Source organism: Ruania albidiflava DSM 18029 (assembly GCF_000421225.1).
In the GTDB taxonomy this organism is placed as follows: Bacteria; Actinomycetota; Actinomycetes; order Actinomycetales; family Beutenbergiaceae; genus Ruania; species Ruania albidiflava.
Genome location: NZ_ATWL01000006.1, coordinates 1 through 114741, shown reverse-complemented (window position 1 = coordinate 114741; position 114741 = coordinate 1). Strand labels below are relative to the sequence as shown.

103 protein-coding genes, 1 tRNA gene, 3 pseudogenes and 1 riboswitch (1 of these 108 only partly in view) are annotated in these 114741 nt (G+C 70.5%); of the genes and pseudogenes, 68 read left to right on the top strand and 39 right to left on the bottom strand.

The window, feature by feature from the left end:
• The 5 genes in view from K338_RS21560 to K338_RS0109105 are tightly spaced (at most 58 nt apart) and all read right to left on the bottom strand, a layout consistent with a single transcriptional unit that may run on beyond the window.
• On the bottom strand, positions 1 to 453 hold the start of the coding sequence (locus K338_RS21560) for a vWA domain-containing protein (protein WP_022917869.1). The gene continues 624 nt to the left of window position 1, outside the view; only the first 453 of its 1077 coding nucleotides appear in the window; the start codon lies at positions 451 to 453; its stop codon lies beyond the left edge, outside the window.
• On the bottom strand, positions 450 to 1487 hold the full coding sequence (locus K338_RS0109120) for a vWA domain-containing protein (protein ID WP_157612329.1): 1038 nt from the start codon (positions 1485 to 1487) through the stop codon (positions 450 to 452). The genes K338_RS21560 and K338_RS0109120 overlap by 4 nt, the downstream gene beginning before the upstream one ends.
• Positions 1484 to 2023, bottom strand: a complete 540-nt coding sequence (locus K338_RS0109115) for a hypothetical protein (protein WP_022917867.1) — start codon at positions 2021 to 2023, stop codon at positions 1484 to 1486. Before K338_RS0109115 ends, K338_RS0109120 begins: the two co-directional genes overlap by 4 nt.
• A complete protein-coding gene (locus K338_RS0109110; protein WP_022917866.1) occupies positions 2010 to 2900 on the bottom strand; it encodes a DUF58 domain-containing protein in 891 nt (296 codons plus the stop codon). The genes K338_RS0109115 and K338_RS0109110 overlap by 14 nt, the downstream gene beginning before the upstream one ends.
• A 58-nt stretch (positions 2901 to 2958) precedes the next feature.
• Positions 2959 to 3981 (bottom strand): AAA family ATPase, encoded by a 1023-nt coding sequence (locus tag K338_RS0109105; RefSeq protein ID WP_022917865.1) that lies wholly within the window; start codon positions 3979 to 3981, stop codon positions 2959 to 2961.
• Between the two features lie 122 nt (positions 3982 to 4103).
• On the opposite strand from K338_RS0109105, the gene K338_RS0109100 reads away from it, so the two are divergent.
• The gene (locus K338_RS0109100; protein WP_084480822.1) at positions 4104 to 6113 is read left to right on the top strand and encodes a bifunctional copper resistance protein CopD/cytochrome c oxidase assembly protein; all 2010 of its coding nucleotides are present in this window, start codon (positions 4104 to 4106) and stop codon (positions 6111 to 6113) included.
• A 140-nt stretch (positions 6114 to 6253) separates the two neighbouring features.
• Here the strand turns inward: K338_RS0109100 and K338_RS0109095 are convergent, their stop codons facing one another.
• The gene (locus K338_RS0109095) at positions 6254 to 6958 is read right to left on the bottom strand and encodes a dienelactone hydrolase family protein (protein WP_027286635.1); all 705 of its coding nucleotides are present in this window, start codon (positions 6956 to 6958) and stop codon (positions 6254 to 6256) included.
• Positions 6959 to 7134: 176 nt separating this feature from the next.
• Here K338_RS0109095 and K338_RS0109090 point away from each other — a divergent pair, with 176 nt between their 5' ends.
• The gene (locus K338_RS0109090; RefSeq protein ID WP_022917862.1) at positions 7135 to 8193 is read left to right on the top strand and encodes a winged helix DNA-binding domain-containing protein; all 1059 of its coding nucleotides are present in this window, start codon (positions 7135 to 7137) and stop codon (positions 8191 to 8193) included.
• 30 nt (positions 8194 to 8223) lie between these two features.
• Here K338_RS0109090 and K338_RS0109085 read toward each other — a convergent pair whose 3' ends face one another.
• Complete coding sequence (locus tag K338_RS0109085) at positions 8224 to 8850, bottom strand: VOC family protein (RefSeq protein ID WP_022917861.1); 627 nt, start codon at positions 8848 to 8850, stop codon at positions 8224 to 8226.
• 154 nt (positions 8851 to 9004) lie between these two features.
• Here K338_RS0109085 and K338_RS0109080 point away from each other — a divergent pair, with 154 nt between their 5' ends.
• Genes K338_RS0109080 through K338_RS0109070 form a run of 3 tightly spaced genes read left to right on the top strand, consistent with a single transcriptional unit; the run spans position 9005 to position 11993 of the window.
• Positions 9005 to 10018, top strand: a complete 1014-nt coding sequence (locus K338_RS0109080; RefSeq protein WP_022917860.1) for a zinc-binding dehydrogenase — start codon at positions 9005 to 9007, stop codon at positions 10016 to 10018.
• Positions 10015 to 11583: a class I adenylate-forming enzyme family protein gene (locus tag K338_RS0109075; RefSeq protein WP_022917859.1), complete on the top strand. Its 1569-nt coding sequence runs from the start codon at positions 10015 to 10017 to the stop codon at positions 11581 to 11583. The genes K338_RS0109080 and K338_RS0109075 overlap by 4 nt, the downstream gene beginning before the upstream one ends.
• A complete protein-coding gene (locus tag K338_RS0109070) occupies positions 11580 to 11993 on the top strand; it encodes a PaaI family thioesterase (RefSeq protein WP_022917858.1) in 414 nt (137 codons plus the stop codon). The genes K338_RS0109075 and K338_RS0109070 overlap by 4 nt, the downstream gene beginning before the upstream one ends.
• Before the next feature lie 43 nt (positions 11994 to 12036).
• On the opposite strand, the gene K338_RS0109065 is transcribed toward K338_RS0109070, so the two are convergent.
• The 4 genes from K338_RS0109065 to K338_RS21555 all read right to left on the bottom strand — a co-directional run bounded on the left by K338_RS0109065 (position 12037) and on the right by K338_RS21555 (position 15674).
• The gene (locus K338_RS0109065) at positions 12037 to 12783 is read right to left on the bottom strand and encodes an SDR family NAD(P)-dependent oxidoreductase (RefSeq protein WP_022917857.1); all 747 of its coding nucleotides are present in this window, start codon (positions 12781 to 12783) and stop codon (positions 12037 to 12039) included.
• On the bottom strand, positions 12780 to 14285 hold the full coding sequence (locus tag K338_RS0109060; RefSeq protein WP_022917856.1) for a sodium:solute symporter family protein: 1506 nt from the start codon (positions 14283 to 14285) through the stop codon (positions 12780 to 12782). The genes K338_RS0109065 and K338_RS0109060 overlap by 4 nt, the downstream gene beginning before the upstream one ends.
• Positions 14285 to 14539, bottom strand: a complete 255-nt coding sequence (locus tag K338_RS0109055) for a hypothetical protein (RefSeq protein ID WP_022917855.1) — start codon at positions 14537 to 14539, stop codon at positions 14285 to 14287. The genes K338_RS0109060 and K338_RS0109055 overlap by 1 nt, the downstream gene beginning before the upstream one ends.
• A 103-nt stretch (positions 14540 to 14642) precedes the next feature.
• Entirely contained in the window at positions 14643 to 15674 is a 1032-nt protein-coding gene (locus tag K338_RS21555) for an acetylxylan esterase (RefSeq protein WP_022917854.1), read from the bottom strand.
• Positions 15675 to 15770: 96 nt separating this feature from the next.
• On the opposite strand from K338_RS21555, the gene K338_RS0109045 reads away from it, so the two are divergent.
• Positions 15771 to 17873: a S9 family peptidase gene (locus K338_RS0109045; RefSeq protein WP_022917853.1), complete on the top strand. Its 2103-nt coding sequence runs from the start codon at positions 15771 to 15773 to the stop codon at positions 17871 to 17873.
• A gap of 46 nt (positions 17874 to 17919) precedes the next feature.
• Here the strand turns inward: K338_RS0109045 and K338_RS0109040 are convergent, their stop codons facing one another.
• On the bottom strand, positions 17920 to 18624 hold the full coding sequence (locus K338_RS0109040; protein ID WP_022917852.1) for an LmeA family phospholipid-binding protein: 705 nt from the start codon (positions 18622 to 18624) through the stop codon (positions 17920 to 17922).
• A gap of 100 nt (positions 18625 to 18724) precedes the next feature.
• Here K338_RS0109040 and K338_RS21550 point away from each other — a divergent pair.
• A pseudogene (locus tag K338_RS21550) lies at positions 18725 to 19237 on the top strand (rRNA adenine N-6-methyltransferase family protein); the annotation flags it as partial.
• Positions 19238 to 19642: 405 nt separating this feature from the next.
• On the opposite strand, the gene K338_RS0109025 reads toward K338_RS21550, so the two are convergent.
• From K338_RS0109025 to K338_RS21545, 3 genes are all read right to left on the bottom strand, one after another.
• A complete protein-coding gene (locus tag K338_RS0109025) occupies positions 19643 to 20335 on the bottom strand; it encodes a hypothetical protein (RefSeq protein WP_022917849.1) in 693 nt (230 codons plus the stop codon).
• Between the two features lie 101 nt (positions 20336 to 20436).
• On the bottom strand, positions 20437 to 21087 hold the full coding sequence (locus tag K338_RS0109020) for a biliverdin-producing heme oxygenase (protein ID WP_022917848.1): 651 nt from the start codon (positions 21085 to 21087) through the stop codon (positions 20437 to 20439).
• Positions 21088 to 21300: 213 nt separating this feature from the next.
• On the bottom strand, positions 21301 to 21975 hold the full coding sequence (locus K338_RS21545) for a TetR/AcrR family transcriptional regulator (protein ID WP_022917847.1): 675 nt from the start codon (positions 21973 to 21975) through the stop codon (positions 21301 to 21303).
• A 280-nt stretch (positions 21976 to 22255) separates the two neighbouring features.
• Here K338_RS21545 and K338_RS0109010 point away from each other — a divergent pair, with 280 nt between their 5' ends.
• From K338_RS0109010 to xdhC, 3 genes are read left to right on the top strand one after another with little or no spacing between them, the layout of a single operon-like run.
• Entirely contained in the window at positions 22256 to 23836 is a 1581-nt protein-coding gene (locus tag K338_RS0109010) for a xanthine dehydrogenase small subunit (RefSeq protein WP_211218208.1), read from the top strand.
• Positions 23833 to 26409, top strand: a complete 2577-nt coding sequence (gene xdhB / locus K338_RS21540) for a xanthine dehydrogenase molybdopterin binding subunit (RefSeq protein WP_022917845.1) — start codon at positions 23833 to 23835, stop codon at positions 26407 to 26409. The genes K338_RS0109010 and xdhB overlap by 4 nt, the downstream gene beginning before the upstream one ends.
• Positions 26410 to 26425: 16 nt before the next feature.
• A complete protein-coding gene (gene xdhC, locus K338_RS0109000) occupies positions 26426 to 27238 on the top strand; it encodes a xanthine dehydrogenase accessory protein XdhC (RefSeq protein WP_338100850.1) in 813 nt (270 codons plus the stop codon).
• Between the two features lie 9 nt (positions 27239 to 27247).
• On the opposite strand, the gene K338_RS0108995 is transcribed toward xdhC, so the two are convergent.
• Together K338_RS0108995 and K338_RS0108990 are read right to left on the bottom strand one after the other, a co-directional pair.
• Positions 27248 to 27676: a (deoxy)nucleoside triphosphate pyrophosphohydrolase gene (locus K338_RS0108995; protein ID WP_022917843.1), complete on the bottom strand. Its 429-nt coding sequence runs from the start codon at positions 27674 to 27676 to the stop codon at positions 27248 to 27250.
• 989 nt (positions 27677 to 28665) lie between these two features.
• Complete coding sequence (locus K338_RS0108990) at positions 28666 to 29160, bottom strand: pyridoxamine 5'-phosphate oxidase family protein (protein WP_022917842.1); 495 nt, start codon at positions 29158 to 29160, stop codon at positions 28666 to 28668.
• A 106-nt stretch (positions 29161 to 29266) separates the two neighbouring features.
• Between K338_RS0108990 and map the strand changes: the two genes are divergently transcribed.
• From map to K338_RS21535, 7 genes are all read left to right on the top strand, one after another.
• Positions 29267 to 30034 (top strand): type I methionyl aminopeptidase, encoded by a 768-nt coding sequence (gene map, locus K338_RS0108985; RefSeq protein WP_022917841.1) that lies wholly within the window; start codon positions 29267 to 29269, stop codon positions 30032 to 30034.
• Between the two features lie 148 nt (positions 30035 to 30182).
• Entirely contained in the window at positions 30183 to 30863 is a 681-nt protein-coding gene (locus K338_RS0108980; protein ID WP_022917840.1) for a hypothetical protein, read from the top strand.
• Positions 30864 to 31291: 428 nt separating this feature from the next.
• On the top strand, positions 31292 to 33553 hold the full coding sequence (locus K338_RS0108975) for a beta-xylosidase/alpha-l-arabinosidase (protein ID WP_245542931.1): 2262 nt from the start codon (positions 31292 to 31294) through the stop codon (positions 33551 to 33553).
• Positions 33550 to 34530, top strand: coding sequence for an ABC transporter permease (locus K338_RS0108970; protein WP_022917838.1), 981 nt, complete (start codon positions 33550 to 33552; stop codon positions 34528 to 34530). The genes K338_RS0108975 and K338_RS0108970 overlap by 4 nt, the downstream gene beginning before the upstream one ends.
• On the top strand, positions 34524 to 35456 hold the full coding sequence (locus tag K338_RS0108965; RefSeq protein WP_022917837.1) for a carbohydrate ABC transporter permease: 933 nt from the start codon (positions 34524 to 34526) through the stop codon (positions 35454 to 35456). Before K338_RS0108970 ends, K338_RS0108965 begins: the two co-directional genes overlap by 7 nt.
• A 65-nt stretch (positions 35457 to 35521) precedes the next feature.
• Positions 35522 to 37195 (top strand): ABC transporter substrate-binding protein, encoded by a 1674-nt coding sequence (locus tag K338_RS0108960; protein ID WP_027286629.1) that lies wholly within the window; start codon positions 35522 to 35524, stop codon positions 37193 to 37195.
• Positions 37196 to 37312: 117 nt separating this feature from the next.
• Complete coding sequence (locus K338_RS21535) at positions 37313 to 38005, top strand: DUF624 domain-containing protein (protein ID WP_022917835.1); 693 nt, start codon at positions 37313 to 37315, stop codon at positions 38003 to 38005.
• Between the two features lie 71 nt (positions 38006 to 38076).
• On the opposite strand, the gene K338_RS0108950 is transcribed toward K338_RS21535, so the two are convergent.
• Entirely contained in the window at positions 38077 to 40197 is a 2121-nt protein-coding gene (locus tag K338_RS0108950; protein ID WP_022917834.1) for a RecQ family ATP-dependent DNA helicase, read from the bottom strand.
• On the opposite strand from K338_RS0108950, the gene K338_RS26405 reads away from it, so the two are divergent.
• The gene (locus K338_RS26405; protein ID WP_281166612.1) at positions 40187 to 40309 is read left to right on the top strand and encodes a hypothetical protein; all 123 of its coding nucleotides are present in this window, start codon (positions 40187 to 40189) and stop codon (positions 40307 to 40309) included. The genes K338_RS0108950 and K338_RS26405 overlap by 11 nt on opposite strands.
• Before the next feature lie 9 nt (positions 40310 to 40318).
• Positions 40319 to 41026 carry a M50 family metallopeptidase gene (locus K338_RS0108945; RefSeq protein ID WP_022917833.1) on the top strand — a complete coding sequence of 236 codons (708 nt, stop codon included), beginning with the start codon at positions 40319 to 40321 and terminating at the stop codon, positions 41024 to 41026.
• An 87-nt stretch (positions 41027 to 41113) separates the two neighbouring features.
• Here K338_RS0108945 and K338_RS24415 read toward each other — a convergent pair whose 3' ends face one another.
• Genes K338_RS24415 through K338_RS0108925 form a run of 3 tightly spaced genes read right to left on the bottom strand, consistent with a single transcriptional unit; the run spans position 41114 to position 44404 of the window.
• Positions 41114 to 42514 (bottom strand): acyltransferase domain-containing protein, encoded by a 1401-nt coding sequence (locus K338_RS24415; protein WP_022917832.1) that lies wholly within the window; start codon positions 42512 to 42514, stop codon positions 41114 to 41116.
• Positions 42511 to 42789 (bottom strand): hypothetical protein, encoded by a 279-nt coding sequence (locus K338_RS0108930; RefSeq protein WP_022917831.1) that lies wholly within the window; start codon positions 42787 to 42789, stop codon positions 42511 to 42513. Before K338_RS0108930 ends, K338_RS24415 begins: the two co-directional genes overlap by 4 nt.
• Positions 42790 to 42832: 43 nt before the next feature.
• Positions 42833 to 44404, bottom strand: a complete 1572-nt coding sequence (locus K338_RS0108925) for an HNH endonuclease signature motif containing protein (protein ID WP_022917830.1) — start codon at positions 44402 to 44404, stop codon at positions 42833 to 42835.
• 386 nt (positions 44405 to 44790) lie between these two features.
• Here K338_RS0108925 and pgi point away from each other — a divergent pair, with 386 nt between their 5' ends.
• Positions 44791 to 46470, top strand: coding sequence for a glucose-6-phosphate isomerase (gene pgi, locus K338_RS0108920; protein ID WP_027286628.1), 1680 nt, complete (start codon positions 44791 to 44793; stop codon positions 46468 to 46470).
• Between the two features lie 292 nt (positions 46471 to 46762).
• On the opposite strand, the gene K338_RS21520 is transcribed toward pgi, so the two are convergent.
• On the bottom strand, positions 46763 to 47230 hold the full coding sequence (locus tag K338_RS21520; RefSeq protein ID WP_051154728.1) for an MmyB family transcriptional regulator: 468 nt from the start codon (positions 47228 to 47230) through the stop codon (positions 46763 to 46765).
• Between the two features lie 552 nt (positions 47231 to 47782).
• Positions 47783 to 48232, bottom strand: coding sequence for a hypothetical protein (locus K338_RS25530; RefSeq protein WP_157612328.1), 450 nt, complete (start codon positions 48230 to 48232; stop codon positions 47783 to 47785).
• Between K338_RS25530 and K338_RS0108905 the strand changes: the two genes are divergently transcribed.
• Positions 48231 to 49106, top strand: a complete 876-nt coding sequence (locus K338_RS0108905; protein ID WP_169579536.1) for a glycosyltransferase family 8 protein — start codon at positions 48231 to 48233, stop codon at positions 49104 to 49106. The two genes, K338_RS25530 and K338_RS0108905, sit on opposite strands and share 2 nt — an antisense overlap.
• Before the next feature lie 19 nt (positions 49107 to 49125).
• Entirely contained in the window at positions 49126 to 50280 is a 1155-nt protein-coding gene (locus tag K338_RS26175) for a methyltransferase (RefSeq protein ID WP_245542930.1), read from the top strand.
• Positions 50281 to 50348: 68 nt separating this feature from the next.
• Here the strand turns inward: K338_RS26175 and K338_RS26170 are convergent.
• A pseudogene (locus K338_RS26170) lies at positions 50349 to 50579 on the bottom strand (SDR family NAD-dependent epimerase/dehydratase); the annotation flags it as partial.
• A 68-nt stretch (positions 50580 to 50647) separates the two neighbouring features.
• Between K338_RS26170 and K338_RS21510 the strand changes: the two are divergent.
• Positions 50648 to 51223: an NAD-dependent epimerase/dehydratase family protein gene (locus K338_RS21510; protein ID WP_084480850.1), complete on the top strand. Its 576-nt coding sequence runs from the start codon at positions 50648 to 50650 to the stop codon at positions 51221 to 51223.
• A gap of 468 nt (positions 51224 to 51691) precedes the next feature.
• Positions 51692 to 51991 (top strand): integrase core domain-containing protein, encoded by a 300-nt coding sequence (locus tag K338_RS25090; protein WP_084480816.1) that lies wholly within the window; start codon positions 51692 to 51694, stop codon positions 51989 to 51991.
• On the opposite strand, the gene K338_RS0108885 is transcribed toward K338_RS25090, so the two are convergent.
• Positions 51980 to 52053 (bottom strand) — tRNA-Gly (locus K338_RS0108885). The two genes, K338_RS25090 and K338_RS0108885, sit on opposite strands and share 12 nt — an antisense overlap.
• Positions 52054 to 52241: 188 nt before the next feature.
• Here K338_RS0108885 and dcd point away from each other — a divergent pair.
• The 12 genes from dcd to mnhG all read left to right on the top strand — a co-directional run bounded on the left by dcd (position 52242) and on the right by mnhG (position 64250).
• Positions 52242 to 52823 (top strand): dCTP deaminase, encoded by a 582-nt coding sequence (dcd, locus tag K338_RS0108880; protein WP_022917822.1) that lies wholly within the window; start codon positions 52242 to 52244, stop codon positions 52821 to 52823.
• Positions 52824 to 53807, top strand: a complete 984-nt coding sequence (locus K338_RS0108875) for a hypothetical protein (protein WP_022917821.1) — start codon at positions 52824 to 52826, stop codon at positions 53805 to 53807.
• Between the two features lie 173 nt (positions 53808 to 53980).
• Positions 53981 to 54955, top strand: a complete 975-nt coding sequence (locus tag K338_RS0108870) for an ABC transporter ATP-binding protein (protein ID WP_022917820.1) — start codon at positions 53981 to 53983, stop codon at positions 54953 to 54955.
• Positions 54952 to 55782 (top strand): ABC transporter permease, encoded by an 831-nt coding sequence (locus tag K338_RS0108865; RefSeq protein ID WP_022917819.1) that lies wholly within the window; start codon positions 54952 to 54954, stop codon positions 55780 to 55782. Before K338_RS0108870 ends, K338_RS0108865 begins: the two co-directional genes overlap by 4 nt.
• Positions 55783 to 55847: 65 nt before the next feature.
• Positions 55848 to 57068: a sensor histidine kinase gene (locus K338_RS0108860; RefSeq protein ID WP_245542929.1), complete on the top strand. Its 1221-nt coding sequence runs from the start codon at positions 55848 to 55850 to the stop codon at positions 57066 to 57068.
• Positions 57065 to 57670, top strand: coding sequence for a response regulator transcription factor (locus tag K338_RS0108855; RefSeq protein WP_022917817.1), 606 nt, complete (start codon positions 57065 to 57067; stop codon positions 57668 to 57670). Before K338_RS0108860 ends, K338_RS0108855 begins: the two co-directional genes overlap by 4 nt.
• A gap of 181 nt (positions 57671 to 57851) precedes the next feature.
• Positions 57852 to 60827 carry a Na+/H+ antiporter subunit A gene (locus tag K338_RS21505; RefSeq protein ID WP_084480814.1) on the top strand — a complete coding sequence of 992 codons (2976 nt, stop codon included), beginning with the start codon at positions 57852 to 57854 and terminating at the stop codon, positions 60825 to 60827.
• A gap of 82 nt (positions 60828 to 60909) precedes the next feature.
• Complete coding sequence (locus K338_RS0108845; protein ID WP_022917815.1) at positions 60910 to 61434, top strand: Na(+)/H(+) antiporter subunit C; 525 nt, start codon at positions 60910 to 60912, stop codon at positions 61432 to 61434.
• Positions 61431 to 62969: a Na+/H+ antiporter subunit D gene (locus K338_RS0108840; RefSeq protein ID WP_022917814.1), complete on the top strand. Its 1539-nt coding sequence runs from the start codon at positions 61431 to 61433 to the stop codon at positions 62967 to 62969. The genes K338_RS0108845 and K338_RS0108840 overlap by 4 nt, the downstream gene beginning before the upstream one ends.
• Positions 62966 to 63556, top strand: coding sequence for a Na+/H+ antiporter subunit E (locus K338_RS0108835; protein ID WP_022917813.1), 591 nt, complete (start codon positions 62966 to 62968; stop codon positions 63554 to 63556). Before K338_RS0108840 ends, K338_RS0108835 begins: the two co-directional genes overlap by 4 nt.
• Positions 63553 to 63891, top strand: coding sequence for an MrpF/PhaF family protein (locus tag K338_RS21500; RefSeq protein ID WP_022917812.1), 339 nt, complete (start codon positions 63553 to 63555; stop codon positions 63889 to 63891). The genes K338_RS0108835 and K338_RS21500 overlap by 4 nt, the downstream gene beginning before the upstream one ends.
• Positions 63888 to 64250, top strand: a complete 363-nt coding sequence (mnhG, locus tag K338_RS21495; protein WP_022917811.1) for a monovalent cation/H(+) antiporter subunit G — start codon at positions 63888 to 63890, stop codon at positions 64248 to 64250. The genes K338_RS21500 and mnhG overlap by 4 nt, the downstream gene beginning before the upstream one ends.
• Positions 64251 to 64320: 70 nt before the next feature.
• Here the strand turns inward: mnhG and K338_RS0108820 are convergent, their stop codons facing one another.
• On the bottom strand, positions 64321 to 64584 hold the full coding sequence (locus K338_RS0108820) for a DUF4235 domain-containing protein (protein WP_022917810.1): 264 nt from the start codon (positions 64582 to 64584) through the stop codon (positions 64321 to 64323).
• A gap of 22 nt (positions 64585 to 64606) precedes the next feature.
• On the opposite strand from K338_RS0108820, the gene K338_RS25975 reads away from it, so the two are divergent.
• The 3 genes from K338_RS25975 to K338_RS21490 all read left to right on the top strand — a co-directional run bounded on the left by K338_RS25975 (position 64607) and on the right by K338_RS21490 (position 70168).
• Positions 64607 to 67066 carry a beta-galactosidase gene (locus K338_RS25975; RefSeq protein ID WP_022917809.1) on the top strand — a complete coding sequence of 820 codons (2460 nt, stop codon included), beginning with the start codon at positions 64607 to 64609 and terminating at the stop codon, positions 67064 to 67066.
• A gap of 63 nt (positions 67067 to 67129) precedes the next feature.
• Positions 67130 to 67234: riboswitch (TPP riboswitch) on the top strand.
• A gap of 46 nt (positions 67235 to 67280) precedes the next feature.
• Positions 67281 to 68375 carry a thiamine ABC transporter substrate-binding protein gene (locus K338_RS0108810; RefSeq protein ID WP_022917808.1) on the top strand — a complete coding sequence of 365 codons (1095 nt, stop codon included), beginning with the start codon at positions 67281 to 67283 and terminating at the stop codon, positions 68373 to 68375.
• 131 nt (positions 68376 to 68506) lie between these two features.
• Positions 68507 to 70168: an ABC transporter permease gene (locus K338_RS21490; protein ID WP_022917807.1), complete on the top strand. Its 1662-nt coding sequence runs from the start codon at positions 68507 to 68509 to the stop codon at positions 70166 to 70168.
• A gap of 25 nt (positions 70169 to 70193) precedes the next feature.
• Here the strand turns inward: K338_RS21490 and K338_RS0108800 are convergent, their stop codons facing one another.
• On the bottom strand, positions 70194 to 71117 hold the full coding sequence (locus K338_RS0108800; protein ID WP_022917806.1) for an LLM class flavin-dependent oxidoreductase: 924 nt from the start codon (positions 71115 to 71117) through the stop codon (positions 70194 to 70196).
• Positions 71118 to 71166: 49 nt separating this feature from the next.
• Between K338_RS0108800 and K338_RS21485 the strand changes: the two genes are divergently transcribed.
• From K338_RS21485 to K338_RS21470, 5 genes and pseudogenes are all read left to right on the top strand, one after another.
• Positions 71167 to 72153, top strand: coding sequence for an ABC transporter ATP-binding protein (locus K338_RS21485; RefSeq protein ID WP_051154726.1), 987 nt, complete (start codon positions 71167 to 71169; stop codon positions 72151 to 72153).
• A gap of 81 nt (positions 72154 to 72234) precedes the next feature.
• A pseudogene (gene putP, locus K338_RS21480) lies at positions 72235 to 73792 on the top strand (sodium/proline symporter PutP).
• A gap of 162 nt (positions 73793 to 73954) precedes the next feature.
• Positions 73955 to 74860: an ABC transporter permease gene (locus K338_RS21475; protein WP_022917805.1), complete on the top strand. Its 906-nt coding sequence runs from the start codon at positions 73955 to 73957 to the stop codon at positions 74858 to 74860.
• Positions 74861 to 74873: 13 nt separating this feature from the next.
• Positions 74874 to 75953, top strand: a complete 1080-nt coding sequence (locus K338_RS0108780) for a taurine ABC transporter substrate-binding protein (RefSeq protein ID WP_022917804.1) — start codon at positions 74874 to 74876, stop codon at positions 75951 to 75953.
• Positions 75950 to 76738 carry an ABC transporter ATP-binding protein gene (locus K338_RS21470; protein WP_022917803.1) on the top strand — a complete coding sequence of 263 codons (789 nt, stop codon included), beginning with the start codon at positions 75950 to 75952 and terminating at the stop codon, positions 76736 to 76738. Before K338_RS0108780 ends, K338_RS21470 begins: the two co-directional genes overlap by 4 nt.
• Here K338_RS21470 and K338_RS21465 read toward each other — a convergent pair.
• Complete coding sequence (locus tag K338_RS21465) at positions 76708 to 77604, bottom strand: DUF817 domain-containing protein (protein WP_022917802.1); 897 nt, start codon at positions 77602 to 77604, stop codon at positions 76708 to 76710. The genes K338_RS21470 and K338_RS21465 overlap by 31 nt on opposite strands.
• 240 nt (positions 77605 to 77844) lie before the next feature.
• Between K338_RS21465 and K338_RS0108765 the strand changes: the two genes are divergently transcribed.
• Both K338_RS0108765 and K338_RS0108760 read left to right on the top strand, forming a co-directional pair.
• Complete coding sequence (locus K338_RS0108765) at positions 77845 to 78528, top strand: hypothetical protein (protein WP_022917801.1); 684 nt, start codon at positions 77845 to 77847, stop codon at positions 78526 to 78528.
• Positions 78529 to 78651: 123 nt separating this feature from the next.
• Positions 78652 to 79353 carry a hypothetical protein gene (locus tag K338_RS0108760; protein WP_157612327.1) on the top strand — a complete coding sequence of 234 codons (702 nt, stop codon included), beginning with the start codon at positions 78652 to 78654 and terminating at the stop codon, positions 79351 to 79353.
• Positions 79354 to 79892: 539 nt separating this feature from the next.
• Here the strand turns inward: K338_RS0108760 and K338_RS21460 are convergent.
• Positions 79893 to 81203 (bottom strand): FAD-dependent oxidoreductase, encoded by a 1311-nt coding sequence (locus K338_RS21460; RefSeq protein ID WP_022917798.1) that lies wholly within the window; start codon positions 81201 to 81203, stop codon positions 79893 to 79895.
• 101 nt (positions 81204 to 81304) lie between these two features.
• Here K338_RS21460 and K338_RS0108745 point away from each other — a divergent pair, with 101 nt between their 5' ends.
• A complete protein-coding gene (locus K338_RS0108745; protein WP_022917797.1) occupies positions 81305 to 81910 on the top strand; it encodes a TetR/AcrR family transcriptional regulator in 606 nt (201 codons plus the stop codon).
• Between the two features lie 7 nt (positions 81911 to 81917).
• Here K338_RS0108745 and K338_RS0108740 read toward each other — a convergent pair whose 3' ends face one another.
• On the bottom strand, positions 81918 to 82553 hold the full coding sequence (locus tag K338_RS0108740) for a LuxR C-terminal-related transcriptional regulator (protein ID WP_022917796.1): 636 nt from the start codon (positions 82551 to 82553) through the stop codon (positions 81918 to 81920).
• Positions 82550 to 83746 (bottom strand): sensor histidine kinase, encoded by a 1197-nt coding sequence (locus K338_RS0108735; protein ID WP_022917795.1) that lies wholly within the window; start codon positions 83744 to 83746, stop codon positions 82550 to 82552. Before K338_RS0108735 ends, K338_RS0108740 begins: the two co-directional genes overlap by 4 nt.
• A gap of 183 nt (positions 83747 to 83929) precedes the next feature.
• Between K338_RS0108735 and K338_RS0108730 the strand changes: the two genes are divergently transcribed.
• Together K338_RS0108730 and K338_RS0108725 are read left to right on the top strand one after the other, a co-directional pair.
• Positions 83930 to 85003 carry an FtsX-like permease family protein gene (locus K338_RS0108730; RefSeq protein ID WP_022917794.1) on the top strand — a complete coding sequence of 358 codons (1074 nt, stop codon included), beginning with the start codon at positions 83930 to 83932 and terminating at the stop codon, positions 85001 to 85003.
• A gap of 42 nt (positions 85004 to 85045) precedes the next feature.
• Positions 85046 to 85726, top strand: a complete 681-nt coding sequence (locus K338_RS0108725) for an ABC transporter ATP-binding protein (protein ID WP_022917793.1) — start codon at positions 85046 to 85048, stop codon at positions 85724 to 85726.
• Positions 85727 to 85740: 14 nt separating this feature from the next.
• Here the strand turns inward: K338_RS0108725 and K338_RS21455 are convergent, their stop codons facing one another.
• Positions 85741 to 87009, bottom strand: a complete 1269-nt coding sequence (locus K338_RS21455; RefSeq protein ID WP_022917792.1) for an MFS transporter — start codon at positions 87007 to 87009, stop codon at positions 85741 to 85743.
• Between the two features lie 67 nt (positions 87010 to 87076).
• Here K338_RS21455 and K338_RS0108715 point away from each other — a divergent pair, with 67 nt between their 5' ends.
• On the top strand, positions 87077 to 87964 hold the full coding sequence (locus K338_RS0108715) for a LysR family transcriptional regulator (protein WP_022917791.1): 888 nt from the start codon (positions 87077 to 87079) through the stop codon (positions 87962 to 87964).
• 24 nt (positions 87965 to 87988) lie between these two features.
• Here the strand turns inward: K338_RS0108715 and K338_RS0108710 are convergent, their stop codons facing one another.
• A complete protein-coding gene (locus K338_RS0108710; RefSeq protein WP_022917790.1) occupies positions 87989 to 88843 on the bottom strand; it encodes a phosphotransferase in 855 nt (284 codons plus the stop codon).
• A gap of 69 nt (positions 88844 to 88912) precedes the next feature.
• On the opposite strand from K338_RS0108710, the gene K338_RS0108705 reads away from it, so the two are divergent.
• Positions 88913 to 89338 (top strand): GNAT family N-acetyltransferase, encoded by a 426-nt coding sequence (locus K338_RS0108705; RefSeq protein WP_022917789.1) that lies wholly within the window; start codon positions 88913 to 88915, stop codon positions 89336 to 89338.
• Positions 89339 to 89682: 344 nt separating this feature from the next.
• Positions 89683 to 91203, top strand: a complete 1521-nt coding sequence (locus K338_RS0108700) for a SulP family inorganic anion transporter (protein WP_022917788.1) — start codon at positions 89683 to 89685, stop codon at positions 91201 to 91203.
• On the opposite strand, the gene K338_RS21450 is transcribed toward K338_RS0108700, so the two are convergent.
• The 4 genes from K338_RS21450 to K338_RS0108680 form a co-directional block, all read right to left on the bottom strand.
• Positions 91175 to 92314 carry an acyltransferase family protein gene (locus tag K338_RS21450; protein WP_022917787.1) on the bottom strand — a complete coding sequence of 380 codons (1140 nt, stop codon included), beginning with the start codon at positions 92312 to 92314 and terminating at the stop codon, positions 91175 to 91177. The two genes, K338_RS0108700 and K338_RS21450, sit on opposite strands and share 29 nt — an antisense overlap.
• Positions 92315 to 92479: 165 nt before the next feature.
• A complete protein-coding gene (locus K338_RS0108690) occupies positions 92480 to 93304 on the bottom strand; it encodes a hypothetical protein (RefSeq protein ID WP_022917786.1) in 825 nt (274 codons plus the stop codon).
• On the bottom strand, positions 93304 to 94008 hold the full coding sequence (locus K338_RS0108685) for an ABC transporter ATP-binding protein (protein WP_022917785.1): 705 nt from the start codon (positions 94006 to 94008) through the stop codon (positions 93304 to 93306). The genes K338_RS0108690 and K338_RS0108685 overlap by 1 nt, the downstream gene beginning before the upstream one ends.
• A complete protein-coding gene (locus K338_RS0108680) occupies positions 93998 to 94399 on the bottom strand; it encodes a GntR family transcriptional regulator (protein WP_022917784.1) in 402 nt (133 codons plus the stop codon). Before K338_RS0108680 ends, K338_RS0108685 begins: the two co-directional genes overlap by 11 nt.
• A gap of 101 nt (positions 94400 to 94500) precedes the next feature.
• Between K338_RS0108680 and K338_RS0108675 the strand changes: the two genes are divergently transcribed.
• The 6 genes from K338_RS0108675 to K338_RS0108650 are packed head-to-tail and all read left to right on the top strand — an operon-like array spanning position 94501 to position 102305.
• The gene (locus K338_RS0108675; protein ID WP_157612326.1) at positions 94501 to 95811 is read left to right on the top strand and encodes a glycosyltransferase family protein; all 1311 of its coding nucleotides are present in this window, start codon (positions 94501 to 94503) and stop codon (positions 95809 to 95811) included.
• Positions 95798 to 97018 (top strand): glycosyltransferase family 4 protein, encoded by a 1221-nt coding sequence (locus K338_RS0108670; protein ID WP_027286618.1) that lies wholly within the window; start codon positions 95798 to 95800, stop codon positions 97016 to 97018. The genes K338_RS0108675 and K338_RS0108670 overlap by 14 nt, the downstream gene beginning before the upstream one ends.
• Positions 97018 to 98169: a glycosyltransferase family 4 protein gene (locus tag K338_RS0108665; protein ID WP_022917783.1), complete on the top strand. Its 1152-nt coding sequence runs from the start codon at positions 97018 to 97020 to the stop codon at positions 98167 to 98169. The genes K338_RS0108670 and K338_RS0108665 overlap by 1 nt, the downstream gene beginning before the upstream one ends.
• 2 nt (positions 98170 to 98171) lie before the next feature.
• On the top strand, positions 98172 to 99947 hold the full coding sequence (locus K338_RS21445) for an ABC transporter ATP-binding protein (RefSeq protein WP_022917782.1): 1776 nt from the start codon (positions 98172 to 98174) through the stop codon (positions 99945 to 99947).
• On the top strand, positions 99931 to 101184 hold the full coding sequence (locus K338_RS0108655) for a phosphotransferase (RefSeq protein ID WP_022917781.1): 1254 nt from the start codon (positions 99931 to 99933) through the stop codon (positions 101182 to 101184). Before K338_RS21445 ends, K338_RS0108655 begins: the two co-directional genes overlap by 17 nt.
• The gene (locus K338_RS0108650; RefSeq protein WP_022917780.1) at positions 101184 to 102305 is read left to right on the top strand and encodes a phosphotransferase family protein; all 1122 of its coding nucleotides are present in this window, start codon (positions 101184 to 101186) and stop codon (positions 102303 to 102305) included. Before K338_RS0108655 ends, K338_RS0108650 begins: the two co-directional genes overlap by 1 nt.
• A 114-nt stretch (positions 102306 to 102419) precedes the next feature.
• Here K338_RS0108650 and K338_RS0108645 read toward each other — a convergent pair whose 3' ends face one another.
• Positions 102420 to 103109: a response regulator gene (locus tag K338_RS0108645; RefSeq protein ID WP_040653426.1), complete on the bottom strand. Its 690-nt coding sequence runs from the start codon at positions 103107 to 103109 to the stop codon at positions 102420 to 102422.
• A 119-nt stretch (positions 103110 to 103228) separates the two neighbouring features.
• On the opposite strand from K338_RS0108645, the gene K338_RS0108640 reads away from it, so the two are divergent.
• The 3 genes from K338_RS0108640 to K338_RS0108630 all read left to right on the top strand — a co-directional run bounded on the left by K338_RS0108640 (position 103229) and on the right by K338_RS0108630 (position 107115).
• A complete protein-coding gene (locus tag K338_RS0108640) occupies positions 103229 to 104482 on the top strand; it encodes a sensor histidine kinase (RefSeq protein WP_051154725.1) in 1254 nt (417 codons plus the stop codon).
• A gap of 142 nt (positions 104483 to 104624) precedes the next feature.
• Positions 104625 to 105701, top strand: coding sequence for a fatty acid desaturase family protein (locus K338_RS0108635; protein WP_022917778.1), 1077 nt, complete (start codon positions 104625 to 104627; stop codon positions 105699 to 105701).
• Between the two features lie 178 nt (positions 105702 to 105879).
• Positions 105880 to 107115: a DUF418 domain-containing protein gene (locus K338_RS0108630; protein WP_051154734.1), complete on the top strand. Its 1236-nt coding sequence runs from the start codon at positions 105880 to 105882 to the stop codon at positions 107113 to 107115.
• Positions 107116 to 107200: 85 nt separating this feature from the next.
• Here K338_RS0108630 and K338_RS21440 read toward each other — a convergent pair whose 3' ends face one another.
• Positions 107201 to 108007: a phosphotransferase gene (locus K338_RS21440; RefSeq protein WP_022917776.1), complete on the bottom strand. Its 807-nt coding sequence runs from the start codon at positions 108005 to 108007 to the stop codon at positions 107201 to 107203.
• A 290-nt stretch (positions 108008 to 108297) separates the two neighbouring features.
• Here K338_RS21440 and dnaK point away from each other — a divergent pair, with 290 nt between their 5' ends.
• The 7 genes from dnaK to K338_RS0108585 all read left to right on the top strand — a co-directional run bounded on the left by dnaK (position 108298) and on the right by K338_RS0108585 (position 114695).
• The gene (gene dnaK / locus K338_RS0108620; protein WP_022917775.1) at positions 108298 to 110163 is read left to right on the top strand and encodes a molecular chaperone DnaK; all 1866 of its coding nucleotides are present in this window, start codon (positions 108298 to 108300) and stop codon (positions 110161 to 110163) included.
• Positions 110160 to 110816, top strand: a complete 657-nt coding sequence (locus tag K338_RS0108615; RefSeq protein WP_022917774.1) for a nucleotide exchange factor GrpE — start codon at positions 110160 to 110162, stop codon at positions 110814 to 110816. Before dnaK ends, K338_RS0108615 begins: the two co-directional genes overlap by 4 nt.
• A 40-nt stretch (positions 110817 to 110856) precedes the next feature.
• Positions 110857 to 111861: a DnaJ C-terminal domain-containing protein gene (locus K338_RS0108610; RefSeq protein ID WP_022917773.1), complete on the top strand. Its 1005-nt coding sequence runs from the start codon at positions 110857 to 110859 to the stop codon at positions 111859 to 111861.
• 6 nt (positions 111862 to 111867) lie between these two features.
• Positions 111868 to 112272 carry a heat shock protein transcriptional repressor HspR gene (locus K338_RS0108605; RefSeq protein ID WP_022917772.1) on the top strand — a complete coding sequence of 135 codons (405 nt, stop codon included), beginning with the start codon at positions 111868 to 111870 and terminating at the stop codon, positions 112270 to 112272.
• Positions 112273 to 112381: 109 nt separating this feature from the next.
• Positions 112382 to 113131, top strand: a complete 750-nt coding sequence (locus K338_RS26400) for a DUF4282 domain-containing protein (protein ID WP_157612325.1) — start codon at positions 112382 to 112384, stop codon at positions 113129 to 113131.
• Between the two features lie 155 nt (positions 113132 to 113286).
• Entirely contained in the window at positions 113287 to 113952 is a 666-nt protein-coding gene (locus tag K338_RS0108590; RefSeq protein ID WP_022917770.1) for a pyridoxine/pyridoxamine 5'-phosphate oxidase, read from the top strand.
• The gene (locus tag K338_RS0108585; protein WP_051154733.1) at positions 113949 to 114695 is read left to right on the top strand and encodes a maleylpyruvate isomerase family mycothiol-dependent enzyme; all 747 of its coding nucleotides are present in this window, start codon (positions 113949 to 113951) and stop codon (positions 114693 to 114695) included. The genes K338_RS0108590 and K338_RS0108585 overlap by 4 nt, the downstream gene beginning before the upstream one ends.
• Positions 114696 to 114741 lie beyond the last annotated feature (46 nt).

Sequence of the window (114741 nt, the reverse complement as noted above, 5' to 3'; positions counted from 1 at the left end):
GCCCGCCGAGTAGTTGGTGATCTCCTGCGTGACCGTCTCCGCCCAGGTCTGCACCGCGCGCGAGTCCGTGGTCATCGGCAGCTGCTGGGTGGCCTGGGAGTCGAACCCGATGATCGTGTACCGGGCGGCGGGCATCGCCTCGGTGAGCGCGATCAGGTCGTCTCGCACCCCCACCAGCCGCGCCTGGTCGCCGTTGTAGTCCTCAGCGGCCATGGACCCGGTGCGGTCCACCACGAAGAACATCTCCACGTTGGAGATCAGTGCGTCCTGGCTGGTGCGCGGGATCGCCGGGGTGAGACCGATGATCAGCAGGCACACCACGATCGCGGTGCGCCGGATCCAGTCCCACCGTCGCTCACCGTGCGAGCTGCGGACCTTCCACACGGTCAGCGCCAGCAGCGGCAGGAAGACCGGCAGCAGCAGCCACAGCGGCCACATCATGCGCAGCGTCATGATCGCAACCTCCAGACCGCCACCAGGTACAGGCCCAGGGCAACCACCAGCCACGGGTAGTACTCCTCCGGCCGGTCGGTGATGATCACGTCCGGGTCGGCGTCCAGGTCCACCGCCTGCTGGGCGGTGATCTGGTCGATGATCCCCTCGACCGCCTCGGGGTCGTCGCTGGCAAAGAACAGTCCGCCGTTCGCCTCCACCGCGTCCTGGTACTCCTTCTCCTGGGCGGCGGAGGTGGACGTCACCTCCCCGGCGTAGAAGCCGTGCAGGGTGATGTCCCGTTCGGTCACCAGCTCGGCAGCCTCGGTGGTGGTGTACAGCGGGTCTCCGAAGACCTCGTTGTCGGTGGCCAGGATGATCGAACGGGAGCGCTCCTCGTCATTCAGGTCGAACGCCATCGCACAGGTGGCCAGCCCGTCGCCGACCAGGGAGGACGCATCTTGGCCCATGCCCTCTGTGCCGGCGAGGAAGTGCAGCAGCCGGTCCAGGGCGGCCGGGTCGTAGGACCAGTCGTCCAGGGAGTCCACGTCGAAGTCGAGCGCCTCGGCAGCTTCGGTGAGCTGTTCCTCCACCAGCGTGTAGTCGTCGGTGAGCGGGAACACCGTCCGGGAGGTGGAGTTGAAGATGGACAGTGCGATGCGTTCGCCGTGGAAGCTGGGCAGCAGCTCCAGGAACCGTTCGACGATCTCGGTGTCGTACTCGATCATCGACCCGGAGACGTCCAGGCAGAGCACGATGTCCCGGGTGGCGAGCTCCTCGGACCGGGTCTCCTTGTCCACCGGCCGCGCGTTCAGGATGCCGGTGACCACCGAGGCGCCGACCAGCACCACCGCCAGCCCGAGCAGCAGCACCCGGTAGCGGGAGAGCCGTGCGCGGAACGAGGGCAGCCGAGTCAGGTAGGCGGCATTCGCCACCCAGGTCACGCGGCGCCGCTCCTGCCGGGCGGACCGGGCAAACCATCCCAGCACCAGGGCGACGACCACTCCCCCGATGACCACCGGGATGGCCCAGCCGTGCAGCAGCGTCGACGTCACCACTGGCTGATCACCGCCCGGGCGTGCTGGGTCGCGGCGAGCGCCTGCGCATCGGAGTCTGCGGCGAACGCCGGCTCCTGGTAGTCGGCGAGCAGGTCGGTGAGGCGGTCGGTGCCCTCCAGGGTGGCGAGCTCACCCACGGTCAGCGAGCTGGCGTCCATCTGCAGCCGGCCGGAGGCGAACTCGCGCAGGATGTGGTTCAGGTCCAGGTGCAGGGTGCGCAGGTCAGCCTCACCCTCCCGGTACCGGGCCTCGGCAGCATCCACCTCGGCCATGGACGAGGTGCGCAGCGAGGCGTAGGCGTCCCCGCGACCGGACTCCTCCCGTGCCGGGCGCTTGCGGGTGTGGTAGAAGACGAACCAGTACCAGGCGGCGATCAGCGCCAGCAGCACCAGACCCACGATCCACACCCAGGTGGAGTAGGCGGCCGGCGGCACCGGCTCGTTGATCGGTGCCGCCAGCAACGGCCCTTCGAGGACCGTCCTGTGCTCGACGGCGCGGCTCACCGTGGTCAGGTGCTGCTCAGTGGCGAACACGGCGTTGCCTCCGCAGCAGGTCGATCAGGGCGTCGATGAGCTGGTCCTCGCTGGTGGCCACCACCCCTTGGACGTCCTGTCGACGCAGCAGCGTACGGACGTCCTCCCGGCGCCGCTCGGCCACCTCGCGGGCCTCCGCCGCCAGCGCCTTGTCCGAGCGCATGTACTCGGGGATCTCCAGGTGCACGTCCACGTCGTCGATGGGTTGGTCGCCGAACATCGTCGGCACGGCGTCACCGACCTGGACGACCATCACCTCGTGGCGGGTGCGCAGACGCTTCAAGGCCAGCTCGTGCTCCGGCTGCGGCCGAGCCTCGTCGGTGATGAGTACCACCAGGGAACGGCGGTTGAACCAGGTGAGCACTCGGTCCAGCACCCGGTTCAGGTCGCTGGCCGGAGCCTCCAGCTCGAACATCGCCTCCACCCGGCGTAGCAGCGTCTCGATGTGCTCGGTGCCGCCGCGGGCGGGGATCTGCACGATCCGCTCGGAGTCCCCGGCCACCAGTGCGACAGTGTCGCCGCGCGACCGGGCGAGGAAGCAGACCACCTCGGCGGCGAACATGGCGATCTCGGTCTTCGGGCCACCGTCCGGGGCGGTGGCGGCCATGTTCCGGCCGGTGTCCACGGCGACCACCATCGCGAGGTTCGAGTCCCGCACGAACCGGCGGATCACCGGCAGACCGTAGGAGGCGCTGGCCTTCCAGTCGATGTCGGAGACGTCGTCGCCGAACTGGTACTCGGCCATCTCGTCGAAGTCCTGCCCGTGCCCGGAGTAGATCGACCGGTGCCGGCCCTCGAGCAGACCGGAGGCGCGCCGAACCGTCGGCAGGTCGAGCCGGGCTCGGACCTTGGCCAAGCGGGAGGTGGTCGAGGCCACGGGCTGCTCCTCGGTCGGGGTGGGTGGCGGGCGGCCGCTCAGCGGCCGGCCGCGTCGGTCACGGGCTGGGGACGGCGGCGAACACGGCGTCGATGAGCGACTCCGGTGCCACGTTGTTGGCCAGTGCGTCGTAGGTGCGCACGATCCGGTGCCGCAGCACCGAGTGGCGCAGGGCCTTGACGTCGTCGGGCACCACGTAGGCACGGCCGGCCTGCAGCGCCAGCGCCTGGGCGATGCGCATCAGCGCGATGCCACCGCGGGGGCTGGCGCCGACGCGGACGTGCTGGTTCAGGTTCGGCAGCGGGCGGGGCCCACCGCCGCGGGTGGTGTTGATCAGTGCGACGATGTACTGCTTGATCGAGGTGTCCACGTACACCTTGGTCACCAGGGACTGCAGGAACAGCACGTCTGCCACGGTGATCGACTCGGCGGTCAGGGGTGCAGTCATCGACCCGGACTCGATCCGGTCGAGGATCTCCACCTCCTCGTCCGGAGCCGGGTAGGTGAGCACCTCCTTCATCAGGAACCGGTCCATCTGCGCCTCGGGGAGGACGTAGGTGCCCTCCTCCTCGATCGGGTTCTGGGTGGCCAGCACCATGAACGGGTTCGGCAGCGGGTACATCTCTCCGCCGATGGAGGTCTGCCGCTCCTGCATCGCCTCCAGCATCGCCGACTGGGTCTTCGCCGAGGACCGGTTGATCTCGTCCAGCAGCACCAGGTTCGCGTGCACCGGCCCGAGCTGGGTGGAGAACTCGCCGGTGGCGTAGTTGTAGATCTGGGTGCCGACGATGTCGTTCGGCATCAGGTCCGGTGTGCACTGGATCCGGTGGAACGACCCGGTCACCGAGTCGGCGAGCGTCTGTGCAGCGGTGGTCTTGGCCAGACCTGGCACGGACTCCAGCAGCACGTGCCCACCGGCGAGCAGGCAGCTGACCAGCGCAGTGCGCAGCCCCTGCTGACCGACGATGCGCTGGTCGAACACTCGGCCGATCTGTCCGAGCAACGTGGTGGCGCGCTGGCCGTCGTCATAAGAGATCGGCGAGGTCGCGGGCGCGAGGTGCGCGGCTACGGGACTGGACATGATCTCCCACTCGGGACGGGGGCGTTCGGTACGCCGAGCGATTATGCCAGCCAGACCTGGACAACCCAGCGGATGCCGATGGGAAGGACTGCCCATCGCTGGCGGCGGATTAGGCTCGACGTGTGGTCCAGGAGGTTGCGCCGTCGACGGCTGTGAAGCTGCCCTCCCCCTCGCGGTGGGTGTGGGCGGCCGTGCCCGCTGCGCTGCTGGCGTGCCTGGCCGGTCTGGCACTCTCCGGTGCTGCTGCACCCACGGTGATCGCGGACGCCGGTGCCGTGGTCCGCTGGGGCCGGCCACTGGTCACCGTGGCCTGGCAGCTGGCTGCTGCCGGCACTGTCGGGGGTCTGGGCGTGCTGCTGTTCGTCCTGCCCCGCACCTCCCCGGCCTGGTCGACGGCGGCGCGTGTGGTGTCCATCGCAGGCTCGCTGTGGGCGGTGCTGCTGGTGGTCGACCTGTTCTTCGGGTACGCCAACGTCGCCGGACGCCAGATCGGGGGTGCGAACTTCGGGGACGAGCTGGCCTTCTATCTCACCGAGATCTCCTCCGGACGGGCCGCGCTGGTGGCGGCGATCCTCGCCGCGGTGCTCTCCCTCATCACGGTGGCCGTCTCCGGGTACGGCACAGCCCTGCTGTCCGCGGTGGGCGTGCTGGTGGTGCTGGCGCCGATCGCGACCACCGGGCACGCCGCCGGTGCGGCCAACCATGAGCTGGGCATGACCGGTCTGTACCTGCACATCCTGTTCGCGGCGCTGTGGGTCGGCGGCCTGGCCGTGCTCGCGCTGGCCGCGCGCCGCCTGGACACCGGGCTGACCGCAGCCGCCTCCCGGTACTCTCAGCTCGCTCTCTGGTGCTTCATCGGGGTGGGTGTCTCCGGGATCGCGAACGCCTGGATACGGCTCGGCTCCCTGGCCGGCTTCGCGACCGGGTACGGGGTGCTGCTGCTGGTGAAGATCGCCGGCTTCGTGCTGCTCGGCGGTATGGGCTACGTCCACCGAGAGCGCACCATCCCCGCCCTCACGCCGACCGACGGCGCCGGCACCCCGCGGGCCTTCTGGCGCCTGGTGGGGGTGGAGGTGGTGGTGATGGCCGCCGTCATGGGCGTGGCCTCGGCGCTGTCGGACACCCAACCGCCGATCCCGCAGGAACCGCAGGAGGGGCTCAGCCCGGCTGCGGAGCTGTCCCAGAACCCCGTGCCTCCGCCGCCGACGCTGGCGACCTGGTTCACCCAGTGGCGCGCCGACCTGCTCTTCGGCGGGGTCGCTGTGCTCATGGTCGTGATGTACCTGCGCTGGGTGGTGCGGCTGCGCCGTCGGGGAGACAGCTGGCCGCTCTCGCGCACCATCAGCTGGGTGATCGGGGCGATCGGCTTCGGCTACATCACCTGCGGTGGCGCGGCCGTCTACGGGCGGCTGATGTTCTCCGCACACATGCTGCAGCACATGACCCTGGTGATGGTGCTGCCGATCCTGCTCACGCTCGGGGCACCGGTGACGCTCGCGCTGCGCGCACTGCCGCACCGCAAGGACGGCTCCCGGGGACCGCGGGAGTGGCTGCTGAAGCTGGTGCACTCCCGTGCTGGGAACTTCTTCAGCCATCCGGTGGTCGCCGCGGTGAACTTCGCCGGATCGATGATCGTGTTCTACTACACCCCGTTGTTCCACCTGGCGCTGACCACCCACATCGGCCACATCGGCATGGTGGTGCACTTCAGCCTGGCGGGCTACCTGTTCGTGAACGTGCTCATCGGGGTCGATCCGGGGCCGAAGAGGCCGGCCTACCCGCTGCGGCTGGTGCTGTTGTTCGCCACGATGGCCTTCCATGCGTTCTTCGGGATCGCGATCATGATGATGAACTCACTGCTGGCTGCGGACTACTTCGGGGCCCTCGGTCTGCCCTGGGGTGTGGACGCGCTCGCCGACCAGGTCAGCGGAGGGCAGATCACGTGGGGCATCGGGGAGCTGCCCTCGCTGTCGATCGCGATCGCCCTGGCGGCAAGCTGGATCCGCAGCGATGCGCGCACCGCCCGTCGGCTGGACCGCAAGGCGGACCGGGACCACGATGCCGACCTGGCCGCGTACAACGCGATGCTGGCGCAGATGGCCACCGAGGAAGAGCGCGACGACCACCACTGACCGGCCCACCCACCCCCCTGGCTGAATCGATTCACGCGATACTTCGCACGGGGAAGCGTGCTCTTCGGTATCGCCCCGACGGGCCAGGTGTCGAACGCGCCGGTGGGGCGGCGGGCCGAGCGCCGGCCCGGTCCGAGGAATCAGGCGTTCTCGGCGCGGCCTAGGTGCGCTGCGAGGAAGGTGAGCGTGCGTTGCCAGGCGAGCGCGGACGCCCGCTCGTGGTGGAACATCGGCGACGGGTTGTCGAACGCGTGCCCTGCGGCGTCATAGGTGAAGAACTGCACCCGCCGGTTGCCCAGGGTGACCGCAGCACGGATCTTCTCCACCGTCTCCAGCGGGATGTAGTCGTCAGCGGTGCCGAAGTGGTGCAGGCTGGGGCAGGTCACCTCCCGGGCCAGCGGCAGCAGCGTGGGCAGCGCGGACCCGTAGTAGCTGACCAACGCGTCCGGCACAGCCTGTGCTGCCAGGTTGAACGCCAGGCCGCCCCCGTAGCAGAAGCCCAGGAGAGCTACCCGACCACCGGTCTCCGGGGCGGCGCGCAGCGCGTCCATCGCGGTGCGGGCGTCGGTGAGAGCCTCGTCCCACGGCAGCTCTCCGGCCAGCTCCATACCCTTGGCCAGGTCGTCCTCGCCGACTGCGGCATCCGGCAGCCGGTGGTACAGCTCGGGTGCGAAGACCACGTAGCCCGCCTCGGCGAGATCGCTGGCGCGACTACGTACGTAGTCGCTGACGCCGAAGATCTCCTGCAGCACCAGCACGCCAGGGCCGGTGCCGGACGGCGGCAGCCACCGGTGCACCGGCAGGTCGCCACTCTCGGTCGGAAGGTTCATGATGTCGCTGCTCACCCTGCCAGTCTGCCCGGGTCAGGCCGGTCGCGTCTTGCAGATGAGGACGGTGCGCATCTTGTCGTGCCTGCTGCGCCGCCCAGGCCAGGGGCGGTACCCGATGTCCGTCGCCCGGGACGGTCGAGTATCCGTACCTCGGGACGGTCGATGTCGGTGCCCGGGGCAATACTGGGCCGATGGTGCACAACCAGGAGCTCACCCTGCTCCGCATAGTCGCCCAACGCCTGGCCGGACCACGCTGGCAGACGCCCTCGGCAGCGGTGCGGCACCTGGGCGCAGTGCAAGCGCAGGACCTCACCGGTGCACTCACTTCGGTGGCGCTCCGCGTGCAGGGCGGCAGCAGCGAGGAGGTGCGCGCAGCGCTGGACCGCGGCGAGCTCGTGCGCACCTGGCCGATGCGCGGGACGCTGCACCTGGTGCCGGCTGAGGACGTGGGCTGGATGATGGCGATCACTGGTGATCGGATCGAGTCCGGGCTGCGTACCCGGCTGACCGAGAGTGGTATCGATGATGCTGCCCTGGCCAAGGCTGCCGCCGTGGCTGCCGAGGTGCTCGCCGACGGCCAGGCACTGACCCGTGCGGCCCTGATGGAGCACTGGGTGGCGGCGGGCCTTCCGGCGCAACGCCGCACCGCGTTGTTCGTGCTGCACGTGCTCTGCGGCGCTGGCCAGCTGGCGCTCGGTCCGATGGTCGGCACCGAGCAGCAGGTGGTGCACCTGCCCGACTGGGTGCCCAACGCCCGATCGTTGGATGCAGAGGAGGGGCTGACCGAGTGGGTGCGCCGGTACGCCCTCAGCCATGGCCCGGTGACCGAACGGGACGCCGCCCGCTGGCTGGGCCTGCCGCTGGGCCGTGTACGACCCGCACTGGCCCGCGCCGACGGACTGGAACGCCTCGACATCGACGGCGTGCGGCACTACCTGGATCCGGCCGTACCCGACCTGCTCGCCGAACACCGGCGGGATGCGCGCCGCCTGTTGCTGCTGCCCGGGTTCGACGAGCTCATGCTCGGCTACGGTGACCGCACCTTCGCGGTACCGCCGGCGCACCTGCACCGCCTGGTGCCCGGCGGCAACGGCGTCTTCCGCGCCACTGTGGTCAAGGCCGGCCGGGTGATCGGGCTGTGGCGCCGGGCAGGCACCCCGGCCCGACCGACGATCGATCCGGACCCGTTCACCGCGTGGGGGCCGCGGACCCGCGCCGGAGTGCAGCTCGCCTTCGAGCGGCTGCCCTGACTGCTGTCGTCTGCCTGCTCGAAGGCCTCGTCAGCCCAGGGTGACCTGACCCTGCGGGGTGGCCAGCACGACCTCCATCCGGAAGGCCGGTCCCGGGCGGAGCTCGACCAGGTCGAGAGCCCCGACGGCGGTCAGGGCCGCGCGTACCTCGCTCACCTGAGGATGTTCGAGCTGGATGGCGGTCAGTGCCACCGCCGGCAGCGTCATGGACGGGTGTGGGCTGTCCTGCCAGTCGATGAGGAACGGCACCGCACCGTCGAACCCGCCCTCGGGCGGGGTCAGTCGCCAGGAGAGCCGTGTGCCGTCCGGGGTGATCCGGGACATGGCCGCCACCGGGCCCGGGTCGTACCCGTCCGCCCGCGCGGAGCTGACCAGTCGGTCGATGTTCGGGGTACGCACGGCCCACCCGACCAGTGTCGGGCCGGACACCTCGTCCACCCGCAGCGGGCGCGGCTGCTCCGGTTCGCCCTGGTCCGGGTCAGGGCCGAGCAGCTCCAGGTAGCGCCCACCACCCAGGCCGAGCAGCGCGTTCGCCGTCCCGCGAGCCTCGTGGCTGCCACCTGGTGTGGAGGCAACACCGGTGAGCTCCTCGACCTCCCGTTGCAGCGCATCCAGGTCCGGTCCGGCATAGACGAGGTGATCGAGCTCGATGGGCATGTATCGACTGTACGCGTCGTCGGCGGGCGGCCGCGGCGGCGCCACGGGTCCACGGTGTGAGCCGGCTGCTACTGCTCTCAGGGTGCGTGAGAAGGTAGCACCGGCTCGGCTGTCAGCCGACCTTGCCCTTGCCCGACCGAGATGAGGAGTTCGGATGGAGACCGTGCCGTCATCCAGCCCCGAGGAGCAGATGCGCGCCGCGCTGATCGTGGAACGAGGCGGCCCCGAGGGGCGCATCGTCGCCGAGCACCCCGTACCCGGCATGGGGCCGGAGGACGTGCTCGTGCGGGTGCGGGCCTGCTCCCTGAACCACTTGGACGTGTTCGTGCGCAAGGGCGTCGCTGGTGCGCACCTGCCGTTGCCGCACATCTCCGGCGGGGACATCGCCGGTGAGGTGGCTCGTCGTGGCAGTGACGTGACCGAGGTGCAGGTCGGTGACCGCGTGCTGATCGATCCACTGGTCGCGGGGAAGGCCCTGGGTGAGGACCTTCAGGGCGGGCTGGCCGAATACGCTTCTGTGCCCGCAAAGAACTGCATCCCGCTGCCGGACAGTGTCGACTACGTCCGCGCGGCGGCGCTGCCCATCGCCTACGGCACCGCGCGCCGGCAGCTCATCACCCGCGGAGGCCTCCAGGCGGGGGAGACGGTCGCCATCCTCGGCGCCGCGGGCGGGCTTGGCACCGGTGCCGTGCTGATCGCCAAGGCCATCGGCGCGCGCGTGATCGCCTGTGCGAGCTCGGCCGCCAAACGTGACCGTCTGCAGGAGCTCGGCGCCGATATCGTCATCGACTCCAGCGCCGAGGACTGGGGCGGGCAGATCTGGGCGGCCACCGGCAAGCAGGGCGTCGACCTCATGGTGGACAACACCGGCGCAGCCACCTGGCAGTCCTCGATCCGTGCCACCAGGCCAGGCGGCCGAGTGGTCACCTGCGGGGCGACGAGCGGCTACGAGGTCACCCAGTTCCAGCCCTACGTCTGGGTGCGTGAGCTCGATATCCGCGGCAGCAACGGCTGGCGCCGAGAAGACCTCGAGGCGCTCCTCGACATGGTCGCGGCCGGCAGCCTGGAACCAGTGGTCGACCGGGTGCTCGGCCTGGACGAGATCCGAGAGGCGGAGCGGCTCCTGGAGGACCGGGTGGTGTTCGGGAAGGTGGTCATCACCCCGTGACCGGTGTGGAGAACAACCTCGCCGTGCGCCTGCTGGCCGGTGCTGACGAGCACCCGGACCGGCCGGCGATCCGGCAGGGCGAGGAGGTCATCTCCTACCGACAGCTGGCAGACCGGGTGCGCGGCACCGCGCGGCTGCTGCGCACGGCTGGCGTGCGACCCGAGGACCGGGTGGCGCTGCTGTTCGGCAACCACCACCGATTCATCGAGGGGCTGCTCGCGATCCTGTGGACCGGTGCTGTTGCCGTTCCGCTGAACACGCGTGCGGGCAGGACGGCGCTGCGGCACGTGATGGCTGACGCCGATCCGGTGCTGCTGCTTGCCCAGGACCGACTGGCCGACCGCGCCGTCGAGCTGACCGCTGGCGGACCGGACATCCTGCTCGCTGACGCCGGCGGCTGGTCCGCTGAGCCACCGGCCGGTGCCCCGGCTGCCGACGATCCCCACCCGGTCGCCGCCCAGGACGTGTGCCTGCAGCCCTATACCTCCGGTTCGACCGGCTCACCGAAGGGGTGCCTGCTCACCCACGGCGGGCAGCGTTGGAACGCCAGCACCGTCGCGCAGGTGTGGCAGCTCGGTGCCGACGACCGTGGACTGGTCACGGCGCCGCTGTACCACAAGAACGCCATGATCTGCGTGGTGAAGCCGCTGCTGCTGGTCGGTGGCACGATCGTGATCGGCCGCGGGCCGGAACCCGCCGGCATCCCTGCAGAAGTTGCCCGGCACCAGTGCACCTACACCACCGGGGTGCCCGCCACCTACGAGATGCTGCTGGCCAGTGGGGAGCAGCACCGCCACGACCTCAGCTCGCTGCGGTTCGTGATCTGCGGTTCCGCACCGCTCTCCGACACGCTCGGCCGCCGCTTCGCCGAGGGTCTCGGAGCCCCCGTGATCGAGGCCTACGGGCTGACCGAGGGCGGTCCGCAGGTCCTGATGAACCCGCGCACCGACGCCCCGCGGTACGGGCTGGCCGGGCGGCCGCTTCCCGGCTGCCAGGTGCGGTTGCTGGAACCGGGGGTGCCGACCCCGGAGCGCGTCGCCGAGCAGGCGGAGGTCACTCCCGGAGCTGCCGGTGAGCTGTGGGTGCGCAATCCCGGGGTGACCCTGGGCTACCACCACCTCCCGGAGGTCACTCGGCAGCGGATCTCCGCCGACGGATGGCTGCGCACCGGTGACCTGGCACAGGCCGCAGGAGAGGGCTACCTGCGGGTGCTCGGCCGCGCAGACGACATGATCAACGTCGGCGGGGAGAACGTCTACCCGCTCGAGGTGGAGAAGCTGCTCGCGACAATGCCTGGGATCGGGCAGGTGGCGGTGGTGCCGGTGCCGCACGAGCGCAAGGGTCAGGTGCCGGTGGCGTTCGTGGTCGCAGACGATCTCACCGAGGACCAGGTCAAGCAGTTCGCTCTGCAGCGCGGCGCCGCCCACGCCCACCCCAGGAGGGTGTGGTTCGTCTCGGAGCTGCCGCTGGGGGGCACCGGCAAGGTCGACTACGCCCAGCTGTCCACCCTGGCTGAGGAGAAGTACGCAGCTGGTGCATCCCACCCGAAGGAAGGAACACGATGACCATCGACCGTGCCGATCTCGACCGCCTGCTCACCACACCCGCCTACCACCGCTGGCTCGGGCTCGAGCTGGTCGAGGTGACTCCCGGCACCGTGACCATCGGGATGGACTGCCGGCCCGAGATGACTGCGGACACTGCCGGCAGCTATGTGCATGGCGGGCTGCTCGCCACGCTGCTGGACATCGCCGCGGACTTCGCTCTGGTCAGCGAGGTCGGGGTCGGGTTGCCGACGATCGACCTGCGGGTGGACTACCTGCGGCCCGCGCGCCCGGGCGACCGGTTGCTGGCCACCGGGTCCGTGGTCCGCCGGGGCCGTACCCTCGGTGTCGCCGACGCGGTGGTGGTGCGGGAGGGCGACGCCAGGCAGCTCGCCGTCGGACGGGGTGTGTACAGCACGGCGGTCGGCTGACTCGCAGGCAGCCCGACGCGGGTTCTCAGTGGTGACCCGGGGCTCAGCGTCCGACCAGACCGGCTCCACCGTCCACCGGCAGCACCGCCCCGGTGATCCACGCAGCTTCGCTCGAGAGCAGGAACGCGACAGCGGCGGCGACGTCCGCTGGCCGGCCGACACGACCGAGCGGGTACTCCTCGCCGCGGCGCACCACGAGCTCGGCGTAGTCATCGGCAGCCATCCCGCCGGTGACCCAGATGCCGGTGTCCACCAGCGACGGGCGCACCACGTTCACCCGTACCGGGGCGAGCTCGAGCGCCAGCGCGCGGCTGAACGCCTCCACGCCACCCTTGGCCGCGGCATACGCGCTGGCCCCCGGCTGCGGCTGGGTGGCGATCGAGGAGCTGACCGTCACCACCGCTCCACCGGCCTGCTGCAGCGCCGGTGCGAACGACCGACAAGCATGTATCGTGCCGAGCAGGTTCACCTCCACCTGCCGCCGCTGCTGCTGCGCGGAGGTCTCGACCAGGCTGCCCCTGCTGACGGCGCCTGCGCAGGTCACCAGGGCTTCCACCCGGCCATGTCTGGTGCGGATCTGCTGGGCGGCCGCCTCCAGACCGTCCGCATCGGTGACGTCCACCTCGAGCTCCTCGTCCGGCCGCCAGCCGTCGTCGGCGGAGCTGTGACCGCGGGCCAGGCTCACGACACGGAAACCGTCGGCGCTGAGTCGTTGCCCCACTGCCCAGCCGATGCCGGCAGAACCGCCGGTGACCACGGCGACCGGTCCCGGCTGGTGCTGCGTGCTCATGACCGCGCCCCGGTGGTCGCGGGTTCCTCGAACAGTGCGAAGTGCCGGTCCACGTGCTCCCGTGCCGGCGGCCGGGTGGCCAGGCTGACCACCACCAGCAGCAGCACGCCCACGACCGCGGCGAGCATCGCCGGGTGCCAGCCGCCCAGCGGCACCGGCAGCCACCCCTGGTCGAGGCTGATGAACAGCACCTCGGAGACCACCATGGAGACGACCGCACCGGCAGCGGTGGCCCGCCGCCAGTAGAGGCCGGCCAGCAGCGTCGGGAAGATCAGGAACACTGCCGGCCAGGTGATGGCCACGATGATCCCGATGATGCTCTGCGGGCCGAAGAAGGCCACCAGCAGCCCGCCACCGACCAAGAGCGGCAGCATCACCCGGGTGGTCAGGGTCAGGCTCCGGTCGAGCGCGGCGCCGGTGGAGCCCCGGCGCTCCATCACCGGTCGGACGTGCTCCTTGGCCACGATCGAGCTCAGGGTGAGTACGATCGAGTTGGCGGTGCTGCCGGTGGCGGCGATGATCGCCAGGATCGCCAGCAGCAGCAACCACTGCGGCAGCACCTCCATGATCATCGCCGGGTAGATCGACTCCGGATTGGGGAAACCTGGCCGGGTGGCGACCCCGACCATCGCGATGTAGAAGCAGCAGATGTAGACCAGCGCGGTACCCACGGGCAGGGAGATCGCGATGAACTTCAGCGTCGAGTGGCTCCGCGCCGCCATCCATCGTTGCTGCAGCTGCGGCATGGTGAAGTGCGCCGCAGCGAAGATCACCAGCACCGAGACCAGGTACTGCAGGCTGAACAGCCCGTCCCCGCCCGGGTTGGACAACAGCTCCGACTGTTCCCCGACAGTGTCCATCAGCTCGGTGAAGCCGCCGGTCTGGGTGAACACCAGGATCAGCATGGCGACGGCGAGCAGGACGTACATCATCGCCCCTTGCACCACGTCGGTCCAGACCACCGACCGGAACCCGCCGCTCATCACGTACAGCGTCACCACCACGGCCAGGAACACGGCGCCGGCCCAGTAGGGGATGCCGCCCTCGGTCACCGCCTCGAGGGTCAGCCCGCTGCCCCGGAACTGGGCGCCCATGTACGGGACCAGCGCCACGATCACGATGAGCCCGGCCACCAGACCCACAGCGCGGGAGGCATACCGGTCGGAGAGGTACTCGGTGATGTTCACCAGGCCGTAGCGCCGTGCGACCAGCCAGATCCGTGTGCCAGCGAAGTAGATGATCGGGCCGACCGCCGCAGTGGTGGCGACCTGGATCCAGGCGCCGATGCCGTTGGTGTAGAACTGGCCGGTGATCCCGAAGTAGCTGAACGCGCTGAACAGCGTCGCCGTCACCGTGAAGAACGCCGGGAGCTTGTTCAGCTTCCGGCTGCCGAGCACGAAGTCCTCCATCGTGTTGCTGGTGCTCCGGTTGCCGAGATAGCCCAGGTACACCAGCAGCAGCGAGAAGACGATCAGCGCGATCCACATGGCCGCGTTGGACATCAGCGCTGCACCTCCTGGCCGCCGGACCGCCCGGCCTGCTCGTCGACGAAGCGCTGCACGATGGCGGCATACGGGTCCCACCGGTAGCAGATCCAGGCCACGTAGGCGATGAACGCTGCGACCCACACGATCCAGGCGAACAGTGGTGCCGGGATGACTCCGAGGATGATCGGTTCGGGCGTGTGCTCCGGCCACGGGTAGACCATCAAGGCGGCGAGCAGCACGCCGAGGATCAGTGCGATCGTCCTGTGCATGCGCCGTCCATCAGAACGGGGTGTGCTCATGGGGGTGAATCCTTCGAGACTGCGGGCCCGGGGCCGGGTGGCTGACAGTTTGCTGCACCTCGTGTGCGCGCCGCTACCCTGGGACGCTGCTGACCAGCTGGTGGACACCGCGCCACCACACGGCCCCGTCAGCCGTCTCCTGCGGGTACGTCTCGTGCCCGGCGGCCAGCACCTGCAACCGGGCACGCTCACCGGTGGCGCCGCGGGCGGCGTTGTGCACGGCGAACTGCCCGGGCGGGGGCACCGCCGGATCCCACAGGGCGCACGCCATCAGCGTCGGGACGGTGAGGAAGCCGGCAGCGGTGGCCGCGTCGAAGTAGCGCAGCACCTCCCGTGCCCGCGGGTGCAACGACACGTGCTCCCGGACCCGTTCACCGCTGCCGGTGCACGGCAGGTGCAACCGCAGGTCGTACTGGCCGAAGCTGGGCACCCGCAGCGCGCCGGCCACGAACCGGGAGTCCCACGGCAGCGCCAAGGCGCCCTGCCCGCCGCCGAAGCTGCCGCCGACGAACACCAGCGGCAGCTCGCCGACCAGCTCGGTCAGCGCACTCCCCGCACACCACACGTCCGCTGCGCAGCCGCCGAGCACGTAGCTCTCCCGAGACTCGATGCCCTCCAGCACGTGCCCGTCGGTGGGCCGGCGCACCTGCGGCATCAGGCTCACCGACGGCAACCCGCGTGCCACCGGGAAGATCACTGCGGCATCATCCGGGATGCCGGCGAGCTCGGGCTCCTCCCGGCCGCCGTAGCCGTGGCTCACCACCACGCCCACCCGCGCCGGCTGCTGCGTCGGCAGTGCCACCCAGCCGCCGAGCCGTAGCCCGCCAAGACTGGTGAAGTCCACGCGGTGCACGGTGTGCGCCGGGGCGGTCATCGGGTATCCGGCCAGCTCCGGTGCCGGCGCCACCTGCCGTGCCTGGGCATGCAGACCCCGCCAGAAGTCGGCGAAGTCCTCCGGTGGCTGGGGAGCGCTGACCTGCAGCAGCCCATCCAGGTCGTAGCCGTAGGTGGCATCCATCGGCGCGCCGGGGAACCACTGCTCGAACGGTGGTCGAGAGCGCTCCGGGCCGCTGCGGGTGCCCTGGTCGGCGGTCGCGGTCGTCATGGGACTCCTTCCAGTCTGCCGCAGGGCACCCTAGCGAACTCGGACAGCAGACCCCATCTGCTGGGCGAGGTGCCGCCGTCGTGATAGGACGACAGGATGACCGACACCACAGCCACTCCCGACGACCAGGCGACCCCGGGACCGACCCCGTTCCACGACCTGGACGCCTACATCGCCCTGCCGCGGCTCACCTCCCTGGCCCTCAGCCCCGCTGGTGACCGTCTTGCGGTCGCCGTCTCTGCGCTGAACGAGGACAAGACCAAGTACCTGACCGCGCTCTGGCAGGTCGACCCGACCGGGACCACACCGGCCCACCGCCTCACCCGCGGACTGACGGGGGAGTCCGCCCCGGCGTTCACCGCCGATGGTGACCTGCTGTTCGTGGCCAAGCGACCCACCGACGGCGTGGCCGAGGACGACGCCAAGCCGGCGGTCTGGTTGCTGCCCGCGACCGGTGGCGAGGCGCACCAGGTGGCCACCCGGCCCGGCGGGGTGGACGCTGTTCGAACCGCCCGGGAGGCCGCCACGGTGCTGGTCACTGCGGACACGATGCCCTCGGCCACCGGCCTGGCCAGCGAGGAGCAGCTGCTCGAGGCGCGCAAGACCCGATGCGTCTCCGCGATCCTGCACTCCGACTACCCGGTGCGGTTCTGGGACCACGACCTGGGCCCGGCGGCACCCCGACTGTTCACCGGTGACCTGCCCGGACGTGCCGCCGGCGTGGTGACCGGACAGACCGAGGGGAGCTCCGCCGTCGACCTGCGCGACCTGACCCCGGCCGCCGGCAAGGCGCTGATCGAGAGCTCGGCGGACCTCAGCCCGGACGGCAGCACAGTGGTGACGACCTGGTCGGTGCCCACCGGGCAGGGGGCGGTGCGCTCCCGGCTGGTGCACATCGACGTGGCCACCGGGGAGCAGCGTGTGCTCGCCGACGACCCCGACGCGGAGCTGTTCGAGCCGCGGATCAGCCCGGACGGGCAGCTGGTCGCCTACCTGGTGGAGAGCCTGTCCACCCCGGACGAGGCGCCTACGGTCACCCTCCGGGTGAGCCGGCTGGACGGCTCCGAGACCCGCCAGGTCGCCGCGGACTGGGACCGGTGGCCGGCGAGCCTGGTCTGGCTGCCGGACTCGACCGGGCTGCTCGTCGTTGCCGACGACGGCGGTCGCGCCCCGGTCTTCCACCTCACCCTGGCAGGTGGGGTGCGCAGGCTCACCCACGACGATGCGGCCTACTCCGGTGTGGTCGTCGCCCCGGACGGGCGCTGCGCCTATGCACTGCGGGCGTCCTACGCGCACCCGGCCGAGGTGGTCCGCCTGGACCTGGACGCGGGTGCGGCCACGGTGACGGCGCTGCCGGGGCCGGTCTCCCGGCCGGAGCTGCCCGGCACGCTGCGCGAGGTGAGCACCACCACGGACGACGGCACACCGGTGCGCGCCTGGTTGGCGCTGCCCGAAGGCGCTTCCGCAGAAGCGCCGGCGCCGCTGCTGCTCTGGATCCACGGTGGTCCCTTGGGGTCCTGGAACTCCTGGAGCTGGCGTTGGTGCCCGTGGTTGCTGGTCGCCCAGGGGTATGCGGTGCTGCTGCCGGACCCGGCGCTGAGCACCGGCTACGGCCAGGAGTTCATCCAGCGCGGCTGGGGCGAGTGGGGCAAGGCGCCGTTCACCGACCTGATGGCGATCACCGATGCGGCCGAGGAGCTGGCGGAGATCGACGGCAGCCGCACCGCGGCGATGGGCGGTTCCTTCGGTGGCTACATGGCCAACTGGGTGGCCGGGCACACCGACCGGTTCGACGCGATCGTCACCCACGCCAGCCTGTGGGCCCTGGACGGCTTCGGCTCCACCACCGACGCGGGCTACTTCTGGCGTCGGGAGATGACGCCGGAGATGGCGCTGGCCAACTCCCCGCACCTGTCCGTGGCGCAGATCGTCACCCCGATGCTGGTGATCCACGGGGACAAGGACTACCGGGTGCCGATCGGGGAGGGGCTGCGGCTCTGGTACGAGCTGCTCAGCTCGTCCGGGCTGCCCGCCGACGCCGAGGGTCGCACCGCGCACCGGTTCCTGTACTTCCCGGACGAGAACCACTGGATCCTCACTCCGCAGCACGCGAAGGTCTGGTACCAGGTGGTGACGGCGTTCCTCGCCGAGCACGTGCTCGGCCAGCCGGCGCCGGAACTGCCGGAGGTGCTGGGCTGAAGGTCGGCGGTGGCGAGGTAGAGGGGACGCTCCCGTACTGGTCGGGTCACCTGGTTCCGAGGTCGTCCAGCACCACCTCGGTGCCGGTCACAGTGACTCGGAGACCGCCGTCGACGACCTCGATGGCACTGGGCGAGAGTCCTTCCGGCAGTGCGTTGGTCGGTACCGCCAGGCTGCCGATCACCTCGTCGACGGTACCGGGCAGGTGGGTCAGGTCGAGCTGCACACCGCCGAGAGTGAGCTCACGCGGTTCGAGGTAGAGGGCGCCGTCGCGGACCACCGGGTCAGCAGTGGCGCGCAACGTGCTACCGAGGACGGTCAGCTCGGCGACCAGCCGGCCGTCGGCCACGTCCAGCTGGAGCGTGTCGGGAACGGCGTCCACCCGGGCGAGCAGGTGCTGCAGCGTGGCCACCGGAAGCGTCCCGGTGACCGTCAGCCGGTCTAGGGTGCGTGGCTCGTCCACGCTCACCCCGGTGCCGGTCCCGGTGACGTCGGTGATCACCAGGTCCTGCAGCTGCACCTGGTCCGCCTGGACCCGGATCTCGTCCAGAGAACCGCTGATCACCTGCGGGAAGAACAACCCTCCGGTGATCTCGGTGTGCACGCCCTGTCCCGCGGCGGCGGTCGCGAGCTCCTCGCTGATGTTCTGCTCGATGCGGTGCGCAGCGTATCGGTCGACCCCGTAGCCGAGCACCAGCAGGATCACCAGGACCAGGACGGTGCCGAGAGTGACTTTCGCGCCGCGAGACATGGGCACACGGTAGCTGGCGCGGCTGAGACGAAATTCCGTGGACCACCCCGGCCGATGCTTCCTACTGTGAGCGCCATGGGTATGTTCATGGTGATGCGCCGTGTCCGGCTCCGGGCAGCGGCGCTGGGGGTGGCACCGGCTCCGGCCGTCCTGGGCTGACCGGGTAGTCCGGGCTGCCGAGGTGCGCCCCGGGGATACTGTGCTGGACCTGGGCGCCGGTACCGGTGCGCTGACCCGACCGCTGGCGGCCGGTGCGGGCCATGTGCTCGCCGTCGAGCTCCATCCACGGCGGACCGAGCAGCTGCGCGAGGCGATGGCGCGCCACCGGGTGGTCACCGTGGTGCAGGCCGACGTGCTCCAGGTACCGCTGCCCCGCCGCCGGTTCCGAGTGGTGGCGAACCCGCCCTATGCGATCGCTGCCGAGCTGCTCTGCCGGCTCACCGCCCGGGACGTCGCGCTGGTGCGCGCCGACCTGGTGCTGCCCCGGTGGATGGTGCAGCGCTACCTGCGCAGGCCGCCCCGCGGGTTCCGGGCCGAGCTCGGGATGCACCTACCGGCTGCGGCGTTCACACCGGCGCCCCGGGCGGACTCCGCCGTGCTGGTGCTGCATCGGGCCCAGCCGCTGCGGCGGCAGGATCGTCGGCATCGCTCTCGGGGTGCGCGTTCTCGGGGTGCGCGCTCCCCCGATGGTCGCTCGCCAGGCGGCCGCGGCTAGCCTGGCCGGGTGGTGCGACTGGTGCTGATCAACGGGGCGCTGGCGAGCGGGAAGTCGACGCTCGCCCGCCGACTGGCCGAGGAGCGTGCTCTCACGCTCGTGCTCGATCGAGATGCTCCGCACCCGGCCAGCCACGCGGTACGTGCGCACTCGCACCGGCGATGTGGACGGAACGTACGCCGAGCTGCTCCGGGTGCTGACCTGAACGGCGCTGGTGGGAACACCCTTGGCGCACTCGAACCTGCGCACAGAGTGGTTTCGACGAGTGGCAGGTGTTCCAACCTGAATGCGGGGGCGGGTCGGTCAGGCGGGCCGGACCTTCTCCGGGTCGACCTCGAGCCACACCGAGCGGGCCTGGGCGAGCAGCCGGCGACCGGAGTAGAGCGCGGTGCCAGCAGTGTGCTTGCGCCCCTCGCCACCGGTCCGCCAGGACATCACCACACACTCGGCGCCCACTGCCGGCAGCCCGCTGATCTGCGCGGTCATCGTGCCCAGCACCATCGGCCGCCCACCCACTCCGAGCGCCCAGCCGCCCGGGCAGTCCAGCGCGGACCAGACGATCTCGCCGGTCACCTCCCGGGGCAGCCAGGCCGCGGCGAACGTGTGCTCGGCGACCGGCCCGGGGCGTAGGCACAGGGCGTCGTCCGGGTCGCGCTCGGTGCCGCAGGAGAAGCAGGTAGGGAACGGGTGCTCGGTCAGCCCCGGGTAACGCTCACCGGCTGCGAGCGCCTCGGTGTAGGAGACGGGCGCTGGGCCGGGGTCGTCGGTGATCGGCTCGGCCGGGCCGGCCTGGGCGATACGCACGGCCTGGTCCAGGAGCACGGTGGAATCGCCGTCCCGCTCCAGCTGCAGGACCTTGTCCAACGGCGGGGGACTGGACAGCCGTACGGAGGCTGCGCCGTCGACATCGGCATAGGCGACCAGCCGTCCGCTCACCCAGCCACCGTTGCCCGACTCCGGAGGCCCGCAGAAGCGGGCCGGCACCACGAACTCCATGGCGACAACGTACGCCAGCGGAGGGTGCGGGCACGAACCGGCGCCCGGAGCACGTGGTGAGCGACGGCCGGGCGTCCGGACCCCGGGTGATGGGCGAGCGGTCAGGCGGCAGGGCGGAACTGGCGCCCAAGCTCGACGAACACGGCCTCGTTGTACCGGAACGCGGCTCGTGCTTCGGCGACCAGTCGCTCCCGGCCGCCCTGGTCCAGCGGCAGCTCGTCCAGGGCGGTGCGGTAGGCGGCCTTGTACGGCGGGATCTTGGCGATCTGGGTGAAGGTGTAGAACGCGAGCCCGTCCTCGCCCATGCCGTAGTGCCGCTGCATCATCCGCTTGATCGCCTGCCCACCGGAGAGGTCGCCCAGATAGCGGGTGTAGGCGTGTGCGGCATAGCCGGCCAGGTCGTCCAGGGTGTGCAGCCGATGGACGTACTCCTCGGTGCTGGCCAGCACTGGGGGAGCCTCACCGCCCCCGGTGAGCGTGCGGAGGTCCTCGGCCAGCACCGCGGTGCGCTCCAGCTCCGGTCGGACCAGGGCATCAGCTCCCGGTTCGCCGGCCACCCGCCGGCCGAGATCCTCCAGGGCGGCGTAGATCGCCTGGTGCTGTGCCGCCAGAGCGGTGAATGCTGCGATCGACAACCGCCCAGCCATCAGGTCGGTGACGAACGCGGTGGTCTCTGCGCGGGTGTGCGCCTCCTGGGTCGCTCCCTTCAGGAGAACGCTGACAGGTGCGCTCGGCAGGGCGGTGACGGACATGGGACCTCACGATCAGTTGCTGACACGGTGTCGTGACACGATGTCAGCACCCTAGGTGAGGTTTGGCTAACCTGACAAGCCCCTCCAGCTTATTGTGCGACGAGAGTGTGGCGAAAATCCACTTCCGGTCGTACGGAGGTGCTCGATAGGCGGGCACCGGCCGCGCTCCGGCGATGGTCTGACCGCGGCGCTCAGGCGATGGCGTGCCCGCTGTCAGGCAATCGTGAGCGTGCGGGCTGCCTCGAGAGCCTGCAGGTCCTCACGCGGATCGATCTCGGCGGTCGGCGTGGTGGGTGCCGGACGCAGCCCTACGGCCCGCAGCACGAACGCCTCGGTGGCTTCGACCGCGCGCTCGCGTTCCGGGCCGGCCTCCGGGTGGATCCGCCCGGACAGGCAGGCGTTGATCAGCGGCACCACGGCCTCGACGTCCTGGTCGGGCAGCCGCCCGGTCGCGATCCCGTGCTCGAGGATCTCGGTGAGCAGCGCGGTCACCTGCGTCACGTGCTCGCGCAACCGTGCCTGCGTGCCGGACGAGACCACGCTGCGCAGGTCCGGGCCGGGGGCGAGGTGATACACCGACTTCAGGTTGATCTGCTCGCGGACGTAGACCCGCAGCTGCTCCTCGGGGTCGTGCACGTGCTCCAGCGACTCGGCGAGCGCCTGGACGTACTGCCGGGTCTCGTGCTCGATGAACCCGAGCAGCACTGCCTCCTTGTCCGGGAAGTGGTTGTACACCGAGGTGCGCCCCACGCCGGCGCGTGCGGCGATGTCAGCCATGCTGACGGCGTCGAAACCGGTCTCGGCCATCAGCTCCGAGAGGGCGGTGAACAGCTTGGTACGGACGCGTTCACGATGCTCGGCAAGGGTCGAGCCGATGATCTTGGGCACGAGCCGAGTATCTCATTTCGTGACGGAAGAGTCGAATCAGTCGTGAAGAGCGAGGACGCCTCGGCGAGCGCACTTGGCTTTCGACATGCGAAAACCAAATATCGCGCGAAATGGTGCGTCCTGGGTTACTCTGGGCCTTGCGTACAGGCGTACGCACTCGGATGGGTGTGACTCTCACTCCGCAACGAACCCAGTTCGGACGCGTAACGAGGCGCAGGCCTGTTCCGACCCATCAGGTCGGAGGCGCAGCAGTGCACAACAGGAGTGAGGAGTCACGACGATGCAGTCACCCATGATGCAGACCGCCACACCGCAGGGTTCCGGTGCACAGGCGCCAACGGTCCTGATCAACGGCGCACGCCGCAGCCTGGCGGACGTCCCGCCATATCTCTCCCTGCTGGACTGGCTCCGGGACCTCGGCCTCACCGGGGCGAAGGAGGGCTGTGCTGAGGGTGAGTGCGGCGCCTGCGCTGTGCTGGTCGCCCGCCCCGGAGTCGAGGCGGCCACCGAGTGGACACCGCTGAATGCCTGCCTGGTCCCCGCCTGGGCGGTGGCCGGTGGTGAGGTGGTCACGGCAGAGGGACTGGGTACTGCGCAGAACCTGCACCCGGTGCAGCGGGAGATGGCGATGCGCGGTGGCTCGCAGTGTGGCTACTGCACCCCCGGTTTCGTCTGCTCGATGGCCGGCGAGTACTACCGACCCAGCCGGGTCGTCAGCGGTGCTGGGGCCGCTGGGTCCGCCAGCGGTGCTCCCCACGGCTCCGCCGCTGGCGCGGCGGGCGAAGGAACTCAGCTCGGGCCCTGCAGCAGTGGCGGCTGCTGCAGCCCCAGCCAGGAGAGCGGCCCGAACGGCTTCGACCTGCACGCGCTGAGCGGCAACCTGTGCCGCTGCACCGGCTACCGCCCGATCGCCGACGCCGCCTACGCGTTGGGCACACCGGACACCGAGGATCCGCTGCGCCGCCGGATGGACGCCCCGCCGCCAGCTGGTACCCCGGCGGCGGTCACGGTGGGTGGACAGCACCTGCTCCGCCCCGCCGACCTGGCCGAAGCGTTGGCGGCGCTCGCCGCGCACCCAGACGCCCAGGTGGTGGCCGGTGCCACCGACTGGGGTGTCGAGGTGAACATCCGCAGCCGCCGCGCCGCCACCACCATCCTCGTCGACCGCCTGCCCGAGCTGCGGGAGTACGAGGTGGGCACCGATGAGATCCGGCTCGGCGCAGCGCTCACCCTCACCGAGATCGAGCGCCGCCTGGCCGGTGCGGTCCCGCTGCTGGACGAGCTGTTCTGGCAGTTCGCCTCCCGGTTGATCCGCAACAGTGCGACGCTGGGCGGCAACCTCGGCACCGGCTCCCCGATCGGGGACGCGCCGCCGGTGCTGCTCGCCCTGGACGCGGAGATCGAGCTGGTCTCGACCGCTGGCCGGCGCCGGGTGCCGCTCGCCGAGTACTTCACCGGCTACCGGCAGAGCGTCAGAGCCCCCGAGGAGCTGATCGCCGCGATACTCATCCCCAAGCCCCTGGCCCCCGTGACGGCGTTCCACAAGATCGCCAAGCGCCGTTTCGACGACATCTCCAGCGTGGCGCTCGCATTCGCGCTGGAGATCACTGACGGCGTGGTCCGCCGGGCGAGGATCGGTGCCGGTGGTGTAGCAGCCACCCCGATCCGGGCCATGGCATGCGAGGACGCGTTGGTCGGTGCCCCGTGGCAGCTCGACACTGTGGAGCAGGCCGCACAGATCCTCGCCGCGGAAGGCACTCCGATGAGCGACCACCGCGCCAGCGCTGAGTACCGCGCCGCGATGCTCGGCCAGGCGCTGCGCAAGCTCTATGCACAGACCCAGCAGGAGGTAGAAGCATGAGCGCCCTCGCACAGCGCCCCACCGACCCGGTCGTGGGCCGTCCCGAACCGCACGAGTCCGCTGCGCTGCACGTGACCGGCACGGCGCTGTACACCGACGACCTGGTCGGGCGCACGAAGAACGTGCTGCACGGCTACCCGGTGCAAGCCACCTGCGCGCACGCCCGGGTAGAGGTGCTGGACATCACCGCTGCCGAGCAGGTGCCCGGTGTGGTCAAGGTGCTCACCGCCGTCGACGTGCCGGGCAACAACGACGGCAACGAGCACGAGGACGAGCCGGTCTTTCCCGACGAGGTGCAGTACTACGGCCAGGCCGTGTGCTGGGTCCTCGGGGAGACCCTCGAGGCCGCCCGGCTGGGTGCCGAGGCGGTGCAGGTGCGTTACACCGAGCTGCCCAGCCTGGTCAGCCTGGCCGATGCGATCGAGGCCGACTCCTACCAGGGACCGACCCGGCACATGCAGCGCGGCGACGTCCACGCAGCGTTCGCCGAGGCCGCGCACGTGTTCTCCGGTGAGCTCGACTTCGCCGGGCAGGAGCACTTCTACCTGGAGACGCAGGCGGCCCTGGCCTACCAGGACGAGGCCGGGCAGATGTTCGTGCAGTCCAGCACGCAGAACCCCACCGGTGCCCAGCACGTGATCGCCGACCTGCTCGGCCTGGACGCTGGCATGGTCACCGTGCAGAGCCTGCGGATGGGCGGTGGCTTCGGCGGGAAGGAGACCCAGTCGAACCACTACGCCGGCGTCGCGGCGCTCGGCGCGGCCGTCACCGGCCGCCCGGTGCGGGTGCGGCTGAACCGCACCCAGGACCTGACCATGACCGGTAAGCGGCACGGTTTCCGCATCCGGTGGACCATCGCCTTCGACGACGACGGGAGGATCCAGGCCTACCAGGCCGACCTGGTCGCCAACGGCGGCTGGAACCTCGACCTGTCCATCCCGGTGGTGGACCGGGCGGTGATCCACTCCGACAACGCCTACTACCTGCCGAACGCGGACCTGACCGGCCGCATCGCCCGGAACAACGTCACCTCTCAGACCGCCTTCCGCGGCTTCGGCGGACCACAGGGCATGCTCGGCATCGAGGACGCCATCGGCCGGTGCGCCCCGCTGCTGGGCATCCCGGCGCACGAGCTGCGCCGGCGCAACCTGTACCAGCGCGGGCAGACCACCCCGTACGGGCAGGAGGTGGAGCAGGCACCCCGGCTGCACGCCGCGTGGCAGCAGGTGCTCGACAGCGGCGAGTTCGACCGACGCAGCCGGGAGGTCGCCGCATTCAACGACGCCCACCCGCACACCAAGCGTGGGCTGGCGATCACCCCGGTGAAGTTCGGCATCGCGTTCGGGCAGGGCGTGATGAACCAGGCCGGGGCGCTCGTGCTCGTCTACCGGGACGGCTCGGTGCTGGTCAACCACGGCGGCACCGAGATGGGCCAGGGCCTGCACACCAAGATGCTGCAGGTGGCCGCCACCACGCTGGGGGTGCGCCGGGACCGGGTCCGACTCGCACCGACCCGCACGGACAAGGTGCCGAACACCTCGGCGACCGCCGCCTCCACCGGTGCCGACCTCAACGGTGCTGCGGTGAAGGACGCCTGCGAGCAGATCCGGGACCGGATCGCCGTGGTGGCGGCCCAGGAGCTCGGTGTGCACCCGCAGGACCTGGTGTTCGCCGGCTCCGAGGTCTACGCCCGCGGCGGCCGTGGACCGCACCTGGCCTGGGAGGACCTGATCGCCAAGGCTTACGAGCAGCAGGTGCAGCTGCACGCGGCCGGCTTCTACCGGATCTCCGGTCTGCACTGGGACGCCGAGACGATGCAGGGCCACCCGTACAAGTACTTCGTGCACGCCGCCGCGCTCGCCGAAGTGGAGGTGGACGGCTTCACCGGGGCCTACTCCACCCGCCGGGTGGACATCGTCTACGACGCCGGAGACTCGCTCTCCCCGATCGTGGACCTGGGACAGATCGAGGGCGGGTTCGTCCAGGGTGCCGGCTGGCTCACGCTGGAGGACCTGCGCTGGGACACCTCCGACTCCGAGAACCGGGGTCGGTTGGCCACCCAGGCGGCGAGCACCTACAAGCTGCCCAGCTTCTCCGAGATGCCGGGCGAGTTCAACGTCTCGGTGCTCACCGATGCCACTGAGCACGGCGCCGTATACGGCTCGAAGGCCGTCGGTGAACCACCGTTGCCGCTGGCGATCTCGGTGCGCGAGGCGCTGCGGCAGGCCGCGGCAGCGTTCGGACCGGACGGGCTCAGCCTGGACCTCGGCTCCCCGGCCACCCCGGAGGAGGTCTACTGGGCGGTGCAACGCGCCCGGGCGGCGCTGGCCGAGCCGCACCTCGCGCAGTCGGCAGCCCAGCGCGGGGACGGCGCCGTGGTGGGCCTTCGCCCCGGTGAGACGGTCCGCCCCCTGGCGCCCTCCGTCGTCGGTATGGCCGGGAACGGCCAGAACGGTCACGGGGACCAGACGACCATCGACACCGGCCCTGCCGACCAGGACGGTCCGGTGATCGAGCGGCTCCCGCTGGAGGCGACTGCACCGGCCGGTCGCCGCGCGGAGAAGCACCCGTAGGGGCCCGATGCAATGGATGACGGCGCTCGCGCACCTTCGCCACCACCGGTCCCCGGGGGTGCTGGTCACCCTGGCGCAGGTGCGCGGGCACTCCCCCCGCCCCGCCGGGGCGAAGATGGTCGTGGGGCTGGACCAGGTCTGGGACACCATCGGCGGCGGCAACCTCGAGGCGGTGGCCATCGACGCGGCCCGGGAGATGCTGCGCACCGGCGGCACCAGCCCCGAGCTGCTGCACGTGTCGCTGTCGGACAAGGCGCCGCTGCAGTTCGGCGTGCAGTGCTGTGGCGGTGAGGTGACCGTGCTGCTGGATCCGATCGGCGTCTCGGGCGCGGTGGCGGTGTTCGGTGTCGGGCACGTGGGCCTGGAGCTGGCCCGCATCCTGGCCCGGCACGACGTGGACCTCACGCTGGTGGACTCCCGGGCCGAGCAGCTCGCCGAGGAGCGCCTGGCGGTGCTCGCCGATGCCCTCGCCCAGGTGCATGTGCGGCACGAGCCGCTCACGCCGGAGCGGGTGATCGCCGACCTGCCGCCCGGTGCGCACGTGCTGGTGATGACCCACGACCACGCCGAGGACCTGGCGATCTGCGACGCCGCGCTGCGCGCCGACCACCTGGGCAGCATCGGGCTGATCGGCTCGAGCGCGAAGTGGGCGCGGTTCAGCCGGGCCCTGACCGCCGAGTACGGGCACGAGCGCAGCGAGCTGGACCGGATCACCACTCCGATCGGCCGTGCGGACATCGCCGGGAAGGAGCCGGCAGTGATCGCCCTGAGCGTGGCTGCTGACCTGGTGGTGCGGATGCAGGGTGAGGTCGGCGCGCACCAGGAGTAGCGGTGCCGCTCAGCCCCTCGCGCCGAGCAGGTTGCTGACCGCGTCCACGATCGGTAGGTCAGGTTCCAGCCAGGGCACCTGGTACAGGTCGCTGACCGGCAGCCAGCGTAGCTCGTCGTGGTCAGCGAGCGGGGCGGGCATGCCATCGACGATCTGCACGAACCAGATCCGCATCGCGTGACCGTGCAGGATCGGCCACTGCTGGCCCTGCGCCGGCCGGATCTCCGCACCGAGCAGCACGCGGACGCCGAGCTCCTCGGCCAGCTCCCGGTGCAACGCGTCCTCGGCGGCCTCGCCGGGCTCCACCTTCCCGCCGGCGAACTCCCACTGGCCGGCCAGCGACTTCGGTGCGCTGCGCCGAGCAGCGAGCAGCTCAGTGGGCCGGTGCAGGTCGTCGACGATGGCACCGGCCACGACCAGACGACGAGGGGAGGACATGGGGCGATGCTACCGGGGCGTGATCCACAATTTTTGTCCACATCCCTGTGCACAACGGGCATCTTCGCAGGTCAGCCTGTGGAGGAGGATGTGCGTAACCTGCGGCCAGAAATTGCTTCGCAGAACCCCTTGCAAAGTGTGAGCCGGGTCACTACAAAGGAGTCATCGAGTTCACCAGCTCGATCGCAACCGAAGGGTCAGCACCCTGGGATGCGGGTCCGATATCGCAGGCACGATGCCCTGGGGGCGACTCCACGGTAGTAGTCGGCGAAGACGGATCGGCAGCTCGGGACCGTGCCGACGCTCACGGGGCGGTCGGACCGCGCGGTAGGCAACTACAGCGCGAGGCGGCTTTGGGAGAGCCAGTGGTGCACCGAGGTCCAGGACCGAGGCGTCGGAGCAATCCGAGAGGCGCGGGCCCAGACCGGAGCGCACACCGACACTGATCTCCCACCGCACGGACCGGGGACGCCTGGGACGTGCACCCGCAGGGACCGTGGAGAGATCCGCAGCTTCTGCACCGTGTGCCAGCCGGGACGCTGGGTGGCAGCACAACCGCGTTGGTGGGATCGTGTTCGACCGGACTCCACCGGTGGCCGCGACTGAACACGAACGGGTGCAGCTCGCGGGGACCAGGATGGGTCCGCACCGTGATGGCCCGGCCGAACCGCTCTCGAGGAACGCACCCCGCGTGCGGGCGCTGCGGGCGGACATCCACCGTTCACCGTCCTCGGGACAGAGCAAGGCCCCTCGGATCCCTAGTCCGAGGGGCCTTCGCTCTGTGCCGATGGTCCGGTAGGGCTCCCGGCACTGCCAGTGGGCGTTCTCATGATTGCCGACGGCGGAGCTCACCTCGCGCAACGACGCGCACCCGGGCAGAAGTTTCCGCAGTAATCTGCCGGCGACCGGGTGCCGGGTGCGAGGAAGGTCACCCCCGACCCGGCCGGTCCGGCAGACCGGTCCCGGACAGGCCGTTCTGGACAGGGCTGTCAGTCGGCAGAGTTCGCGTACCCGACCAACCAGGTCAGCTCGGCGCGGTAGAGCCGCACGTCCGGACCCCAGGTGGTCGGGTCCGAGCCGTAGTGCGCGGCCCAGTGTGCGATGGTCTCGGCGTACTGGGCATCCATCGGCCGGAGCTGGTGTGCGTATCCGTGGGAGAAGATGCCGCACCGCTCACCGTCCACATAGGCCAGGCTCACAGCGGGTCGGGCCGCGAGGTGCCGCGCCTTGATCGAGGCGCCGGCCGTACCGAAGGTCCACGTGCCGTGCAGGAAGTGGCCGTCGACGGCGCTGATCCGGGGTTCTCCGGCGGCGGTCACAGTGGCGAGGCTGAGCACTCGCATCCCCGTGGTCGCGGTGAGGACCCCGGCTGCGTCCAGCCGCCGGTCGCCGCTGACGATGTCTCTCAGGTGCGCGCTGGCACCGGTGTAGGACCGGTCCATCAGCTCGTGCAGGGCAGTGATCTCCTCCGGTGTCTCCAGCATGTCCTCGACGCTACCGAGCGGTATCAGCGCGGTGCTTGACCGTTCTTGCTCTGTGCGAGGCCTGCTGAGCCGTCGGAGTCGGGCCGCACCCGGTTAGGCTAGGCAGGTGATCGAACTGAAGACTCCTACCGAGATCGAGGAGATGCGCCCGGCGGGTGCCGTCGTCGCCAGCGTCCTGGCGGCGCTGGCTGACGCTGCCGACGTGGGGGTCAGCCTGCTCGACCTCGACGCGCTCGCCCACCGGATGATCCGCGAGGCCGGCGCCACCTCCTGCTACATCGACTACCACCCCTCGTTCGGCGCCAGCCCGTTCGGCAAGGTGCTGTGCACGTCGGTGAACGACGCTGTGCTGCACGGGTTGCCGCACGACTACCGTCTCAAGGACGGCGACCTGCTGTCCGTCGACTTCGCGGTGAGCGTCGACGGCTGGGTGGCCGATGCTGCCCGCAGCATGATCGTGGGCACCCCGCGCGCGGAGGACCAGCGCCTCATCGCGGCCACTGAGCAGGCGTTGGCGGCGGCGATCGACGTGGCGAAGGTCGGCAACCGGATCGGCGACATCTCCGCGGCGATCGGCGCAGTGGCGCGCGAGCACGGTTACCCGGTGAACACCGACTTCGGTGGCCACGGTGTGGGCCGGACGATGCACGGTGAGCCACACGTACCGAACAACGGGCGCGCCGGGCGCGGTCTGCCGTTGCGCCCGGGCCTGGTGATCGCCATCGAGCCCTGGTTCATGGCCGGCACCGACAAGATCTTCACCGACCCGGACGGCTGGACGCTGCGCAGCGTGGATGGTTCCCGTGGCGCACACAGCGAGCACACGGTCGCGATCACCGCTGACGGCCCGGTGGTGCTGACCGCCGCATCCTGACCCCGGCGTCCTGATCCGGCGCAGTCCCGGGCGCCCAGGGTCTGGCAGATCTCCTGGGTGCGCGCAGCCCGAGGGTTCGCGGTCTCCTCTGGCGTCCGGAGCGGAACAGGCGGATAATGGCTCGATACCCCTGCGGAGGTGTCGACGAATGACTGCCACAGCACCGATGATGATGCCGATGCTCGCCCGCGGACGGCACCGGAGCCCCCGACGCGGCGCGTGCTTCATGGAGCTGGCCTCCTACCTGGCCGGCGAGACCTGGACGGACAGTCCGGCCTGCACGGACGAGTCCCTGGCGCACCTGGCTCGGCTGGTGAACGACCTGAGCTCCAACGACGCCCGACCGAGGCTCTCGCCGATGATCCCCTCGGTGATCGGGCTACGCGGCCTGGGCGCGGGCTTCGCTGACGAGGTTGCGCTGATCGCGGCCGTGCACGCGCTGCCGATCGCCGCCCAGGAGCGGCAGCGGGGGATCGCAGTGGGTGTGCTGCGCATCCTCGGCGAGGTGGGCGACTACGACAGCCAGGCGCACGACGTGTGGAAGGCCAGCGCTCGCACGCTGCTCCGCCAGCACTACGGAATCGAACGCTGGGCCCGGGAGTTCGTGGACCGGATGGGCCTGGTCAGCAGGGACCGCTCCGCGACCGGTGCGATGACGGAGATCGCGACGCGGGGAATCGCCGAAGCGTGCGTGTCCGACCCGGACGATCGGCTCTGTGAGCTGCTCCGTGCGGCGATCGCCTGGGCGCACGAGTGCGCCGGCGCGAACCCCGCTCTGGTGCCCGAGCTGCAGCCGCAGCACTGGACGGCAGTGGTGCGACCCGCCTGAGGCCCGGCAGTCCACCGGTGGGCGATGCGGCCCAGCCGGGGGACCGATGATGCACCGGTCACGTGGACCGGTGGTCCGTCTGGACGGGTTGGCAACAGACTCGTGAGTCCCGCCACGTGCGGCTCGCTGCGTCTACACTTCGACCGAAAATATCGGCGCATCGCTTCGGCAACGCGTCGAAACGGTCCAGTTTCGCTCGTGCAGCACTTCCGATCTTGACGGGAACGACGATTATCCTTACGGTATGAAGCGATTCGACGATATCGGGGCAGATATCGAAACGTTCGATGCACAAGGAAGTGGGATGCATGACTGACCCGTCAAGCAGTGCGGTCGCTGACGGAGACCGCACGCGCCCGGGGCTGCCGGGGCCCTGGACAGACGCGAGCCTCTCGCCGCGTGAACGTGCGGCGGCTCTCGTCTCCGCGATGACGCTGACCGAGAAGGTCAGCCAGCTCGTGGGCCTGTGGGTCGGTGCCGATGCCTCCGGTGGTGATGTCGCCCCGTACCAGGGGGACATGACCCAGCACGGACCGGGCTTCGCTGAGGTGATCGTGGACGGTCTGGGTCAGCTGACCCGCCCGTTCGGCACTGCTCCGGTCGACCCGCTGCTCGGCGCGCAGTCCCTGGCACGAGCGCAACGGCAGGTCATGGCCGCCAACCGGTTCGGCATCCCCGCTCAGGTGCACGAGGAGTGCCTGGCAGGGTTCGCCGCCTGGGGCGCCACCGCCTACCCGGTGCCACTCTCCTGGGGCGCCGCCTTCAACACCGACCTGGTCGAACAGATGGCGGCCGAGATCGGCGCCTCGATGCGCTCGGTCGGTGTGCACCAGGGTCTGGCGCCGGTGCTCGACGTCGTCCGGGACTACCGGTGGGGCCGAGTGGAGGAGGCCATCGGAGAGGACCCGTACCTGGTAGGCGCAATCGGCGCAGCCTATGTGCGCGGACTGGAAGGTGCGGGCGTGGTGGCGACGCTGAAGCACTTCGCCGGCTACTCCGCCTCGCAGGCGGGGCGCAACCACGCCCCGGTCTCCGCCGGCCCACGGGAGATGGCTGAGGTGTACTACCCGCCGTTCCTCACTGCGCTGCGGGAAGGTGGCGCTCGTTCGGTGATGAACTCCTACGCCGCTGTGGACGGCGTACCGGCTGCCGCCGACCCGCGACTGCTCACCGACCTGCTCCGCGAGGACTGGGCGTTCGAGGGAACAGTGGTCGCCGACTACTTCTCGGTGGCCTTCCTGCGCTCCCTGCAACGAGTTGCAGCCACTGACGGGGAAGCTGCAGCGCTGGCACTGACCGCCGGCATCGACGTCGAGCTGCCATCTGTGTACGCCTACGGCGAGCCGCTGGTCGAGGCCGTCCGCTCCGGTGCGGTCGCCGAGGAGCTCGTCGACCGGGCGCTGCTGCGCGTACTGGTGCAGAAGGTGGAGCTGGGTCTGCTCGACCCGGACTGGCATCCCGAGACCCACGGCGCACCCGACCTGGACACCACCGGCCAGCGCGAGACCGCTCTGCAGCTGGCCCGCGAGGCCGTGGTCCTGCTCAGCAACGACGTCGGCGCCCTGCCGCTGGGGGCAGGCGGCAGACTCGCCGTCGTCGGCCCGCTCGCCGACGACCCGTACGCGATGCTCGGCTGCTACTCCTTCCCGACGCACGTGGGCACCCACCACCCGGAGGCCGGGATGGGAATCGACATCCCCACAGTGCTCGGGGCCCTCCGGGAGCACCACGACGGCCCGATCACGCACGCGCCCGGCTGCACCGTCTCCGCACCGGGACGGGAAGGTTTCGAGGCCGCCGTCGCCGCCGTGTCCGAGGCAGACGTAGCAGTGGTGGTGGTTGGTGACCGGGCCGGTCTGTTCGGCCGGGGCACCTCCGGCGAGGGCTGCGACGCCCCCGACCTCAGGCTGCCTGGTGAGCAGCAGGCGCTCGCAGAGGCCGCGATTGCCACCGGAACACCCGTCGTCGTGCTGGTGGTCTCCGGCCGCCCCTACGCACTCGGCGCCCTCAGCGGAGCGGCGGCGCTGGTGCAGACGTTCTTCCCCGGGCAGCGCGGCGGTCAGGCGATCGCTGAAGTCCTCACCGGCGCGGTGAACCCGTCCGGGCACCTGCCGGTGTCGATCCCGCGCCATCCTGGTGCGCAGCCTGCGACCTACCTGGCGCCCACCCTCGGCCGCGCCACTGCCGTCTCCAACCTCGACCCCACGCCATTGTTCGCGTTCGGGCACGGCCGCTCCTACCAGGAGCTCACCTGGGGTGAGGTCACCTGCAGCGAGCACGAGTGGGCCGTCGACGGCGAGATCACCGTGCACGTGCAGGTCACCAACGAGGGGCGCAGCGAGGCGAGCGACGTCGTCCAGGTGTACCTGCATGATCCGGTCGCGCAGGTCGCCCGGCCGGAGGCGCTGCTCCTGGCCTTCCGGCGCGTGCGGCTGGCTCCGGGGGAGAGTGCCGAGGTCACCTTCCGGGTGCATGCCGACCTCGCCTCCTACATCGACCCGGACGGCAGTCGGATCGTCGAGCCCGGACCGGTCACGCTGCGCGTGGCCCGGTCGAGCGTCGACGTGCACACCGAGGTGCCGGTGACCATCGTCGGCGACGTGCGTCGTCTCGGCTCCTCGCGGCGGCTGCTGGCCCGCACCGCAGTGGGCACCGGCGGCCGGACACCCCAGGAGGTGACGGTGGGATGAACGCGACGAAAGTCGAGACCCAGGAGCTCGTCGTCGAGCTTGACGCGGTGGAACGGCCGCCGGAACCGGCACGCAAGAACACCTGGCGCCGCGCACTGAAGCGGGACTGGCGCCTCTACACGTTCCTGATCGCACCGGTGATCTTCCTGCTGATCTTCCGGTACCTGCCGATGGCGGGAAACGTCATCGCCTTCCGCCGGTTCCGCCCGGGCAGCTCGATCTTCGGTGACGAGTGGGTGGGCCTGCACTACTTCGAGATGTTCATCGGCAACGAGCAGTTCTGGAACGTCTTCTGGAACACGGCGATCCTCGGCGGGCTGACCTTGCTGATCTGCTTCCCGCTGCCGATCGTGCTGGCGCTGCTGCTCAACGAGCTGCGCTCGCGCCGGTTCAAGCGGGTGGTGCAGACCATCTCCTACCTGCCGCACTTCCTGTCCATCGTGATCGTCGCCGGCATCGTGTTCCAGCTGACCTCGCTGGACGGGACGATCAACCAGATCGTCACCGCGATCGGCGGAGATGCGATCCCGTTCATGCAGCTGCCGGAGTGGTTCCGCACCATCTACGTCTCCTCGGAGGTGTGGCAGACCGTCGGCTGGGGGACGATCCTGTACCTCGCGGCCCTGACCACGATCGACGGCCAGCTCTACGAGGCGGCCCGGATCGATGGGGCGAACCGGTGGCAGCAGACCTGGCACATCACACTGCCAGGGATCCGGCCGACCATGGTGGTGCTGCTCATCCTGAACATCGGCTCGTTCATGGCGGTGGGCTTCGAGAAGGTGCTGCTGCTGCAGAACCCGCTGATCTACTCCACCGGTGACGTCATCTCCACCTACCTGTACCGGGTGGGTATCCAGTCCGCGCAGTTCTCCTACGGCACCGCGATCGGACTCTTCGAGGCACTGATCGGCCTCGTCCTCGTGCTCTCCGCGAACTTCGTCTCGCGCCGACTGGTTGGAGCCTCCCTGTGGTGACCGAGCTCTCCAAGACACCGGACATCCTTGCCGTCCACAGCGGCGGTGCGATCAAGGACAGCCGCTCCTACCGGGTGTTCCGCGTGGTCAACGCCGTGGTGCTGACCGGCGTGTGCCTGGTGACCCTCTACCCGTTCGTCAACCTGATCGCCAAGTCCTTCTCCTCCGAGGGGCAGATCGCGGCTGGGAACGTCAATCTCATCCCCCGCGGCTTCAACACCACCACGTTCCAGGCGGTCCTGACCGACTCGATGTTCTGGACCAACTACAAGAACACCGTGGTGTACACGGTGGTGGGCACGCTGATCGCGATGGCGATCACCAGCACCTACGCCTACGCGATCAGCAGGACACAGCTCAAGGGCCGGACGTTCTTCATCGGTATCGCCGTGTTCACGATGTTCTTCAACGGCGGTCTGATCCCGAACTACATCCTGGTCGCCAACTTCCTCGGCTGGCGGAACAGCATGTGGGCCGTGGTGGTACCCACAGCACTGAGCATCTTCAACCTCCTGGTGATGAAGTCGTTCTTCGAGAACTTCCCTACCGAGCTGGAGGAAGCGGCGACGATCGATGGCCTGACCACCTACGGCGTCTTCGGGCGGATCGTGCTGCCGCTCTCGAAGGCCGTGCTGGCCACGATGACCCTGTTCTACGCCGTCGGACTGTGGAACTCCTGGTTCACCGCGTTCCTCTACCTGGACGACAAGTCGCTGTTCCCGGTGACGGTGTACCTGCGCAACCTGATCGCGGCTGCGACCGGGTCGCAGGAGATCACCGGAGGCGCTGGCACAGACGCCGTCCAGATCGGCGCGAACATCCAGTCGGTGACGATGCTGCTCACCGTGCTGCCGATCATCTGCCTCTACCCGTTCCTGCAGAAGTACTTCGTCTCGGGCGTGATGCTCGGCTCCGTCAAGGGCTGAGGGCACCGCCCGCACCATCCCCCGGACGTCGACCGACGGCGCCAGCACCAGAAGGAGAGAAACACATGGCACTCACTCGTACCCGCATGACGGGGGTAGCGGCACTGGCCGCGACCGCCCTCGTGCTGACCGCATGTTCCTCCGGAGGTGATGAGAGCAGTGGCGGCAGCCCTGAGGGTGGCGATGGATCGGTCACCATCGACGAGGAGCACTCCGTCGGCGCGATGGCGGACTATGACGTCGGCACCACCTTCGAGGCGACCGAGCCGGTCAACTTCTCGCTGCTGTACCGCGACCACCCGAACTATCCGGTGCAGGAGGACTGGTCGGTCTTCGAAGAGCTCGAGGAGAACCAGAACGTCACCTTCGACCTGACGACGGTGCCGGCCGCGGACTACGACCAGAAGAAGGCCCTGCTGGTCTCCGCCGGAAATGCCCCGGAGATCATCTCGGTGACCTATCCGGGCCAGGAGACCCAGTTTGTGAGCGGTGGCGCCATCCTGCCGGTCTCCGACTACTTCCAGTACCTGCCGAACTTCTCCCAGAAGGTTGAGGAGTGGGGTCTGCAGGACGAGCTGGAGACCCACCGGCAGTCGGACGGCAAGATCTACCAGCTGCCTGGTATCCGCGAGGTTCCGGATGTGCAGTACTCCGTGGCCATCCGTGAGGACCTCTGGGAGAACGCCGGCATCACCGAGGATCCGGCCACGTGGGAGGAGTTCCAGTCCCAGCTCGAGCAGGTCATGGCGGCCAACCCGGACCTGGACTACGCGATGTCCGACCGGTGGACCGACGACAGGACGCTCGGCTCGTTCCTCAACGTGATGGCACCGACGTTCGGCACCGCCGCCGGCTGGGGCTACAGCAACACCTGGTACGACCACGATGCCGGGGAGTTCGTCTTCACCGGCAGCTCTGAGGGCTATCACCAGCTGATCAGCTACGTGGCCGGGCTCGTCGAGGACGGGCTGCTCGACCCGGAGATCACCCAGAGCGACGACCAGGCGGTGCAGAAGTTCATCTCCGGGGAGACCGCGGCGATCTCCGCCAACACCCAGGTGATCAACGAGTACCGGACCGAGTTCGCCGACGCCGGCCAGGACGACGTGCCGATCCGGCTGATCACCATCCCGGGCGGCCCGTTCGGCAACTATCTCGCTCGCAGCCAGCTCTCCTCCGGGCTGATGCTGTCCAGCTCGGTCACGGAGAGCCCGAACTTCCTTGCCATGCTGCAGTTCATCGACTGGCTGTACTACTCCGACGAGGGTATCGAGTTCGCCCAGTGGGGAGTGGAGGGCGAGACCTATACCGTCGCCGATGACGGCGAACGCACCCTGGCTGACGATGTGGACTGGAACGGGCTGAACCCTGGAGCCGAGCTGCAGCTGAACGCCGACTTCGGCTACAGCAACGGGGTCTTCCTGCTGGCCAACGGCTCCACCGAAGAGCTCCTGCAGTCGGTGATGTCACCAGAGACCCGGGAGTGGACCCAGGAGGTGCTCGCCATGAACGAGACCCTCCCGGTCGCACCGGCGGCCCAGCTGGACGAGCTCGAGCTGGAGACCACGTCGCTGCTGGACAGCCAGCTGGAGGACGGGGTGCAGGCCGCCACTGCCGCGTTCATCACTGGCCAGCGTTCCCTGGAGGAGTGGGACGCGTACGTCGCCGAGATGGAAGCACTCGGTTCCCAGCAGCTGGTCGACACCTACAACGAGGCGCTCGCCCGGCAGGCCGAGTGACCTGCGCTGCCGCCGGCCGGATGCGCACCGACCCGTCCGGCGGCAGCCCGACAGCAGCGCATGACGGCAGCGCAGGACGGCACCGCATGACCGCACCGACGAGGAGGATGGGCGAAGATGAGTGCGATGGCACGGGCGCAGGAGGCATCGGAGGTCGGACGTGGTCCGCTGTCCCGCGGGGCGGCGGTCGTCTACCGGCTGCTGGTGCTCGAGGTCCTGCTGCTGCTCACCTGCCTGCCCACAGTGGTGGTGCTCCTGCTGCTGGACCGGGACGCCTCCAACCTCCCGCTCGCCGTGCTGGCGTTCCTGCCCGTAGCCCCCGCTCTCGTGGCAGGGGTGGCAGCAGTGCGGGCCTGGCCGAAGGACGACGACCTCGCCCCAGCGCGCCCGTTCCTGCGGGCCTACCGGCGGGACCTGATCGCCACGCTGAGGTGGTGGGTGCCGGCGGTGCTGCTGCTCGCTGTGCTCTCCTTCAACCTGGCGCACCTGGGCGCGGTCGCTGGTGGTGCCGTGCTGCTGCCGGTGCTGCTCGTGATCGCGACCCTGGTGGTGCTGTGGTGCGGACAGATGGTGGTGCTCACCGCCTGCTTCCACCTGCGGACCCGGGACGCGGCCAGGATCGCGGTCGCGGAGGCGGTGCCGCAGTGGCGGTTCAGCCTCGGTGTGCTCGGTCTGCTCGTGGTGGGGGCCGCGGTGCTGCTGGCCTCGGAAATCGTGCTGCTGCTGCTCACCTGGGCATTCGTCGGTCTGCTCGCGCTGACGGCGCGGCCGTTCGTGGCTGCGGTCACGGCGAAGTACACCCGGCGCTGAGCCGCAGCGGCTACGGCGTCACCGGCTGCGGCGGACTGCTCTGACCTGCGCCGACCAGCGGCAGGAGCTGGTCAGGGTAGCTGGTGGATCGCCAGCGGCAGGGTCTGGCTCGCACCGGCGATACCGAGCAGCTGTGCGGCGACGGTGACGGTCCACCGGGTGCGGATGGTGTCGTCCACGAGCAGCACCGGACCGGACAGCTCTACCCCAGGGACCGCCTTCATCCCGGCGAGCAGGTCGGTGACCCGGGTGGCGGACGTGGTCTCGTCCCGCGGCGGCGGCCCGCTTACCTCCAGCGCGTGCACCAGCGGCAGCTTGCCCACCCGGGCAAGGTGCTCGGCCACGGACGAGATCAGCTGCGGGTGACGCCGGGAGGGCATCGGCACCACTGCTGTGGGTCGCTGCCACTCTCGCGACCAGCGGGACAGCACCGCCACGCACGCGGTGAGGATCTCCTCGGGGGCCGGCTGGTCCCGGTGCCACAGGGTCGCGAGGGTCTCGGCCCAGGCGGGGTCGTCAGCGAAGGCGATCGCCCGGCCCTCGCCGATGCCGTGGATGCGGCCCTTCACCTGCGGCGTGCGCGGCGGCCACAGCTTGCGCGGCTCCACCCGCACGTCCAGGCCGCGGAAGAATGCCCGCGCCGCGGCCACAGTCTCCTGGGCCGGTCGAGCACCAGGGTCGGGCAACCGGCCGTCGCAGACGGAGCAGCGGCCGCACGGGTGCGGGTCGGGGTCGTCGAGTGCCTGCTGCAGGAACTGCATCAGGCAGCCCTCACCGTGGGCGTACCGGCGCATCAGGTCCGCCTCGGCTGCCCGGACGGCGCGCAGCTCGTCCCACTTGGCAGCGTCGAAGTGCCACTCTTGCCCGGTGCCGACCCAGCCGCCCTCGACCCGGCGCAGTGCACCGTCCACGGCGAGGATCTTCACCAGCGTGCCCAGCCGGCCCGGCCGGATACCGGTCGCGGCGGAGAGCGCAGTCTCCGACACCGGCTCGAGCCAGCCCTTCTGACCGGGCGGAGCACCCGGAACGCGTGCGGCCGCGTTGGCGGCGTCCGGGCCTGGGTCAGCCGTGGGCTGGTTCACCTCGGTGAGCACCTGCTGTGCCTGCTCGGGATCCGGGATACCGGCGGTGGCGAAGTACTCCCAGATCCGTTCGTCCCCGGCGGAGGGTACGAGCACCGCCGTGGCATCCGGCAGTGCGCGACCGGCGCGGCCCACCTGCTGGTAATACGCCACCGGAGAGGCCGGCGAGCCGAGGTGCACGCAGAACGCCAGGTCCGGCTTGTCGTACCCCATACCCAGCGCTGAGGTGGCCACGAGTGCCTTCACCCGGTTGTGCCGCAGCCGGTCCTCGAGCTCCTCGCGGTTCTCGGTGCGTCCGCTGTAGGCGGCCACGTCCAGGCCCTGGTCGGTCAGGAACGCGGTCACCCGGTCCGCCTCGGCCACGGTGAGCACATACACGATCCCGGAGCCGGGCAGGGTACGCAGCGCTTCGGCCACCCAGGCGTACCGCTCCAGCGGGGAGAGACCCGGCACCACGGCCAGCCGCAGCGAGGCGCGAGCCAACGACCCGCGCAGGGTGACGGTCTCCTCACCCAGCTGGGCGGCGACGTCGTGGGTGACCCGCTGGTTCGCGGTAGCCGTGGTGGCCAGCACCGGTGTGCCCGGTGCCAGCTCGAGCAGCGTGCGGGTGAGCCGTTGGTAGTCCGGGCGGAAGTCGAAACCCCAGTCGGAGACACAGTGCGCCTCGTCGATCACCAGCAGCCCGACCTGCCCGAGCAGCTGTGGCAGCCGGGCTGCGAAGCGCGGGTTGGCGAGCCGTTCCGGGGAGATCAGCAGCACGTCCACCTCTCCGGCAGAGAGGGCGCCCAGCACCTGGTCCCACTCCTCGAAGTTCGTGGAGTTGATCGTGGCAGCGCGCAGCCCGGCACGTTCAGCGGCAGCGATCTGGTCCCGCATCAGCGCCAGCAGCGGGGACACCACGAGGGTGGGCCCGGCGCCGCCAGCCCGCAGGGCCGCCGTTGCACCCCAGTACACGGCCGACTTGCCCCAGCCGGTCGCCTGCACCACGAGCACCCGCCGACGGCGGTCCACCAGCTCGGTCACAGCGGTCACCTGGTCCGGGCGTGGGCTGGCGTCGGCACCGGCGGCCGAACGGATGGTGCAGGTGAGGATCTCGGCAGTGGTCGTCATCCCCTCCATCCTGCCCGGCGGCGCCGACATCTGCGGTCAGGCTGTGGACGAGCGGCCCGGTCCCCTCCTGGTGCTGCCCGCCGGGCGGCCAGGCTGGCGTGCCGCGCCGTAGGCTCGAGCTGTGGAGATCTGGTCCGAGGTGGCGGTGCGGGTGCAGCCGACCAGCGCCGTACAGCTGGACCGGACCACCCTGCTGATCATCCTGGCAGTCAGCTTGGCGATCATCGGGATCGCCCCGGTATGGCGAGCAGCCCGGCTCGGGGTGACGTTCGTGCACGAGCTGGGCCACGCCGTCGTCGGTATCGCCTGCGGGCGGACCTTCACCGCCTTCGTGCTTCGTCCGGACGCCTCCGGGCACGCGGTCACCCGCGGCCCGAGCCGGGGCGTGGGGCGGGCGGTGACGACCTGGGCCGGTTACCCGGCCCCAGCGATCGTGGGTGCCGGCCTGGTGGCAGCAGCGCTGCGCGGCTGGGCAGCACCGGTGCTCACCGTGATCCTGCTGATCACGCTGGTGGCGTTGGTCCGGGTGCGTTCGTTCCTGACCGCACTGGTCACGCTGGCCGTGCTCGCCGGGCTGGGCGCGTTGTGGTGGTTGCGCGCTGACGACCTGCAGGCCTGGGCACTGCTGGCGGTCGGCGGGACGCTGGTGGTCGGTGCGTGGCGGCACCTGGGCGCTGTGGTGACCGGACCGTCGAGCGGGTCGGACCCAGCGGTGCTGGCTGCGCTCACCCGGGTGCCGGTCCTGGTGTGGAACGCGAGCTTCGCCCTGGTGTGCGGTCTGGCGACCTGGTTCGTGGTGCTGCAGGTGCGAGCGGTCTGGCCGGGCTGAGGAAGGTGCGCTGGGCGCTCTCGGACTGGACCATCAGGAGCGTGTCGCCGTGTCCGGAGGTGGAGCCGAGGTGTCGGAGCTGGCCGGTCAGCCCTGCCAGCCGTGGCCGCGCAGCACCCGGGCGATGTCCGGACGATGGTAGCCGGGGCCCTTGAGCACCTTGCCGTCCTCGCGCAGCAGCGGCCGGCCGTCGGCGCCGAGCTTGGACAGGTTGGCGTCCTGGATCTCGGCGAGCACCTCGGCCAGCGGGATGCCGCACTCCAGCGCCATCCCGTAGAGCACGTACACCAGGTCGCCGATCGCGTCTGCTGTCTCCACCACGTCCCTGGTGCCGTCGTCGGCGGCGACGGCGCGGGTGTAGGCCTCCGCCATCACCTGCTGCGCGTCCTGGCCGTAGACGGCCCCGACCAGCTCGGCGAGCTCTTCAGCGATCAACGCCATCCGCATCGGCACCCGGTCGCTGTGCAGACTTGGTGGCTGGCTACGGACGGGGACGTAGTAGACCTCGTGGAACACCCGCACGAGGGACTCTGGATCCTGACCCCGGGCAGCGGTGAGCGCGCCACCTGGGTGAGCTCCGCCGTCGGGGAGCGGAAGATGACCGATGCGGCTGTGCCAGTGGCCACCGGCCTGCAGACGTAGCACCACCGCCCGTTGCAGCGAGGTCTGCTGCGGCAGCGCCGCCAGGTCGATGTCCGAGAGGTCGTGGCGGAAGCTGCGGCGGGAGAAGACGAAGAACAGCACGTCCGCATCCCCGGGCCGCGTCTCGTCGGTGAGCTGCCAACGGCGACCGAACGCCGCGATGTTGGAGCCCTCGGGCAGCACCTCAGCCAGCTGCGGGTCCAGCAACCAGCTCGCGCAGTGCAGGCCGCGCAGGGTGAGCTCGGGGAAGTGCTGGGCGAAGAACGGGCCGACCCGCGCGAAGGAGGCGTCCACCACCTCGGGGGCGAACGATCCTGTGCGGGGGATGTGCGCGGAGGCGACGATGCCGTCGTCAGCCTGCTCGATGGTGTACTGCAACCGGCCGAGCCAGTACAGCCGGCCGGTCCAGGCGTTCACCAACCAGTCGTGAGTGTGCACGCCGAACGTGCCGAAGGTGAGCCGGTGCACCGCCACCTGCTGGCCCAGGTCGGACAAGGAACGCCAGGAGATCGCGTCCGGGATGCCGCGGCCCTGGTGGTAGGCGCGGATGTCGGGCACTGTGGCCAGCAGCGTGGGCAGGGCGAGGTCGCGCTCGCCGGCCCACTGGTGCTCGCGCTGCCACACGTGCCCCTCAGTCTCACCCAGCAGGTCGCCGATGCGGGCGCGGACGGCACCGGTGAGCTCGGAGATGCGGGCCAGCGCTGCATCGTCCTGCAGGGTGCGGGCGACACCTGCCAGCAGGTCACGAGCGTCCTGATCGGTGAACCCGAGCAGCACGAGGGTCTCCGGCAGGTCGGCAGCACTGAGCCGGCTACGTACCTGGGCGATGGTCAGGGCGCCGGTCATGTGCTCTCCTCCAGATCGGACGTCGTGGGACTGTCCAGCCGGTCGACCAGCTCCGAGAGGGTGTCCACCGGGGCGTCCACACCGGTGGGGGTGACGGTCTGCCCGAAGGCTCGGGCGGCGGTCCGGGCGGTGCGCTCGCGCTGCTCGGCGGCCAGCTGCTCCAGCTCTGCACTGAGCTCCCCGGCCCGGTCGGCAGCCCCGGGAGCCGTCGGGTCGAGAGCCTCCAGCTCGGTCTGGATCTCCAGCACGCGGCGGCGGAAGGCGACGATGTCCATCGACAGCGAGACTAGCCCTCGGCGCGGTCGTGCGTCGATCGCCCTAGCTGGTGAGGGTCCAGCCGCCCGGTTCACCGGTGGTGCGGTGTGGTGGGGCGTGATCCGGGTTGATGAGGGTGCCGTCGGGTCGGGTGAAGATCCACCGGTGGTCGTGTCGGGTCATGCTGATCGATCGGGTGTCGACGAGTGCGTGGTGGTGGTAGCAGAGCAGTGCGCCGTTTGCGGTGTTGGTGGGTCCGCCGTCGGCCCAGTGGATGCGGGCATGGTGGGATTCGCAGATCACTGGTGGGGCGGTGCAGCCGGGCCAGGTGCAGCCTTTGTCGCGGGCGATGAGGGCTCGGCGTTGGGCGGGGGTGAACAGTCGGCGTTCTCGTCCGTGGTTGATGATCTCGCTCTCGGGTGAGAACAGCACACGGTAGATGCCACCGCAGGTGGCCAGCCGGCGTAGGAGTGCTGGTGGGACGGGGCCGGTGCCGTCGTCGAAGGTGGGTGGTTGTTCGGTGAGTCGGGGTGCCCAGTCGATGCCGGCCAGGTCTGCTAGTGCTGGGGTCTGCCACGAGGCATCGGTGGAGTGTGCGGGTTCAGGGGTGCCCTGGTCGGGTTCGTGAGCGTTGATGAGTAGCTGATCGAGCTCGGCGGCTCCGATGAGCACCCCCAGGTGCGGCCGCACGGAGGCGCGGTTGCCGAGGAGGCCCTGATCCAGAACCAGATGCGCGATATCCGCGAGAGCCTGAGCGCGGCGCTGCTCGCCGGTGCGCTCGTCGTCTGGTGCAGGCGGGCTCATCACAGCGTCCATCGCGGTGCGGATGAGTCGACCGTTCTCCTCGGTGAGGAAGCCGGACAGGTGCCAGCCGTCCAGGGTGCGCACCAGCTCGAGGTATTCGCGTTCTTTGGCTTTGCGGTAGCCGCGTTCATCGGCCTCGGGGTCGGCCACGTGGGCGAAGTGGCGACCCAGACGCCGCACCTGGTCCGGGCGCAGGTGGCGAGCCTGGTCCAGCAGGAAGGTCTCCATGCTCTGCGTCTGGGCGGCGGGCAGATCGTGGTCGGCGGAGCGCCCCTCGGGCCCCTGGTCGCCCTCTGGCGCGTCGCCGGTGCCCAGGGTGCTGTGCTCCTCGGTCTCGACCTGGACTTCCTCGGCCAGGGCAGCCACCCGGGTCGGTGAGGTCAGGGCGGTGGCGGCGAACGCCTGCACCTGGTCCGGCCCGATCTTCCCGGCACGGAGCGCCGCGCCGAACTGGGGGATCTCGTCTCGCAGCTGACGAGCGAGTCGAACTGTGCTCCGTGCGTGAGAATAGGATATTCCGTGGGTGTGGGCCACATAGGAGGCATAGGTGCGGGGATGGAACTCTGAGGCGGCCCACAGGCCGTCAGCTTCTTCGGCTGCGATCCACTGATACCGCTTGGCGGTGAGCCGGGCGCACATCTGGTGCACACGCACACTCGCGGAACCCAGCTCAGGTCCGGTGTGCCGATCGCGTTCGTCCTGGATGTCGCCGCTGACGATGGCGTCACAGAGCGCTTCCAAGGTGGCCAGCTGCGTCGGCAGGTCCGCCTCGAGGAGGTCGCCGACAGGGGTGTCCGGCGCCAGACTGCTGCTCCGGGTCGAGTCTGCCATCGTCGTCCACCTCCTGACGCCCTTGTTGCTTCTTGATCGCGTGCTCGTACAAATATTCTAACGTTGTGCACTGACATCAAGGTCTGCCGACACGCGATCCAGAGTTTTTGTGGATAACGATCTGTTATCCACAAGAGTCGCCGACAGGACCGAAATTCTCCGGAGAATGTCGGTGCTGACTGGTAAGGCCTCCTGCTGTCCGCCCACCCGGGCCGATACCGACGAGCGTGCCGGTACGCGGACGGCCGCCCATGCCCGCGCCCGTCCGCGTAACGTAGGGGCAGACCGTTGTCTTGGTCTGGCGGCTGGTACGGCCAGACCGCCGACAGACCGCTGCCACGGCCAGACATTGCGTGACCAGAACCGCCGCCCGAGGAGCTGAAGTGATCCCCGCACCGATCGACGCCGCCGGCACCCGCGCCTGGGCCGGCCTGCACGCCCACCAGGACTCCCTCACCCCGGACCTGCGCACCTGGTTCGCCGAGGACCCCGACCGGGCGCAGCGGTTCGCCTTCCGGGCCGGTGACCTGCACGTCGACCTGTCGAAGAACCTCATCACCGACCGCACAGTCGAGCTCCTCCTGCAGCTCGCGGACGAGGTGGGCCTGACCGGCAGGATCGAGGCGATGTTCTCCGGCGGACACATCAACGTCACCGAGGACCGCGCCGTGCTGCACACTGCTCTGCGCCGCCCCGCCGGTGCCACCCCGGCGCTGCACGTGGACGGTCAGGACGTGGATGCCGACGTGCACGCCGAGCTGGACAAGATGTACGCGTTCGCGAACAAGGTGCGCAGCGGGGAGTGGACCGGCATCACCGGTAAGCCGGTACGCACTGTGGTGAACATCGGCATCGGCGGCTCCGACCTGGGTCCCGTGATGGCCTACGAGGCGCTCCGCCCGTACGTCGCCGACCATCTCGAGGTGCGGTTCATCTCCAACATCGACCCCACGGATGTCGCCGAGACGACCAAGGGCCTCGACCCGGAGACCACCCTCTTCATCGTCGCCTCCAAGACCTTCGGCACCCTGGAGACCCTGACCAACGCGCGCCTGGCCCGGGAGTGGCTGTGGGAGAAGCTGGCCGCCGCCGGTGCGCTGGCCGACACCCAGGAGGCGCGCACCGAGGCGGTCACCAAGCACTTCGTCGCCGTCTCCACCGCCCTGGACAAGGTGGCGGACTTCGGCATCGACCCGGCGAACGCGTTCGGCTTCTGGGACTGGGTGGGCGGGCGCTACTCGGTGGACTCGGTGATCGGCACCTCCCTGGCGGTCGCGATCGGCCCGGACCACTTCGCCGAGTTCCTCGCCGGCTTCCACACCATCGACGAGCACTTCCGCAGCACCCCGTTCGCGCGCAACGTCCCGGCGCTGATGGGTCTGCTGAACGTCTGGTACACGAACTTCCTGGACGCGCAGACCCATGCGGTGCTGCCCTATGCCCAGTACCTGCACCGGTTCCCCGCCTACCTGCAGCAGCTGACCATGGAGTCCAACGGCAAGGGGGTGCGCTGGGACGGCAGCCCGGTCACCATCGACACCGGCGAGGTCTTCTGGGGCGAGCCGGGTACCAACGGTCAGCACGCTTTCTACCAGCTGATCCACCAGGGCACCCGGGTGATCCCGGCCGACTTCATCGCGATGGCGAACCCGGCCCACCCGCTCACCGATGGCGGCACCGACGTGCACTCCCTGTTCCTGGCGAACTTCTTCGCCCAGACCAAGGCGCTCGCGTTCGGCAAGACTGCGGACGAGGTGCGCGCCGAGGGCACTGCGGAGGAGATCGTGCCGGCGCGGGTGTTCACCGGGAACCGGCCGACCACCTCGATCCTCGGCCCGGAGCTGACGCCGAGCGTCCTGGGCCAGCTGATCGCGCTGTACGAGCACATCACCTTCGTGCAGGGCGTCGTCTGGGGCATCGACTCCTTCGACCAGTGGGGGGTGGAGCTCGGCAAGCAGCTCGCCCTGCAGATCGCGCCCGCGGTCCAGGGGGACACCGACGCGCTCGCCGCGCAGGACTCCTCCACGAAGGCGCTCATCGAGCGGTACCGCCAGCTGCGGCGGTAGTCGGCGAGCACGGCAGGCACCCGGGCGTTCTCCGCGCTCCTGCCCCAGTCCGACGGCGGAGCTCACCGGGGCAGGTTCGCTGCCGGTGCGCGGTACTCACCCGGCGATCGGCCGGCGTTGCCGGCTCATCCCGCTGCGGTCCGCGCCCTGCCCCGTCATCGTCGCCCGGTTCAGACCCTCGCTGGCTCTCGCAGCAGGCCCGCGCCGGTCGGATCGGGATTGCCCTCAGTCAGCAGCCGTTCGAACCGGGCCCGGGTGGCGTCGTCGCGGGGCGCATACACCATCAGCCGGTTCAGCCCGTCTCCACCGATGGCCAGCCTGGTGCCATGGATCGAAGCTCACCGTACGGGCTGCGGAACTCCTTCTCCGCCATCGCCATCGCTGTGACGTCGGAGCGTCGCCACAGCGATTCGAACTCCGATGACGCCTCTCGGAGCCGAGCGACGAGAGCATTCCAGAGCGGATCGTCGAGGTGCGGTGCCATCGCCGCGCGCATGCTGTTGACCAGGTGCAACGCTGCCCGGTCCCGATTGACGCAGATCGCCTGCCAGTAGCGGTGGGTGAAGAACAGCCACAGATAGTTTCGCTCGCCGTCCGGGACTTCGTCGAAGTCGCCGACCATGAACCGGAACGTGCCGTTGTACGCGAGGATGTCGTAGCGCTCGGAGAGGACGACCGCTGGGAACGGCTCCAGCTGCTCCAGAATGGTATCCACCCCGTCCGGCAGCGTGGCGGCTGGTGTCTCGGCGGTGACTGCCACGCCAGCGAGCTTCAGCAGGTGCCATACCTAGGCCTGGCGCCGACCGGCGCCCCGACCGCATTCGCCCAGACCATGGTCCCGCTCGCTGTGGCGATGATCCTCGTCGCGCTCGCTGGCCCCACGCCCGGGCGCGGTGACGCCACCTGGAGACACCAGCGGCCGGGCTACTGGAGCCCGGCCTGCGAAGCGGGCGACGGGAATCGAATCCGCGCCGTCAGCTTGGGAATCGTCGTCCCGGGACTTTGACAACCCTGCCATCGCGCGGAAGACGCGCTCTGACCTGCGACGATGCCCGATCGGCGCGGAGCAGGAGGGAGTCCGGAGGCGCCCCTGGGAGCGTTCGCCATTTCATCTTGCTCCCTGAACCGATCGCGCCTCGTGGATGCGCCGCCGGGCCGACGCCTGGAAACGCGGTGCGTCTTGACGTGTGGGAGCAGGTGTCTCTGGATCAAGCAGACGGAGATCCAGGGCGCCCAGCGCTTGCACATGGCTCACTATCGGCGCCTCGCGCTGCTGTCGATCGCTGCCATGCGGCGTCGTTCCTGGCCAATCTCAAGTAGCGAGCAGTTCTGCGTCAGCATGCACCCGCTCGATGATCTCCTCGTAGCTGGGCGGCGCCTCGGCTCCGTAGTAGAGGTCACGCATGGCTGCCTCATGCTCGGCCCGCAGCCGCGCCGCTATGGGAGTCGCGGGGTCGAAGACCGGTGACTGGGCGAAACCGCCAGCGGGCACCGGCAGGTCGGGTCGGTGAAGCGCTTCCGACACCTCGCGTGCACTCTGGAGGATCTGGGTGACCTGCCGCTTGTCGGCAAGCAGGGCACGCACATCGTGATGATGCAGCAGTGTCGTAGAACTGGCGACCGACCCGCGGCCAGCCGTGAGAGTCTGCGGGACGACATCGAGTTCTGCCAACAGGTGGATGCGTTCTCGCGCCCGATGATCGTGCGCCGAGCGGAGGACGGACAGTTGCGGATCGTGCCGGGACGAGGATATGAGTGACATGAGGGACATGAGCTTGACAGACGATCGAGATCACGGCGCGGTGTTCCTGCCGATTCTGACATCGTGCGATGCGAACTACCTCCCGTACCTCGCGGTCGTGGTCGCGTCGCTGGATGCGTCGCTCAACGACGACACAGAGGTCGAGCTAACGGTGATCCACGCGGAAATAGACCGCGAATCACAGCGTCTGGTGGAGTCGTGCGCTCAGCGGCTCACTCTGCGGTGGTTCTCCGTCGACGAGTCCGCGACGTGGCATGAGGCCGTCGCGCCGTTCCAACGCAAGCCCCATTACTTCCGCTGTCTCCTGGGCGACGTGTACCCCGAGTCGATCCGGCGGTGCATATACGTCGATGCGGATAGTCTTGTGCGGCGCGATCCCCGGGCGCTCCTCAGCGCGGATCTTCGAGGATCCGTGGTCGGCGCCGCCCTCGACTACTTCCTCCCGCGCCTCGGAGACGCGGTCGCACCGTGGGAGCGGCTGGGACTGAACCCGGAGGCGGAGTACTTCAACTCCGGTGTTCTCCTCGTCGACCTGGAGGCGTGGCGCAGGGAGGACGTCGGTTCGCGCGTCCTGGCCGTGTGCAGCGTGGAGAGGGACTACCTCCTCGCCCAGGGGCGGTGGCCGCAGCATGATCAGTTTGGTCTGAATGTCGTCTTGCATGAACAATGGACCCGCATCGATCAGACCTGGAACTACCTGTCGGAGATGGAGGCGGCGGATCCGGCCATCGTCCACTACTGCGGCGGGGGAAAGCCGGATTCCGCGACCTGCCGACCGGTGTTCTCCGGGTGGTACGCAGATGTGCTGCACCGCACCCCCTGGGGTGACGTCGACCGACCCCGAGCTGATCATGGCGCGAGCGGGACCGCGTGAGCGCGGAGAGGGAGAGGACATGGAACTGATTGCTCGGACGCTGCGAGGGCTGGAATGGGTGTCCGCTGCGGAGATCGAGAGACGCTTCCCGGACGCGCGTCGCATCCGGATGGGGAATCGTGAGGTGACGTTCGAGTACGACGGGCCCGCGGCGGCGCTGCTCCGGCTGCAGACGGTCGACGACCTCTTTGTCGTGATCTCGAGGATCGACGACGTCGGGGCGACGAAGGGCGCCGTGGCCCGCCTCGCGCAGCGCGTCCGGGGACTGGACTGGGACGAAGCGCTGCACAGGCTGAGCGCGGCACGGACGGCTCCCGATGAGTTTTTCTTCGATGTCGTCGCCAGCATCGAGGGCGACCACCGGTACAGCCGATTCGACGTCGAGAACGCCGTCGGCGAACAGGTCGCGCCGCTGTGGGGCGCGACCCACCTCGCGCGGACCGCCGAGGGGCTGTCCTCCTCTGAGCGTCCGGACGTGACCGTGCGCCTGTTCGTGAAGCAGGGCGCGGCGGTGGTGGCCGTGCGGCTGAGCGCGGCACCGCTCCATCGGCGACCGTACAAGCACGACACCGCGCCCGGCACGCTGCATCCGCCGGCCGCCGCCGCCCTCGTCGCGATCGCGGGCATGCGGGCCGAGACTCGGGCGTTCGATCCGTTCTGCGGCGACGGTACGATCGCGATCGAGGCTGGCCTCCAGCACCCCGGGATCGCTTTCCACGCGAGTGACCTCGATCCAGCGAGGGTCGAGAACACCCGCAGAAACGCGGCCCGGGCAGGCGTCGAGATCGATACCGGCATCGAGGATGCCGCCCGAATTCCGTGGGATCGGCGGGGTCCGGGAGCAGTCGTCATAACGAACCCTCCGTGGAATAACGCCGTCCGCGCGGCCGGGGGTGTTTCGGATTCGTTGGACGTGGTCTGGCGGTCTGCGCGCCCGGCGTTGAGGGGAGGTCGTCTCTGCGTGCTGGCCGACGCCAAGCTCGACATTCCCACCAGACTGGCGCACCTCGGCTATCGCCGCGGATTCTCCACCCGCATCCGTCTCGCCGGGCGGGTCACTTCCCTCATCCTCACCGGGGTGCAGGGAGACGATCGACCCGAGCTCCCGCACGATCTGGGGGAGTGGCGTCGACGAGCGATCGATGCGCGCGTGGTCGGCCCGGAGGGCCTCTGACGTGCGGGTGTCGACGCCAGGACGAACCTGGCCCCTTTGGCGCTCGCGAGTTCCAGGGCGTTCATCGTTCCCACCGAGCCGACCCTGAGGGTCTCGAGAGGGAGTTCGAGATAGTCTACTGGCGACGCAGGCGACGCAAAGTGCAGAACCAGGTCGACGGGCCCGTCGACCTGGATGCCGTCGACTATATCGGCCCCGACGACCCTCATCCGCGGGTTCTGGGTCAGGTGCTCGATGTTGCGCGGCGAGCTGGTGATGAAGTTGTCGATGCAGACGACCTCTGCCCCCTCGGAAAGCAGCGTCTCACAGAGATGACTCCCGACGAACCCCGCACCGCCGGTGACGATCCGAGGTGTACGGAGACCCGATGGTGCATCCTCAGCCGGAGATGTACTGGGGCAACGTGAACCCGGTGGGTCCGCGGAGCGTCTATGACGAGGCCAAGCGGTTCGGAGAGGCGCTGACGGCCGCGTATCGTGACGCCAAAGGCGTCGACGCCGGGATCGTGCGCATCTTCAACACCTACGGACCGCGCATGCGCGTCCACGACGGACGTGCCGTGCCGACGTTCATCCGTCAGGCGCTCGCTGGTGATGCTCTCACCGTGGCTGGCGACGGAGAACAGACTCGCTCGTTGTGCTACGTCGACGACCTCGTGCGCGGTGTCCTCGCCTTCGCCGACGGTGCCCATGCGGGGCCAGTGAATCTCGGCGGTACGGAGGAGTTGGGCGTCCTCCGGATTGCGGAGGACGTCATCGCGACTGTCGGATCCGCGTCGTCCATCGACTACATCGCGCGACCCGTGGACGACCCTCAGATCCGGCGGCCCGACACGACCCTCGCGCGCGATCTTCTCGGATGGCGGCCGATGGTGCCTTGGCGGGTTGGCCTGGAACGTACGATCGCCTGGTGGCGCACCCGGGAGCCCGTCGAACCGCGGTGACGACCGCAGACGCTGACCGTCATCTCCGTCGACGCTTCGACGCCCTCCGGGGAGTACCCGGCCCTGTCGCCGCCGCCGCTCGCGGCCGTACCCAACGAGCGCGACCGAGATCGCGCTCGCCGAGTTCACGACCGACGGCGACCTGGCGGTCGATCCCGACCTCCTGGCCTCCGAGCGGCTTGTCGAGGTTGCGATGAGGGCCGCTGGCTTCGTTCCCGACGCACGGCCGAGCGCCCTCGGGTCGTGGATATCACCGAACGGAATACCGGTCGATTTGATGGCGCCGGACGCCGTCGCCGAGCAGGTCGTCTGTCGCCAAGGACGAGGAGCCGACCATGCGCCGCGCCCTCATGCGCTGCGCGACCAACCTGCCCTTCTACGGCAGGAGGGCATGACATCCGATTTCGCCGACGCCGAGCTCGATGATGGCACCGAGGTGGAGATGCCGGCAACGCCCTCGAAACCCTCCTGGCCCTGCACGGCATCACCCAGAAGAACGGCAAACCCTTCAAGCCCACCACCCAGGGCAAGATCGAACGTTTCTGGCAGACCCTGGCCAAACATCTACGCACCCAACACCCAGCCACACTGACCGAGTTGCAACACGTCCTAGATACCTTCCGCGACTACTACAACCATCAGCGCCCCCACCGTGGCATCAACCGCAAGACCCCTGCCCACGCCTACCAAGTGGAAAAACGGCTGAACCCACACTCGGTGAGGGTTCAGCCGTTCACGATGTCGCGAGACATCACATGGAGCGGGTGACGGGAATCGAACCCGCGCCGTCAGCTTGGGAAGCTGAAGTTCTACCATTGAACTACACCCGCATGAGGCCCATGGAGGACCACAGCGGGGCCAGCATACCTAACGGGACCGGGTGTTTTCACATCGGCTGTCGCACAGTGGGACGGGGTGCCCCGAGCGGGCCCCTGCCAGCCGGGATCGACGGGCCGCCTGCCGACCGGGATGAACCGGGCGCTCGCAGCTACAGGCGCCGCTCGGCTACCGTGGCCTCGTGCTCCTCTCCGACCGTGACATCCGAGCCGAGCTGACCTCCGGACGTGTGGGCCTGGACCCGCTCGACGAGACGATGGTCCAGCCCTCGAGCGTGGACGTGCGCCTGGACCGGTACTTCCGACTCTTCGACAACCACAAGTACCCGGTGATCGACCCAGCAGCCGAGCAGCCTGAGCTGACCCGCCTGGTCGAGGTTCCCCCCGACGAGCCGTTCATGCTGCATCCCGGTGAGTTCGTGCTCGGCTCCACCCTGGAGCTGATCACCCTTCCCGACGACCTTGCCGCCCGGTTGGAGGGCAAGTCCTCCCTCGGCCGGCTCGGCCTGCTCACCCACTCCACCGCCGGCTTCATCGACCCGGGCTTCTCCGGGCACGTCACGTTGGAGCTGTCCAACGTGGCCACGCTGCCGATCACGCTCTGGCCGGGAATGAAGATCGGACAGCTGTGCTACTTCCGGCTCACCAGCCCCGCGGAGAAGCCCTACGGCGCCGGCGCCACCGGTTCGCGCTACCAAGGGCAGCGCGGGCCCACCGCGTCCCGTTCGCACCTCAGCTTCCACCGCACACCTGTGGCGGACTAGGTGCCTGCGGACCTCACCTCCCTGGATACCGGCCTCGCGCGGTCCCGGCACCTGCTGGCGGTCGCCGACGACGTCGCAGCCGAGGAGGTCGAGGCACTCGCCCTCTCCCGGTACCCGGCCGCCGTCCGCTCGGAGCCCGATGTGCTCACCCTGGCCTCCGGGGTGCACCTGTCCGGTCCGTTCTCGCTCGACGGCGGAGCTCACCGGGAGCTGGGGCTGCCGGGTTGGGTAGCGGGCATCTACCTGCTCACCGCCCCACCCCAGCGGGGCGGTCCGGTTCCGGCGGAGCTCGCCACTACCGGCGGCCTCCTCGCTGCCTTCGCCGACGCGGAGGTGGTCGGCACCGAGCGGGAGGCGCTCGAGCTGCTGCTCGCGATGGGCCGCCGGCTCGGTGCGTTGGTGCGCACCAGCACCGGGCACCTGATCGAGGCGGAGGAGTGGGCCGGCGTGGACCTGACCGTGCACGCCCCGGTGTGGCTCTACCCGGACGCCCTGGTGCACGTGCTGCGTCCGGTGCTGCCCGGGGTGCAGGCGCTCACCGACACCCAGCCGGCCGAGGGTCCGGTCCCGCCGGCGACCGGGCGGCCCCACGGTGTGCCGGAGCTGGACGACGGCGAACGGGCCTGGCTGCACGCCGAGGCGGATGCCTACGACGCGCACGCCCTCGCCCAGCCGGAGGTCTTGGAGGCCTACGGCGCCCTCTGGCGCTACCCCAGCGGTGGGGTGATCACAGTGGCCGTGTCGGCGGCTGACGCGCTGCCCGCCGTGCTCGCTGGCCTGGACTGGGCCGGCGAGGGGGTGATGGCCTACGAGCTGCGCTGGCACCCGGCCGACGACCAGCAGTGGCAGCGCGACCCGGTCCCGGCCGCGCTGCGGTCCGAGTGCGCCGATGCCCGGGAGCGGATCGAGGCCGCCGCCCGTGCGGTGCTGACCGCGGCCGGCGGCCAGGCCACCGACGACGACGGCTTCCTCGTCCAGCCCTGACCCACCCCTACCCCCCCACTGAGGGTCGTCATGCCCAGAGTGCGCCAGAGCGCACTCGTGGCATGACGACCCGGTGGGGTGGGGTGGGGAGGGATGCGCCCGTGACGGATGTCAGGGGTAGGTCGTGACAGCCGCACCGGGGACACCTCACCGCCTGGGCGCACCGTGGAGGCATGAACACCACCACTGCGCCAGCACCTGGCCGGCAGACCACCGGCAGCGACCTCCTCGCCGTCGCCCTGACCGGTGCCACCAAGACGTTCGGTAGAACAGCAGCCGTGCGCGGCGTGGACCTGCACGTGCGCCCCGGTGAGGTAGTCGCCCTGCTCGGACCGAACGGCGCCGGCAAGACCACCACGCTGGACATGATCCTCGGCCTGGGCACCCCGACCACCGGCGAGGTGAGCCTGTACGGCATGCCCCCGCGCACCGCCGTCGCCCGCGGGCTGGTGGCCGCTGTGCTGCAGAGCGGCGGGCTGCTGCCCGACCTCACGGTCAAGGAGATGGTCACCTACACCGCCTGCCTGTTCGCCCGCACCCGGCCGGTCGCCGAGGTGCTGCAGCGCGCCGGCATCACCGGCATCGCCGACCGCAAGGTCGGCAAGTGCTCCGGCGGCGAGCAGCAGCGGCTCCGGTTCGCCATGGCTCTGCTCGCCGACCCGGCGCTGCTGGTCCTGGACGAGCCCACCACCGGGATGGACGTGGACGGCCGGCGCCGGTTCTGGCAGTCCATCCGCGCCGACGGGGACGAGGGGCGCACCGTGCTGTTCGCCACCCACTACCTGGAGGAGGCGGACGTCTACGCCGACCGGATCGTGCTGATGGCCCGCGGCCTGGTCGTCGCCGACGGCACCACCGCCGAGGTCAAGGCCCTCGCCTCCGGGCGCACAGTGCGCGCCACCGTGCCCGGCGGGCTGCCCACTGCCGACCTGCACCGCCTCGGCGACCTGTCCGGGGTGGACGAGGTGGAGGTGCGCGGGGAGAGCGTGCTGGTGCACACCGCCGACTCCGACGCCGTGGCCCGCTACCTGCTCGATGCCACCACCGCCCGGGACCTGGAGATCACCGCCCGCGCCCTGGAGGACGCGTTCGTCTCCCTGACCGCCGCGCCCGAACCCAGCACCACCCCTGAAGGGAGCGACCGATGACCAGCGCCACCCAGTCCGCCCAGCCCGGCCACCCGGTGCGGCCCGCACCGGCTGTGCTGCCGACCCTGCACCGTCCCGTCCCGGCGTGGGGCGGGTTCTCGCTGCGTCTGTTCGCCCTGGAGGTGCGCCGGCTGCTGCGCAACCGCCGCACGGTGATCCTCATGGTGGTGATGCCGGTCGCGCTGTACTTCATCGCCTCCTCCTCGGTCGGCGGTGACCAGGACGCCGGCCACGGCAACGTCGCCGCCTACATCCTCATCTCGATGGGCGTCTACGGCGCCATGCTCGCCACCACCAGCGCCGAGGCGATGGTGGCCGTGGAACGCTCCCGCGGCTGGACCCGCCAGCTCCGGCTGACCCCCCTGACCCCGGTGGCCTACATCCTGCTCAAGGCGTGCTGCGCCGTCGTGCTCGGCGCGCTGAGCGTGACCGCGGTGTACCTCGCCGGAGCGGTCTCCGGCGGCCCGCAGATGGCCGGCTACCTGTGGCCGCTGACTGCGGGCATCGCGCTCGCCGGGTCGTTGGTGTTCGCCGCTCTCGGTCTGTTCCTCGGCTACCTGCTGCCGAGCGAGAACGTGATGCAGTTCCTCGGCCTGGGGGTGGCCGCGATGGCGTTCCTCGGCGGACTGTTCTACCCGATCCCGGCGGGCTCCACGCTCGACCTGGTCGCCTCGTTCACCCCCCTGTACGGGCTCGGCCACCTGGTGCACGCACCGCTGACCGGCGACCCCGTGCAGGCTGTCTGGGTGCTGAACGTGCTGGTCTGGTTCGCGATCTTCGTGCTCGGCGCCGTCTGGCGGTTCCGCGCGGACACCGCCCGCGGGTGAACAATGACAGGGTGACCTGCCCGGAACAGAGCGAGCCCCCCTCGTCCGAGCCGACGGACCGGGAGGTGCGGGAGCCCACTGTCCCGGCCGGGCGGCCGATGTTCTCCACCTGGGGAGTTCTCGCGTTCTCCGCCATCTGGTTGGTGTTCCTCGCCGACCCGATATCGACCGCGTGGGCATCCCGAGACACCTCGGCGGGGCTGATCGGTCTGGCTGCCACGCTGCTCATCGCCCTGGTCTACCTCGGTGCGTGGATGCTGCAGATCCGGCCGGGTTGGCTGCGCTCCCTGATCGCAGGTGGCGGACCGCGGGGCCGGCGGGCGTGGGATCCGTGGCCGACCGGCAGGGCACTGGGCATCACGGTGATCGTCGTGCAGATCGTGCTGGTGGTCCTCATGATGGTCACCCTGGGGCAGTCGGCCACCGCCGCACTGCCGTTCGTCGGCGTGCTCATGGTGCTGTGGCTGCCGCGGGTGGTCGGTCCCGTCCTGGTCGCCGCGCTGGTGGTGACGGTCGGCGTGCTGGAATGGGTGGTGCCCGGCTGGGACCCTGGGTTCGGGGTGCCGCTGTCCATCGCAGCCTCCGCGCTCGCGGTGTGGGGGATCCGGCTGATGCGTCAGCGCACCCGTGCGCTGATGGCCGCCCGGGAGGAGAACGCCCGGCTGGCGGTGGCCGAGGAACGGCACCGGATGGCCCGCGACCTGCACGACGTGCTCGGCCACTCGCTCACCGTGATCACCGTGAAGATCGAGCTGGCCAGCCGGCTGCTGGAGGTGGACACCGACCGGGCCCGCGCGGAGCTGGCCGGGCTGGAGCGGCTCTCCCGGGACACGCTGCACGATGTGCGCCGCGCCGTGGAGGGCTACCGCGACCTGAGCCTGGCCGGGGAGCTGGTGCGCGCCCGAGAAGCCCTGGAGTCGGCGGACATCCTCGCGGAGGTGCCCACCGCCGTCGACGAGGTGCCCACCCAGGTGCGCGACCTGTACGCCTGGACCGTGCGCGAAGGGGTGACGAACGTGATCCGGCACTCCGGCGCCCGCTCCTGCACGGTGCGGATCGCGCCGGACCGGCTCACGATCACCGATGACGGCGCAGGTCCGCCGGGCAGCGCGGGCTCGGCCGACACAGCCGGTCCGGTGGGGGAGGAGAGCGCCCCGGGTGCAGGTGCTGGCGGCGGGAACGGGTTGCGTGGGCTGCGGGAACGCGCTCGGATGGCCGGTGCGGTGCTCCTCACCCGGTCCACGGACCCGCACGGGTTCGAGCTGACCGTGCAGGTGCCGCGATGATCCGGGTGCTGCTCGCCGACGACCAGTCCCTGGTGCGCGGGGCGGTGGCCGCGCTGCTCGGGCTGGAGGAGGACATCGAGGTGGCCGGCGAGGCCGGCAGCGGCGCGGAGGTGCTCGACCTGCTGCGGTCTGCCGAGGTGGACGTGGCGCTGGTGGACGTGGAGATGCCAGGGATGGACGGTATCGCCCTGACCGCTGCGATCAAGGCCGACCATCCGGGGGTGCGGGTGCTGATCGTCACCACGTTCGGCCGACCCGGGTACCTGCGTCGCGCACTTCGCGCCGGGGCGGACGGGTTCGTGGTCAAGGACACCCCGGCCCGTCGCTTGGCCGATGCGGTCCGCCGGGTGCACGCCGGCCTGCGCGTGGTGGACCCGGTGCTTGCCGCTGAGGGGCTGGTTGCCGGCGAGTCCCCACTGACCGCCCGCGAGACCGACGTGCTCCGCGAGGCCGCCGCCGGTGGCACCGTCGCCGACCTGGCCCGGGCGCTGCACCTGTCCGAGGGCACAGTGCGCAACCACCTGTCCGCGGCGATCGGCAAGACCGGTGCCCGCACCCGCGCCGAGGCCGCGCGGCTGGCGCAGGAGAACGGGTGGTTGTAGCCACCACGGCAGGTGTCTGCCGACTGGACGCCGCCGGGAGCACCGCGTGGCCATTGTTAGTATTGGGACCGGTCCGTTGTCCGCTCGGAAGCGGTGTGGCGAGCCATTTTCCTCAACTTCCCAACACAACTGCACCATTTGAACACTGACCACTGACCACGCCCACTGAGCAGGAGCGGACGTGCTGCAGCTATTAGCCGTGCACATCATCGCGGCTCTGGCTGCCCCCTTCGTGGTCGCGCGGTACGGGCGGAAGATGTTCCTGCCGCTGGCGCTGGTGCCCGGTTCGGCAGCGGTGTGGGCACTGACCCAGACCTCCAGCGTGCTGGCCGGGCACGGTCCACAGGTCGAGGTGGCCTGGGTCGCCTCCATCGGGATGAACCTCACCTTCCGGATGGACACGCTGACCTGGTTCATGGTGCTGGTGGTCGGTGCCGTCGGCGCCCTGGTGCTCGCCTACTGCGCCTGGTACTTCTCCTCCGGGGCGAAGTTCCTCGGCCGGTTCGCCGGCGTGTTCGTGGCCTTCGCCGGTGCGATGCTCGGCCTGGTCAGCACCGACGACACGCTCGTGCTGTACGTGTTCTGGGAGCTGACCACGATCTTCTCCTACCTGCTCATCGGGCACTACTTCGACCGCAAGGGGTCCCGCCGGTCGGCGATGCAGGCGATCATCGTCACCACGCTCGGCGGGCTGGCGATGCTCGGTGGCTTCATCATCCTCGGGGAGACCCCGGGCGGGTCCTACTCCCTGTCCGAGCTGGTCGCACACCCGCCGACCGGATGGGGCGTGACCACCGCTGTGGTGCTGGTGCTCGTCGGGGCGCTGACCAAGTCCGCGCAGGTGCCGTTCCACTTCTGGCTGCCCTCGGCGATGGCCGCACCCACCCCGGTGAGTGCCTACCTGCACGCGGCCGCCATGGTCAAGGCCGGGGTGTACCTGGTCGCTCGCATGGCTCCCGGGTTCGCCGACCTGGACGCCTGGCGCTGGGTGGTCCTGGTCGCCGGGGGCGCCACCATGATCATCGGCGGCTACCGGTCGCTGAAGCAGCACGACCTGAAGCTGCTGCTCGCGTTCGGCACCGTCAGCCAGCTCGGCTTCCTGATCCTGCTCGTCGGCCAGAGCGACCGCGCGGTCGCCCTGGCGGGGCTCGCGCTGCTCGGGGCGCACGCCATGTTCAAGGCCGCCCTGTTCCTCACCGTCGGCGTGATCGACGCCGCCGCCGGCACCCGGGACCTGCGCGAGCTCTCCGGGCTCGGCCGCCGGCTCCCGGCCGCCACCGTGGCCGGCTTCCTCGCCGCGTTCTCCATGATCGGGCTGCCCCCGTTCGCCGGGTACGTCGGCAAAGAAGCAGCACTGGAGGCGCTCACCCACGGCGGCGGGACGCAGCAGAGCATCGTCCTGGTCGTGATCGTGGTCGGGTCGGTGCTCACCGTCGGCTACGGGCTGCGGTTCCTGTGGGGCGCCTTCGCCCGCAAGCCCGGTGTGCCGGACACGCCGCTGGACACCGAGGCCGCCGGACTGTTCGTGCCCGGCATCCTGCTCGCGCTGGCCGGGCTGGTCGCCGGGTTGCTGCCAGGACTGGGGGAACGGCTGCTGTCCGGGCACGCCGCCACCTACCCGTCCGGCGAGGCCGGCCACCTGACCCTCTGGGGCGGGTTCGGCCTCCCACTGCTGCTGACCGCCGGCGTCCTGCTCCTCGGACTCGCGCTCTACGCCGGGCGCGCCGCAGTGTTCAAGGCGCAGGACGCCGTCATCCTCGGACCGGACGCGGACCACACCTACCGCTCCACGATGCGCCGGCTGGACCGGGTGGCGATCGCCGTCACCTCCACCACCCAGCGTGGTTCGCTGCCGCTGTACCTGGCGATCATCCTGCTCACCACCGTCGTCTCGATCAGCATCGCCAGCATCACCGGCGGGGTGCAGATCGGTGACGTGCGCTGGTTCGACACCCCCGCACAGATCGCCGTGGCCCTGGTGATCGCCATCGGCGCCTTCCTCGCCGCCCGCGCCCGCCGCCGGCTCAAGGCGGTGGTGCTGCTCGGGGTCACCGGCTACGGGGTGGTGGTGCTGTTCGCCCTGCACGGCGCACCCGACCTGGCCCTCACCCAGGCACTGGTGGAGACCATCTCCCTGGTGGTGTTCATCCTGGTGCTGCGCCGCCTGCCCCCGTACTACTCGAACCGGCCACTGAAGGCCAGCCGCTGGTGGCGGGCGGTCCTCGGTGCGGCCGTGGGGGTGATGGCGATGCTGCTCGCGCTCGTGGTGCCCGGCGCCCGGGTGGCAGACCCGATCGCCGAGTTCTTCCCGGAGGAGGCGTCCCAGTTCGGCTACGGCAAGAACATCGTGAACGTCACGCTCGTGGACATCCGCGCCTGGGACACCATGGGGGAGATCTCCGTGCTGCTGGTCGCCGCCACCGGTGTCGCCTCCCTGGTGTTCCTGCGGGCCCGCTCCCGCGGTGTGGACCGGGTCCGGGACATCAAGCCGGGTGCGCCTTCGGTCTGGCCGGTTCCGCCCGGGGAGGATGCCGCCGGGGGATTGCGCGGCGACCCCGCGGACAACCAGGACGACCGCCGGAACCGGCGCTGGTTGCCCGCCGGGGTGGCACTGCCGCCCTACCGGCGCTCGGTGATCTTCGAGGTGGCCACCCGGATCGTGTTCCACACGATGCTCGTGTTCGCCGTGTTCCTGCTGTTCTCCGGACACAACGCCCCCGGGGGCGGGTTCGTGGCCGGACTGGTCGTCGGCATCGCACTGACGGTGCGCTACCTGGCCGGCGGCCGGTACGAGCTCGGTGAGGCGATGCCGATCCTGCCCGGTGCGTTGCTGGGCTCCGGTCTGTTCCTGTCTGCCGGGGCGGGGGCGGTACCGCTGTTCTTCGGCGGGGCGGTGCTGCAGTCGGTGGAGCTGGACGTCAGCTTGTGGATCTTCGGTGAGGTGCACCTGGTCACCTCCCTGTTCTTCGACATCGGCGTGTTCCTCGTGGTGGTCGGACTGATGCTGGACGTGCTGCGCTCCCTCGGCTCCGAGGTCGACCGGCAGGGTGAGGCCGCCGGCCAGGCCGCCCCGGACGTGGCGCACGACTCCCCGCGCAGCACCGCCGACGACACCGAGCCCGAGCTCGTGCACACCGGGGACGGGGGAACCTCGTGACCGTGAGGAGCCCCCGCGGAGGTGCGCCGAGGCACGAGGTGCGCCGGAGCGAGGCACCGCAGCGGGCAGAGAAGAGGGCCTGATGAACATCGAGATGAGCCCCTCGCTGGCGCTGGTGCTCGTGGTCGGCGTGCTCGTCGGCACCGGTGTGTACCTGCTGCTGGAGCGGTCCCTGTCCCGGGTGATCGTCGGCATCACCCTGATCAGCAACGGGGTGAACGTGCTGTTCCTGATCGCCGGTGGCGCGGCCGGCGGGCCGCCGCTGATCGGCGCCACCGACCCCGGCGAGATGAGCGACCCGCTGCCGCAAGCGATGGTGCTCACCGCGATCGTGATCAACCTCGGCCTGACCGCCTTCGTGCTCGCCATGGCCTACCGGTCCTGGCAGCTGCACGGTCACGACGAGGTGCAGGACGACCTGGAGGACCGCCGGATCGCCCGCCGCGCCGCACTGCGGGAGGCGGACAGCCGCGCGGACGACGTCGGCACCGACCTGCAGACGGAGGCGGCCGAGGCCCGGGACGAGACTGAGGAGGCCCCGGCCGGGACGCCGGAGGCGCACACCCCGGAGGACCACGGCGGCCCGATCACGGGAGGGGACCGATGACCTGGCTCGTCCCGCTGCCCGTGGTGGTCCCGCTGGTGGCCGCCGGGCTGGCGCTGGCCGTCTCCCGGCGCTCCCGTGCGCAGGGGATCATCTCGGTCGCCGCAGTGAGCACTGTGCTCGCCGTGGCCGTGGCGCTGATCTTCCTCACCCACACGGCGGGTCCGCAGGTGGTGGACGTGGGCGACTGGGCCGCACCAGTGGGTATCGCCCTGGTCGCCGACCGGCTCTCCGCCCTGATGCTCGTGGTTTCCGCGCTGGTGATCCTCGGCGTGCTCGCCTACTCCCTCGCCCAGGGTCTGGCGGACGGGAACGACGGCGCCCCGGTCGCGATCTACCACCCCACCTACCTGGTGCTGGCCGCCGGGGTGTCGATGGCGTTCCTCTCCGGCGACCTGTTCAACCTGTACGTCGGCTTCGAGATCCTGCTCGCGGCCAGCTTCGTGCTGCTCACTCTCGGCGGCACCGGGGAACGTATCCGCGCTGGGTCCATCTACGTGGTGGTCTCGCTGCTGTCCTCGGTGCTGTTCCTGGTCTCCATCGCGCTGATCTACGCCGCCACCGGCACACTGAACCTCGCCCAGCTGGCCGAGCGACTTCCGGAGGTGGACTCCGGGATACGTCTGCTGCTGCAGATCATGCTGCTGCTCGGGTTCGCCATCAAGGCGGCGGTGTTCCCGCTGTCCGCCTGGCTGCCGGACTCCTACCCGACCGCCCCGGCACCGGTGACGGCAGTGTTCGCCGGCCTGCTCACCAAGGTCGGGGTGTACGCGATCATCCGCGCGCAGACGCTGCTGTTCACCGATGGCGTCTTGGACGACGTCCTGCTCGTCGCGGCGATCGCCACCATGCTGGTCGGCATCATCGGCGCAGTGGCGCAGGAAGACATCAAGCGGCTGCTGTCCTTCACCCTGGTCAGCCACATCGGCTACATGATCTTCGGCATCTCGCTGGCCTCGGACACCGGGCTGTCCGCCTCGATCTTCTACATCGTGCACCACATCACCGTGCAGACCGCACTGTTCCTCATCGCCGGGTTGGTGGAGCGCCGCGGCGGCACCACCTCCCTGGAAGAGCTGGGCAGCCTGGCCAAGGTCGCCCCCGCGCTCGGTGCCGTGTTCTTCCTTTCTGCAATGAACCTGGCCGGCATCCCGCCGATGTCCGGGTTCCTCGGCAAGATCGGTCTGCTGCAGGCCGGCATCCAGACCGGTTCCGGGCTCGCCCTGGTCGGGGTCGGCACCGGGTTGCTCACCTCCCTGCTCACCCTGTACGCGGTGATCAAGGCCTGGAACAAGGCGTTCTGGCAGGAGGCGCCGCAGCCGCTGCCGGACACCCGGGTGCCGCGCACCATGTTCGGTCCGGCCGCGGTGATCGCCTCCGTCGGCGTGCTGATCGCGGTGATCGGCGGGCCGTTGTACCACTACACCGACGACGCCGCCCGTGACCTGCGCGCCCGCACCCCCTACATCGAGGCGGTCCTGGTGCACGGGGACCGCGGCGCGGGGCAGTCCTCGGACGCCGCTGGGGGTGACGGATGAGGTCACCGGACGCCTACGACTGGCTGCGCCGCTGGCCGATGGCGGTGTGGATGACGATCGTCTGGGTGCTGCTCTGGGGCAACCTGACCGTGGCGAACGTGATCACCGGCGTGGTGATCAGCTTCGGTCTGCTCCGGGTGATGCCGATGCCGCGGGTCGGCTTCGACGGGCACGTGTCGGTGATCGGCACACTCATGTTGCTCGGCCGGCTGCTGGTGGACATCGTTCGCGCCTCGATCAACGTGGCTGCGCACGCGCTGCGCTTCGGCCACTACCCCAAGGGTGCGGTGATGCGGGTGAAGCTCGCCTCCACCTCCGACCTGGTGCTCACGTTGACGGCGGAGCTCACCGTGATCGTGCCCGGTTCCATCGTGGTGGAGGCGCACCGACTGACCGGGATGCTGTACGTGCACGTGCTCGATGCCAGCGCACCCGGTGCGGTGGAGAAGGCGCGCCGGGGCGTGCTGGAGCAGGAGAAGTGGGTGATGTACGCCTTGTCCAAGGACGAGGACATCGCCGAGGCCGGCTACCCGCCCCGGCCCTGGCGGCGGCGCGCTCGGCAGCAGGCAGCAAGGAGCGAACAGTGAGCCCGATCGTGATGGCCGTGTGCGCCGCGCTGCTGGTCCCGGCGGCGCTGATCACCCTGTTCCGGGTGGAGCGCGGACCGAGCATGCTGGACCGGATCGTGGCCCTGGACGTGCTGGTCTCCTGCCTGATGGGCTGCCTGGCGCTGGTCTCGTTGTGGTTCGGCCGCAGCGACCTGGTGCTGCTGCTGACCGTGCTCGCGCTGGTCGGGTTCGTCGGGTCGGTCACCCTGGCCCGGTTCGCCGCTGCGGAACCGGAGACGGAAGCGCGGATCCTGACCGCCCAGGAGGCAGCCGAGGCCGAGGCCCGCGCCCGGTTCGGGGACGGTGAGCTGTGACCGTCGCCGAGATCCTCTCCGCCGTGCTGCTGATCAGCGGGTCGGCGCTGACCTTCGTCGCCGCTGTCGGGGTGGCCCGGTTCCCGGACCTGCTCTCCCGGATGCACGCGGCCACCAAACCGCAGGTGCTCGGGCTGCTGCTGATGATGGGCGGGCTGGCGATCAGCCTCGGCTCCAGCCAGATCACCTGGAAGCTCACCCTGGTGGTGATGTTCCAGCTGATCACCGCCCCGGTCTCGGCACACATGGTCGGCCGGGCCGGCTACCGCACCCGCAAGGTCGACCCGGAGCACCTGGTCACCGACGAGCTCACAGAGGACCTCCAGCGGGCGCGGGAGGAGGCGGAGCAGGAGTCCTGACCCCGCCGGTCCTACCCACAAGGTCAAGCCAGAGCGGGCACCGGTGCCCGCCTTCTATTGACGTTACGGGCTACTCCTTCTCGATCGCGGGCTTGTCCCCGCTGGCCATCCACTTCGCAGCACCGCGGGTGGCGAACGCGCGGGCGAAGGCGACCACGGCACCGCTCACCGCGGCGAACACCACCAGCTCACCGATGCTGATCTCGCCATCGTCGGGGTCACCGGTCGGCGGCTCGTGCCCGGTCGCGGCCTTCCACCCGGCGGCGAGCAGCTTGTTCGCAGCAAATCCGGCGGCGATCGCCGCCACTGTGGTGACCAGCTTCTGCACGTTCATGCGGACTCCTTGATCGTGTTCCGTGGCCACCCTATCGACCAGCGAGTCGTCCAGCACCATCGTCGGAACGACCATGGCCGCCGCCCGCTGGGCGGGTTACGGTCGCCGGGTGCCCACCTCCTCATCCCCGTCCGCACCGGCTGCGACCACGAGCAGCGCCCGGATCGAGAGCAACGGACGCTGGCTGGTCCGGGACGGTAGCCCCTGGTTCCCGGTCACCGGAGAGATCCACTACGCTCGGCTGCCGCGCGACCGCTGGCCCGAGGTGCTCGGGCACGCGCGCGCCGGCGGGCTCACCTCCGTGGCCTGCTACGTGTTCTGGCAGGCGCACGAGCCGCAGCCCGGCCAGTTCCGCTGGGACGGCAACCGGGACCTGCGCGCGTTCGTCGAGCTCGCCGGCCAGCACGGGCTGGACGTGGTGGTGCGGCTCGGACCGTGGGCGCACGGTGAGGCCCGGTACGGCGGATTTCCGGACTGGGTGGCTACCAGCGGCCAGCCCACCCGCCGCAACGATCCCGCCTACCTGGACCTGGTCCGCCGCCTCTACGAGCAGATCGCCGCCCAGCTGGCCGGCCTCACCCACGCCGACGGCGGCCCCGTGGTCGGCGCCCAGGTGGAGAACGAGCTCTACGACCAGCCCGAGCACCTGGCCACGCTGCGCACCCTCGCCGAACAGGCAGGGCTGCAGCTGCCGATCTGGACCGCCACCGGTTGGGGCGGCGCCCAGGTGCCGGCCACGCTGCTGCCGGTCTACAGCGCCTACGCCGACGGCTTCTGGGCCGACGACGAGGACTGGCCGGACTTCGCCGCCGCCCACTTCGACTACCAGGAAGTCCGCGACGACCTGACCGTCGGCGCCGATGTCCGGGAGGTGTTCGGCACCGGCCAGGGCACGGCGGCGCCCGCGCCCGCCACCCCTGCTGCACCGCAGCCCACCCCGTTCGTCACCTGCGAGCTCGGCGGCGGGATGCACGTGGCCTACCACCGCCGGCCGCTGGTCACCGCCCAGGACGTCGCCGCGCTCGCCCTGGCGAAGATCGGCAGCGGATCGGTCTGGCAGGGCTACTACATGTACGCCGGCGGCACCCAGCGCGTCGGCCCGCACGGCACCGAGCAGGAGTCCCAGGCCACCGGCTACCCGAACGACGTGCCCACCCGGAGCTATGACTTCCACGCCCCGCTCGGCGAGCACGGTCAGGTCCGCGAGCACCACCACCTGCTCCGCCGCCAGCACCTGTGGCTGGCCACCGACGGCGCGGCGCTCGCCACGATGCCCTCCCGCCCGGCGCCGCCCAGCGACGATCCCGGTGCGCTGCGCTGGGCAGTGCGCTCCGACGGGCAGCGCGGCTACCTGTTCCTGACCACCTACCAGCCCGCCCGTCGCCCGCTGCCGGCCCAGCCGCAGGTGCAGCTGACCGTGGAGCTGGATGGTGGCCCGGTCACCGTGCCGCACACCCCGGTGGACGTGCCCGCCGGGGTCTCGGTCGCCTGGCCGCTGCGCTACCCGCTCTCCGACCAGCTGGTGCTGCGGCACGCCACCGCCGGGCTGCTCACCCGGGTCACCCTCGACGGCGGTCGCGACCTGGTCGTGCTCGTCGCCACACCGGGGGTCCCGGTGCAGATCGTGGTGGAGCACCCGGACAGCGACCCGGTGCCGGTCTCCGGCCCCGTGGTGGCCACGATGGTCGACGGCGGTACGCACCTGGCTCTGGCCGGCGCGCCCGGGCCAGCGGCCGTGGTGGGGCTGCCTGGGGTGGACGTGCTGGTGCTGGACGAAGAGAACGCGAACCGGCTCTACCGGCTCCCGCTCGCCGGCCGGGACCACCTGGTGCTCTCCGAGGCACCGGTCTACACCACACCCGAGGGCCACCTGGTGGCACATCCGGTGCAGGAGCGCTCCAGGCTGAGCATCCTGCCCGCACCGGCAGCACTGGCCGCCCGGCCCGGCACGGCAGCGCTGGCCGAGGCTGAGCCCACGGCCGAGAGCCGCTGGCGGTCCTGGACCCTGCACGACCCGGACGCTGCGCCCCTGCCGGCGAGCGTGCGCACGCTGCAGGAGCATGCCCCGCTGGCTGACCTGCCGGCACCGGCACGCGGTGGGCCCGCGGACCGGTTGAGCATGCCGCAGGACTTCTCCGGTGCGACCCGCCTCCAGGTGGACCTGCCGGGAGAGGTGAGCGCCGCCGTCGACCGGGTGCTGCTGCGCATCACCTGGACCGGGGACGTGGGCCGGGCGCTGGTCGACGGTGAGGTGGTCAGCGACCACTTCTGGCACGGCCGGGACTGGGACGTGGACCTGACCCCTCACCTGGAGCAGGTGCGCAGCCACGGTCTGGTGCTCGAGCTGCTGCCCTGGCGTCCGGAGGCGGGGGTGTGGGTGGACCCGTCGGTGCGGGACGTGCCGGCCGGGGTGCAGGTCGACTCGGTACAGCTGGTGCAGGTGCCGCGGGTGGTGCTGGCCGCGCAGGCCGCCGGCCGCTGAGCGGGCAACCGGTGAGCCAGGTCACCTTCGTTCGCTCCTGCCCGAGCCGCGGTGTACCGTGGTGGCAGACGACAGGGGAGCGCCTGCGAGCGCTGAGAGTGCGGCCAACCGCAGACCCTCGAACCTGCTCCGGTTAGCACCGGCGAAGGGAGTCGAGCACCTCTCGACGTGGAACTTCCACGGACCCCTTCTCAATCGATGTTGAGGAGGATGCATGACCTGCACCAGAAGCACCGCCCGGTCCCGGCGAGCCGTCCCGGCCATGGTGGGCACCGCCGTCGTGCTGGCGATGACCGGCTGCTCGCTGATCGGCCAGAGCTCAGGTGAAGGTGGCGACGAGGACGGCGACGACCCGGGAGTGCTGCGCGTGGTCACGCACGACTCCTTCGCCCTGTCCGAGGACCTGGTCGCAGACTTCGAGGACGACACCGGCTACACCGTGGAGCTCAGTGCCCCGGGTGATGGTGGTGAGCTGGTGAACCAGCTCATCCTCACCAAGGACTCTCCGCTCGGGGACGTGGCCTACGGGGTGGACAACTCCTTCGCCGGTCGCGGGATCGCCGAGGGTGTGTTCGAGCCGTACACCTCCGCTGACCTGCCGGCCGGCGCCGAGCAGTACCTCGCCGACGACGCCGGGTCGCTCACCCCGATCGACATGGGCGACGTGTGCCTGAACGTGGACCACGAGTGGTTCACCGAGCACGACGTGGCCGAGCCGGAGACGCTGGACGACCTGCTCGAGGAGGAGTACCAGGACCTGGTGGTGGTGACCAACCCGGCCACCTCCTCACCCGGGCTGGCGTTCCTGCTGGCCACCGTCGGTGCCTACGGTGAGGACGGCTGGGTGGACTACTGGCAGCAGCTCGCCGACAACGGCCTGAAGGTGGTGGACGGCTGGTCGGACGCCTACTCGGTGGACTTCTCCGGTTCCACCGGTGAGGGCGACCGGCCGATCGTGCTGTCCTACTCCACCTCCCCGGCCTTCGAGGTGGACGAGGACGACGACGAGGTCCCCACCGGGGCGCTGCTGAACACCTGCTTCCGGCAGGTGGAGTACGCCGGGGTGCTCGCCGGTGCGGACAACTCCGAGGGCGCGCAGGCGTTCATCGACTTCCTGCTCTCCGACGAGGTGCAGGCCGACATCCCCGAGCAGATGTTCATGTACCCGGTGAACGAGGCGATCGACCTGCCGGAGTCCTGGACCCAGTTCGCGCCGCTGGCCGACGATCCGTTCACGGTGAGCATCGAGGACATCAACAGCCACCGCGACGAGTGGATCGAGCAGTGGACGCAGACCGTGATCGGCTAGCCACGGTGCCGACCGTCCGCACCGGCCCCGAACGCGCGGCCCGCCCTCCTGCCGGGGGTGTGGTTGACGTCGGTTATCGACCCATAACCGACGTCAACCACACCCCCGGCGGGCAGGACCGAGGCGGCTGGGTGGGGACCGCGGGCGTGGTGGTCGCCGCCGCCGTGCCGCTGGCGTTCCTGGCGATCTTCTTCGCCTACCCGGTGGCGGCGCTGGTGGCCCGCGGATTCATCACCGACGGCGCCCTGGACCTGGGCGGGGTGGCGGAGGTGTTCAGCAGCAGCCGCACCTGGCGGATCATCGGGCTCACCTTCGCCCAGGCGATCCTCGGCACGCTCGGCGCTGTGCTCCTCGGCGTGCCCGGGGCCTATGTGCTGTACTGCCGCAGCTTCCCCGGTCGCACCCTGGTGCGGGCGCTGGTGACCGTGCCGTTCGTGCTGCCCACTGTGGTGGTCGGGGTGGCGTTCCGGTCGCTGCTGGCCTCCTCCGGGCCGCTGGGCTTCCTCGGCCTGGACGGCACGTTCACCGCGATCGTGCTCGCCCTGGTGTTCTTCAACTACGCGGTGGTGGTGCGCACTGTCGGCGGCCTCTGGGAGCGGCTGGATCCGCGCACCGCGCAGGCGGCCCGGGCGCTGGGTGCCTCTCCGGCGCGGGCCTTCCTCACCGTGACGCTGCCCGCGCTGGGCCCGGCGATCGCCTCGGCCGCCTCGGTGGTGTTCCTGTTCTGCGCCACCGCGTTCGGGGTGGTGCTGGTGCTCGGCGGGCTGCAGTTCGGCACCGTGGAGACCGAGATCTGGATCCAGACCACCCAGTTCCTCAACCTGCGCGCCGCCTCGGTGCTGTCGGTGGTGCAGCTCGTGGTGGTGGTGGCCGCGCTCGCGGTGTTCTCCCGCACCCGGGCGCGCCGGGAGCGGGCGCTGACCTTGCACGGCAGCCCGGCACGGACCGCCCCGCTGCAGCTGACCCGGCGCGGGCGCCCCGGCAGCGACCTGCTGCCCGCTGTGGTGACCGCCGTCGTGGCCGGGGTTCTGCTGCTCGCCCCGATGCTCACCCTGCTGCTCCGCTCGCTGCGCACCCCGGACGGCTGGGGGCTGGACAACTACTGGGCACTGGGCAGCACCGGCGGCGACAACGCGCTCACCGTGACCGTGTGGCAGGCGGCGGCGAACTCGCTGCGGATCGCGGTGGACGCCACCACGCTCGCAGTGCTGATGGGGGTGCTGGTGGCCCTGGTGGTCTCCCGCCGGCCGCGGAGTGCCGCCGGGCGCCGGGCGGTCGCCTGGTTGGACGGGGCGGTGATGCTGCCGCTGGGCGTCTCCGCGGTGACCGTCGGCTTCGGATTCCTCATCGCGCTGAACCACCCGCCGCTGGACCTGCGCTCCTCCCCGGTGCTCATCCCGATCGCGCAGGCGATCGTGGCCCTGCCGCTGGTGGTGCGCACCGTGCTGCCGGTGCTGCGTGCGATCGACCCGCGCCAGCGGCAGGTGGCCGCCGTGCTCGGCGCCACCCCGCTACGGGTGCTGCTCACCGTGGACGGCCCCTACCTGGTGCGTTCCCTGGGGCTGGCGATCGGGTTCGCGTTCGCGGTCTCGCTCGGGGAGTTCGGCGCCACCAGCTTCCTCTCCCGCCCGGACCGGCCCACGCTGCCGGTGGTGGTGTTCCGGCTGATCGGCCAGCCGGGCGCGCTGAACCAGGGGATGGCGCTGGCCGCGGCGGTGGTGCTCGCGCTGCTCACCGCCACGGTGATGGGCCTGGCCGAACGCCTGCGCGGGGAGCACGCCGGTGAGATCTGAGCGGCGTGCGCTGCAGGCGTGGTGGTCAGCCCAGCAGGTGCTCCAGCACCGCCACCGAACCGCGGTAGGGGGCCTCAGCGCGCGGCCAGTGCACCACCACGTCGGTGAACCCCAGCTCAGCGGCCCGGCCCACCTGCTCCTCGGCGAAGGTGCGGCTGCTCAGCGCCGCCGGTCCGGCCGCATCCACGGACAGGTACCGGCGCAACGGTGGGTGCGCCTCGCCCCGGGCAGCCTCCGCGGTGTCCATCCGCTTGGCGAGGTCGGCGACCCCGCGCCACCAGGTGGCGACCTGCGCACGGGCCGCCGAGGGGTCCTCGGCTCCGGTCGGCGCCGGACCGGCCGACGGTCCGGTGGTCAGCCAGCCCTGCCCGTGGCTGGCGGCCAGCGCCATGGCTCTCGGCCCGTTGGCGGCGATCACGAACGGCACCCGCGGCCGCTGCACGCACCGGGGCAGCGCCCGGGCGCCCTGGGCGGCGAAGAACTCACCCTCGTGGTCGACCCGGTCCGCAGTGAGCAGCTGGTCGGTCAGCGTGACCATCTCGGCGAACCGGCGGGTGCGTTCGGCACGGGTGTGCTCGACCCCGAGCAGCCGGCTGTCCAGGTCCCCGCCGGCGCCGAGCCCGAGCAGCAGCCGGCCGTCGGAGAGGTCGTCCAGGGTGACCGCGTCCTTGGCCAGCAGCGCCGGATGGCGGAAGTTCGGCGAGGCGACGAACGTGCCCAGGCCGATGCGCTCGGTGACCAGCGCCGCTGCCGCCAGCGTGGGCATCGTGGCGTACCAGGGGGAGTCCGGCAGCCCGCCCCAGACCAGGTGGTCATAGGTCCAGGCGTGCACGGCGCCGAGGTCCTCCACCCGGCGCCACAGGTCGGCGGCCTCCCGCCAGGGCCGTTCCGGCAGCAGGCACACACCGATGCGCACGTCGCGGGCAGGGACCGGGCGGAGCGCAGACATGGCGCCAGCGTAGCCACGCCTAGCATCGACACCGAGGACAGGAGCTGATGTGGACGGTCTGCAGCTGCGCGGCGGGGTGGTCCGGTACGGATCGACGACGGCGGTCGCCGGGGTGGACCTACGGGTGCGCCGGGGCGAGGTGGTCGCCCTGCTGGGGCCCTCCGGGTGCGGGAAGTCCTCGCTGCTGCGGGCGGTGGCCGGGCTGGAGCCGCTCGCTGCAGGCGAGCTCACCTGGGACGGTGCGGACATGACCGGGGTGCCGGTGCATCGGCGCGGCTTCGGGCTGATGTTCCAGGACGGGCAGCTCTTCCCGCACCGGGACGTCGCCGGGAACGTGGTCTACGGGCTGCAGATGGCCGGCATGCCACGCGCAGCTCAGCGGGAGCGGGTCGCCGAGCTGCTGGACCTGGTGGGGCTGGCCGACTACGCCACCCGTCCGATCACCGCACTCTCCGGTGGTGAGCAGCAGCGGGTGGCTCTCGCCCGGGCGCTCGCCCCCCGCCCCCGGCTGCTGCTCCTGGACGAGCCGCTCTCCGCGCTGGACCGGGCGCTGCGCGAACACTTGGCCACCGAGCTGCACGACATCCTCCGGGCTGCCGGCACCACGGCGCTGTACGTGACCCACGACCACGACGAGGCGTTCACCGTGGCCGACCGGGTGGCGCTGATGCGCACCGGGCAGATCGTGCAGACCGGCACCCCCGCCGAGCTGTGGGCCCACCCGGTCGATGCCGAGGCTGCCCGGTTCCTCGGCTACTGGGTGGTGCAGGAGGCGGGACGGACCCTCGCGATCAGCCCGCACGCGCTCACCGTGGCACCGCTCGTCGAGGACGACGGCGCAGGTCACATCGATCCAGACAGCCACCTCCTCCAGGGCACCGTGGTCTCGGTCGGCTTCGCGCGGGGGCGTACCACCGCCCGGGTGGCGATCCCCGGGTGGGGGGAGCAGACCGCGACTGCTGACGGGGCGACCTGCCTGGACGCCGGGAGCCCGGTACGGGTACAGGTGGAACCTCGCGGCGTGGTGGAGCTGTAGCCGCAGCTGCTGCTGACACCGGAGCCAGTCGCGTGTACAGTGTCGAAGGTCTTACACAGACGTAAGAAGGCGGCGAGGGCTATGCCCGACTCCACGTTCCAGACCATCGCGATCGTCCTGTACTTCGCGGGGATGCTGACCATCGGCTACTTCGCCTACCGACGCACGAAGAACAACCTCGACGGCTACATGCTCGCTGACCGCGGCCTGCGGCCCGGGGTCGCCGCGCTGAGCGCCGGCGCCTCGGACATGTCCGGCTGGCTGCTGATGGGGCTGCCGGGGGCGATCTACATGTCCGGTCTGATCGAGGCGTGGATCGCCATCGGTCTGACCATCGGTGCCTGGCTGAACTGGAAGTTCGTGGCGCCTCGGCTGCGTGCCTACACCGAGGTGGCCGGCAACTCGATCACGATCCCGAGCTTCTTCGAGCACCGGCTCAAGGGCACCACGCGTGCGATCCGGATCGTCTGCGGGCTGATCATCCTGGTGTTCTTCACCTTCTACGTCTCCAGCGGGATGGTCGCCGCAGGGAAGTTCTTCACCTCCAGCTTCGACGCGCCCTACCATGTTCGGGATGCTGCTGGTCTCCGGTATCACCATCCTGTACACGTTCTTCGGTGGCTTCCTCGGTGCAACCCTGACCGACGTGGCCCAGGGGCTGCTGATGCTGGCGGCACTGGTCGCCGTCCCACTGGTCGCCGTGTTCAGTGCCGGCGGCCCGTCGCAGACGGTCGCCTCGATCCAGGAGGTCGACCCCGAGCTACTCAGCCTGTTCGCCGGCGGCACTGTGCTCGGCATCGCTTCCGCTGCAGCCTGGGGACTGGGCTACTTCGGCCAACCGCACATCATCGTGCGGTTCATGGCGCTGCGGAACCCGCAGCAGGCGCACGCGGCCCGCCGGATCGGCATCGGCTGGATGATCCTGACCGTGGCCGGGTCCATCTGCACCGCACTGATCGGCATCGCCTACTTCCACCGCACCGGCGGGTCCCCCACCGACGCGGAGAGTGGCGAGACCGTGTTCCTCGACCTCGCGCAGATCCTGTTCCACCCGTTCATCGCCGGCCTGGTGCTCGCCGCCGTGCTCGCGGCGATCATGTCCACGATCTCCTCCCAGCTGGTAGTCACCTCCTCGGCTCTGGTGGAGGACCTGTTCAAGATCATCGCCGAGAAGACCGGCGGAGTGGCACAGCTGACGGACAAGACCTACGTGCTGCTCGGGCGGCTCGGAGTCCTGGTGGTCGCGATCATCGCTGCCGTCCTGGCGATCAATCCCTCCGACAGCATCCTGAACCTGGTCGGCTTCGCGTGGGCCGGCTTCGGTGCCTCGTTCGGCCCGATCGTGCTGCTGTCGCTGTTCTGGAAGCGACTGAGCAACTGGGGTGCACTGTCCGGCTTGATTGCCGGTGCCGTGGTCGCCTACGCCTGGGGCCAGTCGGCGCTCTCGGACACGTTGTACGAGATCGTGCCCGGGTTCGTCGCGAACCTGGTCGTGGCCGTGGTGGTCAGCCTGCTGACGTTCAAGGCAGACGAGGAGATCAGCACCGAGTTCGAGCAGTCGGTGACAGCCGTGCGCAGGCGAGCTCCGATGCCCACCACGGCAGACGCGGCGGCAGCCGGTGAGGGCACCGAGCACTGACACCCCGGTCGGGTCGAGCCTCGCTGGCGCACCTGACAGACGGCTCCCAGTGCGCAGGTGTATTCTCGGTTCCTGCCCTTGTGGTTGTGACCGCCTCTGATCATGGTGGGTTACCCTCTGCAACGGAGCACCAGGCACCGAGCCGATGGACCAGGACAGAGCGTGACGATCAACGACAGCCCGAGCGAGTCCACCACGACCGCGCCACCCGACGAGCACCTCGGCCAGAGCCTCAAGGTCGCCTCCGACCACCGCCACGCCGTCCGGATGGGCCGGGTGCGCAGGACAGGGCTCCAGCTCAGTGTCCTGATGGTGTTCCTCGCGGTCTGGTGGCTGATCGCCAGGATGGAGCTGGTGAACCCGCTCTACCTGCCGTCACCCGGTGCGGTGTGGGACGCCTTCATCCAGTCCAACTCCTGCCGTGCGATCAGCGAGACCCGCACCGTCTGCGGTGAGCAGAACTACTACATGTGGGAACACCTGATCGCCTCCCTGCAGCGGATGGCGATCGGTGTGGGGATCGCCGTGATCCTCGGCCCGCTGGCTGGCTTCTTGATGGCGACCGTCGGCTGGCTGAACACGGCGCTGGAGCCATACCTGAACTTCCTGCGCTCGCTGCCGCCGCTGGGCTACATCGGCCTGCTGATCGTGTGGTTCGGCATCAACGACACCTCGAAGAACTGGTTGCTGTTCCTGGCCGCGTTCCCGCCGATCGTGATCGCCACGATCAACGGCGTACGCGGGGTGAAGCAGGACAGCGTGCACGCCGCACTGTCCATGGGCGCCAACCGGTGGCAGGTGGGCACCTCGGTGATCCTGCCCTCAGCGCTGCCGGAGATCATCGCCGGCATCCGTATCGCCACCGGGTTCGCCTGGACCTGTGTGGTTGCTGCCGAGCTGAACGCTGGTATCCCCGGCATCGGTGGTCTGGCCTTCACCTCGGGTCAACAGCTGCAGACCGCGCTGACCATCGCCTGCATCATCGTCATCGGCCTCGCGGCCGTAGCGCTGGACGCACTGATCAAGTACCTCGGCAACGTTGCGGTGCCGTGGTACGGAAAAGCCTGATCGAAGGAGAACCATGACCCAGTCCCGTCCCCGCCTCCTGGGCATCGTCGCGCTCGCAGGGGCTACAGCGCTGACGCTCTCGGCCTGCGTCGAGTCCGGTCGAACCAACAATCCGGACAGCGAGCAGGAGGGTACCGACACCGCCTGCCCGGTCGAGGTGAACGAGGACGTCACCACCACGGTACGTATCGGCTACCAACCGATCCCGAACGGTGACCTCGTGGTCCGAGACCTGGGCTGGCTGGAAGCGTGCATGCCGAACGCCGACATCACCTGGGAGCAGTTCAGCGACGGCGGCAGCGTGGTGCAGGCGTTCGGTTCCGACTCGGTGGACCTCGCCCTCGTCGGCTCCAGCCCCGGCACCAAGGCGCTCTCGCCGCCGGTCAGCGACGACCTGCAGGTCGTCTGGATCCATGACGTGATCGGCGAGGCCGAGTCCCTCGTGGTGCAGGACAGCGTGGACGCCACCAGCCTGCCCGAGCTCGAGGGCAAGCGAGTGGCCGTGCCGTTCGCCTCCACCGCGCACTACTCCCTGCTCGCCGCGCTGGACCGGGAGGGGATGACCCCCAGCGACATCAACCTGACCAACCTCTCCCCGGATGCGATGCTCGCCGCCTGGGAGCGGGAGGAGATCGACGCCGCCTGGGTGTGGGCCCCGACCCTGCCCGAGCTTCTGGACACCGGCTCGATCATCCTCTCCGCCGAGGACACCGCCGATGTGGCCCCGACCTATGACCTCGCTGCGGCCACCACGCCGTTCGTGGAGGAGAACCCAGAGTTCATGGAGATCTGGACCGCGGTGCAGAACGAGGCGGTCGCCATGATCAAGGATGACCCGGAGAACGCGGCCGCCTCGGTCGCGGTACAGCTCGGCATCGAACCGGAGCAGGTGCTCAGCCAGTTCGAGGGGTACATCTACCTCGACGCCAGCGAGCAGGCTGGTGAGGACTACTTCGGCGGGGCGCTCGGTCAGGACTTGATCAACACGGCCGACTTCCTGGTCACTCAGGAGGAGATCGACGAGGTCAACCCGCCGGAGCAGTACGAGAACGCCATCTACACCGATGCGATCGACACGGTGGCCGGTCAGTGAGCTTCTCCCTCGAAGCGGTCTCCCAGCGCTACATCACCGACAGTGGTGAGGTGGTGCATGCGCTGGCAGACACCACACTGACCGTCGAGAAGGGGTCCTTCGTCTGCGTGGTGGGACCGTCCGGCTGCGGGAAGACCACCCTGCTGAAGATCCTTGCCGGCTTCCTCAAGCCCACCGGCGGGATCGCAGCCGTCGACGGCGAACCGATCCAGGGCCCGTCCTGGCAGCGAGGCGTGGTGTTCCAGCACGCGAACCTCTACCCGTGGCTGACCGTGCGCAAGAACGTCGAGCTCGGCCTGAAGTTCCGCAACGTCGCCGCGGCCGAGCGCCGCAAGATCGCCGAGGACTGCCTGGCTCTCGTCGGCCTGGCCGGGTTCGAGGACAAGAAGACCTACGAGCTCTCCGGCGGTATGCAGCAGCGCACGCAGATCGCCCGGGTGCTGGCCAACGACCCGGAGATCATCCTCATGGACGAGCCGTTCGGTGCGTTGGACGCGCTGACCCGGGAGCGGCTGCAGATGGACCTGCTGAAGATCTCCCGAGAGCGACGCAAGACGATCTTCTTCATCACCCACAGTGTGGAGGAGGCAGTGTTCCTCGGTGACCGGGTACTGGTGATGAGTGCCCGGCCAGGCCGTGTGGTGCTGGACGAACCGGTCCGCATCTCGGAGACCTACGGACGGATCTTGCCCGGCAAGGAGCTGCGTTCCACCCCGGAGTTCGTGGAGCTGCGGGACAAGATCGCCGACCAGATCTACGAGTCCCAGGGGGACGCTGCTCGTTGATCTGGTGGCCCGGCGTGGCCAGATCGACGAGCAATTGTGACCTCAGGGCTGCGCCGGCGTGGCTGCACGGAGCCGTCGCGGGTCTTCAGCACGGCGACCAGCATGAAGCTCAGGCTCACCAGCAGGGCCCAGGATCCCCACTTGCCGGCGTGCACCATCTCCCAGATCTGCACCTGGTTCGGGTACTGCCACGCCCCGAGCAGGGTGCCGGCATTCTCCGCCAGCCACAGGAAGAACCCGATCAGCACGAAGCTGACCGCCAGCGGCATCCGGTAGCGTCGCCGGCCCACGGTGAACGCCACTGTGCAGCCCCAGAGAGTGATCACGAACCCGGCAGCGATCACCCAGCGCAGGTCCCAGATGAGGTGATGGGTGAAGAAGTTGACGTACGCAGCTGCGGCGAGCACCGCCGTCGGCAGCACCCGCAGCCCCACCACCTGCAGACGCAACCGGCGGAACGCCTGGCAGATGTAGGAGGCCACCGCGGCGTACATGAACCCGGAGTACAGCGGCACACCGCCCAGGCGCAGCACGCCCTCGTCCGGGTAGGACCAGGAGCCGACGTGCACCTTGAAGATCTCCAGCACCAGCCCCACCAGGTGGAAGACGGCGATGATCGCCAGCTCCCGCCGGGTCTCCAGCCCGAGCAGGTAGAAGGCGGCCGTCACCGCGAGTGCGTACACCAGCAGGGCGTCGTACCGGGCGACCGGCAGCGGCAGCACCGCGCTGAGGGCAAGACCGGCGAAGATCGCCAGCGGAAAGAGGCAGCACTGCAGCTCCAACCAGGCGAAGCGGAACAGCTGCGCTGCGGCTTGGACGGCCCGGGCGCTGCGGGAGCTGTTGACGGCGAGGCTCGAGGTGGTCACGCCGTCGACCCTGGCAGGTGGTCCGGGCTGTCTCTTGCGGTTTCGCAGGACCCGCCCGGCGTACTCACGACACCTCCCCGAAGCGACCACACGTGCGCGGGAACGCCACATCCGGATGGTGCAGCAGGACCAGTGCGGGGGCAGTGGGGAGTACTCCCCGGGCGGATAGCCACCGGGAGGTGCCGCCAGGGACTAGCGTAAGCGCGTTCGTGTTCCTGGAGAGAAAGAGAGTCCGAAGAGATGGAGCCAGCGGTCTGGATCGTCATCGGCGTCGTCGTGGTGGTCGCGGTGCTGATCCCGATCGCCGTCAAGCAGCTGAGGAAGGCGAACGCTCAGATCGACTCCTGGGTGCAGGAGCACGGCTGGGAGCGTGTCACCGACCAGCAGACCGAGGACACGCTCGCCCGCACCTGGTTCAACCCCGCCAACCGGCAGATCTCCCGCCCGTGGACGATGCAGGTGCTGCGCGGCCGGTGGGAGGACCGGAACGCGATGTCCTTCATGTACGGGTACAAGGTGCCCAACGACGATCCGCAGTTCCACGTGGTCGCGATCACCCTGCCGGTCAAGCTGCCGATGGTGGCCCTGGCACCACGAGGAGGCGCCACCCGGATCTATGCTCCCGGGCCGGTGCCGGAGATCGACCTGGAGTCGGCCGAGTTCAACCGCGCCTGGCACGTGCACGGCAGCGACCACCGGTTCGTCAGCGACTTCCTGCACCCCCGGCTGATGGCACGGCTCCTCCAGGACGACGCCGTGGTCAAGGGCCGCGAGCTGTTCATCAGCGGGAACCAGCTGTTCACCATGCGGCGCGGCCGCACCGAGCTGGACCGGATCGAGCCCTCCCTCCGGCTGCTGGCGGAGGTGGCCGCACTCATCCCGGAGCACGTGCTGCGCAGCTACGGCGCAGCACGCCGGGCCTGAGGCCTGCTCCGAGCGCCGGGACGGCTGGGGAGTGCTCCCCACCCGAACCGGGGCGGCAGCGAGGGTCGCCTTGTTAGGCTCCGTGCCGTCGACCCAGCCGTGCCGAGGGCCAGCCGAAGGGAGGTGCCCCGAACTGTGGAGCTAGGCGTCTTCGTGATCGTGGGCATCGTCACGATCGTTGTCGTGGTCATCAGCGGTGTGATGGCCAGGCGTGCCCGCAAGGCGGCGCAGCAGTGGGCTGCCGCGCACCAGTGGTCCTGGTCGGCCGCTGACCCGACCCTGGTGCGCAGGTGGTCCTCACCCCCGTTCCGGCGGGGCAGCAGCCGCTCGACCCGGAACGTGCTGACCGGCACCTGGAACGGCCGCCCGGCCACGTCCTTCCAGTACAGCTACGACACGGGCAGCGGAAAGAACCGCAGCACGCACTACTTCCACGTGGTGGCCTACTCGCTGCCAGCCCGGCTGCCGTGGCTGCAGCTGGAGCCGGAGGGTGTGGGCAACTCGATCGCCAAGTTCTTCGGCGGGCAGGACATCGAGTTCGAGTCGTCCCGGTTCAACGACGCATGGCGGGTGAAGGGGCCGGAGGGTCAGTTTCCCTACGACTTCCTGCACCCCCGGATGATGCAGCGGCTGCTGGGGTCGGACGCGTACGGCACATCGATCACTGTGGAGGGCTCCGACCTCTACCTCTACCGGTCCGGCAAGCAGGACCTGGCGGCGATCCAGCCGTCGCTGCAGCTGCTCTCCGACCTCATGGACCAGATCCCCCGGTTCCTCTGGTTGAAGGTGGGCTACGACCCGGAGGCCACCGGCGCAGCCCGATGATCGACTCTCGTGCCGATGGATGACCGGCTGCTGACCCTGCTGCTGGTGGTAGGTGCACTGGGGACCGGGATCGCTCTCTACGCCGTGCGCGGAAAAGGTCTGGGGCGGAGGCTGCCGCCCCCGCCGCAGTGGGCCCGCCAGCACGGATGGGGCTACCGGCCTGCGGACCCCTCGTTGCTCCGCCAGCTCCGGTTGCTGCCCGTGGGCGACAGTGGCACACCCGGCGCTGAGGACGTGCTCCTGGGATCGTGGAACGGTGTGGCAGCAGTCTCCTTCCGGTACGAGTGGGCGGCGCTCGGCAGCGCTCCGGCCGTGCACCAGGAGCATGTGACAGCGCTCGCGCTACCTGACGCCGCCGAGACCACGATCCTGGTGGATGGTGCGAACCTGGTCGCGATGCGGGATGGCTTCCCGGAGGTGGACCAGATCGAGCCGACCCTGGCGCTGCTGGCCGACCTGGCAGCGCTGGTGCCCGACTTCGTGTGGCAGGACGCCCGAGGGCACCGCCGGAGTTGGGGCCCTGCGGGACGGGAGGTTCGTCATCCGTCCCGCGCAACGCTCGCTGCCGCGGTGAGGTGCCCCGGGTCCGGGGGATCGGCGAGCAACCGGGTGATCGGTGCGATCGCGGACTGCACGCTGAGCACCCGGAACGCCAGGTCGCGCAGCACCGCCAGCACGGTGCTCTGGGAGAACATCCAGCGGGCCAGGCTGCGGGAGGTGTCCTGCGCCGTCTCCACCCGCGGCCGCTGCTCCCGCTCGTACCGGGCGAGCGCAGCTGCGAGCTGACCCGCGGCCACCCGGCCCGCCCGGGTGGAACCGGTAGTGGTGCCGTCCGTGGCCAGGCCGGGCTCCGCCGTCGGCAGCAGGCTGCGCAGCATGGTCGCCAGCACCCAGGCCGACTCCATCGCCATCCCTGCCCCGATGCCGGCGGTGGGCAGGAACCCGGCGGCAGCGTCGCCGAGCAGCACGGTGCGGCGAGTGGTCCACCGCGGGGCGCGCGCATCCTTCAGCGCCCAGTAGTACGGGTCCGGATCGTCGGTCACCGCCTGCAATCCTCGTGCCACCCGAGGGTCGATCGTGCGCAGGCGGGAGCGCGCCTCGGCCACGAACGCCTCCGGTCCGGCGGCGGTGGCCGCACCCGGGCCGCCGAGGAACACCCCGCGCCGGCCGAGCACCGGGTAGATGCCGAGGAAGAACCCGGTCCCCCAGAGCTCTTCGGCAAGCTGGCCCTGGTCGTCCTCCGGGGCCCACACCACCCAGCCGCCCCAGCCGGTGTCGGTACCAGTGGTCTCCCGCCCGCCGGGGACCAGGTCGCGGGTCCGTGAGCCGATGCCGTCCGCCACAACGACGACGTCGACGGTCAGCGTGCTGCTGGTCTCACCCTGACGGCAGGTCACCTCGACGGCGTGAGCCTGCTCGCGCAGGTCGGTCACCGTGGTGGCCAGGCTCACCGGGGCGCCGGCGTGGCTGAGCGTCTCGACCAGCTCACCTCGCTCGATACCGCGGTAGTCGCCGAACCGGTGCAGCACCTCGGCCATCGAGTCGGTGCGCAGCACCCGTCCGGTGTGCGTACGGGCCCGGTAGTGGGTGAGCCCGATGCTGCGCTCGCGGTAGTGCGCCCAGGCGTCCAGTTCGGTGAGCACCGGGTCGACCATCGGCATCAGCGCGAGCATGTAGCCCGGGTGCGACTCGTCGGCGAGGCGGTCCAGCAGGATCGGGTGCAGCCCCGCGCCCCGGAGCAGCTGGGCGGTGGTCAGCCCCGCCATCCCGGCGCCGACCACGAGCACCCGCAACGGGTCTCCGGCCGTCGCCTCGGCCTGGTCGGCGAGAGTGGTGGGCAAGAGTGGCACAGCATGCCTCCCAACGGGTGTGGACTGGGTGGTCCACAGCAGCCTAGGGCAGAGTGGACCGCCTGGTCCAGAGCGGCTGGCGGCCGGGTTAGGCTCAGGGGGTGACCACAGCACTCGAGCGGCTCGCCCCGCACCGGCGCCGTCAGCTGGTGCGCCTGGCCGCCGAGGAGTTCGCCGCTGCCGGGTTCGCGGCGGCCTCGCTGAACCGGATCCTCGCCGGGATGGGCATGAGCAAGAGCTCCTTCTACCACCTGCTCTCCTCCAAGGAGGAGCTCTACCAGCTCGCGGTCGCCGACCTGGCCGCCGAGGTCGCCGCCGACCTGCACCCGCCGGCACCGGAGACCTTTGCCGGGCCGGCGTTCTGGCCGCAGGTCGCCGAGCTCACCGACCAGCTCACTGCAGTGCTGGTGGGCAACGAGGACGCGCTGCTGCTGGGCCGGCTGGTCTACGCCGGTGGCGCCCCCGGCGCAGCGGCGATCGAGGGGATCGAGGCCTGGGTGGGCCGGGTGCTGGCGGTCGGGCGGGAGAGCGGCCAGGTGCGCACCGAGCTGCCGGCGGACCTGCAGCTGGCGCTGGTCACGGCCGTGCTGCGCACGCTGGACGAGTGGTCGGTGGCTGATCAGGCCCGGCAGGGCACCGCGCAGGCGGCCGACCTGACCGCAGCCCAGCTCGACCTGCTGCACCGGATGCTGGCCACCGACCGATGAAGCGGCCTCAGCGGCGGATCAGGCCCTGCTTGGCCGCCTCCGCTGCGGCCGCAGTGCGGGAGTCGACGCCCAGCTTGGTGTAGATGTGCACCAGGTGGGACTTCACCGTGGCCTCGGAGATGAACAGCGCCCGGGCGATCTGTAGGTTCGACAGCCCGGCGGCCACCTGGGTGAGCACGTCGATCTCCCGAGCGGACAGCGCCCGGCCCGGTGAACGCATCCGGTCCATCAGCCGCAACGCCACCGCCGGGGCGAGCGCCGACTGGCCCGCGGCCGCGGTGCGCACTGCGGCCAGCAGCTCCTCGGGCGGGGCGTCCTTGAGCAGGTAGCCGGCCGCCCCGGCCTCCACGGCGGCGAGGATGTCCGCATCGGTGTCATAGGTGGTCAGGACGAGCACCCGCGGCGGATCCGGCAGGGCGGCGATCTGCTCGGTGGCGCCGATACCGGCCAGCTCCGAGCCGAACTGCAGGTCCATCAGCACCACGTCCAGCGCGCCCGCTGCCCGCAGCTCGCCGGCGCGGCGCACCGCCACGGCGGCAGTGCCCGCCTCGCCCTGCACCTGCATGTCCTCGGCCAGCTCCAGGACCGCGCGCAGCCCGGCGCGCACCACCGGGTGGTCGTCCGCGAGCAGCAGGTCGATCATCGTTCCTCATGCTCCACTTCGCCGGCGAACCGGACACTCACCGCGGTCCCGGCCCCGGGTGCGGACTCCACCACCAGCGTGCCACCCAGCTCGGCGGCCCGCGAGCGCATCGAGGCCAGGCCGAAGCCGCCCTCCGGTCCGGGCCCGTCCGGTAGGTCTGCCGGGTCGAAACCGCTGCCGTCGTCCACCAGGTCCAGGTGCACCTCGCCGGCCAGGAAGGTGAGGGTGATGGTGGCCCGGGTGGCACCGGCGTGCGCCACAGTGTTCGCCAGCGCCGACTGCGCGATCCGCAGCAACGCCACCTCCCAGGCGGTCGGCAGGGCGAACGGCTCACCCTCGGTGCGCAGCGTCACCTCCGGGGTGCGGGTCCGGTCGGCCAGCCGGCGCAGCGCATCGACCAACGACGTGGCGCGCAGGTCCGGCGGTGCGAGAGCCCGCACCAGGCTGCGCGCCTCCCCGAGGTTGTCCAGCGACACCTGGCGGGCCTGCTCCACATAGCCGGCCGGTCCGTCCAGGCCGGGGTGCTCGGCCAGCTGCCGGCCAGCGGCGGTGAGCAGCAGGTTCACCGAGGAGAACCCCTGGGTGAGGGTGTCATGGATCTCCCGGGCGAGACGTTCCCGCTCGGCCAGCACCCCCTGCTCGCGTTCGGCCGCGGCCAGCTCCGCCCGGGTGGCGGTCAGCTCCGCGATCAGTGCCCGCCGCCGCTCGGACTCGGCGTGCAGCTGCTGGAACCCCCAGACGGTGGCGACCACCACGGCGGCGCCGAGCACCGGGCCGACCGCCATCGCCACCATGAACTCGCGCTGGTGCCAGGCGAACCCTGCCACCGCCACCGCCGCAGTGATGCCGACCAGCACCAGCCCCACCCGCCAGGGCAGCAGGTGCAGCAGCAGGAAGTACCAGGCGAACGCCAGCCAGACCGCATCCGGGGTGAGCACCAGCAGCACCAACCAGGCCACCAGCAGCACAGCGAGCCACAGCCCGGCCCCGGCTGCAGATCGGCGCACACCGGACAGCAGCGGACCGGTCAGGTACACCGCGCCGACCACGACAGCCGCGGTCAGCACCCCGCCCGGGTGCTCGGCGGCCCCGAGGAACGCGCGCACAGTGGCCAGCACGAGCAGCGCGAGCACCAGCAGGTGCAGGCACGCGCTCAGCAGTCGCGGCACCGGGGTGAGAGCGCGCTCGGTCATGGTGCCGACCAGCCTAAGCGGCAGGTCCGCGCCCAGGCATCGATCGAACGGTTGATACCCACCTGGACCGGATGGCCAGGAAAGCTCGACCCCGCAGGCGATGCTCCGCCGTCCCGGGCTGAGGAGAGTGGAACCTGCCCGATCCGCACCGCCCGATCGAGCTGTCCCACTGTGAGGAGTGCCGTGTTCGTCGCCGTCCGTGACCTGAAGTTCGCCCGTGGCCGTTTCGCCCTGATGGGCGGGGTGGTTGCCCTGATCACCCTGCTCGTGGTGCTGCTCTCCGGCCTGACGGCGGGACTCGCCCGGGAGAACACCTCTGCGGTGCTTGCCCTGCCGGGCCAGGAGGTGGTCTTCGCCGCACCTGCCGAGGGGCAGTCGCCGTCGTTCGCCGAGTCGCAGATTCCCGACGGCGCCGCTCACCTGTGGGCGGACACGCCCGGGGTGCAGCAGGTCGAGCCGCTGCAGATCCGCACCAGCCGGCTGACCGTGGGCGAGCGGTCTGCGACCGTGGCCGCCTTCGCCGTGCCCGCCGGCTCCACGCTGCCGCCCACGGACGTGCCGGACGGGCAGGTGCTGCTGCCGGCGGCGGTGGCCGAGGAGCTCGACGTCTCCGCCGGTGACCAGGTGCGGATCAACGGCGAGGAGGTGCTCCTCGGCGCGGTCGGTGGTCAGGACGCCTACTCCCACCTGTCGGTCGCCTGGTTGCCCGGTGGGCTGGACGCGGGCGGCGGGGACCAGCACGGCGATGCCGCCACGGTGCTGGTGCTGGGCACCGACCAGCTCACCGACGCCGACCGGCAGGCCACCGACGCGGCTGCCGGCACCGAGACGCTGCCGTTGGCCGACTCGGTGCAGGCGCTGCCCTCGTTCAGCAGCGAGAACGGTTCGCTGCAGCTGATGCGCGGGCTGCTGCTGGTCATCTCCGCGCTGGTGATCGGCGCGTTCTTCACCGTGTGGACCGTGCAGCGGCGCGGTGAGATCGCCGTGCTCAAGGCGGTCGGTGCCAGCACCGGGTACCTGCTGCGGGACGCGCTCGGCCAGGCACTGGTGCTGCTGCTGCTCGGCACCCTCCTCGGGGCCGGGGCAGCCACCGGTCTCGGGCTGCTCGCTGCCGGGACGGTGCCGTTCGTGCTGGACGTGGCGACCGTGGCGGTGCCGGTGCTGGCGCTGGTGGCACTCGGGCTGCTCGGTGCCGCGGTCTCGCTGCGCCAGATCGTCTCCGTGGATCCGCTCACCGCCCTGGGCAGCGCCCGCTGAGCCGGCCCCCGACCCCCTGACCGTTCGACCTAGGAGCCCACGATGACCCTGCAGCTGACCGACATCACCCTCACCTACCCGGACGGCGAGTCCCGGTTGACCGCCCTGGACCAGGTGACCATGACCGCCGAGCGGGGGCGCCTGACCGCTGTCGTGGGACCCTCCGGTTCCGGCAAGTCCAGCCTGCTCGCCGTGGCTGCCACGCTGATCACCCCGGAGACCGGGCAGGTGCTCCTGGACGGCACCGAGCTGACGAGGCTGTCTGCGCGTGAGCGCACCCGGGTGCGCCGCGAGCAGATCGGCATCGTGTTCCAGACCTCGAACCTGATCGCCTCGCTGACGGCGCTGGAGCAGCTGACCGTGATGGCCCACCTCGGCGGGGGCCGGCTGGAGCGCGCCCGGGACCAGGCGATGGAGCTGCTGGACGCGGTCGGCCTGGCCGATCAGGCCGGGCGCCGCCCGCACCAGCTCTCCGGTGGTCAGCGCCAGCGGGTGACCATCGCCCGCGGGCTGATGAACGACCCGGGCCTGCTGCTCGTGGACGAACCGACCAGCGCACTGGACTCCGAGCGCGGCGCCGCCATCCTCGGCCTGCTCCGCCGGCTCACCCTGGAGCGCGAGGTGGCCACGGTGATGGTCACCCACGACAAGGACCAGCTCGCCCACGCCGATGACGTGGTGGAGATCGTCGACGGGCGGGCCCGCGTGCTCGAAGGGGTGTGAGGGCGTCTCCGCCCTTACCTGGACGCCGTCCTCGCGGTGGGCGAGACCTTCCGCCGGCGGAGGGTCTCCACCACCCAGATGGCGGTGCCCACCGCCGGGAAGGCGGCGCCCAGCAGGCAGACCCCGGCCCAGCCGTAGCTGCCGTACACGACGGCGGAGGCCGCGCTGCCCAGTGACCCGGCAGCGAAGTAGCAGGTCATGTAGGCGGTGTTCAGCCGGCTGCGGGCATCCGGGCGCAGCGGGTAGAACAGCGACTGGTTGGTGATGTGCGTGCCCTGGATGCCCAGGTCCAGCAACGCCACCCCGACCGCCAGTGCCGCCAGGTGCTGCTCACCGATCCACAGCAGCAGGAAGCTGGCCGCGGTGGCCGCCACGAACGGTCCGGTCTGCGTGAAGCCGTGGCCGCGGTCGGCGAGCCGGCCGGCGAACCGGGCTGCCAGCGCACCGGCCACGCCGAACAGGGTGAACAGGCCGATCTGGGCGTCGCTGAAGTAGTGCGGCTCCCCGGCGAGGAGGAAGCCGATCGGGGTCCAGAACACCCCGAACGAGGCATAGGTGAGGGCGCCGTAGACCATCCGGCGGCGCAGCAGCGGCTCCTCGCGCACCAGCGCCAGCACCGACCGCAGCAGGGCGCTGTACCGCAGCTGGGCCGGCGGCGGCACCTTCGGCAGCTCACGGTGCAGCAGGACCGCGGTGAGCACCATCAGGCCGGCAGCCATCCAGAACACCGCCTGCCAGCCGAGCACCTCGGTGACCAGACCGGCCACCACCCGGGACAACAGGATGCCCAGCAGCAGACCGGTCATCACGTTCCCGATCACCCGGCCGCGCTCGTGCTCAGCGGCCAGCGAGGCGGCGAACGGCACCAGCACCTGCCCCACCACTGAGCTCACCCCGACCAGCAGCGCGGCGACGCCCAGCACCTGCCAGCTCGGCGCCAGAGCCATCGCCACCAGGCAGAGCGTGGTCACCGTGAGCACACCGGTGAGCAGCCGGCGGCGCTCCAGCAGGTCACCGAGCGGCACGAGGAACGCGAGCCCGAACGCATACCCGACCTGGCTCGCGGTGACCACCAGGCCGACGCTGGTGGTGGAGGCGTCGAAGGTGTCGGCGATGATGCCCACGACCGGCTGGGCGTAGTAGCTGTTCGCGACCACAAGCCCGGAGGCCAGGGCCATCACCAGCACGAGTCGTCCGCTGATGCCGGGGTTCTGTGCAGCATTCCCCGGTGTCCGGCTGGAGCCGGTGATCTGCGCAGAGGGCCGGCCGGGTTCGTCAGACATGCAGACAGAGTCCCGTGAGCACCGGCGATAAGTCCAACAACTGAGTCAGATAGAGTGCATCACTATCATGAATGACGCGGGTGTGCCGTTGGATCTGCGCCGGCTCCGGCACCTGGTCGTGGTGGCGGACGTGGGCAGCTTCACAGCTGCTGCGGCCGAGCTGGGGCTGTCCCAGCCGGGCCTGAGCTCCTCGATCCGGCGACTGGAGGCCGAAGTCGGTGCCGTGCTGCTCGAGCGAGGGCCCCGGGTCCGCCCGACGCCTGCCGGTACCGAGCTGGTCAGGGCCGCACGTGGTCTGCTGGCGAGCGCTGCCCGGGCGCGGGACCAGGTCTCGGCCATCACCGAGCTTGCCGCCGGCGAGGTGTGCATCGGCACCGTGCAGACGTTCACCTCGGTGGACCTGGCCGGTCTGCTCGCCGAGTTCCACACCGCGCACCCGGGTGTGCGCATCACACTGCGGGAGGACACCACCGCGTCCCTGCTGCAGGCCCTCAGTGCCGGGGAGCTGGACCTGGCGTTCGTGGCCCTGGACGACAGTCCGTTGCCGACCGGGCTTCGGGCCGCTCAGGTGTTCGAGGACGAGCTGGTGCTGATCACCGGACCGCAGACCGCGTTGGCCGGTGCCGAGAGCGTCCAGCTCAGCGAGCTCGCTGGGGCGGACTTCGTGGACTTCCAGGCGGGGACCGGCCTGCAGACTGTGGTGGAGCGGCTGTGCGCCCAGGCGGGGCTGCGCCGCCGGATCGCCTTTGCCGCCACCCAGATGAGCATGGTGCTCGCCCTGGTCCGGCACGGTCTCGGGGTAGCGATCGTGCCGCACCCGGTTGCTGTCGACAGCGGGTTGCCGACGGTCGGTCTAGCTGGTCTGGTGCGGCGGCTGGCGCTGGTGCTGCGGGCCGGAGAGCCGGCCAACCCGGCGGCGGCTGCTCTGCTGGACCTGCACCAGAGCGCCCACTGACAGGACCGGTGGGACGCGAACCGCTCAGAACACCGCGAGTGCCTCCGCGAGCATCCGGAACCCCTGGGCCTCGAACTGTTCATCGCCCACCTGGTAGGCCCATACCGCTGTGCCGACAGCCTCGCGCAGCTGGACCCGGCGCCAGGCGTGCACCTCCCGCGGGTCCGGTCCGTATCCGGAGAAGAAGGCTGCTTCCAGGTCCGGCCGGTCGCGGAACTGCCGGGCGGCGAGCCGGGCCAGGTCGGTCATCGGCTCCCGCAACGCCGCCCGGCCGAAGTCGATCACCCGCACAGTGCCATCGTCGATCAGCCAGTTGCGTGGCTGCCAGTCGCCATGGGTGGGTACCAACGTCGCCGGGGGAGTGGGCCAGGAGGCGATCAGCTTCTGCAGCCGGGCGGTCTCAGCGTCCGGGATCCGGTGCTCCCCGGCCAACCAGGCCAGGGTGCGCCGGTTCTGCGCATCCTCGTGACCGGGGTCGACGCTGCGATGCTGACCATGGAAGCTGGCGAGCAGGGCTCCGGCCTGGGCGTAGGTGTCCGCGCGGTCCTCTGCGGGATGACCCTGGACCAGGACACCGGGCAGGTAGCGGGTGACCAACAACTTCGCCTCCCGGTCCCGGTGCAGCAGCTGCGGTGCGTGCCCGGTGGCCGTCCACGGGCTGAGCCAGTGCAGGTGCGCGTGGATCTCCCGCTCCAGGTGATGGTCCTTCGGACCGCCAGCCTTGACGATGCAGCGGGTGCCGTCGGCAGCGAGCACGTCCAGCACGGTGGTGCCCACCAGACCCCAGCTCAGGTCTGCCTGCACCAGCGCACCGGGCAGCCAGGCGGCCAGCAGCTCGCGCTGGCGCGGGGACAGCGGCGTCAACAGTTCGGCGGACACCCCAGTGATGCTAGGTGAGGCGCGAAAAACGCGTTGACGAGCACCGCCGTCGAGAACCTACGGTGAGCCATGGCAACGACCCGGCTCGCCCGACCCGACGACCTGGACGCACTCCGCGCCCTCGACCCCTGGCCCAGCGAGAAGTCCTGGAACCGGCTGATCGGAAACGGCGAGGTGATGGTGCTCGAGGAAGGTGACGCCGTCGTCGGCATGCTGCACTATGCCGTGCTGTGGGCCACGGTGCCGTTCCTCTGCCAGATCATGATCGCCGAGGCCCACCGCGGCCAGGGACACTCCCGGCTGATGATCGACGCACTCGCCGACCACCTGCGTTCCGAGGGGTACGTGGCCCTGCTCAGCTCCTCGCAGACCGACGAGCCGCAGCCGCAGGCCTGGCACGTGCACCTGGGTTTCACCTCGAACGGCATCCTGGAGAACATCGAGGACGAAGGCATCGGCGAGGTCGTCTTCCGGCTCATGCTCACCGACGACTAAGACCGCACCAGCACCGGCCCGAGACGCTCGGGTGGCGGACGCCCATCGCCGCCATCATCTTCACCGCCTGCCACGGTTGCCTGCTGGTAGCGCGCCACCCGCAGGCTCATGTCCCCGACGTCCGGTGCGCGTGCCGGGCGCCGATCCTGGGTGGGCAGCCTGCAGGTCGACGCGCTGTCCGCAGGCTGATCAGCCCGGATGCGGTCAGCAGCGGGCCACTAGACTCTGCTGCCGCTGCGACAGCACACGATGTGTGTGCTCAGCGCTCGCAGCCCGCTCGACCAGCACGAGCGTGAACGGCTACCCGCCGGCCTCTTCCACTGACCGACGAACGGAGCCCACCCATGTCCACCGGGTCCCCAGCGCGGCCGCAGGGTCCACCCACCGACCACCCCGCCCACTCGGTGCGAGCCGCACTGCGCTCGCCGCGGATGCTGCGCACCGAGGTGCTCGGCGGTCTGGTGGTCGCGCTCGCGCTGATCCCCGAGGCGATCTCGTTCTCGCTGATCGCCGGCGTCGACCCACGCGTGGGGCTGTTCGCCTCGTTCACGATGGCCGTGACCATCGCGTTCACCGGCGGCCGGCGGGCGATGATCTCCGCCGCCACCGGTGCGGTTGCGCTCGTGGTGGCGCCGCTCACCCGCCAGTACGGGCTCGACTACCTGGTCGCGACCGTGCTGCTGGCCGGAGCGCTGCAGATCGTCCTCGGCCTGCTCGGGGTGGCGCGGTTGATGCGGTTCATCCCGCGCAGCGTGATGATCGGGTTCGTCAACGCGCTGGCCATCCTCATCTTCATCGCCCAGCTGCCGCACCTGGTCAACGTCCCGTGGCAGGTCTACCCCCTGGTGGCAGCCGGTGTGCTGGTCATCGTGCTCTTCCCCAAGGTCACCAAGGTGGTGCCCGCCCCGCTGGTCGCGATCGTGCTGCTCACTGCTGTGGTCCTGCTGCTGGGTATCCACGTGCCGACCGTCGGCGACCAGGGTGAGCTGCCGGAGAGCCTGCCCACCCTGTTCTGGCCCGACGTGCCGCTCACCCTCGAGACGCTGCAGATCATCGGCCCGGTGGCGCTGGGCGTGGCAGTGGTGGGTCTGCTGGAGTCACTGATGACGGCCAAGCTCGTCGACGACATCACCGACACCCACTCCGACAAGACCCGGGAGACCTGGGGCCAGGGCGTGGCGAACATCGTCACCGGCCTGTTCGGCGGCATGGGTGGCTGCGCCATGATCGGCCAGACGATGATCAACGTGAAGCAGTCCGGCTCCCGCACCCGGATCTCCACGTTCTTGGCCGGTGTGTTCCTGCTCATCCTCGTGGTCGTTCTCGGTGACGTGGTCGCGCTGATGCCGATGGCTGCCTTGGTCGCGGTGATGATCATGGTCTCGGTCGGCACGTTCGACCTCCACAGCGTGCACCCGGCGACGCTGCGGCGGATGCCGCTGAGTGCCACCGTGATCATGGTCGTGACCGTGGTGGCCACTGTGGTCACCAGCAACCTGGCGATCGGGGTGCTGCTCGGGGTGGTCGTGGCGACCCTGTTCTTCGCCCGTCGGGTCGCGCACTTCACCGAGGTGGTCGACGTGACGCGCCCGGCGGAGGAGACCCGCGTGTACGCGGTCCGAGGTGTGCTGTTCTTCGCCTCCAGCAACGACCTGGTGTACCAGTTCGACTACGCCGGCGACCCGCAGCACGTGATCATCGACCTGTCCGAGTCGCAGATCTACGACTCCTCGACCGTGGCTGCTTTGGACGCCATCGAGCTGAAGTACGCCCAGAAGGGAAAGAAGGTGGAGATCGTCGGGTTGAACGAGGCCAGCCTCGCCTGGCACCGCCCGCTCACCGGGCGGCTGGGTACCGGCGAGTAGCCCGGTCTTCACCGAGGTGCGGGCCGACCCCTTCGAGCGCCTTCCGCAACGGCCGGTGCACCGGCTGCTCCACGAAGCGGTGCACCAACCACGCCATCAGCAGCGAGAGGACCACGGCCGCGGTGAGGGTCAGCCACTTGCCCAGCACCGGGTGCAGCACCTGGATCAGCGCCCAGCCGAAGTACTCGTGCAACAGGTAGAGCGGATAGGTGAGCGCGCCCAGGAACGTCAGCACCCGCCAGTCCAGGTCCCGGACCGCCGGCACCAGGGCGACAGCCGCCACTGCCGCGATGGTGCCCAGCACCACCAGGCTGAAGAGCAGCGCGGAGGTGTGCTCACCACTGGCGACGGCGTCGATCACGTCGATCTTGTGCGTCGCACCGATCACCATCGCCTGGGCAGCGTTCAGCCCCACCAGTGCCCACCGCTGCCAGCTGTGCCCGTCCCGATAGATGACGTACAGCACCATCCCGGCCGCGAACAGCGGCGCCCAGCTCAGTGCCGTGGCTCGGGCGTCCACGTGCGGCACGGTCATCACCAGGGCCGTGCAGACCAGCGGGAGGGCGAACGCCACAGCCAGCACCCGCCGTCGGGTGATGCCCAGGAACGCCATCACGAGCATCAGCAGGTAGAACTGCATCTCCACCCACAACGTCCAGTACACGCCGTCCACGCTCGGTATCCCGAACGGTTCGTGGAACATGGTGAGGTTCGCCAGCACCTCCCCGATGCTGCGGTCGGAGAACGCCGGCCAGGCCCAGCGCAACGTCGCCGTGGCGAGCACCGCTACCCAGAACGCCGGGTAGAGCCGGCTGATCCGGGAGGCGACGAACTGTCGCGGGCTGCGGCCCCACACCGACATCAGGATCACGAACCCGCTGATGGTGAAGAACAGGTGCACCCCGGCGTAGCCGTACCGGACCACGTGGGACAGCGCCGGGAACAGCTCGTGCGGCAGCTGGGCGCCCCACCGGCCATGGTCGCGCGTGGTGAAGTGGAACAGCACCACCGCCAGCGCGGCGAGCAGGCGCAGCGCATCCATCGCCCGCAGCCGCACCCCCGGCCGGGCGGGGGTGCGCGGGCGTGCAGTGGTGGCGGTCGGGCTGGTCACGTTCCTCGAACGTAACGCGCCTTCCTGGGTGCCACCTGGGCAGAACCTGGGCGTCGTGGCAGAGCACGCACCCTCGACCTGTCGACAGCCAGGTGCGTGCGCGGAACGACCATCTGCCCGCTGTGCTCGACGACCACGTCCACTGGTCCGCTGGCGCTGGCTGGTTCAGACCAGCGACACCCGCCGGTTCCAGGAGCGCACGCTCCAGGCGATGCACACGGCGGAGACCGCCAGCAGTCCGGGCAGGAACCCCACCGGCATCACCTCGGCGGTGTTGCTGGTGCCGGCTGCGATCTCGGCGAACAGGTTGAAGGGCACCACTCCCAGCCGGTCGCCGTCCATGCCGATGGCCAGCGGGACCACCGCGAAGGACGCGAACGTGATCACCTGCACGGCCAGGTAGAGACCGAGCCAGACCAGCACCGGACCGCCGATGCCCAACCGGTTCAACGGGGACTGGCTACCGATCGAGGCGGCGAAGAAGTACTGCGTGGGCCAGATGAGGATCATCACCACGAATGCGGCGAGTGCGCTGGGGACTCCCCAGCCGGGCGCCAGCTCGCCCAGCTGCGCCCAGCCCTGCCGCAACGTCGTGAACAGTGCGTCGGTCTGACCGCCGGTAGCGCCGGAGACCACCGGTGCTGCCGCAAGCACCATGCCCACGCTCAGCGCGGCTGCGACCAGGGAGACCAGCCAGGCCCAGAGCAGCTTCGACCAGTAGATGGTCGAGCCCCGCAGCGGCAGGGTCTGGGTCAGGTACCCGGTGCGGCCGTAGCTGGAGCGCCAGTAGGTCACCGTCAGCATGAGCTGTGCTGCCGGGACCAGGCCGAAGACGGCAGCCAGACCGGCGACCAGCCCGACCGACGCGAGGATCGGCACGCCGGTGGCAACCAGCAGCGTGCCCGCGAGGGCGAGCAGCACTGCGACCCCGGCCACCAGGGCGAGCATGTCGCGGGTGCGGAGGAACTCGTGCTTGAGCAGCGTGAACATCAGCGGTACACCTTTCGGAAGATCTGTTCGAGGCTGGCGCCGTGCTCGGCGCGCAGGTCGTCCACCTCACCGGTGAGCAGCACCCGGCCGTGGCGCATCATCACCACTGAGTCCAGGGCGGTCTCCAGGTCGTGCACCAGGTGGGTGGCGACCAGCAGCAGAGAGTCTGCTTCGAGGCCGCGCAGGATGCCGTCCAGGATGCCTTCGCGGGCGGCCGGGTCGACGCCGGAGATCGGCTCGTCCAGCAGGAACACCCGGGCTCGGCGGGCCATCGCCAAGGAGATCTGCACCTTCTCCCGCATACCCTTGGACATCTCCTTCAGGCGCATCTGGCTGTCCAGGCCGAAGAAGTCGATCAGGTCGGTGGCCTTCTGCCGGTCGAAGTCGGCGTAGAAGTCCTCGAACAGGCCGAGGCAGTAGCTCACCCGGGCCCGGTCCGGCAGCGAGCTCTGGTCCGGTAGGTAGCTCACCAGCGCCTTCGACTCCGGCCCCGGTCGGTGCCCGGCCAGGCGGACGTCGCCGGTGTGGTCGGCGTACACCCCGGCGAGCACCTTGAGCAGAGTGGACTTGCCGCAGCCGTTCTCGCCGAGCAGCCCGACGATGCGGCCGGCAGGCAGGTCCAGGTCGAGCCGGTCAAGCGCGACCTGCATGCCGTAGCGGACGGTCAGGCCACGCACACTGACCAGCGCGTCCTCATCGGTCATGGCCAGTTGCTCCTGCCAGGTCGGTGATGTCGTCGTCATGGGTCCATCTCTCCTCGATCAGTCGTCGTGCCTGGTCCGCTGCCATGCCCAGACCGCGGGCGCGGCGGACGAAGTCGTCCGCCGCTCCTTCGGCGAGCTCGGCGCGCAGTGCGTCGATCCGGTCGGCGTCGGTGGTGACGAACCGACCCGCGGTCCGTTCTGACCGGCAGAGCTCTTGTCGCTCCAGCTCGGCCAGCGCCCGCTGCACCGTGTTCGGGTTCACCCCGAGCTCAGCGGCCAGCTCGCGCACCCCGGCGATCCGTCCGCCTGGTGGCCACTGGCTGGTGACGATCCGCCGGGAGAACTCGGCCACGAGCTGTCCCCAGATGGGGGAGCTGGTGTCGAACTCCATGGGCGGCTCCTCGCGTATGACTGTATTAAGTGCTTAGTACAGTGACACGTTGGGGGCGTGGTGTCAATCCCGGAACATGAGAGGGCTCTCATCATCTGTTCATGGGCACCTCATCCACGCTCGCAACCCTCGTCGGCACAGGAGGTCGCGCAGCGGCCGTATCGGCGACCCGGAGGTTCCTCGTGCTGCATGCAGAGCTGGGAGTGCCGCGACGACGCATCGCGCTCTACTCCCACGACACCCAGGGGCTGGGGCACGTGCGGCGGAACATCTCCATCGCCTCCGCGCTGGTCGAGTCCGACCCGGCCACCGACGTGCTGCTGCTCACCGGCGCCCCGGAGGCCGCGGCCCTCCCGCTGCCGGCGAACACCGAGATCGTCACCCTGCCGACGCTGCACAAGGACGTCACCGGCAGCTACCGGCCGAAGACCCTGGGCCTCCCCCTGACCGAGGTGCTGGGCGTACGTGGCCAGATCGTGGCAGCAGCCCTGGACGCCTTCGCACCCGACCTGTTCGTGGTGGACAAGGCGGTGCGCGGTGTGCACGGCGAGCTGGACCTGGCGCTGCGCGCGCTGCGTGGCACCAGCACCACTGTGGTGCTCGGGCTGCGGGACGTGCTCGACTCCCCGGCGGCCACAGTGCAGGAGTGGGAGGCCACCGGCACCACGGCGGCGATCCAGGACTACTACGACGAGGTGTGGGTCTACGGCGACCCGCAGGTGTTCGACGCCGCGGCCGCCTACGACTGGCCCTGGGCCGTGCGCCGCAAGCTCGTCTACACCGGCTACCTCGCCGACCATCGCCCCGACTACCGCCCCCCGCGCAGCCGCCCCGGCGGTGTCGAGGACCAGCCGCTGGTGCCGACCGGCCCCTACGTCCTCTGCCTGGTCGGTGGTGGGCAGGACGGTGCGGCGCTGGCCGAGGCGTTCGTGGCCAGCCCCCTGCCCGCCGGCCACCACGGTGTGCTGGTCACCGGGCCGTACATGAGCCAGCAGCGGCGCCGCAGCCTGGCGGAGACCGCCAGCACCCGCCCGGAGCTGGTCGTGCACGGCTTCACCGACCGCACCCACGAGCTCGTAGCCGGCGCCAGGGCCGCGGTGACCATGGGCGGTTACAACTCGGTCTGCGAGCTGCTCGCCGCCCGCTGCCCGGCACTGGTCGTCCCCCGCACCGTGCCCCGGCTGGAGCAGGCGGTGCGCGCCGCCGCCCTCGCCCAGGTCGGGTGGGTGGACACGCTGCACCCGGACGACCTCAGCCCGGCACGGATCGGCACCTGGCTGTCCCGGACCGTCACCCGACCACGACGCATGCTCGGCCAGATCGACCTGGACGGCCTGGTCCACCTGCGTCAGCGTGCCGAAGCCCTGCTCACCGACCACCACGTGGAGGCCGAACACCATGCTGCCGTCTGACCAGATGCGGATCGGCTACGTCACCAAGATGTATCCGCGGTTCTCCGAGACCTTCATCGTCAACGAGGTGCTCGCCCTGGAGCGAGCCGGCCTGGACCTGGAGATCCTCTCCCTGCACCCACCCGCCGACGGGCGCTTCCACGAGACCCTCAGCCAGGTCCGCGCACCGGTGAGCTACCTCAGCCGGCACGTGCGTGCCCAGGGCCTGTGGGACCGCCTGGAGCGTGCGCACCAGGTCTTCCCGGGCCTGTCCGTGCACCTGGGTGACCTGCTCGAGCTCGAGGCCGTCGACGCCGTCGCCGCGCTGGAGCTCGCCATGGCTGTCCAGGAGCGCGGCCTGGTCCACCTGCACGCCCACTTCGCCTCGGTGGCCACCGCCGTGGCGCGCGTGGCTGCAGCGATCACCGGCATCGGGTACAGCTTCACCGCGCACGCCAAGGACATCTTCCACGAGTCGGTCGACCCGGTGGCGCTGGAGCGCCGCCTCGCCGACGCCACCAGCGTGGTCACGGTCAGCGACTACAACCTGGCCCACCTGCAGCGCACCTTCGGTGCCGCCGCTGACCGGGTGCACCGCATCTACAACGGCCTGGACCTGAGCCGGTTCGGCTACCGGGCTCCTGTCGACCGGGACCGGGTGGTCGTCGGTGTGGGCCGCCTGGTGGAGAAGAAGGGCTTTGGCCACCTGCTCGACGCCGTCGCTCACCTGGCCGCACAGGGTCGCCCGGTCCGGCTGGACCTGGTGGGCACCGGTGAGCTGGAGGCCGCCCTGCGGGAGCAGGTCGCCCGGCTCGGTCTGCACCAGCACGTGCGCCTGCTCGGTCCGCTGCCCCAGCACCGGGTGCGCGAGGTGGTGCAGAGCGCCGGAGCGCTCGCCGCACCCTGTGTGGTGGGCCAGGACGGCAACCGGGACGGGCTGCCCACCATCTTGCTGGAGGCGATGGCCCTGGGCACCCCGTGCGTGGCCACCCCGGTCACCGGGATCCCCGAGGTGCTGCAGCACGAGCAGACCGGGCTGCTGGTCCCGGAGGGGGACCACCTCGCCCTGGCCGAGCAGCTGGACCGGCTGCTCACCGACGAGCAGCTGCGGGTGCGGCTCGCCGGCGCCGCCCGCACCCTGATCGAGACCGAGTTCGACGACAGGTGCACCAGCGCCCAGCTGCGGGACCTGCTCACCGGCGCTGACCTGACCGCGGAGCTGATCTGATGACCGTCGCCTACGTCTGCACCGACCCCGGGGTGCCCGTCTTCGGCCGCAAGGGCGCCTCCGTGCACGTCCAGGCCGTGCTGGCCGCGCTGCAGCGGCGCGGGGAACAGGTACAGCTGATCACCGCCCGCACCGGGGGCCCGGTGCCGCCACAGCTGGCCGACCTGCCGCTGCACCAGGTCTCCCGCGCCCGGCAGACCGACCCGGCCGCACGCGAGGTCGCCACCCAGCAAGCGGACGCCGAGGTCACCCAGGTCCTGGACCACCTGCACGCCAGTGCCGGGGTGGACCTGGTCTACGAGCGGTACTCGCTCTGGGGCCGGGCCGCCTCGGCCTGGGCGCGAGACCACCAGGTGCCTCACCTGCTGGAGGTGAACGCTCCGCTGGTGGCCGAGCAGGCCGAGCACCGGGTGCTGGTGGACCGCGCCGGCGCCGAGAGCGTCGCCGCTGCCGCCCTCTCCGCGACCACAGCCGCCCTGTGCGTCAGCGACCCGGTAGCAGACTGGGCCCGCCGGCACGCCACCGACCCAGCCCGCGTGCACATCCTGGCCAACGGGGTGGACACCACCCGCATCACCCCCGGCCCACCGCCGCCGTCCGAGCCGTTCACAATCGGCTTCGTCGGCACGCTCAAGCCCTGGCACGGCCTGCCCATCCTGCTCGACGCGCTCGCCCTGGTGCTCGCCGACGACCCCGGCTACCGGCTGCTGCTCGTCGGCGACGGACCCGAGCGGGAGGCGCTGGTGGCCCGGGCCGAGCAGCTCGGCATCGTCGACGCCATCGAGGCCACCGGCGCGCTCGACCCCGCGGACATCCCCTCCCAGCTGCACCGGATGCACGTGGCCGTGGCGCCCTACCCTGCCGATGGCGACTTCTACTTCTCCCCACTGAAGCTCTACGAATACCTGGCGGCCGGGCTACCCACCGTAGCCAGCGCCGTCGGCACCCTCCCCGACCTGCTCGACCACGGCCGCCTCGGCGTGCTGGTCGAGCCCGGCCAGCCACGCAAGCTCGCCGACGCGATCACCGCCCTGCGCCAGGACCCCGAGCGTCGGCACCACCTGGGCCAGACCGGCCGGCAGGAGATGGTCCGCCACCACGACTGGACCGGTGTGGTGGACCGTGCTCTCAGCCTGGCAAGGAGGTCCTGACCATGTCCCGGCGCCCGCAGACCCTCCGGGAGTCGCTGCGTCGGCTGGCCGGCACCCGGGGCTCGTTCACCGCGCACCTGCGCCCGGAACGACCACTGATCGCCGGCGGGCTGGCCGCGCTGCTCGCCGAGGTCGGCATGCGACTGGCCGAACCCTGGCCGCTGAAGTTCGTCATCGACGGAGTCATCGCCGAGGCCGGCGCCGAGGGCGTCCCCACCCAGTCGATCAGCCTGCAGGCCGTGCTGCTGCTGGCCTGTGCCGCGCTGCTGGTGGTGGTGGCCCTGCGCGCGCTCGCGGCCTACCTGATGACCGTGTGCTTCGCCCTCGTGGGCAACCGGCTGCTCACCCGCGTACGCGCCGACCTGTACGCCCACCTGCAACGGCTGTCCATGGCGTTCCACGACAAGGTCGGCACCGGGGACATGGTGCAGCGGGTCACCGCGGACGTCGGCCGGCTCAAGGAGGTCGCGGTCACCGCCGGCCTGCCCCTGCTGGGCAACCTGGCCACGCTGGTCGGCATGGTCGCCGTGGTGGCGATCATGGACTGGCAGCTCGCCCTGGTGATGCTCGGCGTGTTCCCCTTGTTCGCGCTGATCGGGGTGCGGCTGAGCCGGCGCATCCACACTGTCTCCCGCACCCAGCGCAAGGCCGAGGGGGCCCTGGCCACCCGCGCCACCGAGGTGCTCTCGGCGATGCAGGTGGTGCAGTCCTACTCCCTCGAGGAGCAGATGCAGCGGGAGTTCGACAGCAGCAACACCAAGACCCTCAAGGACGGGGTCAAGGCGAAGAAGCTCGCCGCCGGCCTGGAGCGCAAGACCGACGTGCTGGTCGGGCTCGCCACGGCGGTGGTGCTCTTCGTCGGCGCCCACCGGGTGCTCGCCGGAGCGCTCACCCCCGGTGAGCTGGTCGTCTTCCTCACCTACCTCAAGGCGGCCTTCAAGCCGATGCGCGACCTGGCCAAGTACACCGGCCGGATCGCCTCCGCGACCGCCTCGGCGGAGCGGATCGTGCAGGTGCTGCAGGTGCAGCCGGCGATCGCCAACCACTCCTGGGCCCGCCCGGCCGGCCGGTTCCGCGGCGAGGTCCGGCTGGAGAACGTGTGGCTCTCCTACGTGCCGGGTCGGCCGGTGCTGCGCGGGGTGGACCTGCACGTGCGCGCCGGGGAACGGGTGGCGATCGTCGGCCCGTCCGGCTCGGGCAAGTCCACCCTGGTGCTGCTGCTCTCCCGGCTGATCGACCCGGACACCGGCCAGGTGACCATCGACGGGCAGGACCTGCGCGACCTCACCCTGGAGACCGTGCGCTCGCAGGTGGCCATCGTGCTCCAGGACAGTGTGCTGTTCGCCACCAGCATCGCCGAGAACATCGCCCACGGCCTGCCCGAGGCCAGCCACGCCCAGATCGAGGCCGCCGCCCGGCTGGCCGGGGCGCACGAGTTCATCCTCGACCTGCCGGACGGCTACGACACCGTGGTGGGCGAACGCGGTGGCACCCTCTCCGGCGGGCAGCGGCAGCGGATCGCGATCGCACGGGCCGCCATCCGGGACGCCAGCGTGATCGTCCTGGACGAGGCGATGACCGGCCTGGACACCGACACCGAACGGGAGGTCTCCGCTGCGCTGGACCGGCTCACCGAGGGCCGCACCACCCTGGTGGTCACCCACGACCTGTCCGCCGCCGACCGTGCCGACCGGGTGGTGCGGATCTCCGCCGGCCGTGCGGAGCCCTCGCCGGCCCGCCAGCACCGGAAGGAGCGCGCCGATGCTGCCCGGCGCTGAACAGTCCCTGGTCGACCGCGACCCGGACCTGCCCGGCCTGGCCCTGCTGCTGGACCGTGACCGGCTCACCCGCTGGCTCGGGAGCCTGCTCGGCAGGCCGGTCACCGTGCGCCTGCACCACCTGCGGTACAAGCCCGGCACCAGCTGCGTGCTGCACGTCCAGGCCGGCGACCAAGCGCTGCTGGTCGCGGCCACCGCCCGCTCCGAGGCCGCCAAGCACGCCAAGACCCTGGAGCGCTCCGCCGGGTCGATCATCGGCACCGACCCCGGACGGCAGGTGCTGGTGGGCACACCAGCCGCCGACCGGGACCTGCCCGGAGTGGCGCTGCTGACCGAACCCGCCCAGCGCGACCGGCTGCTGGGCCGGCTGCTGCGTCACGGACCGGTGGTGGACCCCGCGGTCGAACCGGTGCTGCTGCGGTACAAACCGCACCGCCGCTGGGTGGGTCTGCTGCCCAGTGCCACCGGGGAGCACGTGCTGCTGCGGGTGCAACGACCGGCCGCCACCCAGGCCGCAGCCCACGCCCTGACCGCGCTGGCCGGTACCGCACCACGGACCCCACAGCTGCTCGGCTGCCACCCCCGGCGCGGTGCGCTCGCCGCCGCTTACCTGCCCGGGACCACCGCCCAGGAAGCACCGGCGGAGGCGGTGGCAGCGGTCGGGCGGGCCCTGGCCGCACTGCACCACCACCCCGGTCGCACCCTGCCGCAGCGCCGAGCGGACGCTGATGCCGAGCAGGTGCGGGCCGCCGCCGACCAGCTCGCCGTGCTGCTGCCCCACCTGGCCGAGCGGGCGCACCACCTGGCGGAGCAGGTCGCCGCCCTGCTGACCGTCGCCGGTGGGCAGCCCAGCTGTGTGCACGGCGACTTCTCCCTGGACCAGGCGGTGATCGGCCCGGAGGGTGAGGCTGCGCTGATCGACCTGGACGCCGCGGCGGTGGCGGACCCGGCCGCCGACCTGGGCTGCGCCGGTGCGGCCCTGGTCCGGGACCGCGTGCTCGGTGCCCGGACCGAGGCCGACCAGCAGCGCCGCCTCACCGCTCTGCACCAGGGCTACACCGCAGCACGCGGTCCGGCGCGGACGGACCGGGTGCGCGGGCACACGGCCGCACACCTGCTGCGGCTCACCGCGGAACCGTTCCGCCTCGGGCAGGTACCCGACTGGCCGGCGGCCGCTGCCGCACTGCTCACCGAGGCAGAGCATGTGGCGGCCGAGGTCGGCGGGGTGCGGACCTGATGCCCGCCCAGCTGCACCGGGTCGCCGCGGCGGTGGCGGCGGAGGGCCTCACCCTGGTCAAGGCCATCCCACGGTCGGCTACGCAGCTGGGCCTGGAGCTGCGCCGGCCCGACGGCGGACTGCTCGCCGGACAGTGGTTCGCTGACCGGGACGAGGCGCGCGCCGTGCACGCCCAGACCGTCCGGGCCGCACCCGCAGCAGGGGTGCAGCTGCTGCCGGGCGGGACGCTGCTGCAACCTGGCGGTGCGGACCGCAAGCTGCCCGGGCTACCCGGGCTGGCAGCTGCCGAGGGAGCGAACCTGGTGGCCCACCGGCCGGAGCAGCGGGCCGTCGTGCGGCTCTCCCCAGCACAAGCCCCGACCACCTACGTCAAGCTCGTCCGCCCTCGCCGGCTGGCACGTACGGTGACCGGCGCCCGCCTGACCGTGGCCGGCGTGGCCACCCCCGCTGTGCAGGCAGTGGACGAACGCGCCGGCAGGGTCACGTTCGCTGAGCTGCGCGGCCGGACGCTCTACGACCTGCTCGGTGACCCCACGAGCACCGACGCCGACCTGACCACGGTGAGCTCCGCCGTCGGCGGTGCGATCCGCCACCTGCACACCAGCACAGTGGCCGCCCCGCTGCCCAGCCACGACGCGGCCGCCGAGGTGGATGTGGCCAGGCGCTGGATCCACCTGGCTACCGAGCACCAGGTGCTCGGCCAGCGGGCTGCCGAGCTGCACCGCCTCCTCGACCAGGCCGCGGAACGGCTCGCCGCAGCGAGACCTGCGACGGCGCTGCTGCACCGGGACCTGCACGACAAGCAGCTGCTGCTGGACGGCACCGATGTGGGCCTGCTCGACTTCGACCTCGCCGCCTTCGGTGATCCGGCCCTGGACGTGGCGAACCTGCTCACCCACCTTCAGCTGCGCAGCCACCAGGGCCGGTGCAGCAACGACCGGGCCCGCACCTGTGCCACCGCCGTGCTCCAGGGGTACGGGCACGTGCCGGGGGACTGGCAGCGCCGGCTCGAGGCCTACCGGACCACCGCCCGGGTGCGGCTGGTGTGCGTCTACGCCTTCCGGCCCGCGCACTCCGCGGCCAAGCTGTTGCACATACCGACCGAGCCGGTCGCGAGCTGACGCAAGAGGCTCGCTCGAGGGCCTCGGGTGGTGCTCACGCGTCAGCTCGACGCGCGGGCGTCGAGGTCAGCTACGGGAAGGCGCGCACGGTGGAGCCGAGCCTCCGACGGTGGCTCAGCGCTCGGTGTGCACCAGCCCCGACTCGTAGGCTGCCACCACCATCTGAGTACGATCCCGCAGGTCGAGCTTGGTGAGGATGCGGCTGACATGAGTCTTGATGGTCTGTTCGGCCACGAACAGGTCCTCGGAGATCTCCGCGTTCGACCGGCCACGGGCGACGCGCACCATCACCTCCCGCTCCCGCTCGGTGAGCACCCCCAGCCGGACGCTGTCCTTGGCCGGGGGCTGCGGGCGCGCGGCATAGTCGGCGATCAGGGCTCTGGTGACCTTCGGGGAGAGCAGGGCTTCGCCGTCGGCGACCACCCGGACCGCCTGGACGAGCTCCTCCGGCGGTGAGTCCTTCAGCAGGAATCCGCTTGCACCGACACGGAGTGCGGTGAAGACATACTCGTCGGCGTCGAAGGTGGTGAGCATGATCACCTTGGGTCCCTCGCCCGGCATCGCGAAGATCGCGCGTGTGGCGTCCAGTCCATTTACCTTCGGCATGCGGATGTCCATCAGCACGACGTCCGGCTGGGTGCGCCGCACGACGTCGGTGATCCCCAGCCCGTCATCGGCGGTGCCGACCACGACGATGTCCTGCTGCGCATCGAGCAGGGCTGCGAACCCCGCCCGGATCATCGACTGGTCGTCGACGACGAGCACCCGTACCGGCGTGCTGCGGGTGCTGCTCGCAAGGGTCATGTCCTCAACGTATCCCGTGCCGCCTGCCGTGGCGATGCGGGTCGGCAGCACACCGGGCCGAGGGTAGGTCCCTCTCTGGGGTGACGCGAGCGGCCGGGACATGCCCTAACGTGCAAGCCATGTCACTGGAGCCGTCGTCTGCCTCTGCAGCAGCACCCTCGGCTCGCGGGCTGCGCGGCCGACTGCACACCCCACGGCTGCGCACCGTGCGCAGCGTTCGGTGGGTCTGGGCGGGCGCCGCATTCGTCGCGCTCGCGCTCCTCGCCGTCGAATGGCCGGTGCTGGTCGTTCTGTACAGGCAGCATCCGGCGGTGGCGATGGTGCTGTCGATGGCGCACAGTGCGGCGATCGTGCTCGCGGTCCGTTGGCCCGTGGTGGGGATCGCGGTGTCCTCTGCGGGGTCTTTGGCTACCATGCTGGCTACCTTCGCGATGGCTCCGCTGCTGCCCTGGCCGTGGCCGGTGACCGGCATCGTGGCTCACTGCCTGCTGGTGGTTCTGCTGGCGCTGCGGCACCAGTGGTACTGGGTCGCCGGCGGTTGGGGTGCGGGTACGGTGCTCACCGCGCTGGCGTTCGTGGTGACGCCGGAACGGACGCTGGGAGGTCTGGCCAACGGTGTCGTGCTGGTTTCGGTGACTGCTGGACTGGCTATGCTCGGCGTGCTCGAGCGACTCTGGCGGCAGGGCGCCATCCGGGTGCAGCAGGCCGAGGAGCTCAGCGCCGAGGAGGCGCAGCGTCGGCGCGACCTGGAGGAGCGGAACCGGATCGCCCGGGAGCTGCACGATGTCGTGGCGCACAGCATGTCGGTGATCCATGTGCAGGCCAGCACTGCGCAGTACCGCAAGCCTGGTATCGATGCTTCTGTGCAGCAGGAGTTCGACGACATCGCCAGGTCCGCGCGGCAGGCGCTCAGCGAGATGCGGGCATTGCTGACCGTGCTGCGCAGCGACGATGCCGCCCCCACAGCCCCCGCACCCACGCTGCAGGACGTCCGCGAGCTGGTCGAGACCGCCCGCGCCTCCGGTGCCACCATCACCGACTCGATCCAGACCGGGGCGCCGGCCACCATCGGGATGACCGCCTACCGGATCGTTCAAGAAGGCCTGAGCAACGCCCTCCGCCACGCCCCCGGCGCGGAGATCGAGGTGCGGACGACGTTCCAGGACGAGGGTCGGGCGCTGACGGTCGAGGTGGTCAACTCCCCACCACGAGGAGACGCTGTGCCTGCACCCGGTTCCGGGCTCGGGCTCGCCGGTGTCCGCGAGCGGGTGAGCGCCCTCGGCGGGACGGTCGAGGCAACCCCGACAGCCACCGGTGGGTTCCGCCTTCGGGCGGTCCTCCCGGTGGGCGACAGCCCACCTGCCGCGGAGTGACCGGAGGCGTTTGGCTCTCGCACACCGGTGGGTTGGACGGATGGTCGCGCCGGCGGTCGCCCGGTGGCCCTACCGGGGTAGGGGGTTCGATTCACTCTCATGGGTGACGCCCCGGCGGCGACCGGCTTCGTACCGTCAGGCCATGACCACCACCGCCGCAGCTCCGAAGGTACGCGCGAGGCCGAACCCGCAGCGCGACTTCCTCGACCTGTCCCGACGCGTCAAGGCCGCCGGCTTGATGGACCGCCGCCCCGGCTGGTACGTGGCCCGCGCCGCGATCCTGGTGGCGGGCTTCGCCGGTGCCACCCTTCTGCTGCTGACGCTCGGCTCCAGCCCGTGGCAGCTGGCCGTCGCTGCCCTGTTCGGGGTGCTGCTGACCCAGGCCGCCTTCTTCGGTCACGACGCTGCGCACCAGCAGGTCTTCTCCGACAGCGGCCGGAACGAGCTGTTGTCGCAGCTCATCGCCAACCTCGTGGTTGGGCTCAGTCACGGCTGGTGGGCGCGCAAGCACGGCCGGCACCACGCCAACCCGAACGTGATCGGCAAGGACGGCGACATCGCCACCGGGGCGCTCGTGTTCGACCCGGCTGATGCGTCCGAGCGCACCGGGATCGTCGGCTGGATCACCCGCCGCCAGGGGTGGCTCTTCTTCCCGATGCTGACGCTGGAAGGGCTCAACCTGCACGTGGCCGCCATCCGGACGATCTTCACCGACAAGGAGATGAACCGCCGCTGGCTGGAGGTCACACTGCTCGCGATCCGACTGATCGGCTTTCCGGCGCTGATCGTGGTGGCCATGGGTCCCGCTCTCGGCGCCGCGTTCCTGGCGGTCCAGCTGGTGGTCTTCGGTGTGTACATGGGGGCCACGTTCGCCCCGAACCACAAGGGCATGCCGCTGCTGCCCAAGGAATCGCGGGTGGACTTCCTCCGCCGACAGGTGATGACCTCCCGCAACATCCGCGGCGGCGCGCTGATGACCTGGGGGATGGGCGGGCTGAACTACCAGATCGAGCACCACCTCTTCCCCCGGATGCCCAGCGTGAACCTGCGCCAGACCCGCGAGATCGTCCGGGAGTACTGCGCCGAGCGCAACGTTCCCTACACCGAGACCGGGCTGGTCGAGGCCTACGGGATCGTGATCCGGTACCTGAACCGGGTGGGCCTCGGTCAGGCCGACCCGTTCGAGTGCCCGATCGTGGCCGCCTACCGGCCGCGGTAGCGACCCGCCCGGGGCCTGTTCTGGCGGATGCAGGGCAAGGGGTGCTGCACCGGCGAGCACGCGAGCTGACCCGGGGCGAGCCAGCAACGCCTCGCCGTCGTTGCTGTCACTACGAGGGCATGACTAACGGCTTCGAGTGCCCCCGAACGGGGCATACACCTTCGACCAAGGGGTGACCATGTCTCAGGCAGTCGATACTGCCCCACCGCCGGTCTCAGTTCCGGCTGGTGAGCGGATCCTCGCGCCCGACCTGGCGCGCGGGTTCGCGCTGCTGCTGGTGGCGCTCGCGCACACCGCGGGCTTCGTGTACATGAACGTGCCGGGCCTCGACCCGGCCCCGGAGGGCCTGACGCGCGGCTATTCGCTGGTGATGATCGTGTTCGTGCACGCCTGCGCGTTGCCGTTGTTCGTCATGCTGTTCGGCTACGGCCTGGTGCAGTTCACGCGGCACCAACGGCTGTCGGGCATCCCGTGGCCGACCACGCGTCGCGTGCTCGTCCGCAGGCACCTGGGGATGGTGGTCATCGGGGCGCTGCACGGCGTGCTGCTCTTCTCCGGGGACATCGTGGGCGCGTTCGGCGTCGTCGGTCTCGCCTTCTTGCTGCTGCTGCGACCAGGCGGCCGGGTGCGCGACTGGATCCTGCGCTCGGCGCCGATCTATGTGCTCGGGGCCGGGCTGGCTGTCGCCGTGCTCGCAAGGCTCGCCTACGCCGGGATCGCCGCCCGGGCTGGCGCCCCGAGCCCGCTGCCGGTCGACCCGTCGCCGTCCCAGGAAGCAACGACCTACGGCGCCTCGCTGATCGAGCGGGTGGTGGAGTGGCCCGTGACCACACTGGTCTTCCTGCCGTTCGTGCTGATGGTGTGGGTGGGCGCCTGGGCAGCGCGTCGCCGTGTCCTGGAGGAGCCCGAGCGCCACCAGCGCCTTCTGACCACCGGCCTGGTCGGCGGGTTCACCATCGCGATCGCCGGTGCACTGCCGATGGGGCTGCTTGCCGGCGGTTTCGTCGAGCTGGACGCTGAGACCGCAGGCCTGGCCCGGACGGTCTACGAGATGTCCGGGTTCTTTGGAGGCATTGCCTATGCCTGCCTGTTCGGTCTGGTCGGCCGGGTGATGTCGCGGCATGCCGACCGGTGGCGCTCGAACGCCGTCGTCGGCTCGATCGTGGCGCTCGGCCAGCGCTCGCTGAGCGGCTATCTGGTGCAGTCTCTGGCCTGGCTGGTGCTGCTGGCACCGTTCGGCCTGCACCTCGCCCGGGACGCGGAATCTCCCGCAATGGTCGCGGTGTGCTGCGCGATCGGTATCTGGTTGGCGAGCGTGCTGGTCGCCGGCCTGATGCACCGCCGAGGTCACCGCGGGCCGATCGAGATCCTGTTGCGTCGCTTCGCCTACCGTGACCGGACGGCTTCGAGGTGACAGCAGCACCGACCGAGATCCGCTGCCCGCGCGGAAGTCTGCTGGGGCTATGGCACCAGTGATCTTCCACACCAGCGAGTCGGGCCTAGCTGATGCCGATCTCGGCGGCGGCACAGGTGAACCGGCGGGCCTCGGCCGCCGCGTCGATGTCGGTGCGGCCCGCGGCGAGGAACGCGTTGGTGGTTGCGAGCCGGAACAGCAGCGCACGGGCGACGTCCGGTACCGCGACCCCAGCCGCTGGGAGCGCTGCGGCGTCCGCGCCATGGAAGCAGAGCGCATCGGCGACCACCACCGCCTCCGCCCAGAGGGCCGGGCGCCAGTAGGGCGACACGTCGATCACTGCCGGTGCCAGACCAGGCGCCAGGAGCACGTTGCCGGTGAGGTCGCCGTGCACCAGCTGAGCCGGACCGGGCGGGTCCGGTTGGGCGCGCAACCGGCCGGCGATTTCGTCGAAGGCTGGATGGAACTGCGCGTGCTGCTCGCCCCACGCGACCCGGTCGGCGACCGCCCATGGGTCGGTGCGGGAGTCGAGCAGGGCGGGGCGCGGGGCGTCGGCGAGCGCGTGGTGGAAGAGACGCCCGGCCGCCACGATCTTCGGCCAGGAGGTGGGTCGGCGCAGATCGGGCTCCTGGCCGTCGACGAACGAGGTAGCGGTCCAGCCAGCCACTGACCAGGCGCCCCCGGCAGCGGCGACCGGGACCGCCAGCCGCAGCCCGGCCGGTTCGAGCTCGCGGAGCGTGCTGCTGAGCCAGCGCTGCAGGGGCGCTTCGCCGGGCTTGAGCACCAGGTCGCCGGCACGCCAGGAGGTGCCCTGACCGCCCGGCAGCCGGAGGAGCTGGTCCGGGTCGGCTCCGAACGCGCGGACTACGTTGTCGGGCGGCCGGTGCAGCATCAGCCCAGACTACTGAGTACTGGTTCGCGTGGAAGTCTGCTGCGGCTAGGGCACCAGTGATCTTCCGCGCCAGCGGCGTGCAGGGCGCGCGGCCAAGCCCAGCCCGCCGACCCGGAACCACCGCGGCAGCACCTCGGGAATACATCCGCCCGCCTCATAGTTGAGCCACACAGACTCAAGTTCTGGCCTCCCGATTTGGAGATCTGGACCGGGGCGCGCAAACTTGAGTGCGGCAGACTCATCCACAGCAGTGTCGTCGAGATCCGGCGGCGCGGAAGGAGCAACAGACCATGGCACGAGCGGTCGGAATCGACCTGGGTACCACGAACTCCGTGGTGACCGTCCTCGAGGGTGGCGAACCCACTGTCATTGCGAACGCCGAAGGCGCTCGCACCACACCGTCGGTCGTGGCGTTCAGCAAGACCGGTGAGGTGCTCGTCGGTGAGGTGGCCAAGCGTCAGGCCGTCACCAACGTCGACCGCACCATCTCCTCGGTCAAGCGCCACATGGGCACCGACTGGAAGACCGAGATCGACGACAAGACCTACACCGCGCAGGAGATCTCCGCGCGCATCCTGGGCAAGCTGAAGAAGGACGCCGAGTCCTACCTGGGCGAGCCGGTCACCGAAGCGGTCATCACCGTGCCCGCCTACTTCAACGACGCTGAGCGGCAGGCGACCAAGGAGGCCGGGCAGATCGCCGGGCTGGACGTCTCCCGCATCATCAACGAGCCCACCGCCGCCGCCCTCGCCTACGGGCTGGAGAAGGGCAAGGAGGACGAGCTCATCCTGGTCTTCGACCTCGGTGGCGGTACCTTCGACGTCTCCCTGCTCGAGGTGGGCAAGGACGAGGACGACTTCTCCACCATCCAGGTGCGCGCCACCAACGGTGACAACCGCCTCGGTGGGGACGACTGGGACCAGCGGGTCGTCGACTGGCTGGTCACCCAGGTGAAGAACGCCAACGGCGTGGACCTGTCCAAGGACAAGATCGCCCTGCAGCGGCTGCGTGAGGCGGCCGAGCAGGCGAAGAAGGAGCTCTCCAGCGCGACCTCCACGAACATCTCCCTGCAGTACCTGTCCATGTCCGAGAACGGGCCCATCCACCTGGACGAGCGCCTCACCCGCGCCCAGTTCGAGCAGATGACCTCGGACCTGCTGGACCGCACCAAGACCCCGTTCCACAACGTGATCAAGGACGCCGGGATCGCCATCTCGGACATCGACCACGTGGTGCTCGTCGGTGGCTCCACCCGGATGCCCGCCGTCACCGAGGTGGTCAAGGAGCTGACCGGCGGCAAGGAGCCGAACAAGGGTGTGAACCCGGACGAGGTCGTGGCCGTCGGTGCCGCGCTGCAGGCCGGTGTGCTGGGCGGTGAGCGCACCGACGTGCTGCTCATCGACGTCACCCCGCTGTCCCTGGGCATCGAGACCAAGGGCGGGGTGATGACCAAGCTCATCGAGCGCAACACCGCTATCCCGACCAAGCGCTCCGAGGTGTTCTCCACTGCGGAGGACAACCAGCCGAGCGTGCTCATCCAGGTGTTCCAGGGTGAGCGGGAGTTCGCCCGCGACAACAAGCCGCTGGGCACCTTCGAGCTGACCGGGATCGCCCCCGCGCCGCGCGGCATGCCGCAGATCGAGGTGACCTTCGACATCGACGCCAACGGCATCGTGCACGTGTCCGCCAAGGACCGCGGCACCGGTCAGGAGCAGTCGATGACCATCACCGGTGGCTCCGCCCTGCCGCAGGAGGAGATCGACCGGATGGTCAAGGAGGCCGAGGCGCACGCCGCCGAGGACGCCAAGCGCCGGGAGGAGCAGGACACCCGCAACTCGGCCGAGCAGCTGGCCTACTCCACAGAGAAGCTGCTCACCGACAACGCCGACAAGCTCCCCGAGGACGTCGCGACCGAGGTGCGTTCCGCCGTCGACAAGGTGAAGACCGCGCTGGAGGGCGAGGACATCGAGGCGGTGAAGACTGCTCAGGCCGAGCTGTCCGCGGCGAGCCAGAAGATCGGTCAGGCGCTCTACGCCCAGCAGGAGACGCCGTCCGCGGACGGGGCCGCTGGTCAGGAGGCGCCTGCCGCTGGCGCGAGCTCCGAGGACGAGGACATCGTGGACGCCGAGATCGTGGACGAGGATGAGCAGAAGTGACCGAGTGGGAGGAGGAGCCGGTGATCCGCGACAAGCGGCGCCTGGATCCGACCACCGGCGAGCTGCGCACTCCTGAGGAGGTGGCCGCCGAGGAGGCGGCCACCTCGGCAGGGCCTGTCGACGACGGCGGAGCCTCCTCAGCCTCCGGTCCCACCTCGGGTGGGGGTGCCGGGGCGGAGGACGCACCCGCCGACCAGGACCCGGTGGCCGCGGCCAAGGCCGAGGCTGCCGACCTGCAGGACCAGCTCGCCCGGGCGAAGGCGGACCTGTACAACCTGGACCAGCGGTTCAACAACTTCGTCAAGCGGTCCCGCGCCGAGGCGCTCGCCGAGCGGGGGCGCGGGGTCGAGGACGCGGTGGAGGCGATCGTGCCGGTGCTCGACGACATCCACCATGCACGCGAGCACGACGGGCTGACCGGTCCGCTCGGTGCGATGGCGGAGAAGCTCGAGGAGATCCTCGCCTCCCGGTTCCAGGTGGAGCGCTTCGGTGCGGCCGGGGAAGAGTTCGACCCCACCGTGCACGAAGCGCTGATGCACGAACAGGACGAGGAGGCGACCACCGAGACCATCTCCCAGGTGCTGCAACCGGGGTACCGGGTGGGGGAGAAGGTCGTCCGGCCGGCCCGCGTGGCGGTGACCGGCCCACAGTGAACGCAGGTAGCGCGATGATGATCGAAGGAGGTGTGGCGCGGTGACTGGACAGGACTGGCTGGAGAAGGACTTCTACGCGACGCTGGGTGTGTCCAAGGACGCCGACGCCGCCGCGATCAAGAAGGCCTACCGGAAGCTCGCCCGCACCTGGCACCCGGACCAGAACCCCGGGGACGCCAAGGCGGAGCAGAAGTTCAAGGAGATCGGGGAGGCCTACGCGGTGCTCTCCGACCCCGAGCAGCGCAAGCAGTATGACGCGCTGCGAGCCATGGCCGGAGGCGGACCGCGGTTCGCCTCCGGCCCGGGCGGCACCGCCGGGGCGGCCGGCTTCGAGGACCTGTTCGGCGGGATGTTCGGTGCAGGTGGCGGCGGTGGGCCCCGGGTGCGGTACTCCACCGGCGGGTCGATGCCCGGCGGTGGCGGCTTCGAGGACATCCTCGGCGGGTTGTTCGGTGGTGGCGCGCCAGGCGGCCGGGCCGGGTTCCAGGCGCCGACCAAGGGCGGGGACATCACCACCTCCGCCTCGCTGCCGTTCCGTTCGGCGGTCGAGGGTGCGACTGTGACCCTCACCCTGGACGGCTCCCGGTCGATGACCGTGCGCATCCCGGCCGGGGTGCAGGACGGGCAGAAGATCCGGCTGCGCGGCAAGGGTCAACCCAGCCCCACCGGCGGGGAGCCCGGAGACCTGGTGGTCACCGTGCAGGTGGAACCGCACCCCGTGTTCGGGAGCCGGGGCCAGAACCTGACGATCACGGTGCCGATCACCTTCCCGGAGGCAGTGCACGGCGCGACCATCGCCGTGCCCACCCTGGACGGGTCCGAGGTCAGGCTCAAGGTGCCCGCCGGCACCCAGTCCGGGACCCGCCTGCGGGCCAAGGGGCACGGGGTGAAGACCAAGAAGGGAACCGGGGACCTGATCGTCACCGTCGAGGTGGCGGTGCCCCGGAAGCTGAGCAAGGCGGCAGCCGATGCCCTCAAGCAGTTCGCCGAGGCCAGCGACGGCACCGATCCGCGTGCCGGACTGGTTGCCGCGGCGAGGGCGTGATGAGCGATGCCCGGCTATGACGCCCCGATCTTCCTGATCTCGGTGGCCGCCGAGCGCGCTGGGATGCATCCGCAGACCCTGCGCACCTACGACCGGCTCGGCCTCGTGGTGCCCCAGCGCACCCGGGGCCGGGGCCGGCGCTACTCCGCCCGGGACGTGGACGTGCTGCGCGAGGTGCAGCGCCTCTCCCAGGAGGAGGGCATCAACCTCGCTGGTATCAAGCGCATCCTGCAGCTGGCCGCAGAGAACGAACGCCTGGAGAGCGAGAACGCCCGCCTGCGCGCGCACGGTCCCGGCCGGCGGGTGTTCACAGCCGACACCACCGGTGACGTGGTCGCTGTCCCGCTGGGTACCCGGCTGCGCCGTGTGGAGTCCGCCGGCACGATGGTGCTCTGGCGTCCGCAGCGCTGAGCTGAGCGCGCAATGGTGCCCAGCACCATCGGGCTGATGAGCGATGGTGTTCGATTCTGGCTGGTCTTGCGCGCGGCTCGGACGCCGACAGCCGTCTCCGGCTACGCTCGTGAGCGTTATCGAGATCGAGAGTGGGGAGATGAACATGTCCGAGAACCCGACGTCCGGCTCGTCCGGGGCGCCTGGTGAGGGGAGCCAGGACCCGTCGCAGAGCTTCGGCTCGGCGAGCGCGGCACCAGGCAGCTATGGTCCGCCGCCCTCCGGGCAGCCCACTGGCGGTCCGGCTGGCCCGCCGCCGGGAACCCCGTCGTTCGGCTCGGCGTCCGCGGCTCCTCCGCCCGCTGGCCCGCCGCCTGCCGGCCCGCCGCCTGCAGGCCCCGGCAGCTACGGGCCCGGTGGTCCTGGCGGTCCGAGCGGACCGGGTGGCTACGGACCGGGTGGTCCTGGTGGTCCCGGTGGCCCGGGCGGTCCCGGTGGCTACGGGGGGCCGCAGCCCGGCTGGGGCCAGCAGCCTCAGCACAACAGCTTCTTCGGCGCCTTCTTCGACTTCTCCTTCTCCCGCTATGTGAGCCTCACGTTCGCGAAGGTGCTGTTCTTCATCGCGATCGTGGTTGCCGCGCTGTGGTGGTTGTTCACGATCATCGCCGGTTTCGGCATGGGCAGCATCGGTGACTCCCTCAGCCCGTACGGCAGCAGCAGCGACGGCACGGTCTTCCTCGGGATCATGGCGATCTTGTTCGGTTGGATCCTGCCGGCGCTGTTCCTCGTCGGGGTGCGCGTGGGTCTGGAGTTCACCGTGGCCACCATCAAGACGGCACAGAACACCTCCATCCTGGCCGAGCGCGAGAACCCGAGGTAGCCCACACCACCCGCCCCGCCCGCGCGGAGGCACTCCTGGTCCATGGAGGTGCAACAAGCGTGCCTCCATGGACGTTTCGTGCCTCCGCGCGTGCAGGTGGTGGCTCCGCGCCTGCGGGAGTTGCGCAGGCGGGCGGCCGCCATGAGGCTGGGACCGTGACCTCCGACGCCGGACCCCGGCAGTGGCTGCGGCAGCTGCCGACCTTCGACCGCGACCACCTGCCACCGTTCGATCCGGAGGCCACTCCGGCCGGTCCTGCTGAGCTCTACCTGGACTGGTTGCACACTGCTGCCGACGCCGGTCTGGCCGCCCCGCACGCGGTCAACCTCGCCACTGCCGACGCCAACGGTCAGGTCACTGCCCGCACGGTGATCCTCAAGGACCTGTACGAGCACACGTGGTGCATCGCCACCTCGGCACTCAGCCCGAAGGCGGCCCAGCTCGTGGAGAACCCCCGGGCCGCGCTGACCAGCTTCTGGGCACCACTCGGTCGCCAGGTGCGCATCACCGGCTCCGTCACCGACCTGGGCGATGCCGCTGCCGACGAAGACTTCCACGCCCGTCCGGACGGATCCCGTGCCGCCGCGCTGGTCGGCCAGCAGAGCCAGGTGCTCCCCGACCGGCAGACCTATGCCGAAGCCTTCGCCGCCGCGCTCGAGCAGGTCCAGCAGCACCCACGGACCCCGCTGCCGACCTGGCGGGTGTACGGCCTGCAGGCAGAGTCGGTGGAGTTCTGGCAGGCGACCGCCGACTCCGGGCAGACCAGACTGCACTACCGCCGCACCGGGACCGACTGGCACAAGGAGCTGCTGTGGCCATGACCGACCTGACCGAACCGCTGACCGCTGTGCGGGAGAGCGAGCATGCCCTGAGGGCGGTGATCTCGGCCGTGAAGAACGCTGCCGAGGAGGACCTGGCCGCGCCCAGCGCGCTGCCCGGCTGGACCCGCGGTCACGTGCTCGCCCACATCGACGGCATCGGCCGGGCACTGGCCCGCCAGCTCGAGCATGCCGCGCGCGGCAGCACCATCGAGGTCTACGACGGCGGCCAGGCCGGCCGGGACGCCGCCATCGAGGCGGGCGCGACCCGCAGCCCCGCCGAGCACGTCGCTGCCTTGACCGAGGTGCAGCAGCTGCACCGCAGGTACTGGCCGGGCGAGGACTCCCGGGTCTGGTTCGCCCCGGTCACCTACCGGGACGGCACTGTGGTGGACGTGGCACTCGCCTGGTGGCGGGAGGTGAGCATCCACCTGGTCGACCTAGACGTGGGCACCACCGCCGAGCAGGCCTGGAGCCAAGCGCTCTGCGAGCACCTGCTGGACTTCCTCTCCGTGCGGCTGCCCACCGGTGGGCTGATCGAGCTGGACGCCTTCGAACCCGGGGTGCGCTACGTCGTGGCCGCCGCACCGGGGTGCGAGCAGACGGCGCCGGTCACCGTCACCGGGCCGCTCACCTCGATCACCGGCTGGCTCGCCGGGCGCGAGGTGCGTCCGCTGCCGCTGGCCACCAGCGCGGGGCAGACCGTCGACCTGCCCGATCTCGGGCCCTGGCCGTCCCGCCGCTGACCCCGCCCCGGGCCCGGCCAGGCGCCCCGGCCAGACACCTGTCTCA

Bases quoted from the DNA above. Each gene is read 5' to 3' on its own strand.
- K338_RS0109105 (WP_022917865.1), bottom strand. From the start codon at position 3,981: ATGTCCAGTCCCGTAGCCGCGCACCTCGCGCCCGCGACCTCGCCGATC.
- K338_RS0109090 (WP_022917862.1), top strand. From the start codon at position 7,135: ATGGTGCACAACCAGGAGCTCACCCTGCTCCGCATAGTCGCCCAACGC.
- K338_RS0109085 (WP_022917861.1), bottom strand. From the start codon at position 8,850: ATGCCCATCGAGCTCGATCACCTCGTCTATGCCGGACCGGACCTGGAT.
- K338_RS0109080 (WP_022917860.1), top strand. From the start codon at position 9,005: ATGGAGACCGTGCCGTCATCCAGCCCCGAGGAGCAGATGCGCGCCGCG.
- K338_RS0109070 (WP_022917858.1), top strand. From the start codon at position 11,580: ATGACCATCGACCGTGCCGATCTCGACCGCCTGCTCACCACACCCGCC.
- K338_RS0109065 (WP_022917857.1), bottom strand. From the start codon at position 12,783: ATGAGCACGCAGCACCAGCCGGGACCGGTCGCCGTGGTCACCGGCGGT.
- K338_RS0109060 (WP_022917856.1), bottom strand. From the start codon at position 14,285: ATGTCCAACGCGGCCATGTGGATCGCGCTGATCGTCTTCTCGCTGCTG.
- K338_RS0109055 (WP_022917855.1), bottom strand. From the start codon at position 14,539: ATGCACAGGACGATCGCACTGATCCTCGGCGTGCTGCTCGCCGCCTTG.
- K338_RS21555 (WP_022917854.1), bottom strand. From the start codon at position 15,674: ATGACGACCGCGACCGCCGACCAGGGCACCCGCAGCGGCCCGGAGCGC.
- K338_RS0109045 (WP_022917853.1), top strand. From the start codon at position 15,771: ATGACCGACACCACAGCCACTCCCGACGACCAGGCGACCCCGGGACCG.
- K338_RS0109040 (WP_022917852.1), bottom strand. From the start codon at position 18,624: ATGTCTCGCGGCGCGAAAGTCACTCTCGGCACCGTCCTGGTCCTGGTG.
- K338_RS0109025 (WP_022917849.1), bottom strand. From the start codon at position 20,335: ATGGAGTTCGTGGTGCCGGCCCGCTTCTGCGGGCCTCCGGAGTCGGGC.
- K338_RS0109020 (WP_022917848.1), bottom strand. From the start codon at position 21,087: ATGTCCGTCACCGCCCTGCCGAGCGCACCTGTCAGCGTTCTCCTGAAG.
- K338_RS0109010 (WP_211218208.1), top strand. From the start codon at position 22,256: ATGCAGTCACCCATGATGCAGACCGCCACACCGCAGGGTTCCGGTGCA.
- xdhB (WP_022917845.1), top strand. From the start codon at position 23,833: ATGAGCGCCCTCGCACAGCGCCCCACCGACCCGGTCGTGGGCCGTCCC.
- xdhC (WP_338100850.1), top strand. From the start codon at position 26,426: ATGACGGCGCTCGCGCACCTTCGCCACCACCGGTCCCCGGGGGTGCTG.
- K338_RS0108995 (WP_022917843.1), bottom strand. From the start codon at position 27,676: ATGTCCTCCCCTCGTCGTCTGGTCGTGGCCGGTGCCATCGTCGACGAC.
- K338_RS0108990 (WP_022917842.1), bottom strand. From the start codon at position 29,160: ATGCTGGAGACACCGGAGGAGATCACTGCCCTGCACGAGCTGATGGAC.
- K338_RS0108980 (WP_022917840.1), top strand. From the start codon at position 30,183: ATGACTGCCACAGCACCGATGATGATGCCGATGCTCGCCCGCGGACGG.
- K338_RS0108975 (WP_245542931.1), top strand. From the start codon at position 31,292: ATGACGCTGACCGAGAAGGTCAGCCAGCTCGTGGGCCTGTGGGTCGGT.
- K338_RS0108970 (WP_022917838.1), top strand. From the start codon at position 33,550: ATGAACGCGACGAAAGTCGAGACCCAGGAGCTCGTCGTCGAGCTTGAC.
- K338_RS0108960 (WP_027286629.1), top strand. From the start codon at position 35,522: ATGGCACTCACTCGTACCCGCATGACGGGGGTAGCGGCACTGGCCGCG.
- K338_RS21535 (WP_022917835.1), top strand. From the start codon at position 37,313: ATGAGTGCGATGGCACGGGCGCAGGAGGCATCGGAGGTCGGACGTGGT.
- K338_RS0108950 (WP_022917834.1), bottom strand. From the start codon at position 40,197: ATGACGACCACTGCCGAGATCCTCACCTGCACCATCCGTTCGGCCGCC.
- K338_RS24415 (WP_022917832.1), bottom strand. From the start codon at position 42,514: ATGACCGGCGCCCTGACCATCGCCCAGGTACGTAGCCGGCTCAGTGCT.
- K338_RS0108930 (WP_022917831.1), bottom strand. From the start codon at position 42,789: ATGGACATCGTCGCCTTCCGCCGCCGCGTGCTGGAGATCCAGACCGAG.
- K338_RS0108925 (WP_022917830.1), bottom strand. From the start codon at position 44,404: ATGGCAGACTCGACCCGGAGCAGCAGTCTGGCGCCGGACACCCCTGTC.
- K338_RS0108905 (WP_169579536.1), top strand. From the start codon at position 48,231: ATGAGGGACATGAGCTTGACAGACGATCGAGATCACGGCGCGGTGTTC.
- K338_RS25530 (WP_157612328.1), bottom strand. From the start codon at position 48,232: ATGTCACTCATATCCTCGTCCCGGCACGATCCGCAACTGTCCGTCCTC.
- K338_RS26175 (WP_245542930.1), top strand. From the start codon at position 49,126: ATGGAACTGATTGCTCGGACGCTGCGAGGGCTGGAATGGGTGTCCGCT.
- K338_RS21510 (WP_084480850.1), top strand. From the start codon at position 50,648: ATGGTGCATCCTCAGCCGGAGATGTACTGGGGCAACGTGAACCCGGTG.
- K338_RS0108870 (WP_022917820.1), top strand. From the start codon at position 53,981: ATGAACACCACCACTGCGCCAGCACCTGGCCGGCAGACCACCGGCAGC.
- K338_RS0108865 (WP_022917819.1), top strand. From the start codon at position 54,952: ATGACCAGCGCCACCCAGTCCGCCCAGCCCGGCCACCCGGTGCGGCCC.
- K338_RS0108855 (WP_022917817.1), top strand. From the start codon at position 57,065: ATGATCCGGGTGCTGCTCGCCGACGACCAGTCCCTGGTGCGCGGGGCG.
- K338_RS0108845 (WP_022917815.1), top strand. From the start codon at position 60,910: ATGAACATCGAGATGAGCCCCTCGCTGGCGCTGGTGCTCGTGGTCGGC.
- K338_RS0108840 (WP_022917814.1), top strand. From the start codon at position 61,431: ATGACCTGGCTCGTCCCGCTGCCCGTGGTGGTCCCGCTGGTGGCCGCC.
- K338_RS0108835 (WP_022917813.1), top strand. From the start codon at position 62,966: ATGAGGTCACCGGACGCCTACGACTGGCTGCGCCGCTGGCCGATGGCG.
- K338_RS0108820 (WP_022917810.1), bottom strand. From the start codon at position 64,584: ATGAACGTGCAGAAGCTGGTCACCACAGTGGCGGCGATCGCCGCCGGA.
- K338_RS0108810 (WP_022917808.1), top strand. From the start codon at position 67,281: ATGACCTGCACCAGAAGCACCGCCCGGTCCCGGCGAGCCGTCCCGGCC.
- K338_RS0108800 (WP_022917806.1), bottom strand. From the start codon at position 71,117: ATGTCTGCGCTCCGCCCGGTCCCTGCCCGCGACGTGCGCATCGGTGTG.
- K338_RS0108780 (WP_022917804.1), top strand. From the start codon at position 74,874: ATGACCCAGTCCCGTCCCCGCCTCCTGGGCATCGTCGCGCTCGCAGGG.
- K338_RS0108765 (WP_022917801.1), top strand. From the start codon at position 77,845: ATGGAGCCAGCGGTCTGGATCGTCATCGGCGTCGTCGTGGTGGTCGCG.
- K338_RS0108740 (WP_022917796.1), bottom strand. From the start codon at position 82,553: ATGATCGACCTGCTGCTCGCGGACGACCACCCGGTGGTGCGCGCCGGG.
- K338_RS0108735 (WP_022917795.1), bottom strand. From the start codon at position 83,746: ATGACCGAGCGCGCTCTCACCCCGGTGCCGCGACTGCTGAGCGCGTGC.
- K338_RS0108725 (WP_022917793.1), top strand. From the start codon at position 85,046: ATGACCCTGCAGCTGACCGACATCACCCTCACCTACCCGGACGGCGAG.
- K338_RS21455 (WP_022917792.1), bottom strand. From the start codon at position 87,009: ATGTCTGACGAACCCGGCCGGCCCTCTGCGCAGATCACCGGCTCCAGC.
- K338_RS0108715 (WP_022917791.1), top strand. From the start codon at position 87,077: ATGAATGACGCGGGTGTGCCGTTGGATCTGCGCCGGCTCCGGCACCTG.
- K338_RS0108705 (WP_022917789.1), top strand. From the start codon at position 88,913: ATGGCAACGACCCGGCTCGCCCGACCCGACGACCTGGACGCACTCCGC.
- K338_RS0108700 (WP_022917788.1), top strand. From the start codon at position 89,683: ATGTCCACCGGGTCCCCAGCGCGGCCGCAGGGTCCACCCACCGACCAC.
- K338_RS0108690 (WP_022917786.1), bottom strand. From the start codon at position 93,304: ATGTTCACGCTGCTCAAGCACGAGTTCCTCCGCACCCGCGACATGCTC.
- K338_RS0108685 (WP_022917785.1), bottom strand. From the start codon at position 94,008: ATGACCGATGAGGACGCGCTGGTCAGTGTGCGTGGCCTGACCGTCCGC.
- K338_RS0108680 (WP_022917784.1), bottom strand. From the start codon at position 94,399: ATGGAGTTCGACACCAGCTCCCCCATCTGGGGACAGCTCGTGGCCGAG.
- K338_RS0108675 (WP_157612326.1), top strand. From the start codon at position 94,501: ATGGGCACCTCATCCACGCTCGCAACCCTCGTCGGCACAGGAGGTCGC.
- K338_RS0108670 (WP_027286618.1), top strand. From the start codon at position 95,798: ATGCTGCCGTCTGACCAGATGCGGATCGGCTACGTCACCAAGATGTAT.
- K338_RS0108665 (WP_022917783.1), top strand. From the start codon at position 97,018: ATGACCGTCGCCTACGTCTGCACCGACCCCGGGGTGCCCGTCTTCGGC.
- K338_RS21445 (WP_022917782.1), top strand. From the start codon at position 98,172: ATGTCCCGGCGCCCGCAGACCCTCCGGGAGTCGCTGCGTCGGCTGGCC.
- K338_RS0108655 (WP_022917781.1), top strand. From the start codon at position 99,931: ATGCTGCCCGGCGCTGAACAGTCCCTGGTCGACCGCGACCCGGACCTG.
- K338_RS0108650 (WP_022917780.1), top strand. From the start codon at position 101,184: ATGCCCGCCCAGCTGCACCGGGTCGCCGCGGCGGTGGCGGCGGAGGGC.
- K338_RS0108645 (WP_040653426.1), bottom strand. From the start codon at position 103,109: ATGACCCTTGCGAGCAGCACCCGCAGCACGCCGGTACGGGTGCTCGTC.
- K338_RS0108640 (WP_051154725.1), top strand. From the start codon at position 103,229: ATGTCACTGGAGCCGTCGTCTGCCTCTGCAGCAGCACCCTCGGCTCGC.
- K338_RS0108635 (WP_022917778.1), top strand. From the start codon at position 104,625: ATGACCACCACCGCCGCAGCTCCGAAGGTACGCGCGAGGCCGAACCCG.
- K338_RS0108630 (WP_051154734.1), top strand. From the start codon at position 105,880: ATGTCTCAGGCAGTCGATACTGCCCCACCGCCGGTCTCAGTTCCGGCT.
- K338_RS21440 (WP_022917776.1), bottom strand. From the start codon at position 108,007: ATGCTGCACCGGCCGCCCGACAACGTAGTCCGCGCGTTCGGAGCCGAC.
- dnaK (WP_022917775.1), top strand. From the start codon at position 108,298: ATGGCACGAGCGGTCGGAATCGACCTGGGTACCACGAACTCCGTGGTG.
- K338_RS0108605 (WP_022917772.1), top strand. From the start codon at position 111,868: ATGCCCGGCTATGACGCCCCGATCTTCCTGATCTCGGTGGCCGCCGAG.
- K338_RS0108585 (WP_051154733.1), top strand. From the start codon at position 113,949: ATGACCGACCTGACCGAACCGCTGACCGCTGTGCGGGAGAGCGAGCAT.